Annotated in this window: 101 protein-coding genes and 4 pseudogenes (1 of these 105 running past the window's edge); 33 read left to right on the top strand and 72 right to left on the bottom strand. The window is 70.9% G+C overall.

The genetic code is table 11. The features are described from left to right. Positions 1-792, top strand: the end of a protein-coding gene (locus AC5P1B_RS26975) for a protein kinase domain-containing protein (RefSeq protein ID WP_493890345.1). Its footprint begins 1905 nt before the window's first position; 792 of the gene's 2697 nt are visible here — the last part of the coding sequence; its start codon lies beyond the left edge, outside the window; it ends in the stop codon at positions 790-792. Between the two features lie 108 nt (positions 793-900). Here the strand turns inward: AC5P1B_RS26975 and AC5P1B_RS26970 are convergent, their stop codons facing one another. The 5 genes from AC5P1B_RS26970 to AC5P1B_RS26950 form a co-directional block, all read right to left on the bottom strand. Next, a complete protein-coding gene (locus tag AC5P1B_RS26970) occupies positions 901-1314 on the bottom strand; it encodes a hypothetical protein (RefSeq protein ID WP_493890344.1) in 414 nt (137 codons plus the stop codon). A 54-nt stretch (positions 1315-1368) separates the two neighbouring features. After that, on the bottom strand, positions 1369-3219 hold the full coding sequence (ilvD, locus tag AC5P1B_RS26965; protein WP_493890342.1) for a dihydroxy-acid dehydratase: 1851 nt from the start codon (positions 3217-3219) through the stop codon (positions 1369-1371). A gap of 332 nt (positions 3220-3551) precedes the next feature. Next, a complete protein-coding gene (locus AC5P1B_RS26960) occupies positions 3552-4196 on the bottom strand; it encodes a TetR/AcrR family transcriptional regulator (protein ID WP_493890341.1) in 645 nt (214 codons plus the stop codon). Next, positions 4193-5017, bottom strand: coding sequence for a sugar phosphate isomerase/epimerase family protein (locus AC5P1B_RS26955; protein WP_493890340.1), 825 nt, complete (start codon positions 5015-5017; stop codon positions 4193-4195). Before AC5P1B_RS26955 ends, AC5P1B_RS26960 begins: the two co-directional genes overlap by 4 nt. Before the next feature lie 320 nt (positions 5018-5337). Beyond that, the gene (locus tag AC5P1B_RS26950) at positions 5338-6297 is read right to left on the bottom strand and encodes a Ppx/GppA family phosphatase (RefSeq protein ID WP_493890339.1); all 960 of its coding nucleotides are present in this window, start codon (positions 6295-6297) and stop codon (positions 5338-5340) included. Between the two features lie 299 nt (positions 6298-6596). On the opposite strand from AC5P1B_RS26950, the gene AC5P1B_RS26945 reads away from it, so the two are divergent. Next, positions 6597-7478 carry a DUF3109 family protein gene (locus AC5P1B_RS26945; protein WP_493890338.1) on the top strand — a complete coding sequence of 294 codons (882 nt, stop codon included), beginning with the start codon at positions 6597-6599 and terminating at the stop codon, positions 7476-7478. Between the two features lie 249 nt (positions 7479-7727). On the opposite strand, the gene AC5P1B_RS26940 is transcribed toward AC5P1B_RS26945, so the two are convergent. Then, positions 7728-9761, bottom strand: coding sequence for a BACON domain-containing protein (locus AC5P1B_RS26940; protein WP_493890372.1), 2034 nt, complete (start codon positions 9759-9761; stop codon positions 7728-7730). A 300-nt stretch (positions 9762-10061) separates the two neighbouring features. On the opposite strand from AC5P1B_RS26940, the gene radA reads away from it, so the two are divergent. Together radA and disA are read left to right on the top strand one after the other, a co-directional pair. Beyond that, positions 10062-11489, top strand: coding sequence for a DNA repair protein RadA (gene radA, locus AC5P1B_RS26935; protein ID WP_493890337.1), 1428 nt, complete (start codon positions 10062-10064; stop codon positions 11487-11489). A 102-nt stretch (positions 11490-11591) separates the two neighbouring features. Next, entirely contained in the window at positions 11592-12716 is a 1125-nt protein-coding gene (gene disA / locus AC5P1B_RS26930) for a DNA integrity scanning diadenylate cyclase DisA (protein ID WP_493890336.1), read from the top strand. Positions 12717-12862: 146 nt separating this feature from the next. On the opposite strand, the gene AC5P1B_RS26925 is transcribed toward disA, so the two are convergent. From AC5P1B_RS26925 to AC5P1B_RS26900, 6 genes are all read right to left on the bottom strand, one after another. After that, on the bottom strand, positions 12863-13909 hold the full coding sequence (locus tag AC5P1B_RS26925) for a hydroxyacid dehydrogenase (RefSeq protein ID WP_493890335.1): 1047 nt from the start codon (positions 13907-13909) through the stop codon (positions 12863-12865). Positions 13910-14003: 94 nt separating this feature from the next. Next, complete coding sequence (locus tag AC5P1B_RS26920) at positions 14004-14948, bottom strand: carbohydrate ABC transporter permease (protein ID WP_493890334.1); 945 nt, start codon at positions 14946-14948, stop codon at positions 14004-14006. Next, complete coding sequence (locus tag AC5P1B_RS26915) at positions 14945-16027, bottom strand: carbohydrate ABC transporter permease (protein ID WP_493890332.1); 1083 nt, start codon at positions 16025-16027, stop codon at positions 14945-14947. The genes AC5P1B_RS26920 and AC5P1B_RS26915 overlap by 4 nt, the downstream gene beginning before the upstream one ends. A gap of 402 nt (positions 16028-16429) precedes the next feature. Next, positions 16430-17782, bottom strand: a complete 1353-nt coding sequence (locus tag AC5P1B_RS26910) for an ABC transporter substrate-binding protein (protein WP_493890331.1) — start codon at positions 17780-17782, stop codon at positions 16430-16432. Between the two features lie 185 nt (positions 17783-17967). Next, positions 17968-19140, bottom strand: coding sequence for a substrate-binding domain-containing protein (locus AC5P1B_RS26905; protein ID WP_493890370.1), 1173 nt, complete (start codon positions 19138-19140; stop codon positions 17968-17970). A gap of 180 nt (positions 19141-19320) precedes the next feature. Beyond that, positions 19321-20184 carry a hypothetical protein gene (locus AC5P1B_RS26900; RefSeq protein ID WP_493890329.1) on the bottom strand — a complete coding sequence of 288 codons (864 nt, stop codon included), beginning with the start codon at positions 20182-20184 and terminating at the stop codon, positions 19321-19323. Positions 20185-20747: 563 nt separating this feature from the next. On the opposite strand from AC5P1B_RS26900, the gene AC5P1B_RS26895 reads away from it, so the two are divergent. The 5 genes and pseudogenes from AC5P1B_RS26895 (at position 20748) to cseC (ending at position 25656) form a co-directional block, all read left to right on the top strand. After that, a complete protein-coding gene (locus AC5P1B_RS26895; RefSeq protein ID WP_493890369.1) occupies positions 20748-21611 on the top strand; it encodes an HhH-GPD family protein in 864 nt (287 codons plus the stop codon). A gap of 470 nt (positions 21612-22081) precedes the next feature. Continuing rightward, a pseudogene (locus AC5P1B_RS26890) lies at positions 22082-22615 on the top strand (SigE family RNA polymerase sigma factor); the annotation flags it as partial. A 311-nt stretch (positions 22616-22926) separates the two neighbouring features. Next, positions 22927-23595: a hypothetical protein gene (locus AC5P1B_RS26885; protein WP_493890327.1), complete on the top strand. Its 669-nt coding sequence runs from the start codon at positions 22927-22929 to the stop codon at positions 23593-23595. An 8-nt stretch (positions 23596-23603) separates the two neighbouring features. Then, positions 23604-24320: a two-component system response regulator CseB gene (gene cseB, locus AC5P1B_RS26880; RefSeq protein WP_493890325.1), complete on the top strand. Its 717-nt coding sequence runs from the start codon at positions 23604-23606 to the stop codon at positions 24318-24320. A gap of 37 nt (positions 24321-24357) precedes the next feature. Further along, a complete protein-coding gene (gene cseC / locus AC5P1B_RS26875; protein ID WP_493890324.1) occupies positions 24358-25656 on the top strand; it encodes a two-component system sensor histidine kinase CseC in 1299 nt (432 codons plus the stop codon). 157 nt (positions 25657-25813) lie between these two features. Here cseC and AC5P1B_RS26870 read toward each other — a convergent pair. Further along, positions 25814-26273 (bottom strand): annotated as a pseudogene (locus AC5P1B_RS26870) (VOC family protein). A 151-nt stretch (positions 26274-26424) separates the two neighbouring features. Beyond that, positions 26425-26919 carry a helix-turn-helix transcriptional regulator gene (locus tag AC5P1B_RS26865; RefSeq protein ID WP_493890323.1) on the bottom strand — a complete coding sequence of 165 codons (495 nt, stop codon included), beginning with the start codon at positions 26917-26919 and terminating at the stop codon, positions 26425-26427. A 368-nt stretch (positions 26920-27287) separates the two neighbouring features. Between AC5P1B_RS26865 and AC5P1B_RS26860 the strand changes: the two genes are divergently transcribed. The 4 genes from AC5P1B_RS26860 (at position 27288) to AC5P1B_RS26845 (ending at position 32209) form a co-directional block, all read left to right on the top strand. Next, entirely contained in the window at positions 27288-28835 is a 1548-nt protein-coding gene (locus AC5P1B_RS26860; RefSeq protein ID WP_493890322.1) for an ATP-binding SpoIIE family protein phosphatase, read from the top strand. Positions 28836-29192: 357 nt separating this feature from the next. Beyond that, positions 29193-30065: an SDR family oxidoreductase gene (locus AC5P1B_RS26855; RefSeq protein ID WP_493890320.1), complete on the top strand. Its 873-nt coding sequence runs from the start codon at positions 29193-29195 to the stop codon at positions 30063-30065. A 385-nt stretch (positions 30066-30450) separates the two neighbouring features. Next, positions 30451-31659, top strand: coding sequence for a hypothetical protein (locus AC5P1B_RS26850; protein WP_493890319.1), 1209 nt, complete (start codon positions 30451-30453; stop codon positions 31657-31659). Positions 31660-31744: 85 nt separating this feature from the next. Continuing rightward, positions 31745-32209 (top strand): hypothetical protein, encoded by a 465-nt coding sequence (locus AC5P1B_RS26845; protein WP_493890318.1) that lies wholly within the window; start codon positions 31745-31747, stop codon positions 32207-32209. A gap of 154 nt (positions 32210-32363) precedes the next feature. Here AC5P1B_RS26845 and AC5P1B_RS26840 read toward each other — a convergent pair whose 3' ends face one another. Then, on the bottom strand, positions 32364-33116 hold the full coding sequence (locus AC5P1B_RS26840) for a M23 family metallopeptidase (protein WP_493890316.1): 753 nt from the start codon (positions 33114-33116) through the stop codon (positions 32364-32366). 677 nt (positions 33117-33793) lie between these two features. Between AC5P1B_RS26840 and AC5P1B_RS26835 the strand changes: the two genes are divergently transcribed. Both AC5P1B_RS26835 and AC5P1B_RS26830 read left to right on the top strand, forming a co-directional pair. Next, the gene (locus AC5P1B_RS26835; protein ID WP_493890314.1) at positions 33794-37129 is read left to right on the top strand and encodes an NACHT domain-containing protein; all 3336 of its coding nucleotides are present in this window, start codon (positions 33794-33796) and stop codon (positions 37127-37129) included. 74 nt (positions 37130-37203) lie between these two features. After that, positions 37204-37896, top strand: coding sequence for a hypothetical protein (locus tag AC5P1B_RS26830; protein ID WP_493890313.1), 693 nt, complete (start codon positions 37204-37206; stop codon positions 37894-37896). Between the two features lie 49 nt (positions 37897-37945). Here AC5P1B_RS26830 and AC5P1B_RS26825 read toward each other — a convergent pair whose 3' ends face one another. After that, entirely contained in the window at positions 37946-38239 is a 294-nt protein-coding gene (locus AC5P1B_RS26825; RefSeq protein WP_493890311.1) for a hypothetical protein, read from the bottom strand. Then, positions 38236-38739 carry an ATP-binding protein gene (locus AC5P1B_RS26820; protein ID WP_493890309.1) on the bottom strand — a complete coding sequence of 168 codons (504 nt, stop codon included), beginning with the start codon at positions 38737-38739 and terminating at the stop codon, positions 38236-38238. Before AC5P1B_RS26820 ends, AC5P1B_RS26825 begins: the two co-directional genes overlap by 4 nt. 278 nt (positions 38740-39017) lie before the next feature. On the opposite strand from AC5P1B_RS26820, the gene AC5P1B_RS26815 reads away from it, so the two are divergent. Both AC5P1B_RS26815 and AC5P1B_RS26810 read left to right on the top strand, forming a co-directional pair. Next, positions 39018-39908 carry a helix-turn-helix domain-containing protein gene (locus tag AC5P1B_RS26815; RefSeq protein ID WP_493890307.1) on the top strand — a complete coding sequence of 297 codons (891 nt, stop codon included), beginning with the start codon at positions 39018-39020 and terminating at the stop codon, positions 39906-39908. A gap of 11 nt (positions 39909-39919) precedes the next feature. Further along, positions 39920-40189, top strand: a complete 270-nt coding sequence (locus AC5P1B_RS26810) for a DUF397 domain-containing protein (RefSeq protein ID WP_493890306.1) — start codon at positions 39920-39922, stop codon at positions 40187-40189. Here the strand turns inward: AC5P1B_RS26810 and AC5P1B_RS26805 are convergent. The 4 genes from AC5P1B_RS26805 to AC5P1B_RS26790 all read right to left on the bottom strand — a co-directional run bounded on the left by AC5P1B_RS26805 (position 40186) and on the right by AC5P1B_RS26790 (position 42074). Next, the gene (locus tag AC5P1B_RS26805; protein ID WP_493890305.1) at positions 40186-40548 is read right to left on the bottom strand and encodes an ArsR/SmtB family transcription factor; all 363 of its coding nucleotides are present in this window, start codon (positions 40546-40548) and stop codon (positions 40186-40188) included. The genes AC5P1B_RS26810 and AC5P1B_RS26805 overlap by 4 nt on opposite strands. After that, the gene (locus tag AC5P1B_RS26800; protein ID WP_493890303.1) at positions 40545-40991 is read right to left on the bottom strand and encodes an SRPBCC domain-containing protein; all 447 of its coding nucleotides are present in this window, start codon (positions 40989-40991) and stop codon (positions 40545-40547) included. Before AC5P1B_RS26800 ends, AC5P1B_RS26805 begins: the two co-directional genes overlap by 4 nt. 100 nt (positions 40992-41091) lie before the next feature. After that, the gene (locus AC5P1B_RS26795) at positions 41092-41265 is read right to left on the bottom strand and encodes a hypothetical protein (protein WP_493890302.1); all 174 of its coding nucleotides are present in this window, start codon (positions 41263-41265) and stop codon (positions 41092-41094) included. Positions 41266-41273: 8 nt separating this feature from the next. Beyond that, positions 41274-42074 (bottom strand): hypothetical protein, encoded by an 801-nt coding sequence (locus AC5P1B_RS26790; protein ID WP_493890301.1) that lies wholly within the window; start codon positions 42072-42074, stop codon positions 41274-41276. A gap of 360 nt (positions 42075-42434) precedes the next feature. Here AC5P1B_RS26790 and AC5P1B_RS26785 point away from each other — a divergent pair, with 360 nt between their 5' ends. Beyond that, on the top strand, positions 42435-45056 hold the full coding sequence (locus AC5P1B_RS26785; protein WP_493890300.1) for an NACHT domain-containing protein: 2622 nt from the start codon (positions 42435-42437) through the stop codon (positions 45054-45056). Positions 45057-45230: 174 nt separating this feature from the next. Here the strand turns inward: AC5P1B_RS26785 and AC5P1B_RS26780 are convergent, their stop codons facing one another. Continuing rightward, the gene (locus AC5P1B_RS26780) at positions 45231-47756 is read right to left on the bottom strand and encodes an ATP-dependent Clp protease ATP-binding subunit (RefSeq protein WP_493890298.1); all 2526 of its coding nucleotides are present in this window, start codon (positions 47754-47756) and stop codon (positions 45231-45233) included. A gap of 599 nt (positions 47757-48355) precedes the next feature. Between AC5P1B_RS26780 and AC5P1B_RS26775 the strand changes: the two genes are divergently transcribed. Continuing rightward, entirely contained in the window at positions 48356-49147 is a 792-nt protein-coding gene (locus AC5P1B_RS26775; protein WP_493890297.1) for an SCO3374 family protein, read from the top strand. Here AC5P1B_RS26775 and AC5P1B_RS26770 read toward each other — a convergent pair. The 11 genes from AC5P1B_RS26770 to AC5P1B_RS26720 all read right to left on the bottom strand — a co-directional run bounded on the left by AC5P1B_RS26770 (position 49078) and on the right by AC5P1B_RS26720 (position 58762). Then, positions 49078-49413, bottom strand: coding sequence for a histone-like nucleoid-structuring protein Lsr2 (locus tag AC5P1B_RS26770; RefSeq protein WP_176162477.1), 336 nt, complete (start codon positions 49411-49413; stop codon positions 49078-49080). The two genes, AC5P1B_RS26775 and AC5P1B_RS26770, sit on opposite strands and share 70 nt — an antisense overlap. Before the next feature lie 159 nt (positions 49414-49572). Further along, on the bottom strand, positions 49573-50091 hold the full coding sequence (locus AC5P1B_RS26765; RefSeq protein ID WP_493890296.1) for an amino-acid N-acetyltransferase: 519 nt from the start codon (positions 50089-50091) through the stop codon (positions 49573-49575). A 9-nt stretch (positions 50092-50100) separates the two neighbouring features. Beyond that, positions 50101-50496 (bottom strand): BlaI/MecI/CopY family transcriptional regulator, encoded by a 396-nt coding sequence (locus AC5P1B_RS26760; RefSeq protein WP_493890367.1) that lies wholly within the window; start codon positions 50494-50496, stop codon positions 50101-50103. A 120-nt stretch (positions 50497-50616) separates the two neighbouring features. Continuing rightward, entirely contained in the window at positions 50617-50802 is a 186-nt protein-coding gene (locus AC5P1B_RS26755; RefSeq protein ID WP_493890294.1) for a hypothetical protein, read from the bottom strand. Positions 50803-51043: 241 nt separating this feature from the next. Then, the gene (locus AC5P1B_RS26750; protein ID WP_493890293.1) at positions 51044-51898 is read right to left on the bottom strand and encodes a hypothetical protein; all 855 of its coding nucleotides are present in this window, start codon (positions 51896-51898) and stop codon (positions 51044-51046) included. Positions 51899-52239: 341 nt separating this feature from the next. Then, complete coding sequence (locus tag AC5P1B_RS26745) at positions 52240-53037, bottom strand: type III pantothenate kinase (RefSeq protein WP_493890291.1); 798 nt, start codon at positions 53035-53037, stop codon at positions 52240-52242. After that, positions 53037-54089, bottom strand: coding sequence for a carboxylating nicotinate-nucleotide diphosphorylase (gene nadC, locus AC5P1B_RS26740; protein WP_493890289.1), 1053 nt, complete (start codon positions 54087-54089; stop codon positions 53037-53039). Before nadC ends, AC5P1B_RS26745 begins: the two co-directional genes overlap by 1 nt. A 2-nt stretch (positions 54090-54091) precedes the next feature. Further along, the gene (locus tag AC5P1B_RS26735; RefSeq protein ID WP_493890287.1) at positions 54092-56077 is read right to left on the bottom strand and encodes an L-aspartate oxidase; all 1986 of its coding nucleotides are present in this window, start codon (positions 56075-56077) and stop codon (positions 54092-54094) included. Further along, positions 56074-57048 (bottom strand): pantoate--beta-alanine ligase, encoded by a 975-nt coding sequence (panC, locus tag AC5P1B_RS26730; protein WP_493890286.1) that lies wholly within the window; start codon positions 57046-57048, stop codon positions 56074-56076. The genes AC5P1B_RS26735 and panC overlap by 4 nt, the downstream gene beginning before the upstream one ends. Then, complete coding sequence (locus AC5P1B_RS26725) at positions 57045-58013, bottom strand: Rossmann-like and DUF2520 domain-containing protein (protein WP_493890285.1); 969 nt, start codon at positions 58011-58013, stop codon at positions 57045-57047. The genes panC and AC5P1B_RS26725 overlap by 4 nt, the downstream gene beginning before the upstream one ends. A gap of 275 nt (positions 58014-58288) precedes the next feature. Continuing rightward, positions 58289-58762: a hypothetical protein gene (locus AC5P1B_RS26720; protein ID WP_493890284.1), complete on the bottom strand. Its 474-nt coding sequence runs from the start codon at positions 58760-58762 to the stop codon at positions 58289-58291. 99 nt (positions 58763-58861) lie between these two features. On the opposite strand from AC5P1B_RS26720, the gene AC5P1B_RS26715 reads away from it, so the two are divergent. Then, entirely contained in the window at positions 58862-59956 is a 1095-nt protein-coding gene (locus tag AC5P1B_RS26715) for a DUF5937 family protein (protein WP_493890283.1), read from the top strand. Between the two features lie 67 nt (positions 59957-60023). On the opposite strand, the gene AC5P1B_RS26710 is transcribed toward AC5P1B_RS26715, so the two are convergent. The 3 genes from AC5P1B_RS26710 to AC5P1B_RS26700 form a co-directional block, all read right to left on the bottom strand. After that, entirely contained in the window at positions 60024-60608 is a 585-nt protein-coding gene (locus tag AC5P1B_RS26710; RefSeq protein ID WP_493890282.1) for a TIGR03086 family metal-binding protein, read from the bottom strand. A 160-nt stretch (positions 60609-60768) separates the two neighbouring features. Further along, positions 60769-61446: a response regulator gene (locus tag AC5P1B_RS26705; protein WP_493890281.1), complete on the bottom strand. Its 678-nt coding sequence runs from the start codon at positions 61444-61446 to the stop codon at positions 60769-60771. A 160-nt stretch (positions 61447-61606) separates the two neighbouring features. Further along, on the bottom strand, positions 61607-62809 hold the full coding sequence (locus AC5P1B_RS26700; RefSeq protein ID WP_493890280.1) for a sensor histidine kinase: 1203 nt from the start codon (positions 62807-62809) through the stop codon (positions 61607-61609). Between the two features lie 705 nt (positions 62810-63514). Here AC5P1B_RS26700 and AC5P1B_RS26695 point away from each other — a divergent pair. Together AC5P1B_RS26695 and AC5P1B_RS26690 are read left to right on the top strand one after the other, a co-directional pair. After that, complete coding sequence (locus AC5P1B_RS26695; RefSeq protein WP_493890365.1) at positions 63515-64849, top strand: SAM-dependent methyltransferase; 1335 nt, start codon at positions 63515-63517, stop codon at positions 64847-64849. Between the two features lie 57 nt (positions 64850-64906). Beyond that, positions 64907-66049 carry an NADH-quinone oxidoreductase subunit D gene (locus tag AC5P1B_RS26690; protein WP_493890279.1) on the top strand — a complete coding sequence of 381 codons (1143 nt, stop codon included), beginning with the start codon at positions 64907-64909 and terminating at the stop codon, positions 66047-66049. A 209-nt stretch (positions 66050-66258) separates the two neighbouring features. Here the strand turns inward: AC5P1B_RS26690 and AC5P1B_RS26685 are convergent, their stop codons facing one another. From AC5P1B_RS26685 to AC5P1B_RS26670, 4 genes and pseudogenes are all read right to left on the bottom strand, one after another. After that, entirely contained in the window at positions 66259-68169 is a 1911-nt protein-coding gene (locus tag AC5P1B_RS26685) for a hypothetical protein (protein ID WP_493890278.1), read from the bottom strand. A gap of 63 nt (positions 68170-68232) precedes the next feature. Then, on the bottom strand, positions 68233-69201 hold the full coding sequence (locus AC5P1B_RS26680) for an ABC transporter substrate-binding protein (protein ID WP_493890364.1): 969 nt from the start codon (positions 69199-69201) through the stop codon (positions 68233-68235). A 150-nt stretch (positions 69202-69351) separates the two neighbouring features. After that, positions 69352-69825, bottom strand: a pseudogene (locus tag AC5P1B_RS26675) (ABC transporter permease); the annotation flags it as partial. 96 nt (positions 69826-69921) lie between these two features. Beyond that, positions 69922-70653, bottom strand: coding sequence for an ABC transporter permease (locus AC5P1B_RS26670; protein ID WP_493890277.1), 732 nt, complete (start codon positions 70651-70653; stop codon positions 69922-69924). A 127-nt stretch (positions 70654-70780) separates the two neighbouring features. Here AC5P1B_RS26670 and AC5P1B_RS26665 point away from each other — a divergent pair, with 127 nt between their 5' ends. Next, on the top strand, positions 70781-71950 hold the full coding sequence (locus AC5P1B_RS26665) for an ABC transporter ATP-binding protein (protein ID WP_493890276.1): 1170 nt from the start codon (positions 70781-70783) through the stop codon (positions 71948-71950). Positions 71951-72104: 154 nt separating this feature from the next. Here the strand turns inward: AC5P1B_RS26665 and AC5P1B_RS26660 are convergent, their stop codons facing one another. The 6 genes from AC5P1B_RS26660 to AC5P1B_RS26635 all read right to left on the bottom strand — a co-directional run bounded on the left by AC5P1B_RS26660 (position 72105) and on the right by AC5P1B_RS26635 (position 77820). Beyond that, complete coding sequence (locus AC5P1B_RS26660) at positions 72105-72593, bottom strand: DUF3180 domain-containing protein (RefSeq protein WP_493890362.1); 489 nt, start codon at positions 72591-72593, stop codon at positions 72105-72107. A 291-nt stretch (positions 72594-72884) separates the two neighbouring features. Further along, positions 72885-73478 carry a 2-amino-4-hydroxy-6-hydroxymethyldihydropteridine diphosphokinase gene (folK, locus tag AC5P1B_RS26655; RefSeq protein ID WP_493890275.1) on the bottom strand — a complete coding sequence of 198 codons (594 nt, stop codon included), beginning with the start codon at positions 73476-73478 and terminating at the stop codon, positions 72885-72887. After that, positions 73475-73834, bottom strand: coding sequence for a dihydroneopterin aldolase (folB, locus tag AC5P1B_RS26650; RefSeq protein ID WP_493890274.1), 360 nt, complete (start codon positions 73832-73834; stop codon positions 73475-73477). The genes folK and folB overlap by 4 nt, the downstream gene beginning before the upstream one ends. A 339-nt stretch (positions 73835-74173) precedes the next feature. Next, entirely contained in the window at positions 74174-74671 is a 498-nt protein-coding gene (locus AC5P1B_RS26645) for a nuclear transport factor 2 family protein (protein ID WP_493890273.1), read from the bottom strand. Continuing rightward, the gene (gene folP / locus AC5P1B_RS26640) at positions 74668-75663 is read right to left on the bottom strand and encodes a dihydropteroate synthase (RefSeq protein WP_493890272.1); all 996 of its coding nucleotides are present in this window, start codon (positions 75661-75663) and stop codon (positions 74668-74670) included. The genes AC5P1B_RS26645 and folP overlap by 4 nt, the downstream gene beginning before the upstream one ends. Before the next feature lie 120 nt (positions 75664-75783). Next, positions 75784-77820: a phosphatidylglycerol lysyltransferase domain-containing protein gene (locus AC5P1B_RS26635; protein ID WP_493890271.1), complete on the bottom strand. Its 2037-nt coding sequence runs from the start codon at positions 77818-77820 to the stop codon at positions 75784-75786. Positions 77821-77965: 145 nt separating this feature from the next. Here AC5P1B_RS26635 and AC5P1B_RS26630 point away from each other — a divergent pair, with 145 nt between their 5' ends. Beyond that, positions 77966-79099 carry an alpha/beta hydrolase gene (locus tag AC5P1B_RS26630; protein WP_493890269.1) on the top strand — a complete coding sequence of 378 codons (1134 nt, stop codon included), beginning with the start codon at positions 77966-77968 and terminating at the stop codon, positions 79097-79099. Positions 79100-79299: 200 nt separating this feature from the next. Here the strand turns inward: AC5P1B_RS26630 and folE are convergent, their stop codons facing one another. The 6 genes from folE to dacB all read right to left on the bottom strand — a co-directional run bounded on the left by folE (position 79300) and on the right by dacB (position 87549). Beyond that, on the bottom strand, positions 79300-79905 hold the full coding sequence (gene folE, locus AC5P1B_RS26625) for a GTP cyclohydrolase I FolE (RefSeq protein ID WP_493890267.1): 606 nt from the start codon (positions 79903-79905) through the stop codon (positions 79300-79302). A 248-nt stretch (positions 79906-80153) separates the two neighbouring features. Then, on the bottom strand, positions 80154-82208 hold the full coding sequence (gene ftsH / locus AC5P1B_RS26620; RefSeq protein WP_493890265.1) for an ATP-dependent zinc metalloprotease FtsH: 2055 nt from the start codon (positions 82206-82208) through the stop codon (positions 80154-80156). 235 nt (positions 82209-82443) lie between these two features. Beyond that, a complete protein-coding gene (gene hpt / locus AC5P1B_RS26615; protein WP_493890361.1) occupies positions 82444-82983 on the bottom strand; it encodes a hypoxanthine phosphoribosyltransferase in 540 nt (179 codons plus the stop codon). Between the two features lie 59 nt (positions 82984-83042). After that, positions 83043-84497 (bottom strand): tRNA lysidine(34) synthetase TilS, encoded by a 1455-nt coding sequence (gene tilS, locus AC5P1B_RS26610; protein WP_493890263.1) that lies wholly within the window; start codon positions 84495-84497, stop codon positions 83043-83045. Between the two features lie 180 nt (positions 84498-84677). After that, positions 84678-85817, bottom strand: a complete 1140-nt coding sequence (locus AC5P1B_RS26605) for a zinc-dependent metalloprotease (protein WP_493890262.1) — start codon at positions 85815-85817, stop codon at positions 84678-84680. 124 nt (positions 85818-85941) lie between these two features. Then, the gene (gene dacB / locus AC5P1B_RS26600; protein ID WP_493890261.1) at positions 85942-87549 is read right to left on the bottom strand and encodes a D-alanyl-D-alanine carboxypeptidase/D-alanyl-D-alanine endopeptidase; all 1608 of its coding nucleotides are present in this window, start codon (positions 87547-87549) and stop codon (positions 85942-85944) included. A gap of 86 nt (positions 87550-87635) precedes the next feature. Here dacB and AC5P1B_RS26595 point away from each other — a divergent pair, with 86 nt between their 5' ends. Then, positions 87636-88133, top strand: a complete 498-nt coding sequence (locus AC5P1B_RS26595; RefSeq protein ID WP_493890359.1) for an inorganic diphosphatase — start codon at positions 87636-87638, stop codon at positions 88131-88133. A 351-nt stretch (positions 88134-88484) separates the two neighbouring features. On the opposite strand, the gene AC5P1B_RS26590 is transcribed toward AC5P1B_RS26595, so the two are convergent. From AC5P1B_RS26590 to AC5P1B_RS26580, 3 genes are all read right to left on the bottom strand, one after another. Continuing rightward, a complete protein-coding gene (locus tag AC5P1B_RS26590; RefSeq protein ID WP_493890259.1) occupies positions 88485-90248 on the bottom strand; it encodes a threonine/serine exporter family protein in 1764 nt (587 codons plus the stop codon). 348 nt (positions 90249-90596) lie between these two features. Then, positions 90597-92342: a DedA family protein gene (locus tag AC5P1B_RS26585; RefSeq protein WP_493890258.1), complete on the bottom strand. Its 1746-nt coding sequence runs from the start codon at positions 92340-92342 to the stop codon at positions 90597-90599. Between the two features lie 276 nt (positions 92343-92618). Beyond that, on the bottom strand, positions 92619-93380 hold the full coding sequence (locus AC5P1B_RS26580; protein WP_493890256.1) for a MerR family transcriptional regulator: 762 nt from the start codon (positions 93378-93380) through the stop codon (positions 92619-92621). Positions 93381-93505: 125 nt separating this feature from the next. Between AC5P1B_RS26580 and leuE the strand changes: the two genes are divergently transcribed. After that, complete coding sequence (gene leuE, locus AC5P1B_RS26575) at positions 93506-94213, top strand: leucine efflux protein LeuE (protein WP_493890255.1); 708 nt, start codon at positions 93506-93508, stop codon at positions 94211-94213. A gap of 155 nt (positions 94214-94368) precedes the next feature. Here the strand turns inward: leuE and AC5P1B_RS26570 are convergent, their stop codons facing one another. From AC5P1B_RS26570 to AC5P1B_RS26550, 5 genes and pseudogenes are all read right to left on the bottom strand, one after another. Next, complete coding sequence (locus tag AC5P1B_RS26570) at positions 94369-95418, bottom strand: methyltransferase (RefSeq protein WP_493890254.1); 1050 nt, start codon at positions 95416-95418, stop codon at positions 94369-94371. A 280-nt stretch (positions 95419-95698) separates the two neighbouring features. Further along, on the bottom strand, positions 95699-96634 hold the full coding sequence (gene hemC, locus AC5P1B_RS26565) for a hydroxymethylbilane synthase (RefSeq protein WP_493890252.1): 936 nt from the start codon (positions 96632-96634) through the stop codon (positions 95699-95701). A 427-nt stretch (positions 96635-97061) separates the two neighbouring features. Further along, the gene (locus tag AC5P1B_RS26560; RefSeq protein WP_493890251.1) at positions 97062-97901 is read right to left on the bottom strand and encodes an ABC transporter permease; all 840 of its coding nucleotides are present in this window, start codon (positions 97899-97901) and stop codon (positions 97062-97064) included. Continuing rightward, on the bottom strand, positions 97898-98965 hold the full coding sequence (locus AC5P1B_RS26555) for an ATP-binding cassette domain-containing protein (protein WP_493890250.1): 1068 nt from the start codon (positions 98963-98965) through the stop codon (positions 97898-97900). Before AC5P1B_RS26555 ends, AC5P1B_RS26560 begins: the two co-directional genes overlap by 4 nt. 231 nt (positions 98966-99196) lie before the next feature. Continuing rightward, a pseudogene (locus AC5P1B_RS26550) lies at positions 99197-99826 on the bottom strand (PadR family transcriptional regulator); the annotation flags it as partial. Between the two features lie 107 nt (positions 99827-99933). Here AC5P1B_RS26550 and AC5P1B_RS26545 point away from each other — a divergent pair. Then, positions 99934-100767 carry a bleomycin resistance protein gene (locus tag AC5P1B_RS26545; protein WP_493890248.1) on the top strand — a complete coding sequence of 278 codons (834 nt, stop codon included), beginning with the start codon at positions 99934-99936 and terminating at the stop codon, positions 100765-100767. A gap of 83 nt (positions 100768-100850) precedes the next feature. Here AC5P1B_RS26545 and AC5P1B_RS26540 read toward each other — a convergent pair whose 3' ends face one another. The 3 genes from AC5P1B_RS26540 to AC5P1B_RS26530 form a co-directional block, all read right to left on the bottom strand. Continuing rightward, positions 100851-101402 (bottom strand): DinB family protein, encoded by a 552-nt coding sequence (locus AC5P1B_RS26540; RefSeq protein ID WP_493890247.1) that lies wholly within the window; start codon positions 101400-101402, stop codon positions 100851-100853. A 214-nt stretch (positions 101403-101616) separates the two neighbouring features. Beyond that, a complete protein-coding gene (locus AC5P1B_RS26535) occupies positions 101617-103074 on the bottom strand; it encodes an aldehyde dehydrogenase family protein (RefSeq protein ID WP_493890245.1) in 1458 nt (485 codons plus the stop codon). A gap of 86 nt (positions 103075-103160) precedes the next feature. Continuing rightward, entirely contained in the window at positions 103161-104024 is an 864-nt protein-coding gene (locus AC5P1B_RS26530) for a Sco1979 family transcriptional regulator (protein WP_493890244.1), read from the bottom strand. A gap of 305 nt (positions 104025-104329) precedes the next feature. Between AC5P1B_RS26530 and AC5P1B_RS26525 the strand changes: the two genes are divergently transcribed. Next, positions 104330-104851, top strand: coding sequence for an ATP-binding protein (locus AC5P1B_RS26525; protein WP_493890243.1), 522 nt, complete (start codon positions 104330-104332; stop codon positions 104849-104851). Between the two features lie 573 nt (positions 104852-105424). Here the strand turns inward: AC5P1B_RS26525 and AC5P1B_RS26520 are convergent. The 5 genes from AC5P1B_RS26520 to rpmG all read right to left on the bottom strand — a co-directional run bounded on the left by AC5P1B_RS26520 (position 105425) and on the right by rpmG (position 108039). Beyond that, positions 105425-105664 carry a DUF397 domain-containing protein gene (locus AC5P1B_RS26520; protein ID WP_493890357.1) on the bottom strand — a complete coding sequence of 80 codons (240 nt, stop codon included), beginning with the start codon at positions 105662-105664 and terminating at the stop codon, positions 105425-105427. 103 nt (positions 105665-105767) lie between these two features. After that, positions 105768-106004: a 30S ribosomal protein S18 gene (gene rpsR, locus AC5P1B_RS26515; protein ID WP_493890242.1), complete on the bottom strand. Its 237-nt coding sequence runs from the start codon at positions 106002-106004 to the stop codon at positions 105768-105770. A 300-nt stretch (positions 106005-106304) separates the two neighbouring features. Further along, positions 106305-107510: a CobW family GTP-binding protein gene (locus AC5P1B_RS26510; protein WP_493890241.1), complete on the bottom strand. Its 1206-nt coding sequence runs from the start codon at positions 107508-107510 to the stop codon at positions 106305-106307. After that, positions 107510-107764 (bottom strand): type B 50S ribosomal protein L31, encoded by a 255-nt coding sequence (locus tag AC5P1B_RS26505; RefSeq protein ID WP_493890240.1) that lies wholly within the window; start codon positions 107762-107764, stop codon positions 107510-107512. Before AC5P1B_RS26505 ends, AC5P1B_RS26510 begins: the two co-directional genes overlap by 1 nt. A 110-nt stretch (positions 107765-107874) precedes the next feature. Beyond that, the gene (rpmG, locus tag AC5P1B_RS26500; RefSeq protein ID WP_493890238.1) at positions 107875-108039 is read right to left on the bottom strand and encodes a 50S ribosomal protein L33; all 165 of its coding nucleotides are present in this window, start codon (positions 108037-108039) and stop codon (positions 107875-107877) included. Between the two features lie 76 nt (positions 108040-108115). On the opposite strand from rpmG, the gene rpmB reads away from it, so the two are divergent. Both rpmB and rpsN read left to right on the top strand, forming a co-directional pair. Continuing rightward, the gene (gene rpmB, locus AC5P1B_RS26495) at positions 108116-108352 is read left to right on the top strand and encodes a 50S ribosomal protein L28 (RefSeq protein ID WP_493890237.1); all 237 of its coding nucleotides are present in this window, start codon (positions 108116-108118) and stop codon (positions 108350-108352) included. Beyond that, positions 108352-108657 (top strand): 30S ribosomal protein S14, encoded by a 306-nt coding sequence (gene rpsN / locus AC5P1B_RS26490; RefSeq protein ID WP_493890236.1) that lies wholly within the window; start codon positions 108352-108354, stop codon positions 108655-108657. Before rpmB ends, rpsN begins: the two co-directional genes overlap by 1 nt. A 137-nt stretch (positions 108658-108794) precedes the next feature. On the opposite strand, the gene AC5P1B_RS26485 is transcribed toward rpsN, so the two are convergent. Continuing rightward, positions 108795-110204, bottom strand: a complete 1410-nt coding sequence (locus tag AC5P1B_RS26485) for a GTP-binding protein (RefSeq protein WP_493890234.1) — start codon at positions 110202-110204, stop codon at positions 108795-108797. Positions 110205-110210: 6 nt separating this feature from the next. Further along, the gene (rpmF, locus tag AC5P1B_RS26480) at positions 110211-110381 is read right to left on the bottom strand and encodes a 50S ribosomal protein L32 (protein WP_493890232.1); all 171 of its coding nucleotides are present in this window, start codon (positions 110379-110381) and stop codon (positions 110211-110213) included. 114 nt (positions 110382-110495) lie between these two features. Between rpmF and AC5P1B_RS26475 the strand changes: the two genes are divergently transcribed. The 3 genes from AC5P1B_RS26475 to AC5P1B_RS26465 all read left to right on the top strand — a co-directional run bounded on the left by AC5P1B_RS26475 (position 110496) and on the right by AC5P1B_RS26465 (position 114186). Then, positions 110496-112172, top strand: a complete 1677-nt coding sequence (locus AC5P1B_RS26475) for a bifunctional 3'-5' exonuclease/DNA polymerase (protein WP_493890230.1) — start codon at positions 110496-110498, stop codon at positions 112170-112172. Between the two features lie 358 nt (positions 112173-112530). Further along, entirely contained in the window at positions 112531-113538 is a 1008-nt protein-coding gene (locus tag AC5P1B_RS26470) for a rod shape-determining protein (RefSeq protein WP_493890228.1), read from the top strand. A gap of 192 nt (positions 113539-113730) precedes the next feature. Beyond that, positions 113731-114186 carry a tellurite resistance TerB family protein gene (locus AC5P1B_RS26465; RefSeq protein ID WP_493890226.1) on the top strand — a complete coding sequence of 152 codons (456 nt, stop codon included), beginning with the start codon at positions 113731-113733 and terminating at the stop codon, positions 114184-114186. Between the two features lie 166 nt (positions 114187-114352). Here the strand turns inward: AC5P1B_RS26465 and AC5P1B_RS26460 are convergent, their stop codons facing one another. Further along, a complete protein-coding gene (locus AC5P1B_RS26460) occupies positions 114353-114856 on the bottom strand; it encodes a DUF2867 domain-containing protein (protein WP_493890225.1) in 504 nt (167 codons plus the stop codon). A gap of 23 nt (positions 114857-114879) precedes the next feature. Continuing rightward, positions 114880-115343, bottom strand: a 464-nt coding sequence (locus AC5P1B_RS26455) for an acyl-CoA carboxylase biotin carboxyl carrier protein subunit (RefSeq protein WP_493890224.1), incomplete at its 5' end; no start/stop codon positions are given.

The following is a 115343-nucleotide window of genomic DNA, read 5'->3' as shown; positions in this document are numbered from 1 at the left end:
AACACGTCGCGTTGGCGGCACCGTCTCGACGGGCACGCTACGCCGCAGTTCTTCTCGTACGGGAACGGGCGCACCGCCTACGCGGTCAGCACGGCGGCGGACGGCTCGCGCACGCTGGTCACCGCGATCGACCCGGTGAGCGGCGCCACCCAGTGGACGAGTCGGCTGGGTGGGCAGCTCACTCCGACAGGGACCAGTCGCGGGGGCGTGCTGCAACTCATCGACAGCGACACCGAGTCCCGGGCCGTCGCCGTCGTCCGCTACCACCCGGCGAAGCGCCAGGAGCGGCGTGTTCCGCTGACGGCGCCGCTGCACACGGCGAGCACCGCGGTCAGCGGGGACATCGTGTACCTGCTGGGCTACGACGGCGGCCTGGTCGCCATCGACAGTCGGCACGACGGCGCGAAGGGCGCCAGCTCGGAGGGCGGCAGCTCAGAGGGCGGCAATTCCGCGGACGGCGATTCGGCGGACAGCAGTTCGGCGGGCGGCGGAGCGAAGGACGGCGGAGCGAAAGGGGCCCAGTTGTGGCGGCTGGAGACCTCGGTCGGCAACGCCTCACCCCTCGTCGCCTCCGATGACCGGCTCTACTTCTCGTCGGCCGACGGCCGGTTGCTGGCGGTCGACGCGGTCGGCGGGGAGCTGATCGGGCAGACCCCGCCGTCCCCTGGTACGGCGCGGAACGGCTATCTGGACCGGCTGCCCGCCCCGGTGCCCGCGGACGGGAAGGTGTTCGCCTCCGCCCCCGACGGGACGGTCTTCGCGGTGGACGACCGTACTCCGTCGCGCTGGTAGCGCTCCGCGCGCCACGGGCGGGAACCGCCGTACGCCCCGGGCCCCCGCTCCCCCACCGGCAAGCCGCCGCCCCGCCCCCGGCCGGGCGGCCGGGACCGGGCGCCTGGCTCAGTCGGACCGGACCGTCGGCTCCGCCTCGTCCCGCTTCGGCCGCTTCGGCTCCGACCGGCCTTCCAGGTACTCCATCGTCTGCCGGTGGCCGCTCACGCGGAGGCTGAGCGATCCGGTGACGTACAGCCCCGTGCCCGCCGCGGCCAGTGGGAGCGAGGCGCCCAGCAGGCCCAGGAACGTGGGGATGTCGCGGGCCTCCTCGCAGGAGTCCGGCGGGGGCTCCGGGTCGCCGAAGAGGACGGATTCGCAGGAGACCGAGCTGTACTGGCCCTGTCCCACCTCGTACGGGAACGTCAGCAGGTACGCGAACCAGATCCACAGCACGACGGCGCCGGCGAGCAGCACGAAGCCCGCCGCCTTCATCCGCTGCGACTGGTCCCGGAACCCCTGCTCGTAGAGCTTGCTGTCCAACTCAGCCTCCCTCCCTCGTCATGTACCTGCCGAGGGAGGGACCCTATCCGAGAGCTATCCGAGCTTGCTGACGTCCCTGACCGCGCCCTTGTCCGCACTGGTGGCCATGGCCGCGTACGCGCGCAGCGCCTGCGAGACCTTGCGCTCGCGGGCGACCGGGCGGTACGAGCCGAGCCGGTCCAGCAGCGCGGTGCGGCGGGCGGCCAGCTCGTCCTCGGACACCTGGAGCTCGATGGACCGGCCCGGGATGTCGATGCTGATGAGGTCGCCGTCCTCGACGAGCGCGATGACGCCGCCGGAGGCCGCCTCCGGTGAGGCGTGGCCGATGGACAGGCCCGAGGTGCCGCCGGAGAACCGGCCGTCGGTGATCAGCGCGCACTTGGCGCCGAGCCCGCGCCCCTTGAGGAACGACGTCGGGTACAGCATCTCCTGCATGCCCGGTCCGCCCTTGGGGCCCTCGTAGCGGACGACGACCACGTCGCCCTCCTTGACGCGCTTGGTGAGGATCGCGTCGACGGCCTCCTCCTGGGACTCCACGACGACCGCGGGGCCCTGGAAGGTCCAGATCGACTCGTCGACCCCGGCGGTCTTCACGACGCAGCCGTCCTGGGCGAGGTTGCCGTACAGGACGGCCAGGCCGCCGTCGGCGGAGTAGGCGTGGGCGATGTCGCGGACGCAGCCGCCCGCCGCGTCCAGGTCCAGCGTCTCCCACCGCTCGGACTGCGAGAACGCGGTCGCCGACCGCACGCAGCCCGGCGCGGCGTGGAACATCTCGACGGCTTCCACCGAGGGCGAGCCGCCGCGCACGTCCCACTGCTTGAGCCAGTCGGCGAGCGAGGGGGCGTGCACGCTGTGGACGTCCTCGTGGAGGTGCCCGCCGCGCTGGAGTTCACCGAGGATGGCGGGGATGCCGCCCGCCCGGTGCACGTCCTCCATGTGGTACGAGCCGTTGGGCGCGACCTTGCACAGGCACGGGACGCGGCGCGACACGCGGTCGATGTCCGCCATCTCGAAGTCGAGCCCGGCCTCCTGGGCGGCGGCCAGCAGGTGCAGCACGGTGTTGGTGGAGCCGCCCATGGCGACGTCGAGCGCCATCGCGTTCTCGAAGGCGGCGCGCGAGGCGACGTTGCGGGGCAGGACCGTCTCGTCGTCGTGGTCGTAGTACCGCTTGGTGATGTCCACGATGGCGTGGCCGGCGGCCTCGTACAGCGCCTTGCGGGCGGTGTGCGTGGCGAGCACGGAACCGTTGCCCGGCAGGCCCAGGCCCAGCACCTCGACCAGGCAGTTCATCGAGTTGGCGGTGAACATGCCGGAACAGGAGCCGCAGGTCGGGCAGGCCGCTTCCTCGATCCGGGCCAGGTCCTCGTCGGAGACGGTGTCGGACGCGGCGTCGGACATGGCGCTGATCAGGTCGAGGTTGGACCGGACGGCGCCGTTGACCAGCGTCGTCTTGCCCGCTTCCATCGGTCCGCCGGAGACGAAGACAACCGGGATGTTCAGCCGCAGGGCGGCGTTCAGCATGCCGGGCGTGATCTTGTCGCAGTTGGAGATACAGATCATCGCGTCCGCGCAGTGCGCCTCGGTCATGTACTCGACCGAGTCGGCGATCAGGTCGCGGGAGGGCAGCGAGTACAGCATGCCGCCGTGGCCCATGGCGATGCCGTCGTCCACGGCGATGGTGTTGAACTCGCGCGGGATGCCACCCGCCTGCTTGATCGCCTCGGAGACGATCCGGCCGACCGGCTGGAGGTGGGTGTGCCCGGGCACGAACTCGGTGAAGCTGTTCGCCACCGCGATGATCGGCTTGCCGAAGTCCTCACGCTCTACGCCGGCCGCGCGAAGCAGCGCGCGGGCTCCGGCCATGTTGCGGCCGTGGGTGACGGTGCGGGACCTCAGCTCGGGCACGATGCTCACTCCCTGGAGATGCGTACGTTCTCCGCATGGCACGTGTGTGCTGTGCGGCGTTTCGGCTGTGCTGGTTCGGACGGGCTGCTTCGGCTGTGCTTGCTGTGCTGCGGTCCGTCCGTTCTTTGCGCAACACGGCACACACGGTGGCACGCGCGCGTCCTCCGCGTACCCACGGTGCCTTACGAGCCTACGCGCCGACTCCAAGATCCGGACAGATCCTCCGCCATGTGAGACGAGCGTCCGCAGTTCGGGCGCCCGTTCCACAGATCCGCGCCCCGGGCCGGGGCGGCTGTCGGGGGCGGCTGTCGGGGGCGGCTGTCCGGGCTCGCTCAGCCGCCCGGCAGGGCCGTGTCCGTATCGCCGATGAGCAGCCGCTGGACGCCCGGCGCGACCATCTTGATGACGTGCTCCGGGTCGGCCGAAGCCAGCGGCTCCATCTTGATCACGTAGCGCAGCAGCGAGATCCCCACCAGCTGCGCGGCGGCGAGCTCCGACCGCAGCTGCGGATTCGGGCCGTCCAGCGCGGCGGCCACCCTGCTCATCAGCCTGCTGGAGATCAGGTCGCGGAAGACGGCGGCGGCCCGTTCGTTGCCGACGGCCGAGCGGACGATGGCCAGCAGCGGCTCGCGCTGCACCGGGTTCTCCCAGATGCCGAAGAAGAAGCGGACCAGCCGCTCCCCGATCTCGTCGTCGCTGCCCGCGAACAGCACGTCCGGCACGTGCAGCGCGGGCTCGAAGGACAGCTCGATGGCGGCGGCGAAGACCTGTTCCTTCGTACCGAAGTAGTGGTGCACCAGCGCGGGGTCCACCCCGGCGCTCTTGGCGATGCCCCGGATGGACGCCTTGTCGAAGCCGCGCTCGGCGAACTCGGTGCGCGCCGCCGTGAGGATGCGCTCCCGCGCGGCCGGTTCGCCGCCCGCCGCCGACCTGGTCGGGCGGCCGCGCCTGCGGGGGGTCGCGACGCCGTCGCTCATGTGCCGCTCACCTGTGTCGCCGAGGCCAGGTGGAGCCGGGTGAAGGCGAGCGCCTCGGCGAGGTCGGCCTCGCGTTCGGCGGCGGACATCGCGCGCCGCGTGTTGACCTCGACGACCACATGCCCGTCGAAGCCGCTCGCGGCCAGCCGCTCAAGCAGCGCCGCGCACGGCTGGGTGCCCCGGCCCGGCACCAGGTGCTCGTCCTTGTTGGAGCCCGCGCCGTCGGCGAGGTGGAGGTGCGCCAGCCGGTCGCCCATCCGGTCCACCATGTCCAGCGCGTCCGTGCGGGCGGTGGCGGTGTGCGACAGGTCGACCGTGAAGTGCCGGTAGTCGTCCTTCGTCACGTCCCAGTCCGGTGCGTAGGCGAGCAGCTCGCGGTCGCGGTAGCGCCAGGGGTACATGTTCTCGACGGCGAACCGCACGTCCGTCTCGTCCGCCATCCGCCAGACGCCGCTGACGAAGTCACGTGCGTACGAGCGCTGCCAGCGAAAGGGCGGGTGGACCACGACGGTCGAAGCGCCGAGCCGCTCGGCCGCCGCCCGCGCGCGTTGCAGTTTCACCCACGGGTCGGTGGACCACACCCGCTGCGTGATCAAGAGGCAGGGCGCGTGGACGGCCAGGATCGGGACCGCGTGGTAGTCGGACAGTCTGCGCAGCGCCTCGATGTCCTGGCTGACGGGGTCCGTCCACACCATGACCTCGACACCGTCGTATCCCAGGCGCGCCGCGATCTCGAAGGCCGTCGCCGTTGACTCTGGATACACGGAGGCCGTGGACAGGGCGACCTTCGCATCCGGGATGCGCACCACTGGCTCTGTCACGAAGGACAGGGTACGGCGTGTCGCGGGAATGGCAGTAAGGCCGTCTGCGGCGGTGTCCGGCGGGCCGGGCCCCCGCCGGGGCCCGCACCGGCCGGTGGGCGGGCCGTCCCGGCACGCCGGCGGAAACCGCCGGGGACACGCCCAGCGCGGTGACGGAAGCAGGTCCCGATCCGGTACCCGGGCCGTCGGCGGACGCGCCGCGCCCGGGTCCGCTTCGGCGGGCCGGATGAGCCGGGTGAGCCGCGCGCCGGCCCTTCCGAGGAGCCGTCACGCCGTCGTCGCCCGCCAGTGCCCGTTGCCCGCCGGCTGCCGTCGCCCGGTCACGCCGACGGCAGCTGCGCCGCCATCGCCTCCTCCGGCAGGTGGTCCAGGCGGCGCAGGATGACACCTTCGCGCAGCGCCCAGGGGCAGATCTCCACGTCCTCCACCTCGAACAGCTCCATCGCGGCCTCCGCCACCAGCGCCCCGGCGAGCAGCTGGCCCGCGCGGCCCGTGGAGACCCCCGGCAGACCGGCGCGCTCCTCCGCCGTCATTCCGGCGAGCTTCGGCACCCACTCCTGAAGCGTTTTGCTGCTCAGCCCGCGCTGGACGTACAGCCCCTCGGCGGAGCGCGCGGCACCCGCGAGGCGGGCCAGCTGCTTGAACGTCTTCGACGTGGCCACCACGTGATCCGGCGCGCCCAGGCGGCTGAAGTCACCGACGACGCGCGCGATCTCGGTCCGCACATGCCGCCGCAGCGCCCGGACGTCAGCCGGGTCGGGCGGGTCGCCGGGCAGCCAGGCGCCGGTCAGCCTGCCCGCGCCGAGCGGGAGCGAGACCGCCGCGTCCGGCTCCTCGTCCAGCCCGTACGCGATCTCCAGCGACCCGCCGCCGATGTCGAGCACCAGCAGGCGCCCGGCCGACCAGCCGAACCAGCGGCGCGCGGCGAGGAACGTCAGCCGGGCCTCCTCGTCGCCGGTGAGGACCGCCAGCCGTACGCCGGTCTCCGCGGCGACCCGCGACAGCACCTCTTCGGCGTTGGCCGCCTCGCGGACGGCGGAGGTGGCGAACGACAGCACGTCTTCGCAGCCCTTGTCCTCGGCCGCTTCCAGCGCTTGCTTGATCACCCGGGTCAGCCGGTCTATGCCCTCGGAGCCGATCGCGCCGTTGTCTTCGAGGAGTTCCGCGAGCCGCAGCTCTGCCTTGTGGGAATGGGCGGGCAGCGGGCGCGCGCCGGGGTGGGCGTCCACCACCAGCAGATGCACCGTGTTCGAACCCACATCGAGGACACCGAGTCTCATGACATGAACGCTACTGCGCGTGCCCGTCGAGCCGGTGGGCGGCTGGGAGCCGGGGGCGGTGAAAGAGCGGGCAGAAGGGCTGGACGGCGACCACAGAGGGGCTACGCAGGGGCTGCGGAGGGGCAGGAGAGGGACGGGCGGGGGGCGGAACGGACGGTGACCGGACCGGCCCCGCGGCGTCGTGGCCGAGCCATCCGGCGCACTCTGGCTACCGGTCTGGACCCCGGCCGGACCGGCAGCCAGCAACTTCGCCCGGCCAAGCGGTCAGGTGACGACGTCGCGGCGCATACGCTGGAGGCGTGGCAAAGACGAACAAGTCGAAGCAGGACAAAGCGTCGAAGAAGGCGTCGAAGAAAGCGGCCAAGCAGCAAGCCATGGCCGGGGCGGTCGCCGAGCTTGAGCGGCCGTCGGACGAGGTGGGCCTGGACTTCGCACGCGCCTGGGTCGACTTCCCCGACCCCGCCGACGACGAACAGGTCTTCCGCTGCGACCTGACGTGGCTGACGTCCCGCTGGTCGTGCGTCTTCGGCCAGGGCTGCCAGGGCATCCAGGCCGGACGGGCCGACGACGGCTGCTGCACACTCGGCGCGCACTTCTCCGACGAGGACGACGAGAAGCGGGTCGCCGAGCACGCCGCCCGGCTCACCCCGGATGTCTGGCAGTTCCACGACGTGGGCACGCGCTCGGGCTGGGTGCAGACCGACGACGACGGCGAACGCCAGACCCGCCGCTACGAAGGCTCCTGCATCTTCCAGAACCGCCCCGGCTTCGCGGGCGGCGCGGGCTGCTCGCTGCACATCCTGGCGCTGCGGGAGGGCCGCGAGCCGCTGGAGACCAAGCCGGACGTGTGCTGGCAGCTCCCGGTCCGCCGCACCTACGACTGGGTTGACCGGCCCGACGACACGCGCGTGCTCGTCGTCTCGATCGGCGAGTACGACCGGCGCGGCTGGGGCCCGGGCGGCCACGATCTGCACTGGTGGTGCACGTCGGCGACGTCCGCCCACGGTGCGGGGGACCCGGTGTACGTCTCGTACCGGCCGGAGCTGACCGAGATGATGGGTGAGGCGGCGTACGCGCGCCTCGCTGAGCTGTGCGAGGAGCGCCTGGCCGCCCTCCTGCCGATGGCCCCGCACCCCGCTGACCCCGGCCAGTCGGCGAAGGCACCGGCCCCGAAGGACTAGGCCGGGCCGCGTCCGGCGGATGGTGCCGGGGAGGCTGGGGAGGCGGAGCCACTGTCCGCGCGTCGCGGACAGCGGGTGTGTCGTGGCTGGTCGCGCGGTTTCCCGGTGCCCTTGACGTGGCACACCCCTGCGCTGTGCCAAGACTGCTTCCCCCGGGACCTGGCGGCCTGAACAGGCCCCTGCGCAGCCCGGTGCCAGGCACACATGATCCACCGGGCATCCCCTTGGCCGGCGGCCGGTGGAGCCCGCTCACGACGGGCTCGCGCTGCCTGACGGGTCCGGTGCGGGGTCGGTCGGGGTGGGTGTGGGGGTCGGGGAAGGATCGGTGGGCGTGGGGGAAGGGCCCGTGCTCTGGCCCTCGCCTTCGATGGTGACCACCGCCCCCGCCGGCGCCACCGAGACGCGCGCGCTCCACGGGCCCACGGGCTCCAGGTCGTGATCGACGGTCACCGTGATCGTCGTCGACTGACCGGGCCGCAGCACCCCTGCCCGCTGGCTGATCCGCAGCCACGGCGCCTGTGTGGAGGCCGACCAGCGCAACGGGACACCGCCGGAAGCGGTCAGCGTGATCACGGTCGCGTCGCCGCTCGACCGGGCGTCCACCACCAGCCGTCCCAGGCCCGGCCCCGGCCGCCCCGTACCGTCCCCCGGCCTGCCCGCGCCCGTCGCACCCGGCTCGGAGCCCGACAGCGACGCCGATCCCCGCTTACCGCCGCGGCCACCTTTCTCGCCACCGCCGTCGCCATCGGCCTTGCGCCGCGCGTCGGACCGGCGCTTGTCCCCCCGGTCGGACTCGTCCTGCGCGCTCCCGGCCTCCTCGTATCCGCTTTCGCTGAGCCCGTCCCGCTCCGTCGCCGACACGCTCGTGCCGCCGTCGCTCTCGCCCGTCTGCGGCGCGCCACGGTAGGCGGCCCACAGGGCGAGCACCGGGGCGGCCACCACGGTCGCGACCACCGTCGTCGTCACCGCGCGGCTGCGCAGCCGACTGCGCCGTGCCGCACGGTCCTTGGGCTCGATCGGGAAGCCGCGCCGGTCGAAGCGGGGGCCGGACGCGCTGTGCCGCGCCGGGCGCGCGCGCAGGGCGTGCTGCATCGCCACGAGCGCCGCCGGGCGCGGTGCCTCCAGGATGGGCAGCGCGGCGGGCGCGGCCGCGGTGCCGGGCCACGGTCCGCCCGCTGTGGCCCGCTCGGCCGTCTGACGGCACTGGTCACAGTCATCGACGTGGCGTACGAGCTCACGCCGGAGCGCGGCTGACAGCAGCACCTGATGGTCATCGGCGAGCCGGGCGACGACGGGGCAGTGCCCCAGCTCGACGACGGCGAGGGCGGCGCGGGTGCGCTCCACCTCGCACGCCGCACTGGCCAGCAGCGCGCGTGCCTCGTCCGGGTCGAGGCCGACGACGTCAGCGACCTCCCGGGGGCTCAGCTGGTGGCGGACCGCGAGTTCCAGGGCCTCGCGCTGCTCGGAGCTGGTGCCCGCGGCCTCCGGCCAGGCGAGCGCGGCGAGGTCCCGACGGCGCTGTTCGGGAGCGGCCTGGGACAGCGCCTCCGCACGTGGCTCTTCCGGTGTCCCGGCGCCCCCGCGCGCGCTCCCCCGCGCCCCATCCTTCGTGCGGTCTGTCGTGCGGTCCGTCGTGCGGTCCTCCGCCCGGGGCGCGCGCTCGCCCTGGGCCGAGTCCGGGAACGGGGAGGCGGGCGAGGGCTGCGGCTCCGGCTCCGGCCGCTGCGTCTTCGCCGCTTTGCGGGTCTTCCGCCCCGGCTTCGAAGCCGTACGCGGCGACGCGGGCTGCGGCACGCGCGCCGCGTCCGGGCCACCAGCCGGGCCGCGCGCGGTGCCGCTCGCCGCGCCCGCCCCTGGCTGCGCCCCAGCCCTCGTCCCGCCCGTCCCGGCCTTCGTCTCAGTCCTGGTCCCCCCGGCCACCCCCGCGCCGTCCGCCCCCGGCTCCGCGAGCTTGCGCAGACAGGCCCAGCGAGCGAGCGCGTACAACCAGGGGCGGCACAGCTCGGCGTCGCTGTCCGGGGAGCCGTCCTTCTCCGTGGCCCCCGACCCGCGCCCGCGCCCGCGTCGCCGCCGCCGCTCCGCGACGGCGAGCACCTCGCCGAGGGCAGCGGTCGCCGCGTCGTGGTCGCAGAGCACGGACAGGCAGTACGTGAACAGGCCGTCCAGGTAAGGCTCGTAACACGCGGGAGGGTGCTCGGCGGTGGTACGGGGAGCGCGCGGGCCGCGTCGTTGTGCGCGGTGGGCGCCGGTGACATGCGTGGGGTGCTCGGGCCGGCTGGTCATCACCTGGCGACGGTAGGGGGATCACACCGGGCCCATCGCGCAGCACGGACAGCTTTAACCCTTACGGGTGAGCATCTCCCTCGAAAGGGGACAGTTTTCTCACTTTATGTGCCTGCCGTGGCCTGACCTCGGCCTTGGCCGCAGGCATCTGCCACGGTCATCCAGCCACCCATCCAGTCATCTTTCCGTACCCCTCCCCTGCCCCTGCTCCCCCCTTCCCGTATTCCCGTACCCCTGCACCGGCGTTCGGGACGGGCCACCGGCGGGGCCGTTGTCAGACCTCACCACTACGGTGAGCGCATGGCTCCCCGTACGTCTCGATCATCCGCCAAGGACCGCCCCTCCTACCGCTGTAGCGAGTGCGGCTGGACCACGGTCAAGTGGCTCGGCCGCTGCCCCGAGTGCCAGACGTGGGGGACGGTCGCGGAGTTCGGCGGCGCGCCCGCCGTGCGCACGACCGCGCCAGGCCGGGTCACCTCGGCGGCGCTGCCCATCGGCGAGGTCGACAGCCGCCAGGCGACCGCCCGGCCGACCGGGGTGGACGAGCTGGACCGGGTGCTCGGCGGCGGCCTGGTGCCCGGCGCCGTCGTGCTGCTCGCGGGGGAGCCCGGCGTCGGCAAGTCCACGCTGCTGCTCGACGTCGCGGCGAACGCGGCGTCCGAAGCCCACCGCACGCTCTACATCACGGGCGAGGAGTCCGCGAGCCAGGTCAGGATGCGGGCCGACCGCATCGGAGCCCTCTCCGACCACCTGTATCTGGCCGCCGAGACCGACCTGTCCGCGGTGCTCGGCCATCTGGACACGGTCAAGCCGTCGCTGCTGGTGATGGACTCCGTCCAGACGGTGGCCTCATCCGAGATCGACGGCGCGCCCGGCGGCATGGCCCAGGTCCGCGAGGTCGCGGGCGCGCTGATCCGCGCGTCCAAGGAGCGGGGCATGGCCACGGTCCTCGTCGGTCACGTGACGAAGGACGGCGGCATCGCGGGACCGCGGCTGCTGGAGCACCTGGTGGACGTGGTGCTGAGCTTCGAGGGCGACCGGCACGCGCGGCTGCGCCTCGTACGGGGCATCAAGAACCGGTACGGCGCGACCGACGAGGTCGGCTGCTTCGAGCTGCACGACGAGGGCATCACCGGGCTGACCGACCCCTCGGGCCTGTTCCTCACCCGCCGCGCCGAGCCCGTGCCCGGGACCTGTCTGACCGTCACGCTGGAGGGCCGCCGCCCGCTGGTGGCCGAGGTGCAGGCGCTCACCGTGGACACCCAGATCCCCTCCCCGCGCCGCACGACCTCCGGCCTGGAGACGTCCCGCGTCTCGATGATGCTGGCCGTGCTGGAGCAGCGCGGCCGGATCAGCGCCCTCGGCAAGCGCGATATCTACACGGCGACCGTGGGCGGGGTGAAGCTGTCCGAGCCCGCAGCCGACTTGGCGATCGCCCTCGCGCTGGCCAGCGCCGCGAGCGACACCCCCCTGCCGATGAACCTGGTCGCGATCGGCGAGGTCGGCCTCGCGGGCGAGGTCAGACGGGTGACAGGCGTCCAGCGGCGGCTGTCGGAGGCGGCCAGGCTCGGCTTCACACACGCCCTCGTGCCCAGCGATCCGGGGAAGATTCCGCCCGGCATGCGCGTGCTTGAGGTAGCCGATATAGGCGAAGCGTTGCGCGCTCTGCCCAAGCGCTCACGGCGAGAGGCGGTACAGGCCCCACGGGAGGAGGCCGACCGCCGGTAGACTTTGCCCTGGTCTCGCCCGCACGCCCGTACGTACGCAAGCTACGTGCACCCGGCAGGGCGGCCTGCGGCAACGACCAGATCGTGGCGACGGAGGAGTGCAGTGGCAGCCAATGACCGGGCGACAGCTCCCGGCAAGGCCGGGGGAAGCTCCGGTACCGAGCGTCTGATGCGCGCCTCCCTGAGCGCCGTCGCGCCTGGTACGGCGCTCCGTGACGGCCTTGAGCGCATCCTCCGCGGCAACACCGGCGGACTCCTCGTGCTGGGCATGGACAAGACCGTCGAATCCATGTGCACCGGCGGTTTCATCCTCGATGTCGAGTTCTCGGCGACCCGGCTGCGTGAGCTGTGCAAGCTCGACGGCGCGCTGATCCTCGACAAGGACATCACCAAGATCGTGCGAGCGGGGGTGCAGTTGCTGCCCGACGCCTCGATCCCCACCGAGGAGACCGGCACCCGGCACCGCACCGCGCAGCGCGTCTCCATCCAGGCCGGTTTCCCGGTCGTCTCCGTCAGCCAGTCGATGCGGCTGATCGCCCTGTACGTGGGCGGCCAGCGCCGGGTGCTTGAGGACTCGGCGGCGATCCTTTCCCGCGCCAACCAGGCCCTCGCCACACTGGAGCGCTACAAGCTCAGACTCGACGAGGTCGCCGGCACGCTCTCCGCACTGGAGATCGAGGACCTGGTGACGGTCCGGGATGTCACGGCGGTCGCGCAGCGTCTGGAGATGGTGCGCCGCATCGCCACCGAGATCGCCGAGTACGTGGTGGAGCTCGGCACCGACGGCCGGTTGCTCTCGCTCCAGCTGGACGAGCTGATCGCGGGCGTCGAACCCGAGCGCGAACTGGTCGTCCGGGACTACGTGCCCGAGCCGACCGCGAAGCGGACCCGCACCGTTCCCGAGGCCCTCGCCGAGCTGGACGCGCTGACCCACCCGGAGCTGCTCGAACTTCCCATCGTGGCGCGCGCCCTGGGGTACAGCGGCTCCCCTGAGACCCTTGACTCCGCGGTCTCGCCGCGCGGTTACCGCCTGCTGGCGAAGGTCCCGCGGCTGCCCGGTGCGATCATCGAGCGGCTGGTCGAGCACTTCGGCGGGCTGCAGAAGCTGCTGGCCGCCAGCGTCGACGACCTCCAGATGGTCGACGGGGTCGGCGAGGCCCGCGCGCGCTCGGTGCGCGAGGGGCTGTCGCGGCTGGCGGAGTCGTCCATTCTTGAGCGGTACGTGTAGCTGTCACGCGCGTCTTGAGCGGTACGTCGAGCTGTAGCGCGTCGTGAGCGGTGCGTGGAGCGCGCCGCAGGGCTGCTGTGGGCCGTTGGGCGCGCTGCTTCTCGGGGCAACGCCAGTCGCGGCGCTGCTCACGCGCCGCCGCGCGCTTACGCCAGCAAGTCCGCTCGCTCGCGCTCGATGGCGTGGGTGAAGGGCTCGCCCGCCGCCCAGCGCCTGACCTCGTGGACGGCCAGGTCGGCCAGGCGCCGCAGTTCGCTGCCCTGTGAACCGGCGATGTGCGGGGTGATGAGGGCGTTCTCGCACGTCCACAGCGGGTGGCCGCTCGGCAGTACCTCGGGTTCTGTGACGTCGAGGACGGCCCTGATCCGGCGTGCGAGCACGGCTTCCGTGAGCGCTTCCTGATCGACGATGGCGCCCCGTGCCGTGTTGATGAGGGTGGCGTCCTGCCGCAGCAGCCCGAGCAGGTCCCGGCTCACCAGCCCGCGGGTGGCGGGCAGCAGCGGCGCGTGGACGCTCACCACGTCGCTGGCGGCGAAGAGTTCGGGCAGCCCGGCCGACCGTGCCCCCAGTCCGGCCGCCTCCTCGGCGCCGACGTACGGGTCGTACAGCAGCACACGCAGATCGTGCGGGCGCAGCAGTTCGATCACGCGGCGGCCGATGAGCGAGGCGCTGACGATGCCCACGGTGCGCCGGTAGTTGCCCATGGCCGGGTCGGTGTGGAGCCAGCCGTCGCGCTCGCGCGCGGACCGGTAGTCCCGGGCGGTCTCCAGCACCCGCTTGTTGGCGAGCAGGATCATCGCCAGGGTGTACTCGGCCACCGGCAGCGCGTTGGCCGCGGCCGCCGAGGACACCGCGATGCCGCGCTCCCAGCAGGCGTCGCTGACGTGCCCCCGTACGGAACCCGCCGTGTGGACGATCGCGCGCAGCCGGGGCGCCGCGGCGAGCACCCGCTCGTCGATGGGCGGACAGCCCCAGCCGGTGATCAGGAGTTCGGTCTCGGCGAGTACGCGCCTGGCGTGGTCGGTGCGGAAGTCGTCGAGTGCGGGGGGCGCGGCGAGTTCGACGCACTCGGCGAGGGCGGCCATGGCCCCGGCGTCGAGCACCGCGTCCGCCGCCTGAGGCCCCATGGCGAGGACGGCGCGGCGTCGGGGCCCGGCCTGGTGGGCGGTCGGCAGGTCGTCGGCGGTCGGCATGTCTCTCCTGGCGGTCGTGCTTGGGGGTTGTTCCTGGGGGTGGTTCCTGGCGGTCGTGCTTGGCAGACGTGCTTGGGGGTGGTCGGCGTCGGTGTCACTTGACGCTGCCCGCGGTGAGACCGGAGCGCCAGTAGCGCTGGAGGAGTACGAAGGCGGCGATGAGCGGGACGATGGCGAGCAACGATCCGGTGACCACCATCGGGTAGTACTCGGGCGAGACGGTAGCCGCGCTGTTCCAGGTGTACAGGCCGAGGCTGACGGGATAGAGCTCCTGGTCGGAGAGCATCACCATGGGCAGGAAGAAGTTGTTCCAGATGGCGGTGAGCTGGAACAGGAAGACCGTGACGAAGCCGGGTCCGAGCATCCGCAGCGAGACCCGCAGATACGTCTGGAGCTCGCCTGCCCCGTCTATCCGGGACGCCTCGATCACCTCGTTGGGAACGTAGCCCTGGCTGAAGACCCGGCCGAGATACACGCCGAAGGGGTTGAAGAGGACGGGAACGAAGACCGACCAGAAGGTGTTGACCACCCCGGCCTCGGAGGCCATGAGGTAGAGCGGCAGCGCGAGCACCGCCGGTGGCACCATGACGCCCGCGAGGACCAGCCCGAACAGCTTCTCCTTGTGCCGGAAGTCGTACTTGTCGAAGGCGTAGCCGCAGGCGACGCTGATCAACGAGCCGATCAGCGCGCCGAGTACGGCGTACAGCAGGCTGTTGGTGTACCAGCGCTGATAGATGCCGTCTTCCATGGCGAAGAGGTCGGAGAGGTTCTGGCCGAACGAGAAGCCGCTGGTCGAGATCAGGTCGCTGCTGAACAGGGCGTCCGTGTTCTTGGCGGCGGCGAGCAGCAGCCACACCACGGGAAGCACGGTGTACAGGACGAACAGCCCCACCAGGGCGTTGGCCGCGCCCCGGCCGAGCAGCCTCGGCCGCGGGGCGGCGGGGGGAGCGGGAGCGGCGGGCGCTGTGGAGGCTGTGCGGCTTGTGGAGACTGTGCGGGCTGTGGGGGCTGCTGGTTCGGTGCGGCCGCCGGGTCTCATCGGGTCCTACCTTCTTGCTCGGGCTGGGGCCGCGCCTGCGTCTGCCGCTGGGGCGAGCGGCGGGAGGGCCTCCGGCCGGGTCGCTCAGCCGGGCCGGGGCGGTTCGCCCATCGCGACACGCCGTAGGAGAGTGCGATGATCACGGCGAGCAGGACGACGGAGGCAGCAGCGGCCAGGCTGTAGTTGTTGCGGGTGAAGGCCGCGTCGTAGATGTACATGTTGGGGGTGAAGCGGCTGCCCACCATGGGGGTGGCCTGGCTCATCAGCATGGGCTCGGTGAACAGCTGGAGCGCGCCGATCAGGGTGAACATCACGACCATCACGACCGAGGCCCGGATCAGCGGCACCTTCACCTGGAAGGCGGTACGCAGCGGCCCCGCGCCGTCGACGACCGCGGCTTCGATGACCTCGCGGGGCACGGCCTGCAAGGCGGCGTAGAAGATCACCATGTTGTACCCGAGGTGGCTCCACACCGCGATGTTGACGATCGACGGCAGCACGGTGTGCACGCCGAGGAAGTCCACGGTGATGTCCGCCTTCCCCAACAGGTCGATCACCGGGCTCAGACCAGGTGTGTAGAGGTAGAGCCAGATGATCGCGGCGATGATGCCGGGCACGGCGTGCGGCAGGAACAGCGCCAACTGGGCGGTGCGCCGCAGCCGTACGAGCCCGGAGTCGAGCAGCAGCGCGAGCGCGAGGGCCGCGACGACCAGCAGCGGAACGTACAGCGCGCAGTAGAGGGCGGTGACGCCGAGCCCGGACATGAAGGTGGGATCGGACAGCACGGCCGCGTAACTGCGCAGCCCGGTGAACACCGTGCGCTCCGGACCGAACCCCAGGCCGGGCTGGTCGTCGCTGAAGAGGCTGAGCCAGACGGCACAGCCGATGGGGACGAGGAAGACCGTCACCAGAAGGAGGAAGAACGGCGCCATCAGGACGGCGCTCGCGCCGAGTTCACGTCGGCGCACGGTCACCCGAGCCCGCCCCCGGCGGCCTGCCGCGCCGGGAACGCCGGGGGCGGGCTCGGCCCGGGGACCGCTCGCGGCGCCGTCGGCCGAGGCGGATGTGGCCGTACTCATGGCGTACGCCGCGGGTGGTGGATGGGGCGGGTGGGGTAGGTGTGCTGGGCGCGGTGAGTTCGGGGGTCGCGGTGAGTTCGGGGGGCGCGGTGAGTTCGGGGGTCGCGGTGAGTTCGGGGGTCGCGGTGAGTGCGGGGGTCGCGGTGAGTGCGGGGGTCGCGGTGAGTGCGGCGGGTGCCTCGCGTGGGCAGGTGCTCGCGCCTCGGTGGCGTGCGGCCGCCGCCTTGCGGGTCCGGTTCAGTGCGCATGGCCGCTGCCTTTCATCACGTCGTCGTCAGGTGTGTGATCACGTCGTCGTCAGGGGGTGTGCTCGCGTCGTCGCGTCGTCATGCCGTTTGCCGTGGTGCGGGGGCGTGGTGCGGTGGGTGGGTGAGCACCTGAACCGTCGTGGCCGGGTGGGGTTCAGTCGCTGCGTTCCGTGGCACTGAGGCCGAGCGCCTTGAGGTCGGGCATCGTGGCGCGCTGCCCGTCGCGTACGGCGCCTATCAGCGTGCCGCTGTCGCCACCGGCCCGGGCGAAGCCGTCCTGGATGGTCTTGAGCGTTGCCGTCATGCGAGGGCCCCACACCCAGCCATCGGCGATCCGCTCGGCCTCCCGGCGAAACAAGGCGTAGAGGTCCTGGCCTCCGTAGAAGCTGGTGTCCATGGCCTTGCGGGCGACCGGTACGAGGTCGGGCACGGCGGGGTACTGCGAGCTGGTGCCGGTGGAGAGGCGGGCCCGCAGCGCGTCGGGGCTGGAGACCTGCCACTCGATGAACTTCATGGCGGCCTCGGGCTGGTCGCTGTCCTTCGTGACCGCGAAGGTGGACCCGCCCAAGGTGCCGACCCGCGGTGTGCCCGTGTTCCACTGCGGCAGCGGGGCGACGGCCCATTCCCCCTTCTGTTCCGGATACGAGGACATCGTGGCCCCCGCGTCCCACGCCGCGGTGATCTTCGCGAGCACCTTGCCGTCACCGATCTGCGCCCGGCCCTGCTGGCTTTCGCTGGGGTTGACGGTGACCAGGTCCTCGTCGACGAGGCGCTGCCAGTACGTCGCGACCTTCCGGGTGGGGGCGTCGGTGAGAGACACGTTCCAGCTTCCGCCGCTGGTGTCGAACCACGTCGCACCCGCCTGCCAGGAAAGCCCGGCGAAGGTCGCGCCGCCGTCGGTCGGGAAGTTGGCGATGCGGGAGTCGGGGCGGGCCCGCTTGACCGCGCGGGCGGCGGCCTCGAACTCAGCCCAGGTGCGGGGCACTTCGATGCCGTACCGCTCGAAGGCGGACTTCCGGAACAGCAGGACCATCGGCTCGACGTCGAGCGGGACCGTGTAGGTGCGTCCTTCGAACGTCGTCTGGGACAGTGCCTGCGGAAGCAGCCGATCGCGCAGCCGCTCGCTCAGCAGCGGGGTGAGGTCGCGGGCCACGCCGTCGATGGCGAAGCCGGGGACCTGGGCGTACTCGATGGTCGCCACGTCGGGGGCGTTGCCCGCCCGGGCCGCGTTGCTCAGCTTCGCGTAGCCGCCCTGCGGGCCGTTCGGCACCTGCTGGTAGTCGACCTCGACCTCGGACTGGCTCTTGTTGAAGGCGTCCACGACCGCCTGGCTGCCGCGCAGCGCCGACCAGAAGGTGATGTGAACAGGGCCCTTGCCGTCCCTGCCGCCGTTGGCCGCCGCGCCGCCGTCGGCGGTGCAGGCGGTCAGGCCCGCGCACGCGGCGAGCAGGGTCAGCGACAGCGCGGCGACTGCGGCCAGCGGCGAACGACTGCGGCGAACACGCACGGTGCCTCCCGTGGTCCGAGGGGGATGACGGGAATCCTGATCGCTTCACGGGAAAGCGTCAACGGTTCGATCAGAAGAAAGTGAAGCGGTCAAACGCACATTCGTATCGACGAGAAGGCCGGGTGCAGGCCCAGGGAGCACGCCCCCAGGCCAGTGACTCGTTCGTCAGGTGCTCGGGATGTCCGTCAGGTGCCCGGGGTGAGGGCGGCGGTCGACCCGCGCACCTTCAGCTCGGGCAGCAACTGCACCCGCCGTACCGCCTCCGGACGCACCTCCCGTGGCCGCTCAAGCCGTCGCAACAACAGCTCTGCGGCAGCTCGGCCGATCTCCTCCTTGGGCGGCGACACGGCGGTGAGCGGCGTACCGCCCAGTGCCGCCACCACATCGTCGTACGCGACCACCGAGCAGTCCTCCGGCACCCGGACACCCGCGTCCTGCAGCCGCTGCACCAGCAGCAACGCGTCCACGTCACCGTGCATCACGGCCGCCGTGGCCCCGTACTCGCGCAGCACGGCCACGATGTCCACAGGGCCAGAGGGGCTGGATGGACGAGAGGGGTCGGTGAGACCGGTGAGACCGGCGGGGCCACCGGCCGGGCCAGAGCCCGACTCAGGCCCCCGGCCAGGGCCCGGGGTCGGCGCGCTGTGGACGACGCCCCAGCGGTCGATCTCCGGCCGCTCCGCCGCGATCCGCGCGAACGCGGCCCGCAGGGTTCGTGCCGTCGGGCTGTCGTCGCGCGCGGCCAGCACGATCCTGCGGTGGCCGAGGGAGACCAGGTGATCCACGGCGAGGTGGGTGCCGTACCAGTGGTCGGAGCAGACGGAGTCCATCGCGTGCAGCGCGCTGCCCGCCGCCGGGCGCCGCTCGACGAGCACGGCAGGGACGTTCAGCTCCGCCAGCCAGCCGTAGTCCCGCACCTCGGCGGCGGCGGTGCACCAGCGCGGGGCGATCAGCAGCCCGCGCGCACCGTTCTCCAGTGCGCGCAGCGCCATCGCCCGTTCGGAGTCCTCGTCATGCGGGGCGATGTGCAGCGCCATCCGGAACCCGGCGGCCTCCAGCACGGCCCGCGCCCCGTGAACGGCTTCGAAGAGGTACGTGTGGTGCTCGGGCACCACCAGCGCGACGGCGTCACCGGTGGCGGGCGACCCGCTCGGGGCCGCGTCCCCCGCCGGGTCCACCGACCTGGCCACTCCGTGCCCGCGTCGCAGCTGCCCGGCGCGGGCCAGCTCCTCGATATCCCGCCGCACCGTGACGACGGAGACCTCCAGCTCCGTTGCCAGATCCGTCACCCGCGCCCGTCCCCGTGCCCGCACCGTGTCGAGAATCCGCTGCCGCCTGTGCTCCACGGGCTCCCGCACCCACCCCACGCCCTTTCCTCATGTTCGTTTGAACGTTACGGCGCAGCATAACGATCGATTCGACAGCGGGAGCAGCGGGGAAGCGAGGAGCGAGGACAACGGACCCAAGGGAAAGGGCCCAAGGGAAAGCCCAGGGGAAAGAGGGTGCGGGGAGAGAGGAAGGAAGAGAAGGAAGAGGAGTCAGTCCTGCGCCAGCACGAACGACACCCGTGCCGTCCCCAGCCCGTCGATCTTGGCTTCCACCAGGTACGTCCCCGACTCCGCCGACTTGCTGCCCGACGGCGACACGCAGTTCTCCAGGCTCACCATGCGGTCCCAGGTCACGGTGCGCTCGATCTCGCCGTCACCCGCCAGCCGCACCATCGAGATGGCGCTGCCCCGCGGGCAGTCATCCGACGCCCAGACGTGGTCGTCCTCGGCGTCCGTGATGCTGATCGTCGCCGACGCGCGGCCGAGGTCCACCTTGCAGTCGCTGTTTCCCGCGTTCTTGGCGACGATCTCGAACTTCGGCTTCTCGCCGGGCTTGTAGGAGTTCTTGATGCTACGGAGCGTCAGTTCGACCTTCCCGGGCTCGCAGTCGGGCAGGGCCGAGTCGGCGGGCTCCAGCTTGCCGCTTCCGACGCCGAGGCCACCGGACGCGCCCGTGACGCCGTCACCGTTCTTGTCACCGACCGCGCTGCCGGGGCCCTTGTTCCCGCCGCCGGAGCCGCCGCCATCACCGCCGGACCCGGAGCCTGACCCGCCATCAGAACCATCGCCGCCCCCGGAGCCGCCGCCGTCGGAGGCGTCATCCGACTCGTCGCGCCCGCCCGGCCGTTGGCTGTCGACGGGGGTGGAGGAGGACGGCCCGGGCGTGATGGTGCTGGCGGCGCTCGTGCCGCCGTTGCCCTTGGCGTCGTCCTTGTCGCCACCGCCGGAGCCACCCAGGCTGAGGGCCCAGATGATCAGCAAGATGACCAGCGCGACCAGGGACAGCGCAACTGCCCTCCGCCGCCAGTAGATGGAGGAAGGGAGTGGCCCGATCGGATTGCGCAGAGATCCCACGCGGAAACTCTACGAGAGATCCGATAGGAGACCGGCCAGTACCCGCCGCATATCGCACCAACTTTTCTCATCATCTGCCCGGAGGCGGCGTTCCGGGCATATTTTTTGCCCACTCAGGCGCTTCCACGCCCTGGAACCCCCGATTCCGGGCCTCACGACCCCTCGCCCGCCCCACGCGCCTCAACCATCTCGGAGTCCTGCCCCTCGGCGCGGGCCGTTTCATCGAGGGCGGGCGTCATGTCAGGATCGTATGTGCCATGACTGCTACGCCCGCACCCTCGGTCGACGCCTCGGAATCCGCCGAGCACGTCCCGCACGCCTCACCCGCCGAGCCCAGCTCGCCCGCCGGCACTGACCGGCTCGCCGTGCCCGCCGACCTCGACGGCCACATCCCCGACCCCACCGTTTCCCCCTCCGTCACCTCCACCGTCACGCTCCCCGAACGCTCCCCCGGCGCGGCCGGACTCACCGCTGAGGTCACCGCCGAGGTCACCGCCGGGGTCACCACGGCCGTTACGGCCACCGGGGCCACCGCCGATCCGCACAGCTCCCCGCACTCCGCCCTGCACTCCGCCGTCAACGCCTGGTTCGAGACGCACGCCCGCGACCTCCCGTGGCGTCGGCCCGAGGCGGGCCCGTGGGGTGTGATGGTCAGCGAGTTCATGCTTCAGCAGACCCCGGTCAACCGGGTGCTGCCGGTGTACGAGCAGTGGCTGGACCGCTGGCCGCGCCCCGCCGACCTGGCCGCCGAGCCCGCCGGAGAAGCGGTCCGTGCCTGGGGCCGGCTCGGCTATCCCCGGCGGGCGCTGCGCCTGCACGCCGCCGCTTCGGCGATAAGGGAGCGGCACAACGGTGATGTGCCGCGCGAGCACTCCCAGCTGCTCGCCCTGCCCGGAGTCGGTGAGTACACGGCCGCCGCCGTCGCCTCCTTCGCGTACGGACAGCGCCATCCCGTGCTCGACACGAACGTCCGCCGTGTCTTCACCCGGGCCGTTGGCGGCAAGCAGTACCCGCCGAACGCGACGACCGCGGCGGAGCGCAAGCTCGCCCGTGCGCTGCTGCCCACCGACGAGGCGACCGCCGCCCGCTGGGCCGCGGCGACGATGGAGCTCGGCGCGCTGGTCTGCACGGCCCGCACGCCCGACTGCGGGCGCTGCCCCATCGCCGCGCGCTGCGCCTGGAAGCTGGCGGGGTCACCCGCGTACGAGGGGCCGCCGCGCCGGGGTCAGACGTACGCGGGTACGGACCGGCAGGTGCGCGGCAAGCTGCTCGCCGTACTGAGGGAGGCCATCGCGCCGGTGCCGCAGTCCGTGCTGGACCGGGTGTGGCAAGAGCCGGTGCAGCGGGCCCGCGCGCTGGACGGGCTGGTCGCCGACGGACTGGTCGAGCCGCTGGCAGGTGGCGTCTACCGGCTGCCGCAGACCTGACCACCGCACGCCCACCGCACGCCCACGGCACGCCGACCGCGGCCACGCCCCCGCAGCCGCCCACGGGCCTACGGGCCTAAGGGCACACATCCACTTCCCCATCCACGTCGACGTTTCCCGGCGGCCGCTCAGCCGTGCCCAGGGGCAGGCCCCCGCCGCGCCCGGGGGCGATGGGCGCGTCCTGACGGCAATGCTGTCCGCGCGCTGACGGCGACGTTGTCCGCACGCTGACGACGGGCCCGCCCTCTCACTGCCGGTAGGGGGCCACGTACCGGCGGTAAGGGCTCCCGCGCCGCCCGCATCACCGGCACCGAAAACCCCACCTGCACTGTTACAGAACCTATGGCCAGCTGTGCACGTGCGGCAGTGCTGTCGTACGTGATGCCGCAACAGCACCTCCGTAACTTCCTCTGTACGCCCGCTTGACCGGCGGTGCGACGTGGGGAACACAGTGGAATGGAGGCTGCGCGATGACCACCAGCAGCGGCAAGGTTCTGGACTTCGAAGAGTACGTACGGAATCGGCAGGATGCGTTGCTGCGCAGCGCACGCCGCCTGGTTCCCGACCCCATCGAGGCGCAGGACCTGCTCCAGACCGCGCTGGTGCGCACATATGGCCGGTGGGACGGCATAGCTGACAAGTCGCTCGCCGACGCCTATCTTCGCCGTGTCATGATCAACACTCGTACGGAGTGGTGGCGCGCCCGCAAGCTGGACGAGGTGCCCACCGAGCAGCTGCCGGACGCGCGTATCGAGGACGGCACGGAGCAGCACGCGGACCGTGCGCTGCTGATGGATGTCCTCAGTTGCCTGGCTCCCAAGCAGCGCAGTGTCGTCGTGCTGCGACACTGGGAGCAGATGAGCACCGAGGAAACCGCGGAGGCGCTCGGGATGTCGACCGGCACTGTCAAGAGCACGCTGCACCGTGCCCTGGCGAGGCTGCGCCAGGAGCTGGAAAGCCGCGATGTTCAGGCGCATGCCCTGGAGCGCGCGGACCAGGCCAGGGCCACGGAGCGGCACAAGGCCGAGAGCCGGGACCGGGACGCCGTCAGGAACGGTGGCGCGGGAAGGGTCACACGCACCGGCAGCGCCGTGCGCCCCACGACCACCGCCACCAGCACCGCCACCGCCACCGCCACCGCCACCGCCACCAGCGTCGCCACCAGCACCGGCGCCCCCAGCATGGAGCGGGTCAGGACCGGCCGGGTCGAGCGGCCCGCGAACATGGACCCGCAGGGCCGCATCGGCCGCCAGCAGCGCCGCGGGGGCCAGGAGCCGGAAAGCCGTCGCGAACGCCACGATCGGGGGCAGGACAGGTGCGCGGCCTGATCCAGGCAGCTCAAAGCAAGACCGTCCTGATCACCGGGGGCGCGGTCGCGGGGATCGCCGCGGCCACGGGCCTCGTGCTCGCCGGCTGCAACTCCGCCAGTGACGGCGTACGCAAAGAGGGACAGGCACAGAACGAGCCGGTATCGCGGGACGGCTCCACCAAGCTCGACGAAGGCACTCCCTCGGGGGAACCACCCCTACAGAAAGTGGATGGCGTAGAGCTCGTCAGGTCGGACCCGAAGGTCGACCCGGACCTGAAGAAGAATCTCGAACCGTGTGCCAAGGACGAGTACCCGGTCGACGTCAGCTACGGAAAGCTGACTGGTTCTTCCTCGTCCGACGTCGTCGTCAACGTGATGACCTGCGCGGATGGCTTCGGCATCGGCTCGTACGTCTACCGCAAGGTAGGCAAGGAGTACAAGAACGTCTTCCTGTCGGAGGAGGCTCCCGTCTACACCGACATCGACAAGGACGAGCTGCGGGTCACCAAGGAGGTCTACGACGCCGGGGACCCCGTGTGCTGCCCTTCGGGCGAGGATGTGATCACCTATCGGTGGTCGGACAAACGGTTCGTCGTGACTGGTCGCACCCACACCGACTTCAGCAAGACCGTGGACGGCGAAGACCTGCCCACTGAAGAAGGAACGGAAGGCTGACGACGACAGTGGCCGAAACCCATGTGCTGTTCGTCGAGGACGACGATGTGATCCGCGAGGCCACGCAGCTCGCTCTGGAGCGCGACGGTTTCGTGGTGACGGCCGCGCCGGACGGGCTCACCGGCCTGGAGCAGTTCCGTGCCAACCAGCCGGACATAGCGCTGCTCGACGTCATGGTGCCGGGCCTGGACGGGGTCAGCCTGTGTCGCCGTATCCGCGACGAGTCGACCGTTCCCGTGATCATGCTGTCGGCGCGTGCCGACTCCATCGACGTAGTGCTCGGCCTCGAAGCGGGCGCCGACGACTACGTCACCAAGCCTTTCGACGGCGCGGTGCTCGTCGCCCGCATCCGGGCCGTGCTGCGCCGCTTCGGGCACGCGAGCGGTCCTGGCGGCACGGTCGGGGCCCAGCCGAACGGATCGGCGGACTCGGGCCACGACGGCCCGCTGCGCTTCGGCGACCTTGAGGTCGACCCGGAGGGCATGGAGGTCCGCAAGGACGGCAGTCCGGTGGCGCTGACGCCCACCGAGATGCGGCTGCTGCTGGAATTCTCGGCGGCTCCCGGCACGGTACTCTCCCGCGACCGGCTGCTTGAGCGCGTCTGGGATTACGGCTGGGGCGGTGACACCCGCGTCGTCGACGTCCATGTGCAGCGGCTGCGCACCAAGATCGGCACGGACCGGATCGAGACGGTCCGCGGCTTCGGCTACAAGCTCAAGGGCTGACCGTCATGCGGACGGCGCGGGACACGAGGTGGCGCCCATGGTGAAGCTCGCGTTCCGCACGGGGCTGCGCTGGAAGGTCAGCCTCGCCATCGCCTGCGTGGGCGCCCTCATCGCCGGCTCGCTGAGCCTGGTCGTGCACAACGCCGCCCGCGTCTCCATGCTCGACAACAGCCGCGACGTGATGGACGAGCGGGTCCAGGTCGCGCAGCGCTGGTACGAGACCACGCACCGGGTGCTCTTCCAGGCCAAAATCGACGACCCGGAACTCCCCCAGCAGCTCAAGGACGAGGCCGCGCGCGGGCTGCGCGCCACCTACCTCCAGGACAAGGGCTCCGGCGCCCCCGAGATCTGGGCTTCGGTCCCGCTCAGCAACGGCAGGGTGCTGTCGCTGCACAGCCAGTTCCAGGACCGGTTCGCCGTCCTGGACGACCTCGACCGGGTGCTCATCATCGGCTCACTCGCCGTCGTACTCGGCGGCATCGCCCTAGGCGTGCTCATCGGCGACCAGCTGTCCCGGCGATTGCGCAAGGCGGCCGCCGCCGCCCGCAAGGTCGCCGACGGCGACACCGGCGTACGTGTCCGGGAAGCCATCGGCGGCCGCGTACGCGACGAGACCGACGAGCTCGCCCGCGCCATCGACGGCATGGCCGACGCCCTTCAGCAGCGGCTTGAGGCCGAGCGCCGCGTGACCGCCGATATCGCGCACGAGCTGCGCACCCCCGTCACCGGGCTGCTCACCGCTGCCGAACTGCTGCCCCCGGGGCGGCCGACCGAGCTCGTACGGGACAGGGCGCAGGCGATGCGCACCCTCGTCGAGGACGTGCTTGAGGTCGCCCGGCTCGACGGCTTCGCCGAGCGCGCCGAGCTGGAGGACATCGAGCTGGGCGAGTTCGTCAGGCGCCGGGTGCGCATGGTGGCCCCCGAGGCGCGGATCAATGTGGTCCGCAGCGCATACGTCACCACGGACCCGCGCCGTCTGGAACGCATCCTGGGCAACCTCCTCGCCAACGCCGCCAAGCACGGCAAGCCGCCCTTCGATGTCACCGTCGAAGGCCGGATGCTCCGCGTCCGCGACCACGGGCCCGGCTTCCCGGAGGAGCTGCTGAAGGAGGGCCCCAGCCGGTTCCGCACGGGCGCCAGCGACCGGTCGGGCAAGGGCCACGGCCTGGGTCTGACGATCGCCGTCGGCCAGGCCCGCGTCCTGGGCGCCCGTCTCACCTTCCGCAACGCCGAGCCCACGGCCGAAGGAGAAGAAGGCGCCGTCGCGGTGCTGTGGCTGCCTGAGTTCGCCCCCACGAACACGGGCAGCTACCCGGTGATCCACGTCCCTGACTAGGGCCCTGACGAGAGACCCGTCCCTGACTAGGGACCCTCACCAGGGACGAAGCCACGACCGCTGCGTCAGGCGCCCCGCCCGGCACCTGGGCCCCCTCGCCGACTGCCTACCACTTCCTCACCAGCGCCCCACCAGCTTCTGGCCGACTCCTCGCCCACTACTTCGGCGGCTCCTGGCGGCCCCATCCCTTGTCGAAGTCCAGCGTCTCGCTTGCCTGCGTCAGGGAGAAACCAGTTGCCGGAGTCGTCCCGGAAGATGGCCTCCACCCCGTACGGCCGCTCCTGCGGCTCCTGCAGGAACTCCACGCCCCTCGACTTCAGCGTGGTGTAGTCCGCGCGAACGTCATCGGTGCGCAGCACACCCGCGCCGAGCACTCCCTTGCTCACGAGCTTGCGCATCGCCTCGGCCGACTCCGGGTCCAGTCCGGGGGCTCCCGGCACCATCAGCGCCAGCTCGACGTCGGGCTGGGCCTTGGACCCGACGGTGAGCCAGCGCATGCCGTCGTCGCCCATGGTCATGTCCGTACGCACCTCCAAGCCCAGCTTCTCGGTGTAGAACTCCTTGGCACGGTCCTGGTCGAGAACCCAGACCGTCGCGATACCGATGCCCTTGATCATGTGGCGCCTCCTGTGGTGTCAGCCGCTCGTCATGTCACGTCGATTGGCGTGTCCCGTCGATCGACGGGACACGCCAATCGGCGGGTCAACCGCTCAGACTCCCTGAGACCGTGTCCCGCGACCCTCCCCCTCACCGTAGGCACGGCGGGCGCTACCCGGCTTCTCCAGAATTGCGGTCTCCATCGCCCGGCCCCTCGCCTGGCCCGTCGGCCGTCTTCGCCGGGAATCCGCCGCTCCAGAGCAGCGCGTAGCACCCGGGGATGAGCGCGGCGCCGCGCCCGACATGCCGGGTCCGGTACTCGCTCGGCGTCAGCCCGGTCTGCTTCTTGAAACTGGCCGAGAAGGTGCCGAGGCTGCTGAAGCCGACGAGCGAGCAGATCTCCGTGACCGACAGGTCCGCCGTGCGCAGCAGTTCCTCGGCGCGCTCTATTCGGCGACGGCTCAGATACTGGCCGGGCGTCCGCCCGTACACCGTTTTGAAGGCACGGACGAAGTGATACCGCGAATACCCGGCGTGCCCCGCCACAGCGTCCAGGTCGAGCGGCTCGGCCCAGTCGCGGTCCATGGCGTCCTTGGCGAGCCGCAGCTGACGCAGATGCGCCAGCCGGGCCCCCTCGGGCGTGGTCCCCTCGCGCGTGATCCCCATGCCTTCGATGGTGGCACCCACCTCTGACACCGGCCGCCCCGCGCGGCGCGAGCCGCCTGAGCATGGGCCCGGTGAGCGGGGCCCGGTCAGCGTGAGCGCGGGCCGCTGCCACCGCCGCCCATGACCGCGTGAACGTTTCAGCGCGACAACGACGCTCATTGTTGCCTGCCCTTTCGGTATTCAGCGAAAAAAGGATGTCAGTTGCGCTAACAGTGTTGAAAAGCCAACAAACCCGGTGAGGCAAGGTCACGGGGTGCTGCAATGTCCGCACCTCGCAGGCGCATGGGCGGCGAGGGCGCTTCGGGCCGACTGCGGCTGTCGCAGTCTTTTTCGCCCGGGCACGGACACGTCACGTGAGTGAGGCGCCGATGTCGTCAGTGGGAACCCTGCGGGACGCCGCAGACGGGCAGGAACTGTTCCGGGGCTTGGTGGAGTGTTCGCAGGACGCGATCCTCATCAAGACCCTTGCCGGGGAGATCACCTTCTGGAACACCGCCGCGCACCGGCTGTACGGCTACAGCGCCTCGGAGGCCATCGGCCGGCACATCGGTCTGCTGATCCCACCCCACCTCCAAGACGAGGAAGCCGGTGTGCTGGCGCGGATCGGCCGCGGTGAGCGGGTCGAGCACTACGAGACCTGGCGGGTCACCAACGACGGCCGGCTGCTGGACATCGACCTGTCCTTGTGGCCGATCCGCGCCCTGGACGGCCGCATCGTCGCCGTCTGCTCCACCATGCGGGACATCACCGAGCGAAAACGTGCCGAGCAGAAACTCACCGAGCTGTACGCGCAGCAGCGGCACATCTCGCTGGCCCTGCGTCTGATGGGCGCCTCCGAGCAGATTCCGTGGGCCCAGGCGGCCACCCGCTATCTGCCGTCGACCCAGGGCGAGGGAGTGGGCGGGGACTGGCTCGACCTGATCGACCTGGGCGCCGGACGGATCGGGGTGATCATCGGGGACGTGATGGGGCGCGGCCTGGACGCCGCCGTGGTCATGGGCCAGCTGCGCTCGGCGGCCCGCGCCCTGGCCCTGGCAGGGATGTCGCCATGCGAGTTGATGCAGACGCTGGACACGTTCACCCGCGGGCTGCCCGAGCAGTTCGTCACCTGCGCCTACCTGGAAGCCGACCCCGCGCAGGGCGAGGTGACGGCCTGCTCCGCCGGTCATCTGCCGATCCTGCTCGTCGCGCCGGACGCGACGGTCGACGTACTGCCCGTGCCGATCGGCATCCCCCTGGGTGTGGGCGGGGTACCGCACCAGCAGGTCCGCGTCCCCCTGCCTGCCGGAACGACCCTGGCTCTGTACACCGACGGGCTGGTGGAAACACCCCGCACCGACATCTACACCCAGCTCAAGCTGCTGGCCACCGCCCTGGAGGACGTCTTCCCCACCGCCACCGACCTTGAGGACGCCGCCGACCGCGTCCTGCACGCCATGCTGCCGGACACCACGGCCTACTCCGACGACGTGACCCTGCTGCTGGTCAGCCTCCCCACGGCCCCGCTGGACACGATCGACATCACGCTGCCCAGCGAGCCGGTATCCGTCCCGGCCGGACGGCGGTTCCTCGCCGAGACCCTCCACACATGGGGCATGGCCGCCCTGACGGACACCGCGCTGTTGCTGGTCTCGGAGCTCCTGACCAACGCGGTCTCCCACGCGGCGGGGCCGCTCGGACTGCGGGCCTGGCACAGCAGCCGGGAACTGGGCGTCGAGATCACCGACCGGAGCGCGCCCCGGCCCTGGGCCCGGGTCGTCGACAGCGACGAGGAGCACGGCCGCGGCTTGTTGCTCGTCGAAGCCCTCGCCGACGCCTGGGGCTCCCGCCCCTGCGCCATCGGCAAAACCGTCTGGTTCACCCTGCTGCTCACCCCGGAATCCACGTACGCGGCACCGCACGGCCCATATACGTAGCCGAACGCCGGTACGCGACCGAACGCCGGTACGCGCAGGCGGGCGATACAGGCGTGGTAAAGGCGCGCACATCCGTACGCGCGGCCGCGCGCCGACACGCGAAGCCACACGGCAACGCTCCCCCTCTGCCCCACGCCGTCCCCGCTCTCCCCGTTATCCCTGCCGTCCCCGTTATCCCTGCCGTCCCCGGCGCCTGAGCGGCCCGGCCCCCCGGAATCCCGCGACTTCGGCGCCTCGGCGGCAACAATGACCAGGGAGTTCACACCCGCGCACGAGAACCCGACGCGTACCCAGAACTCGCACGGGAACCCGGCGCGTACCCAGAACTGACGCGTACCCAGAGCTAAGGAACGCCCCATGCCTCCAGTCATCGCCATCACCGGAGCGAGCGGCCGCGTCGGCGGTCGCCTCGCGCGGCGGCTCGCTGTCTCGGACATCACGCAGCGCCTGCTGGGCCGCGATCCGTCCCGCCTGCCCGACCTGCCGGGGGCGGTCGCCGCGCCGCCCGCCGCCTACGGCGACGGCGAGGCCATGCGACGCGCCGTCGACGGAGCGGACACCCTGTTCCTCGTCTCCGCGCACGAGAGCCCGGACCGGGTGCGCGAGCACACCACCGCCGTGGACGCCGCGATCGCCGCGGGCGTCGAGCGGATCGTGTACGTGTCGTTCCTCGGCGCGGCACCGGGCGCGACGTTCACCTTCGCCCGCGACCACTGGTACACGGAGGAGCACATCCGCTCCACGGGCGTACGGTTCGCGTTCCTGCGCGACAGCCTGTATCTGGCCGGGCTCCCGGCGATGGCGGGCGCCGACGGGACGATCCGGGGCCCGGCGGGCGAGGGGGTGGTCGCCGCCGTGGCACACGAGGACATCGCCGAAGTGGCGGCTTCCGTCCTGCTCGGCGAGGGACATGAAGGCGCCGTCTACGACGTCACCGGCCCCGTGGCACTGTCGCTCGCCGAGGTGGCGGAGGAGCTGAGCAGGTTCAGCGGACGCACCGTCAGCTACGTTCCCGAGACGCGTGAGGAGGCGTTCGCCTCACGGGCCTCGTTCGGCGCGGAAGACTGGGAGGTGGCAGGCTGGGTGTCCTCGTACGAGGCCATCGCGACCGGCGAGATGAGCACCGTCTCCGACGTCGTCCCACGGCTGACCGGTCACCCCTCGCAGTCGCTCGCCGAGTACCTGACGGAACACCCGGACAGCTACCGGCATCTCCTCCCCGGCCACTGACGGCCGCCCCCGCCCCACGCACGCGCCACCGGCGTACGCACTCGCCACCGACGCGTTCACCTGCCTCCGGCGAACTCATCCGCCGCCAGTGCGCGCACAGCCGCCAGCGCACGCGCGAGAGAGACATAGGCAAAGAGGGACATAGGGACCGCATGCGGGTCACACGAGAGCCGTATCGGGGCACACGAGGGTCGTACGCACGCCCGCGTTCCGTCATTTCCCCGTCGGGCGGGGAGGGCTTCGCCCCGTTCGCCGGGTTTAGAGTGACGTCTGACGTGGGCTTTCAGCCCGACATGACCGATACCGCGGTGGCCGCGTCCGACCGTCCGCCGTGGTACCAGGGGGACATACACATATGCGCGCTCTACCCAGGACTCTGGCGACGGTGGCTCTGCCCCTCGCTCTCGTGACAGGCGGCACCACCGGCGCGGTGGCGGGCCCGGCGAGTCAGGACGCTCCGGCGGCAGCGGGACAGCCCGCCGCCCAGAGCGCCGACTACCGGTTCAACGCCGCACAGGACCGGTTCGTCACCAGCTCGGGCCAGGCCCCGAAGGCGCTGCGGCACATCGAGGGCGCCGCCGCCGACTTCACCGTGCTCAAGGGCACGGGGGCCGACGGCCCGACGCTGGCCGGGACGACCCTGGCCGGCACGTCCAACAAGGCGGCACGTGCGGCGTGGGCCGCCAACCCGAAGTTCGTCGACCTCTCCTGGCCGCAGGTGAACTCCGGTACGGAGTACCGCGTGTTCCGGGACGGGAAGCTGATCGGCACGACCCGCGGCACCAGCCTGCGTGACACCGACGTGCGCCCCGGCGCCGCGAGCGAGTACAGCATCTCCGGTACGGCCAAGGCTCCCAGGAGCGAGTGGACGGACACCGAGCGGGCCACGTTCGCGAAGACCGGTGAGACGCCGCTGAACGGCCACACCTGGAACCTGAACGTGCAGGTGCCGAAGTCCTCCGGCGCCGCCGCGCTGGAGAAGGCGGCGCGCGCGGTGGACGCGAAGGCGAGGAGCTACCACTCCACGACCATCAAGTACCGCACGTTCATCCGCAGCAAGTGGGTCTCCGCGCCGGTCGGCTGCAAGTACACCAAGGGCTACAAGTACGCGGGTGACAACCGCGGTTTCAGCAAGGCCGACAGCGCGAGCCACCGGACCGACCTGACGGGAACGGTCTATTGGGCCCAGGGTGGTTCCCAGTGGGGTTCGCACATCGGCACCACGCACGTCTACAAGACGAACGGGAAGTTCGTCGCCAAGAAGACGGCGAGCGGAAAGAAGATGTCGTTCCGGGTGATGTCCCAGAACTCGAAGACGGCTCAGGTCCGTGGCATCACCGAGGCCGGTAACCCGTATTGCGGCCTGGGCAGCATTTCCGGTTACTACAACGCACGGATCGCGCGCAATGGCGACTTCTACATTTCGGGCCGGCACAAGCAGATGCCCGATCACGAGATCATCATCAGCGGATTCACCCGGTCCCCGATGAAGACGTACACGAGGTACATCCACACCAGCAAGCAGGCCAGCCCGGCATGCCTGTTCAAGCCCGCGTGCCCCGCGGCTACCATCGGCAATAACGGCGGGTACTAAGAACTGACCAGTCCCGCTGGAAGTCCGGCGCTCCGTCGGCGGCTTCCAGCGGGCCCGCCCGTCCCCCTCACGATTGGCATGGCTGATGAGCGCACCCATCCCCAAGGCGGTCACGTTCGCCGCAGCCGCGTCGTTCGTTCCCTGGACGGTGGGTGCGGTCCTGTCGTACGTCGTGATCTACGCGGGCGACGACGACTGGGAGAACTTCTCCGGCGACTGGCTGACCGGTGCGGCGCTGGTGTTCCCGCTGGCAGCCGCCCTGGTCATGCTGGTCCTCGTCTACGTGCGGCCGGCCCGGGACTGGTGGATGGTCGCGACGCGGAACACCGTCGCCTACGCGGTGCTGCTGCTGGCCGTCAGCATCGTCCGGTTCTCCGCCGAGGACTCCCCGGAGCCCGTGGACGACGCCTTCGTGATGCTCATCATCGCCCTGTTCAGCTTGCAGATCCCGCTGTGCTTCGCACTCTCGGCCGCACTGGCCAAGCCCCTCGCGATCACAGGACCGCTCGCGGGCGCGCAGCAGGACGCGAGCGACCACGAGCGCGTCTGACGGCGGCCCGGCCGCCTGCCGACGGGCCTCCCGCCCAGCGCGGGCGCTGACCCCGGACACACGTAAGCGGCGGCTGGTCACCAGACCAGCCGCCGCTTCACGTCACCAGACGCTCAGACCCGCAAGCTCTCAGCTCTCAGCTCTCAAGCCTTGATCAGAGGCCGACGCCGTGGTGGCGAAGGAAGCCGAGGGGCTCGATGCCGGAGCCGTAGTTCGGGCCCGTACGGATCTCGAAGTGCAGGTGCGGGCCGGAGGAGTTTCCGGTGTTGCCGGAGACGCCGATCCGCTCGCCCGCCTTCACGTGCTCGCCGATGTGCACCTTGATCTTCGACAGGTGCGCGTACTGCGAGTACGTGTTGGGGCCGTGCTTGATCACGATGGCGTTGCCGTATGCCGGGCCGTCGCCGCCGCCGTTGCCGCCCGCCTTCACCACGACGCCGCGGTGAGCGGCCTTCACGGAGGTGCCGACGTTCACGGCGAAGTCCTGGCCGGAGTGGCCGTGGGCCCAGCGGTCACCACCGGCCGCGAACGGCGCGCTCAGCGGAGCCTTGCCGACCGGAGCGGTCCAGGAGGCGCGGTTCAGCGGGGTGCGCTTCGAACGGTCCGCACGCTTGGCGTGTGCCGCCTTCTTCGCCTTGGCCTTCTTCGCCTTGGTCCGCTTCTCGGCCTTCTTGGCGTCGGCCTTCTTCGCCGCGTCGGCCGCCTTCTGCTGGGCGGCCGCCTGAGCCGCTACCGACTTCTCCAGCGCGCTCGCCGAGGCCGCGGTGGACACACTGGCCTGCGGCTCTGCCGCCAGCGCCACCCCGGTCCCCAGGGCGAGCGAGGCTCCCATGCCCACGGCCAGCACGGTGGCGCGGTTGCGCAGGACCTGCTTGCTCGTCTGGTGGGCCTTGGTGTGCTGCGTCATACGGAATTACCTCCGGGGAAATCAAGGAAATTGAAAAGTCCCGGTTGTGAATCCATCGCGGTGAACCGGGAGCGCCATACCTTGGTAACCCGGCATCGCCCTCCTGCCAAGAAGTGCCTCTGCCGCGCTCCTACTACCGGATCTCGTAGCGAGTACGCGGGAAATAAGACTCTTCACAGCGGCCGATGATCACCGGGCAAGCCCATTCCGCAGCGCCCGAAAGAACAGGAAAGGGCCCCCATGCCCTTATGGGACGGGCCCACGCCGCACATTCCGGAAGGTCCCGGTGGCACCCCGGGGAAAGGCCCCGCACCCCCGGGCCAAAGGTCCCGGCGGGCTCTCGCTCCTGCCCGCTATCGCGCGTAGTAGACGTCGAAACCCCTGTGCCCCATGTCACCGGGCGGTCGGCCCGCCCTTATCCCGGCCGGGCCGTACGACTGTCCGTTTCGGGACCTTCGGCCCCCGCGCGCAGTAGCCTGTCCACCGGCCGCGACACGACGAGGGCCACGGCAACCCGCACGGCGACGCACACGCACACGTACAGGCGCAGGCACAGGCACAGGCGCAGACACAGGCGCAGACAACAGGCACACGGCAGCAGACACGGCGGCCGACGCGGCACCGGATACGGCACCGGCGCCGGCGCCGGCACACGGCGAAACAGCAGGGGGAGCGAGTTGGAGCCCGCAGTCATCGGTACGCGGCTGGCGTCGAGTGCGGTCGCACCGCTCATCAAGAAGCTGTTCGTGACGGAGGGGCCGGGCGCCGGGCTGGTCGACAAGCCCGTACGGATATCGGGCTTCGTCTCCTTCACCGGCGAGAAACGCACCCTCACCGACCGTGATCTCCACAAGCTCGCCGCCGAGCTGGTACGCCGCGTCGTCCGGGCCGCGGGGCCGCATGAGCGCCCCGTACCGGCCACGGAGGAGACCGCCGTCACCGACGCCGTCGCCCGCACTCTGCACTGCCTGGGCGACCTCACCATCGACGACCTCTACGCCGTCCGCATCGGCCCGCGCAACCTCGCCGGCAGGCTCACCCAGAGCGCCCGCGACCAGGGGTACGCGTTCCACCTCGGCGCCGACGCCACCGCGCTGTACGAGGGCGTGCTGGAGACCGCCTGCCTGCACATCCTGCACTTCTTCACGCAGCGGTCCACCTTTGTCTCCCGCACCCTCGTGGAGCAGAGCGGCCAGTTGTCGGAGCTGGTCGCGAAGGTGGACGCGCTCATCGAACGCAACCCGTCACACGCCGTCCCCGACGTCCGCTTCGAGGAGCGCTACGCCCGCTACCTCACGCAGAAGCACGGCAGCCTCACGATCTACGGGATCGACCTGACGGACTCCCCGGACCGGTGGCCGCTCGACGCGACGTATCTCAGCCTCCAGGCGACCCGCTCGGTGCCGACGGCCCGCGAGCAGGCCCGTGCCGCCCTCCTCGGCGCCCTCGGACACACCACGGAGGACGAGGAGGACCCACCGCAGGACCAGGCCCTTCCGCTCCCCGCCGACCAGGCGCTCGCCGACCGCGACCGGGTCCTCGTACGCGGCGTCGCGGGTTCCGGCAAGACCACCCTGGTCCAGTGGCTCGCCGTGGTCGCCGCCCGCAGGACGTACGACGACCGCCTGGTCCACCTCTACGGCCGCATCCCCTTCGTCCTCCCGCTACGCACCCTCACCCGGGGCGGCGCCCAGCTCCCCACGCCCGACCAGTTCCTCGCCACCGTCGGCTGCCCGTTCGCCGGGTCCCAGCCGGGCGGCTGGGCCGACCGCGTGCTCAGTGCCGGGCGCGGCCTGCTCCTCATCGACGGCATCGACGAGATCCCCGAACGCGAACGCGAACAGACCCGCCGCTGGCTGCGCGACCTCCTCGACGCCTACCCGGACAACCTCTGGCTCGTCACCTCCCGCCCCTCCGCCGTCCGCGAGGACTGGCTGGCCGACGAGGGCTTCGACGAGCTGACGCTGTCCCCCATGAGCCGCGACGACGTGGCCGCGTTCATCAGCCGCTGGCACGCGGCCGCCCGGACCGGCCCCGGCGGCCGCGACGGCGACCACCAGAGCGGCGCGGGCGGCGCGGGCGGCGCGGGCGGCGCGGGCGGCGCCCAGAGCGACGAACGCGGCGACGCGCGCCTGGACGCGTACGAGCAGTCACTGCTGGCGGCCGTCCGCGCCAAGCAGGACCTCGGCCGTCTCGCCACGAACCCGTTGATGTGCGGCCTGATCTGCGCCCTCCACCGCGACCGGCGCGGCTACCTGCCGCACGGCCGCAAGGAGCTGTACGACGCCGCCCTGTCGATGCTGCTGTCCCGCCGCGACCGGGAGCGCGACATGGACGGCCCGTACGGCGTCACCCTGCACGAGGAACCGCAGATCCAACTCCTCCAGCGGCTCGCCTACTGGCTCATCCGCAACGGCCGCACCGAACTCGACCGCGACCACGCCGAACGGATCATCACCGACGCCCTGCCGTCCGTCCCCGCGGCGGCCGCCCAGGGCGACGCCCCGGCCGTCTTCCGCCACCTCCTGCACCGCAGCGGCCTGCTCCGCGAGCCCGGTCCCGGCGCGGTCGACTTCGTCCACCGCACGTTCCAGGACTACCTGGGCGCGAAGCGCGCGGTGGAGGAGTGGGACATCGGGCTGCTCATCGACCACGCGGCGGACGACCAGTGGGAGGACGTCATCCGCCTGGCGGTGGCCCACGCGCGCCCGCGCGAGCGTGCGGAGATCCTGGGCCAGCTGGTCAAGCGCGGCGACCAGGCCGTGGACGACCGCACCCGGATGCGGGTCCACCTCCTCGCGATGGCCTGCCTGGAACACGCGACGGAGGTGGACCCGGCGGTCCGCGCCCAGGTGGAGGAGCGCACGGCGCGCCTGATCCCGCCCCGTACGAACGACGCGGCGCGCGAGCTGGCGAGCGTGGGCCCCCTGGTCCTGGAACTCCTCCCCGGCCCGGACGGCCTCCTCGACCGTGACGCCACCCGCGTCACCGTCACCGCCTCCCACATCGACACCGACGCCGCCCTCCCCGTCCTCGCCCGCTTCCGCGACCACCCCTCGGTCTCCGTACGGTCGCAACTCGTCTGGGCCTGGTCCCGCTTCGACACCGAGCGCTACGCGGAGGAGGTCATCGCCCACCTCAGGCCGGACGGCCTGTACTTCGTGGCGACATCAACCGCCCAGCTGTCGGCGTTGGGCGCGCTGGGCGGACGGCCGATGGTGGAGACGCGGGGGAACATCGACGCGGACGACATCGCCCGCTACCTCAGCGACCACCCGGCCACGCGCCTGCGCGTGCAAGGCAACCACCGGCTACGGGACCTCACGTTCCTGGCCGGGCAACCCCACCTGTCCGACGTACGACTGCTGGACTGCCGCGAGATCCCCGACCTGAGCCCACTCGCCACGCTCCCCCTGACGTGCCTCACACTCGCGCAGCTGGACATGACCGACACGCCGCTCCACCCCCTGAGCACCCTGACCATCCTCCGGTCCCTGTACCTGGACTGGCTTGAGGGCGCGCGCTGGTCCCTGACCGACCTGCCGCTGGACGCCCCGCTGAACGACCTCCAGATCAACGGCACGCAGCGCGCGATGGGCGGCGTCCGTGGCATCAGCCGCTGGCCCCTCCTGCACCACCTGGACCTGGCCCCGGCCAACAGTCCGGTCAGTGAGAACGAGTGGGAAGAGATCGGCACGCTCCAGCAACTGGAATACCTCCGTATCGGAGGCGTCTCGCTCGCCCACGCGCCCCACGGCACATCACTCGGCAGGCTCACCCGCCTCGTCCTGGACTTCGGCGAGCACACCCGACCCGACCTCACCGCGGTCCCCAGGCTCTTCCCCGGCCTGCGCTGGCTCCAGGTGTTCAGCGTCGGCTCCGTCCCAGAGCTGGACGTCACCCCCCTGGCCGACCTCCACACCCTGACGACCCTGCACCTCCCCGAGGACGCCCACCTCACCGGCGCGGAGAGGCTGCGGCCTGAGCTGCTGCCGCCGACGCCTGGGTCGTAGGCGGCGCGGCATCGCTGTTAAGTCGTACGCGTTGCCGAGTCGGCGTGACGGAGCGCCCACTTAGCATGTGCCGCATGGCGACGAAGCGAATGAAGAGACGAGCACAAGAGCTGATAGGCACCGAAGCCAAAACAGCGAACTGGTGCGCATTGGTGGCGCCGGTCCCCTCCCCGCCGAAGGAGATCCACCAGGCGGCAGGAAAGGGCCGACTGCGGCACCGCTACCGGCCGATGCCGTACGTCATCGCCTCCCTCGGTTTCGTCATCAGCTCGCCGGTCCTCCTCGTCGCCGTCCTCGAAGGGCTGGAGGGCCCGACGATCAGCCCGAAGAAGCGCCGGGCGAAAAAGGCCGCCAAGGAAGCGAAGCGCGCCCGCAAGGCGCAGATACCGCACCTCGGCTTTGACCGCGTGTTCGACGGCAACTGGAACACCACCGCCGGTCAGCTCCTGCTCGCCTGGTACGGGCAGGCCCCGGACCGCGAACGCCTCATCGTGCTGACCGCCGAGAAGGTCTCGCTGCTCGCCGCACCCTCCTGGCTCTGGTTCAAGGGCCGGACGACGAAGCTGCGGGTCGTCGCGGAGTTCCCGTACGGCGCGGTGCGGTGCGACGCCCCCGCCGTCGCCGATACGGACAACCCCTACTTCCGCCTCCGCTTCCCGGACGGCTCCTGGCTCGGCCTGCGGGGCGACGACGGGAACGGCGCGGTCAGGGATTTCCTCCGGACATGCCGGACGCTGTCCTCACCTGCCGGCGAACCGGTGGCCTGACCACCACACACCGCGCCGCCCCCGGCGGCCGGACTCGAACGCGCCTACCTCACCACACGTCCCACGGTCTCTGCCGCCCTCGCGCACCCCGCTCCCGGTCGCGCCGCTCCCGCTCCAGCCGGTCCCGTTCCGCCTTGAGCAGCCGCTGGTAGTCGCTGAGTACGCGCAGCAGGGCGAAGCCCGTGCCGAGCGGGACCGGGCCTACGACCAGCAACGGCACCGCGCCGCCGCGTAACTCAGCCCGCAGCCCGAGTAACCGCACCCCGTGCGTGGCCAGTTCGTCCCGCAGCACCTCGGCCACTCTTTCCGCTGTATGCGGATCTGCGGCCATGTCGCCGGTCATGCCGTGTTCCGTGACGGCACGTTGAGCTGGAACCACACGGTCTTGCCATCGACGTCCGGCGGCTCGCCGATCGTCATCCCGCAGAGGTCGGAAACAGCCGATACGAGGAACAGCCCGCGCCCACGCGTGTCGGCGCTCCGCGCCCTGCGTGGGGACGGCAGCTCGGACTCCGCGTCGTGCACGGCGACCCGCACATGTGTGGTCTCGACGGTCACGGTCAGATGGACCCCGCACCTGGCGTGCTGATGCACATTGGTGACCAGTTCCGAGGTGCACAGCGTGGCCGCGTCGATGAGATCGACCAGGCCGGAGACCACGAGCACACCGCGTACGAAGTCACGGCAGACCTTGGGCGCGGCGGCGATTCCGGGGACGAACAGGGCGTAGTCCTGCGGAAGTTCGAGTTCTGTTTCGGATTCGGGCTCCGGGCACGATGGCGCTCCGGCTTCCCGCAGGGACAGGTGGGAGGCTCGCGCTCCCGCTTTCGTACGTACTCCCATGACACGCCTCCATGGCGTTCGCAGGTGAGAGGGGGGAGCCCATGCCGGTGGCCTGCCGCCCCCGCGGCAAAGAATCGGGCGGTGCGCTTCCGGCATGCGGCTGTTGAGGGCGCGTGGAACGGCGATGCCGCCGACATCCCTATGTGATCGGTGCCACACCTAAGGTAGGGGTCCGCTCAGCTATTTAGCAACCAGCTAGCGGCTTTCAGTGGACCCGGGCCACTTACACAGGGCACACTGCGGCAAACTGTGGGCAACATTTTGCGGGAGGATCGCCTGTGGCACTGCGAACTGTCATCACCGAGCGACAACGCCGACTCGGCACCGAGCTCAAGAAGTTGCGTCGCAGCAGGGGGTTGTCCATCGCCGAGGGCGGCAAGCTGATCGCCATGGCCACGCCGCACCTCAGCCACATCGAGGCCGGACGAACTGCCATTCCTACGGAGCGGCTACGCAAGCTTGTTCACGCTTACGGGTGCAACAATGAGGCGTACCTTGACGGACTTGTCAGCATGTCGGAGAGCACCGGCAAGGGGTGGTGGTCTGGGTATCGCAAGGCGTTTCCTCAGGCCAGCCTCGACCTCGCCGAGCTGGAGTCCCGCTCAACAACGCTGCGGAGTTACGAGACGCTGCTGGTCCCCGGGCTACTGCAGACCGAGTCGTATATGCGCGCTCTCTTCCGTAACGCTCGTCCTGATGAAAGCCCGGACAAAGTTGAGGATCGGGTCCGCTTCCGTCTCGCCCGCCAGGAGATCCTGCGCGACGCTCCCTCCGTCTCCTTCCACGCCGTCATCCACGAGGCGGCACTGTGGATGGAAGTGGGCGGTTCACACGTCATGCGAGGGCAACTCACCCACCTCATTCGGGCATCCAAGCTTCCAGGCGTGACTATTCAAGTCCTGCCCTTCACCATGGGCGTCCGAGCGCCGTGGTTCAGCACACCGTTCATGCTCTTGGGGGCTGAGGTTCCAGAGCTGGAAACCGTCTCAGCAGAACACCCCTCCGGTAGCCTCTGGCTTGGAGATGCTGCCTCCATCGCCCAGTACGGGGCCAGCTTCACGGGTTTGAGCAAGAGCGCGCTTCCGGCCGTGTTGGCGGACGAGTCTCCGGAGCTGCACGAGGAGCGCGACTCGTGGGGGCTCATCCAGCACATCCTCTATACACACTGAGGGAAGACAGCATGCGTGAACTCAACTGGCGAAAGTCCTCCTACAGCGAGGGCCAAGGCGCCAACTGCGTAGAACTAGCCACCACCAACGCAGCCATCCACCTCCGCGAAAGCGACGACCCGGCCACGGTCATCACGACCACACGCCACAACCTCGGGTCCCTCATCCACAGCATCAAGCGAGGCGCGTTCGACCGCCTCGCGCCCCGTCACGCCCGCGCGAGCGAAGAGGCGCCCGAAGCCACCCCCTCTGGCTTCGGGCGCCCCCGCGTAACCGCTTAACGCGCCGAAGGCGCGTCCCGCTCCGCTGCCTCGGCGACGCGCTTGATGTTCGCCAAGCGTCGGTCCCAGTCAGCCGCGAGCCCGGACATCCACCGCGCCGTCGTGTCCAGCGCCGTAGGCCGCACCGCGTACCGCACCTCGCGGCCTACGCGGCTGCTGGAGACCAGCCCGGCGGCGTCCAGGACGGCGAGGTGCTTGACGACCGCCTGCCGCGAAATGGGCAGTGGTTCGGCGAGCGTCGTCGCGGTGGCCTCGCCCTGGGCGGCCAGCAGGTCGAGCAGTTGGCGTCGGGTCGGGTCGGCCAGCGCGGCGAGGACGCTGTCGACCGTGTCGTCGGCGCCGGGGTGTTCGTCCGTCACGCGGATGGCTGTTCGGCGCGCGACTTGAGCGCGTCGAGCTCCTGGGGCCAGCCGCCGGTGTTGTCCTTGACCGCCTGGCCGCGCAGCTCCTCGGACCCGGCCAGCGCCGCGAACCCGCTCTCGACGACGCGGAGCCGCGTCTTGTCGCCTTCCGTGGTCAGCGTGAACTCCACCAGGGTGCTGTTGTCCTCGCGCAGCTCTTCTCCGGGGAACGCGCTGGCCCAGCGGTAGGCCAGGTAGGTCGGCGGCTCGACCTTCTCCACGCGTACCGGGAAGTCGCCGTGCTCAGGGTTCTTCGCCACCATCGACTCGCCTTCTTTGGCCACGGTGCCGGGCAGGCTGGCCTTGTCGGCGACCCAGAACCCGGGTTCGGCCACCAGCGACCAGACCCGGTCCAGGGGTGCCGCGATCAGGGTTTCGCGTTCGATCCGGTCCTCGCTCATGAGGGGACTCCTTCGCTGCGACGTTGGGTGCAACCCTAGAGTTGCACATCGACCCCCCACGCGCAACCCACCGGTTGCACCCGGTCGGGCGACGCCGTTGTCACCGGTCCAGGCCCCATACGCGCAGATGCGCGTCCCGGCTCGCGGTGAGGGCGACCGGGTGGCCGTCCAGTTCCGTCACGCGGACGGTGAAGACCTCCCCGCGATGATCGGTGAGCGGTTCGCCGATCAGGCGTCGGCCCTCCAGATCCCACGCGCACACAGTGCCGTCCATCGCGCCGGTCACCGCGACCGGGCGGCCGGCCACCGTGCCGACATCCACGCACGTGAGGTCGCCCGCCGGGCCGGTGAGCGGCTTGTCCCATTCGCCGGTGTCAGGGTCGCCGAGGAACAGCGCCCCTTCCCCGACCGCCACCACACGGGCCGGCCGCCCACGGTCGTCAGGCCGACGCCCAGAACCGGCACGGCGAGCCCGGTGAACTCGGTGAGGGGAGTTCTGTCACCGATGTCCCAGACGGCCACCCTGCCGTCCCAGCTCCCGGACATCACGACCGGCTGGTTCCACAGCGTCCCCGACGCGAGGCCGCCGATGCCGTCGGAATGCCCTCCCAGAAGCTCGGCCGGATCGGCTTCGGGGTGAGGGTCGGGCTTCGTCGCGTCCCAGAGGCGTACGCACGGGCCGGTGCCGCCGCTGAGGAACAGCGGCCTGCCATCGATCTCCGCCGTAGCGGTCGTGGCCACTCCGGCGTGATAGACGCGAGCGGAGGTGCGTACCGCGCCGCTCTCCAAGTCCCACTGGGCGAACGGCTGGTGGCTGCTGCCTCCGCCGATCACGACGCGTCCCTCCAGGACCAGGGCGCCCATCGTGGTGATCTCCATGAACTCGTACGCGTTCTCGCGCGTCCACGGCATGTCGAGCCGGTACGGGGTCCAGTGGTCCCGCGACGGGTCCCACGTGAAGACGCCGCTGCTGAAGTCGGTGCACACAACGACCGGGCGGCCGTGAACGGTGACGAGGTCGAAGTCCAGGATCGGGGCACCGGAGGGGATCTCGCTGGACCGTAAGGCAGTGGGTGTGGACATGGCGAGATCCTAGAGGTGCCGTCGGGACGGTTGGTCTTGAGGCAGAACCGTTCCCGTGGCCGCGGCGTCCTCCACCACGACGACACGACGACACGACGCCTCATGGTCCCCCGCCACCCTGCTCGCGGCGTCGCCAAGTCGGGTGTGCTGTGGGGAAATTGCCCACTGCGGACGTACGAGCGCCCTAGCCTGTGCGGCAACTACCGCGCATCCGGCTCGCTTCATCCCGCCGCATCTCGCCGCATCTCGCTTCATCGCAGATCCCACCCATCCGCGAACCGCCATTCCTGCCATCTCACCGAGCAGCGTGGGCAGGAGAGCACACGAGAACAGGACAGACTGCCGCCGCCGGGGGACCTCATGGAACCAGCTGCCATCGCCATCCGACTCGCCTCGACCGCCGTCGTACCGCTCATCAGGAAGCTGTTCGTCCAGGAGGGGCCCGGCGCCGGGGTCGTGGACCGGCCGGTGCGGATCTCCTCGCTGGTCTCGTTCCACGGGGAGCACCGCACGCTGCGGGAGCAGGACCTCACCGGACTCGCGGGCAAGCTCGTGGACCGTGCGCTGAGTTCGGCCGCGCCGGGGGAGCGGCCCATCGCCGACGACGAGCAGCGAGCCGTGACCGACGCGCTCGCGGGCACCCTGCACGCCCTGGGCTCGATCGACCTCGACGACGTACAAGCCGTACGGCTCGGACACAAGGAGCTGGCCGAACGGTTACGGACGGCCGCACCCGACGCGGACCGTGAGCTGTCCGCCGACGCCGCGCACTTCCACGCAGCCCTGCTGGAGACGGCCTGCCTGCACATACTGCACTTCTTCACCCAGCGGTCCACCTTCATCGCCGCGACGCTCGTCGCCCAGACCAGGGAGCTGGCCGAGATCCGCGCCCAGGTGGACGCGCTGGTCCGCAGGGTGCCGGGGCAGTCGGCCGAGGACGCCGCGTTCGAGGCTCAGTACGCGCGGGACATCGTCACCAGCCACAACCACCTCACCATCTACGGCATCGACCTGGCGCACTCCCCCGACAGCTGGTCGCTGGACGCCGCGTACCTCAGTCTGGAGGCCGAGGTCGGGCAGGGCGGCGGGCCCGCGTCCGGTGAGCCGCACGGCGGTACGGGGCCGCAGCCCGTCGTGCTCCCCGCTGAGCAGGCACTCTCCGGGCGGGACCGGGTGCTGCTGCGAGGTGTCGCCGGATCGGGCAAGACCACGCTCGTGCAGTGGCTCGCGGTCGCCGTCGCGCGCGGGGATCTGCCGAAGCCGCTGGACGGGCTGTACGGGCGGGTCCCGTTCGTGCTGCCCGTACGGCGGTTCAGCCGGGGCCACGGCAGCAGGGACGGTTTTCCCGTACCGGACGAGTTCCTGTCGGCCGTGCGCTATCCGCGCAGCGGCTCGCAGCCGTCGGGCTGGGCGGAGCGGGTGATGGCCGAGGGGCGGGCGCTGCTGCTCGTGGACGGGATCGACGAGGCGCCCGAGGACGACCGCGAGCGGTTACGGCACGAGCTGAGCGGTCTGCTCGCGCACTACCCGGGCAACGTGTGGCTGGTGACGTCCCGGCCATCGGCCGTCCGGGAGAACTGGCTGACCTCGGAGGGGTTCACCGAGCTGAAGCTGGCCCCGCTCAGCCGCGACGGGGTGGCCGCCTTCGTCCAGCGCTGGCACGCGGCGGCCCGCGAGGACGCCACCGACCTGGACCGGATCGACCACTACGAACAGACGCTGCTCGGCGCGCTGCGGATCACCCGCGATCTGGGCCGACTCGCCACCAACCCGCTGATGTGCGGTCTGATCTGCGCCCTGCACCGGGACCGGCGGGGGTATCTGCCGCGCGGCCGCAAGGCGCTCTACGACGCCGCGCTGTCCATGCTCCTCGAACGCCGCGACCGCGAACGCGACATGCACACCACCGACGGCATCGACCTCACCCAGGAACCGAAGGTCCAGCTCTTACAGAAGCTCGCCCACTGGATGCTGGTCAACGGGCGCTCCGAAATGGACCGTACGGTCGCGATCGACACCCTCGCGCAGCACCTCCCCTCGATCCCGCACGCCGCCGAGCAAGGCGGGCCCGAGGCCATCTACCGGCATCTGCTCAACCGCACAGGACTGCTGCGGGAACCGACACCCAGCTCGGTGGACTTCGTGCACCGCACCTTCCAGGACTATCTGAGCGCGCGGGCCGCCGTCGAACGGCATGACTTCGACTTTCTCATCAACAACGCCCACCAGGACGACTGGGAGGAGGTCATCCGGATGTCGGTGGCGCTGGCCCGGCCCGACGAGTGCGCGTATCTGCTGGACGGGATGCTCGCACCCCGCAAGGGCGCCCGGCCGGTGGAGGCACGGCACCGGAAGCTGCTGGCGGCCGCCTGCCTGGAACACGCCACCGAGCTCGACCCGGGCGTGCGGGGGCGCGTCCAGCGCTACACCCGTGACCTGGTCAGGCCGACCACGGTGGAAGGCGCACGGGCGCTCGGCTGGATCGGGGCGATCGTGCTGGAGATGCTGCCGGACCCGGCGACCGTCACGGACGACGAGGCGTACCGGCTGGCGGTCACGGCGACCTCGATAGCCGACGACCGGGCGATCGACTTCCTCACGCGGCTGCGGGAACGCTCGTCGTGGCCGATCCGCGCCCAGCTGGCCGGTGCCTGGCGGCGGTACGACACCGACCGCTACGCGGACGAGATCATCGACCACCTCGACCCGGCCGATCTGGAGTTCCCCGTGTCCAGCCCGGAGGAGCTGCGGGCGCTGCGGCGCCTCGGCGGGCGGCCGTGTGTGCAGGTCACGGGGATGTTCACGGCAACCCAGCTGGTGGAGGGGCTCGCTGCGGAGCCTCTGACGTATCTGTGGCTCATGCACGACGTCGGCGAGCACATGGAATGGCTGAGCGCCTTTCCGAACCTCGCGACGCTTCAGGTGCCCAGCGGTCAGCGGGTGACCGGGGTGCCGGAGGGGGTCCACGTCATCTACGGGTGACGGTGGCGGGGTCAGTGGAAGGCTCGGCGGCCGGAGCGAGCGACAAAGAGCTGTCCCCGGCACCGTCCTGATGGACGGTCCCGGGGACAGCTCCTCGTTCCGCGTACTACTAGGTACCGCTGGTTCAGCGCTCAGCCCTGGCTGCTGTCGCGGCCCAGGCCACGCGCCAAGCGGTCACGCCTCCTTGGAGAGGTTCGGACCGCCGCCCGCCGCCGACTCGATCGGCGGGGTGTCCGGCAGAGCCGCCTTCTCTTCGCCGCGGAAGGTGAACTTCTTTTCCTCACCCTCGCCCTCGACGCCGACGACCACGATGTGACCGGGGCGCAGCTCGCCGAAGAGGATCTTCTCCGACAGCAGGTCCTCGATCTCGCGCTGGATCGTCCGGCGCAGCGGCCGGGCGCCCAGGACCGGGTCGTAACCCTTCTTGGCGAGCAGCGCCTTGGCTTCCGAGCTCAGCTCCAGGCCCATGTCCCGGTCCTTGAGCCGCTCGTCCACCTTGGCGGCCATGAGGTCGACGATCTGCATGATGTCTTCCTCGGTCAGCTGGTGGAAGACGACGGTGTCATCGACACGGTTGAGGAACTCCGGCCGGAAGTGCTGCTTGAGCTCTTCGTTGACCTTGTTCTTCATCCGCTCGTAACCGGTCTTCACATCGCCGGTGGCCGCGAAGCCAAGATTGAAGCCCTTGGAGATGTCCCGCGTGCCGAGGTTGGTCGTCATGATGATGACCGTGTTCTTGAAGTCCACGACCCGGCCCTGGGAGTCGGTCAGGCGACCGTCTTCCAGGATCTGCAGCAGCGAGTTGAAGATATCCGGGTGGGCCTTCTCGACCTCGTCGAAGAGGACGACGGAGAACGGCTTGCGGCGCACCTTCTCGGTGAGCTGCCCGCCCTCCTCGTAACCCACGTATCCGGGCGGCGAGCCGAAGAGCCGCGAGACGGTGTGCTTCTCGCTGAACTCCGACATGTCGAGCGAGATGAGCGCGTCCTCGTCACCGAACAGGAACTCGGCGAGGGTCTTGCTCAGCTCGGTCTTACCGACACCGGACGGGCCCGCGAAGATGAACGAGCCGCCGGGACGCTTCGGGTCCTTAAGGCCCGCCCGCGTACGCCGGATGGCCTGGGAGAGCGCCTTGATGGCGTCCTTCTGGCCAATAACGCGCTTGTGGAGCTCGTCTTCCATGCGCAGCAGCCGGGAGGACTCCTCCTCGGTGAGCTTGAAGACCGGAATGCCGGTGGCCGTCGCCAGAACCTCGGCGATCAGCTCGCCGTCGACCTCGGCGACGACATCCATGTCGCCGGCCTTCCATTCCTTCTCGCGCTTCGCCTTCGCGGCCAGGAGCTGCTTCTCCTTGTCGCGCAGACCCGCGGCCATCTCGAAGTCCTGCGAATCAATCGCGGACTCCTTCTCCCGGCGCACATCGGCGATCTTCTCGTCGAATTCGCGGAGGTCCGGCGGCGCGGTCATCCGGCGAATGCGCATCCGGGAACCGGCCTCGTCGATCAGGTCGATCGCCTTGTCCGGCAGGAAGCGGTCCGAGATGTAACGGTCGGCGAGCTGCGCCGCCTGCACCAGGGCCTCATCGGTAATGGAAACGCGGTGATGCGCCTCGTACCGGTCGCGCAGGCCCTTCAGGATCTCAATGGTGTGCGGCAGCGACGGCTCCGCGACCTGGATGGGCTGGAAACGGCGCTCAAGAGCCGCGTCCTTCTCCAGGTGCTTGCGGTACTCGTCGAGCGTGGTCGCGCCAATGGTCTGGAGCTCACCACGGGCCAGCATCGGCTTGAGAATGCTGGCGGCGTCAATCGCGCCCTCGGCGGCACCCGCACCCACCAGGGTGTGCAGCTCGTCGATGAAGAGAATGATGTCGCCGCGCGTGCGGATCTCCTTGAGCACCTTCTTCAGGCGCTCCTCGAAGTCACCGCGGTAGCGGGAACCGGCGACCAGCGCGCCCAGGTCGAGGGTGTAGAGGTGCTTGTCCTTCAGCGTTTCGGGCACCTCGCCCTTGACGATGGCCTGCGCCAGGCCCTCGACGACCGCCGTCTTTCCGACGCCGGGCTCGCCGATGAGGACCGGGTTGTTCTTGGTACGGCGCGACAGCACCTGCATGACCCGCTCGATCTCCTTCTCGCGCCCGATGACCGGGTCGAGCTTGGATTCGCGGGCGGCCTGCGTCAGGTTGCGGCCGAACTGGTCCAGGACAAGGGACGTCGAGGGCGTGCCCTCGGCGGGGCCACCGGCTGTGGCGGCCTCCTTGCCTCCGGAGTAGCCGGACAGCAGCTGGATGACCTGCTGCCTGACCCGGTTCAGGTCGGCGCCCAGCTTCACCAGGACCTGGGCTGCGACGCCCTCGCCCTCGCGAATCAGGCCGAGCAGGATGTGCTCCGTACCGATGTAGTTGTGGCCGAGCTGAAGGGCCTCGCGGAGCGACAGCTCCAGCACCTTCTTGGCACGGGGGGTGAAGGGGATGTGCCCGGACGGGGCCTGCTGGCCCTGACCGATGATCTCCTCCACCTGCTGCCGGACCGCCTCGAGCGAAATCCCGAGGCTCTCCAGGGCCTTAGCGGCGACACCCTCACCCTCGTGGATCAGGCCCAGGAGGATGTGCTCGGTGCCGATGTAGTTGTGGTTGAGCATCCGGGCTTCTTCCTGAGCCAGGACGACAACCCGCCGCGCGCGGTCGGTGAACCTCTCGAACATCGTTAATCGCTCCTCAGAGCGGTCAGAAAGATCGGGGACGATCCCCTCCCTGTCCTTCCGCAGCTTAGTCCCGCAAGCAGGGACCGCTCATTCCAACTGCCGACACCCGGGATCGCCCCCACAGCGGTGGGGAGGGATTCCTGCCCCGAACAGCCGACACCTGCTCCAACCCGATGGTGCGAGACGATGTTCCCCCAGGCCAAGCATCTACGCACACCACCACTACGCCGATGGCGAACGCTGCCCTGCCTGACACGCCATTTCGCCTCCCGTCACCACCCTGACGGAAACGCTCCGTGCCTGTTCTTTCTGCCTCTCCCTACTACGGGTGTCTTACCCTCACGCACTGACACTCCATGCCGCACGGGTCGGTTCCATCCGCTACGGGCGAACAACCTCGGGCTCCCGCACCACCTCGGAACTCTCACGCACGCCCCCAGGTCAACCACAGGGAGCCATCGCGCGTCAACCGAACGTAACTCCCCACTCGTTCGGAAGTTGCTCCGGGCATGGCACCTCACCCGCGCCCCGCCGTCCCGGCCCCTGGACCGCGCTCGGCATCCCCGCCACACCAGTCGCGAGCCCCACACCGGCCACCCGTGTCCCGGGCCTCTCACGGGCCGCTGAGCGGCCCAGCCGCCCCGGACGCACCAGCCGCCGGGTGGCATGCCGTACGCGCGTGGTACGAACATCAGCTCGACTGGCCCACCGCCACTCCTCAGCGCCCAGCGGGCCCCGCTGATCCAGCAGATCCGGCGGGCCCAGCAGACCCGGCGGGCCCAGCCGTTCCGGGCTCCGCGTGCGAAGGCCCGGTCGAATTGCTGACCGGGCGGAAATTCGACGCGCTGGAGCTTCCGGCCGACGCGGGGTTCGCCGTGCTGCGCCGACTGCCGCCTACCGGCCCGGTCGCGGTCCACAGGCACCGCATGCTGGTGCTCGTGGCCGTGGGCAGCGCGGACGAGCTGCCCGGGCTGCTCGACTGGCTGGACTGGGGCGGTGTGCCCCTGGATCTGACGGCGCTGGGCGACGGCGGCCGCATGGCCGCACCCGCCCCCGTGGCCCTCGGGGGACGCGGCTCGGGGGAGGCCGCCTACTGGTTGCGGCCTCCCAGGCCGGGGTGCGAGCTAGAACCGGCGCTGCCCGCCCTCGGCCTCCGGCACGGGATGGGAGTCCGAGGGTTCCACGGCTTTCGGGGCTGTGAGGAAATTAAGGGCTTTCAGCGCAGAGCCGACGCCCCCGATCTGGTGCGACTGGTCAGCGCGGCGGCAACGGAATGCCACCGGACCCGGCTGCTCCGCGTTCAGCACGATGCCGACAGCGTTCAGCCGTTGGCCTTTTCGTACGCCTCACGCACGGTGGCCGGAACGCGACCGCGGTCGTTGACCTCGTAACCGTTCTCCTTCGCCCAGGCACGGATCTTCGCCGTGTCCTGGCTGCTGCTCGCACCGGCGCGGACCCGGCCGCGGCCACCTGCGGCACGGCCACCAGTACGGCGACCGCTCTTGGTGTAGGGCTCCAGAGCCGAACGGAGCTTGTCCGCGTTGGCCGTGGTGAGGTCGATCTCGTACGTCTTGCCATCCAGCGCGAACGTCACGGTCTCGTCGGCCTCGCCACCGTCGAGGTCATCGACAAGAAGGACCTGAACCTTCTGTGCCATTGGGGATTCCTTTCATGGATAAGGGATTACGGGGCATTAGCAAACCGCTTTTCCCGGGAAAACACAAACCCCCTGCGAAGGTTCAGCTGCGCATCCGCGTGGGAACACTCTGTTGCGGAGCTATGTGATAGGTGAGCGTTTCGGACATAGGGCCCGCGATCACAGTTGCAGAAGCATCCGGCTGTTGCCAAGGGTGTTCGGCTTCACCCGTTCGAGGCCAAGGAACTCAGCGACGCCCTCATCATAGGAACGCAGCAGCTCGCTGTAGACATCGCCGTCCACCGGCGTCTCCCCGATCTCTACGAACCCGTGCTTGGTGAAGAACTCGACTTCGAAGGTCAGGCAGAAAATTCGCCGAACGCCGAGCCATCGCGCTGTCTGCAACAGCTTGTCCAGTACTTGGTGCCCGATGCCGGTGCCGGTCACCGTCGGATGCACGGCGAGAGTGCGAACCTCGGCGAGGTCCTCCCACATGACATGGAGGGCACCGCAGCCAATGACCTCCGCGTCCTCGTCCCGTTCCGCGACCCAGAACTCCTGGATGTCCTCGTAAAGCGTCACCATCGCTTTGTCGAGCAGGATGCGCTCACCCACGTAGGCGTCGATGAGACGGCGCACGGCGGGAACATCGGCGGTGCGGGCTCGGCGGACGGTGACGACTTTTGATAGTGCGGACATGTCCGGACGCTATCGCCCCTCTTCGGCAGAGGCGTCGCCGGGCTCGTCGAGTTGTACGACACGCATGGCATCGCGCAGTGCTTCCCGCTGCTGATCGGACATCATCCCGAAGAACGCCACGAGCGCGGCTGCGGGGTTGTCGCTAGCGGACCACGCTTCGTGCATGAGTGCGGCAGCGTAGGCGGCGCGGGTGGAGACGGCCTCATATCGATAGGCACGGCCTTCTGCTTCTCGGCGCACCCAGCCCTTCTGGTGAAGGTTGTCCATTACCGTCATGACGGTGGTGTAGGCGATCGAGCGTTCCTGCTGAAGGTCTTCCAGCACTTCCCGAACGGTGACCGGGCGGTTCCACTTCCACACCCGCGTCATGACGGCGTCTTCCAGCTCTCCCATTGGTCGAGGCACATGGGGAATAATAGTGGCAGATGTCACGAATGCCCGTTTATTCGGGACGGAAAAAGGGCGCACGTTCCATGCCGGGTGAGCACGGCCCGTACGCCCTCGGGAGCACGCCAGGTCGCGGACTCAGACCTGCTGGCCCTTCGGCGCCGCGCCTTGGCGCGTCGCCTCCGCGTTCGCGAGCGCGGCGTCCACGGCGGCGTCCTCCTTGGCCTTGTTGGCGCCGCCCTGGCTCTTCACGATCGTCCTGATCAGCGCGATAAAGGCCACGGCCATCACTACGGACGGGACCAGCGCGGAGACATAATCCATGACTGTCGGCCTCCCTCTGCTAGAGGGCTACCAGATTACGGGGTGCGCACCGCCGCCCTTCGCCAGGGGCCCGCGAACCGGCCGGCGACCGATCAAAGGGTGGACGAACGGGCGAACGCGGTGGCCGTGTGCGTGCGCGCGTTCGGAGGCGGGCGTGAGCGCGTACGAGGTACGCGGGCGTGTTTCTGGGCGCGGGCGTGGGCTTGGGCTTGGGCTTGGGCGCGAGTCCGGCCCGGACGGTTCAGGCGGAGCTGAAGGCCAGGAGCGCGGGATGCTCGTCCTCTGCCGGGGGCGCCGGGCGGCGCTTCGGCGGGAAAGCCTCCGCGGGGGTCGGCACGGGGCGGCTGGGCTTCTCACCAGGAGCATCGGGAGACTTCCCGGGGGCGGGAGCCGGGGCAGGAGCGGCAGGAGGCTTGACAGGGGCCGGCTGGCGGGGCGGCTCCGGAGCCGCCGACCGCCGCTGCGTGGCGGACCTGCCGCCGGGCAGGGCGACGAGCCGCGCCCGCACCTCCAGCTCGGCGAGCCGCTCGCAGCGGTGCAGCAGCGTGCGGCGGCGGTCGGCCTCCTGGCCGCCCATCGCGCTCGCGCAGAGCGTGCGGAGCGCGGCGAGGTCTTCGGCGCCGGGCACATATCCAGCCGCCAGGGCGCTCCGCAGCTGCTCCAGATAGCTCGTGGCGGTGCCGGGCAGAGCGGCCCGGTAGCGGGCCAGCTCGTCCAGCAGGAAGGCCCTGAGCCGCCCGCCTTCGCGGGCCGCCTCGTCCACGGCCTCCGCCAAGCGCAGGATGTCCCGCGCCTCCTCGGCCCGGCCGGAGCCGGGGGTGGCCGGCCGCCGGTGTCCCGCCGCGGCGGGGATCAGTACGTCCGGCAGCGACGGAGGGCGGGCGGCGGAGGTGGTGAGGGTGTCGGAGACGGTGGCGGCGGGGATGGCGGAGGCGGCGGAGGCGTTGGTGCGAACGGCAGGAGGAGTGTGGACGGTGGCCGTTGTGCGGCTGACGGCGGACGTCGGTTCGAGGACGAGCGCGAGGGCACGTCGGAGCACGCGCAGTTCGTCTGCGCTGAACGCCATTCCGCCTCGCGAACCATAGGGCGTGGGCATGAAGCGACTTTAAGTGCTAAGCGGACAAATTTCGCTTAGCGCGCCACGTTGGGCGTGCCTTTGGTGTGCGTCCGCGAACGCACGGGTGCTTGGGTGCATGGTGCATGTGTGCGTGATGCATGGGTGCACGGCTGGGCAGGCGCCCGTGCACGGCTGGGGGCAGGCGCTCGTGCGCGCCCGCGCGTACGCCCGGTGCATGCGTGCACGGATACGCGGCCGGGCGGGCCGGCCGGATACGCGCGCCGGGCAGGTCGGCAGCGCCGTCGGGCCGTCTCTTACGGGGACTCCGCCTCGGCCCCCGCTCGGGGCTCCGGCGGGGCCCGCTGGGGGCGACGGCGTCGCTACATCCGCGTGACGTTCCGCTCGTACACCAGGCGCAGGCCGATCAGCGTCAGCCACGGCTCGTGCTCGTCGATGACCGACGCCTCGCCGAGGACCATCGGGGCGAGTCCGCCGGTCGCGATGACCGTGACGTCTTCCGGGTTGTCGGCCAGTTCCCTCGCCATGCGGGCGACGACGCCGTCCACCTGGCCCGCGAAGCCGTAGAGGATGCCGGACTGCATGGCCTCGACGGTGTTCTTCCCGATGACGCTGCGCGGGCGGGCCAGCTCGATCTTGCGCAGCTGGGCGCCCTTGACGCCCAGTGCCTCCACGGAGATCTCGATGCCGGGGGCGATGACCCCGCCGACGTACTCGCCGCGCGCGCTGACCGCGTCGAACGTCGTCGCCGTGCCGAAGTCGACGACGACGCAAGGGCCTTCGTACAGCTCGACCGCCGCCAGCGCGTTGATGATGCGGTCGGCGCCGACCTCCTTGGGGTGGTCCATCAGGATCGGCACGCCCGTCTTGATGCCGGGCTCGACCAGCACGGCGGGGACGTCCCCGTAGTAGCGGCGGGTGACCTCGCGCAGCTCGTGGAGGACGGAGGGGACCGTGGAGCAGATGGCGATGCCGTCGATGCCGTCACCGAGTTCGTCACCGAGCAGCGGGTGCATGCCCATCAGGCCCTGGAGCAGCACCGCCAGTTCGTCGGCGGTGCGGCGGGCGTCGGTCGAGATGCGCCAGTGCTCGACGATGTCCTCGCCGTCGAAGAGGCCGAGGACGGTGTGGGTGTTGCCTACGTCGATGGTGAGCAGCATCAGCCTTCGTCCTCCCGGAGGTCCAGGCCGATGTCGAGGATGGGCGAGGAGTGGGTGAGCGCGCCGACCGCCAGGTAGTCCACGCCGGTCGCGGCGTACTCGCGGGCGTTGGCCAGCGTGAGGCGGCCGGAGGATTCGAGCAGCGCCCGGCCTGCGACCAGCGCGACGGCCTCCCGCGTCTGCTCCGGCGTGAAGTTGTCGAGCAGGAGCAGGTCGGCGCCCTCAGCGAGGACGGCTTCGATCTGGTCGATACGGTCGACCTCGACCTCGATCGGCAGGTCGGGGAAGGCGCGGCGGACAGCGGTGAACGCCGCGGCCACGCCACCCGCGGCGACCACGTGGTTGTCCTTGATCAGCGCCGCGTCCGCCAGCGACATGCGGTGGTTGACCCCGCCGCCGCAGCGCACCGCGTACTTCTCCAGGGCCCGCAGCCCCGGCGTCGTCTTGCGGGTGTCCCGGACGGCGGCCTTGGTGCCTTCGAGGGCGTCGGCCCAGGCGCGGGTCGCCGTCGCGATGCCGGAGAGGCGGCACATCAGGTTGAGCGCGCTGCGCTCGCCGGTCAGCAGGTCGCGGGTGCGGGTGCGGACGGTGAGCAGCTTGTCCCCGGGGGCGACCCGGTCGCCGTCCTCGGCGTGCCGCTCGACCTCGAACGCGTCCGTACAGACGACGGACAGGATGGCCTCGGCGATGCGCAGCCCGGCGACGGTCCCCGCCTCGCGGGCCGTGAAGTCGCCCGTGGCGACCGCGTCCGCGGGAATGGTCGCCACGGTCGTCACGTCCACGCCCCCGTCGAGATCCTCGTCGATCGCCATGTGGGCGATGTCCTCGACCTGGACGGGGTCGAGCCCGGCGCCGAGCAGAAGGGCGGCGAGGTCGGGGTCGAGCCCGCATTCCATGGGATCGAGTTCGTACGGCTCGCCGTCAGGACCGGCGCCGCAGCCACAGGCGTCACCGCAGCCGCCCCCGGCTGGCTCCGCTCCCCCGGCGGCCGGGCCACCGATCTGTAGCAGCGAGGGGTCCACTGGCGTCGGGCTGTCGTCGGCGGTGCTCACGGTCACGGCTCCAGAGGGGGATCGGCGGGGCGGTCGGGCGTCACAGCGGTGTGGGAGGTGCCGCGTGGGGTGGCCGGGGCGGCATGGGGACCGGCGGCGGCCGCCGGGGTGTGCGCCGCGCCGGGGCCATATCGTACGGGCGGGAAGGCCGGGCTTTGTGTGGTGCTGACGGCCAGCGACCGGTCCGGCCGCAGGGTCACCAGGAGATGGCGGCGCCATACGTCGTCGTCCCGCTCGGGGTGGTCCTCCCGCCAGTGGCAGCCGCGCGTCTCCTCCCGGCGCAGTGCGGCGGCGACCAGGACCCGGGCGACGAGGAGAAGGTTGGTCGCCTCCCAGGTGTCGACTCCGGGCTCGGCCGTCTTCCCGTCGGCTTCGAGCGCTTCGGCCGCGTCCTGGTGGATGGCGGCCAGCCGCTCGGCTGCCCGGCCCAGGCTCTCCGCCGAGCGCAGGACCCCGGCACCGGCGGTCATGATGCGCTGGACGGCGAACCGGGCCTCGGGCGCGAGCAGCGGGGCCGGCGGAGCGGGTTCCGCAGACAGCCGCGAGTCCGGCCGTGAGTCCGGCTGTGAGTCCGGCTGCGGGCCGGTCGCGCCGATGGGGGCGGGGGTGCGTGCCGGAGCATCCGCTTCCGGTTCCGTTTCCGCTGCTGTCGGCACGATGTCGGCCGCGATGCGCTCGGCGAAGACCAGACCCTCAAGCAGGGAGTTGGACGCGAGCCGGTTCGCGCCGTGCACTCCCGTACAGGCGACCTCGCCGCACGCGTACAGGCCGGGCACCGTCGTACGGCCGCGCAGGTCGGTCCGTACACCGCCACTGGCGTAGTGGGCGGCGGGCGAGACCGGGATCGGCTCGGTCACCGGGTCGATGCCGTGCGCGCGGCAGGCGGCGAGGATCGTCGGGAAGCGGTGCTCCCACATGGGCGCGCCGAAGTGCCGGGCGTCGAGGAACATGTGCTCCGCGCCCTGCTCGCGCATCCGGCGCATGATGCCCTTGGCGACGATGTCGCGCGGGGCCAGCTCCGCCAGCTCGTGCTGGCCGACCATGAAGCGTGTGCCGCCGGCGTCCACGAGATACGCGCCCTCGCCGCGGACCGCCTCCGAGACGAGGGGCTGCTGCCCCTCGGCGTCCGGGCCGAGCCACAGCACCGTCGGGTGGAACTGCACGAATTCGAGGTCGGAGACCTCGGCACCGGCGCGCAGGGCCAGGGCGACGCCGTCGCCGGTCGAGACGGCGGGGTTGGTCGTCGCGGAGAAGACCTGCCCCATGCCACCGGTGGCCAGCACGACGGACGGCGCGCGGACGGCGCCGACACCGTCCCGCTGCCCCTCCCCCATGACGTGCAGGGTGACGCCCGCCGCATGGCCCCGGTCGTCCTTGAGCAGGTCGAGAACGAGCGCGTTCTCGACGGTCTCGATGCTGCCGTGGCCCGGCCGCCCGGCCCGGCCCGGCCGCTGCCCCTGGTCGGAGTGCCCGTCGGCTGGGGGCGCGCCCGCCGCGCGAACCGCTTCGACCAGCGCTCGGGAGATCTCCGCCCCGGTCGCGTCGCCGCCCGCGTGCGCGATACGGCGCCGGTGGTGGCCGCCTTCACGGGTCAGCAGGATCTCGCCGGTCCCGCTGTCGCTGTCGAACCGCGCCCCGGTCTCGATCAGCCGGTGGACGGCTCCTGGACCCTCGGTGACCAGGGCGCGCACGGCGTCCTCGGCGCAGAGCCCGGCACCGGCGACGAGGGTGTCCTCCTGGTGCTGCTCAGGGGTGTCGCCGTCGCCGAGAGCCGCGGCGATGCCGCCCTGTGCCCAGCGGGTGGAGCCGTCGTCGAGCCTGGCCTTGGTCACGACGATGACGGAGGCTCCGGCGGCGGCGCAACGCAGCGCGACCGTCAGTCCGGCGACGCCCGAGCCGACGACCACGACGTCGGCTTCGATGGCCCAGCCGGGGGCGGGTGCGTGCAGGCGTATGCCACTGCCCGCACCGCCACGGGTGCTCGTCATGAGGTGACTCCGAACTCCGCGAACTCCAGGCGGACGTTGTCGATGAGGCGTGTGCTGCCGACCTTGGCGGCGACCGCGAGTACGGCCTCCCCCTGGAAGTCGTCGGCGGCCTCGGTGAAATGGGCGGGATCGACCAGCGCGACGTAATCGAGCGCGAGCGGCGGGTCCAGCGCGGCGGCCTCGTCCAGGACGACCCGCGCGGCGTCCCGTACGAGAGCGGGTCGGGCGACATCCCGCGCGAGCTCGGGAACGGTGGCGGCCGCTGTGCCCACCGAGGCCAGCGCGTCCCGCCCCGCGAAGAGGGCCCGGGACAGGGCGAGGGCCGTCGTCCGTTCCTCGGCGGAGAGGAAGCGGTTGCGGCTGGAGAGGGCGAGGCCGTCGGCCTCGCGGACGGTCGGGGCGCCGACGATCTCGACGGGGAAGTTCAGGTCGGCGGCCATCCGGCGGATCAGCGCGAGCTGCTGCGCGTCCTTCTCGCCGAAGAAGGCGATGTCGGGGCGGGTGAGGTGGAGCAGCTTGGCGACGACGGTGAGCATCCCGTCGAAGTGCCCGGGGCGCGAGGCTCCCTCGTACCGCTCGCCCATGGGACCGGCCGTGATCCTGACCTCGGGCTCGCCGCCGGGATACACCTCGTGCACGGGCGGCGCGAGGACCGCGTTCGCCCCGGCCTCGGCAGCGACCCGCAGGTCGGCGTCGAGCGTGCGCGGATAGCGGTCGAGGTCCTCCCCGGGACCGAACTGCAGCGGATTCACAAAGACGGTGACCGTCACGAGGCCCTTGGCGCCGACCCTCTCGCGGGCGGCGCGGATGAGGGAGGCGTGGCCCTCGTGCAAGGCGCCCATCGTCATGACGACGGCGGCGCGCCCTGGGATGGCGAACTGGGCGAGGGCGTCATGGAAGTCGCTGACGTTGTCGAACAGCTCGACGTCAGGCTCTCCGGGTTGGGCCTTGCCCCACAGCCGAGGGCTCATCGGCCGCCTCCACTGGTTCCGTTGGTGCTGTCCGTGCCGCTGGGGCCGTTGGGCCCGTCGTCGCCCTGGTTCGCCAGCACCCCGAGCAGGTCCTCGGCGAACTCGGGCTTGAGCAGGCCATGCGCGAGCGCCCGGTCCGCCGTCGTACGTGCCATCGCCAGATAACCGGCGACGGCCTGCGGCGCGTGCTTACGCAGCTCCGCCACATGCGCCGCCACCGTGCCCGCGTCGCCGCGCGCGACCGGCCCGGTCAGCGCGGCGTCACCACTGCGCAGCGCGTTGTCCAGGGCCGCGCCGAGCAGCGGGCCCAGCATCCGCCCCGGCGCGGAGACGCCCGCTTCGCGCAGCAGCTCCATCGACTGGGCGACCAGCGTGACCAGGTGGTTCGCACCGATGGCGAGGGCCGCGTGATACAGCGGACGGGCGTCTTCCGCGATCCACTCGGGCTCGCCGCCCATCTCGATGACCAGCGCCTCGGCCGCGAGCCGCAGCTCCTGCGGCGCGGTCACGCCGAACGAACACCCCGCGAGCCGGTCCACGTCCACGGCCGTCCCCGTGAACGTCATGGCGGGATGCAGGGCGAGCGGCAGCGCTCCCGCCCGCAGCGCCGGGTCGAGGACGGCGGTCCCATACCGCCCCGAGGTGTGCACGAGCAGCTGTCCCGGCCGCACGGCGCCGGTCTCCACCAGGCCCTCGACCAGGCCGGGGAGGGCGTCGTCGGGCACGGTGAGCAGGACGAGCTCGGCGCGGGCCAGCACCTCGGCGGGCGTGACCAGCGGCACGTCGGGCAACAGGGCCGCCGCCCGGCGGACCGAGGCGTCGGAGACGCCCGAGGCGGCGACGGGACGATGCCCCGCAAGGCGCAGCGCGGCGACCAGCGCGGGGCCGACGCGACCGGCACCGACGACTCCGACGGTGAGCCGCGCGGGCCGGTCTTGCGGGTCAGAGAGCTGCTGTGCGTTCACTGGGAGACGGCCTTCCGTTCCAGTCCGCAGGGGGTACCGGACGATTCAGCGCCATGCTACGCGAGTGCTCCCGACCATCCCCAGGACCGTCCCTTGCCTGTGGATAACCTCCGGACGCCCGCCGACTCCGGCAGGGAAAAGCCGAAGGCGGAGGCCCGAGCCGTGCTCGTCACCCCCGCCCCGGGTCCTCCCCGAACCGCCCGTCCGGCGGCTCCCTTACTCCCCGGTTACTCCTCGGTCACTCCGCCGGTCGCTCCCGAGCGGCTGCCCCGCTACTACGTCCCGGCGCCGCGTCCTGCCGTCGCCCCCATACGCACACGGGCCCCTGCGAGCCCGTGCGCCCCCGTACGCACACCAGTGCCCGCAGACCCACGCGGGACCCTCGTCGCGGTGGCCGTCAGCGGGTCTGCCAGCGGGTCTGCCAGCGCGTCCGTCCGTAGATCCGACCGTGAAGCCGTCCGTAGATCCGTCCGTGGGTCCGTCCATGGGTCCGCGCTCCCCGGCAGGGCGTCCGCGCTGCCCCGGGTCAGCGGCCGCAGCCACTTCGTCAGGGCGCCGCGCAGGGCGCGGAGCAACCGCAGGCCGCGGCCCTGGTCGAGGGTGCGTTCCGCGACCACCGTCTGGAACTTCCGGTACTCCCTGAACTCTGCCATGACCCGCCAGTCGTGGCGTCCCGGCGCGGGCGGGGCCTGCTCGTTGTGCTGTGCGGCGCGGTACAGGTCCAGTGCGTATTGCTGTGTGAGGCTCATGTCCCACACCCTGCGGCGGCTCACCGACGACGTGCGCGTCGATTGACGAACGCCGTCAAGTGTCGCCGGTCCCCGTCGGACGCGGTGCACAGTAGTGCTGTGAGTGTGACGATCGACATCGCTGGACTGCCCCCGGAGCGCATCACGTTCGCTCCGTCCCCGCTGGCCGAGCTGGGTGCGGCGCTGCATGCCCTCGCCGAACCCGCGCACCATCCTGGGCTGCACAGCTGGGCGACAACCACCGCCTGTTCGCTCAAGCCCGACCTCGCCGACCGGCTCCAGGAAGCGGATTTCCTGTGGCGCTCGGCACGGTCCGACATCCTGCTGCCGCCCGCTCCCGGCGCCACCCTCGCCGAGGATCTGGACGAGCTCGACCGTATGCCCGACGAGACGTTCGTGACCGCCGCGCTGGAGATCTCCTGCAGGGCCGGATACGGGGGGCTGGCGCCGGGGCCGCTCACGGACCCGCGAGAACGGGAGCGGGCGCGCGAGCGAGCGGCAGCCCGGGGTCCGGCCCAGGCGGCGTTCGTCGACCGGCTACTGGCCGACCCACCCGCCGTACGAACGTGGTTGCGGCGCCTCCTGGAGGACTGCGACCAGGCGTTCTTCAACGACACGTGGCAGCGTGTGCGGTTCCAGCTGGCCGCCGACGCCCGCCACAAGGGTGAGCTGCTGCGTCACAAGGGACTGTCGGACGCGCTGACCGACGTCTCCGCCGCTCTCACCCTGGACACGGACAACCAGCGCATCGTCGTCGACAAGCTCCAGCAAGGGCAGACGACGGCACGGCTGCCCGGCGAGCGGAGCGGCATCACCTTCCTGCCCACCGCCTTCGGCTGGCCCCATGTGATCGTGCTGTACACCGCGGGCTGGCGGCCCGTCATCCAGTACCCGGTGGCCTCCCCCGAACTGCCCCGCCCGCAGGCGCTTGAGGTGGTCCAGCGGCGGATGGAAGCGGTCGCCCACCCGGTACGGATGCAGCTGTGCCGGACCCTGGCGCGGGGACCGCACACCACAGGCGAACTGGCAGCGGCACACGGCCTCACCCCGCCCGAGGTGTCACGGCACATCGCGCTGCTGAAGAAGGCCGGGCTGCTGACGACGCGGCGACGCGGCCGGTACGTACTGCACCAGCTCGACGTGACGCTGGTGGCCCGGCTGGGAAGCGACTTCCTGGAGGGCGTGCTGCGCTGAGCTGCGCGGGCCCGCGAAAGGGGGCGGGGCGCTTCAGCTCACGGGGGCTCCCAGCTCGCGGAGGCTTTCAGGTTGCCGGGGCGCTCCAGGCCGGGTCGCGGCCGACGAGGGCGAGGAACCGGTCGAGCTCGGACGCCTCGGCGGCGGCCGGGATCACCGGCGCGAAGGACGCGCCCGGTCCGCGCTGGTCCAGGGACGCGGGTATCCGCTCGGCGAACCGCAGCGCCGCCGCCACCGCCTCGGCGTCCGGCTCATACGCGACGCCGAGCGCCTTGGCGAAGTCCCAGCCGTGGGCGACGGAATCCACGAGGTGCAGGGTGAGGGCGACCTTGCCCGGGAACGCGCCGAACTCGCGCACGGTCATCTGCCGCTCCAGCACGCCCGGCCCGTCGAAGGCGGCCAAGGCGGCCCGTACCGATTCCGCGTAGGCGGCGTACGGATCGTCGCCGAGCGCGCCACTGTCCCAGTCTTCGGCCTGGCCCTCGCGGGCGGCTGTGGCGAAGGCGGTGTTCTCGCTGATCTGGTGGCGCAGCAGATCAGCGAGGTCCCAGGCCGCGCAGGGGGTGGGGCGGGTGAGGTCGGCGGTGGTCAGACCGCCCAGGATCTTGTCAATGGTGGCCAGAGCACGGCGATCAAGCTCACGAACGTCCATGGCGCGCACGGTAGCCGGGCGCGTCCCTCGCCTGCCTGCCATTTCCCGACGTCTTTCGCGGGTAGCCGCGGAGCCGCGTACCGGTACGCCCGCGTACCCGCGCGTGCTCCGCGTCTCCACGGCCACCCGCCCCCCGACTACCGCGGGAACTACTGCGGGACTACTGCGGCAGGCCGCCCGCCCGCACCACACCCGTCTCGTACGCGAGCACGACGACCTGCACCCGGTCGCGCAGGCCCAGCTTGGTGAGTATCCGGCCGACGTGCGTCTTCACCGTGGCCTCGGACAACACGAGCCGAGCCGCTATCTCGCCGTTCGACAGGCCCTGCGCCACGAGCATCATGACCTCGCGCTCCCGCTCGGTCAGCTTGCTGAGTTCGGCGCGACCCGGTTCGTTCCCGCCGCTGCTCGGCAGCATCGGCGTGAACCGGTCCAGCAGCCGACGCGTCGTGCTCGGCGCGACGACCGCGTCACCGCTGTGCACGGCGCGGATGGCGGTGAGGAGTTCCGCCGGAGGCACGTCCTTGAGCATGAAGCCCCCGGCGCCTGCCTTGAGCGCCGAGAACGCGTACTCGTCGAGGTCGAACGTGGTGAGGATGAGCACCCTGGGCGCGCCCTCGGCCTTGCAGATCCGACGCGTCGCCTCCACACCGTCCAGCCTCGGCATCCGGACGTCCATCAGGACGACGTCCACCGCCGTGGACCGCAGCACCTCCAGCGCCTCCAGGCCGTCTCCGGCCTCGGCGACGACCTCCATGTCGGGCTGGGCTGCGAGCACCATCCGGAAGCCAGTACGTAGAAGTACCTGGTCATCGACGAGCATTACGCGGATCGGCATCTGGTTCGGTCCTTCTCTCGTGGCGGAGCGGCGAGCTGGGGCGCGGGGTGCGGACTGGCGGGGACTGGCGTGGGGGGCAAGGTGCAGGGGGCAGGGGCTGAGGGCCGACGTCGGAGCGGCGGAGCGGCGGAGGAAGCCAGTCGTGGGGACCCGCATCACCTCATCGAGCGGGTTTGAGCGGCAGCACCGCACTGACCCGGAAGCCTCCGCCCTTGCGCGGTCCCGCGTCCAGACTGCCCCCGACCATCCCGACCCGCTCGCGCATCCCGATCAGCCCGTGTCCGAGGCCGTCCTCGCCGCCAGCCTCGTACAGCTCGCGCTGCGCGCCCCGGCCATCGTCCTCTATGAGGAGATCGAGTTCGGTGTCGGCGTAGGTCAGGCGGACCATGGCGCCCGCGTGCCGCCCACCGTGCTTGCGTGTGTTGGTCAGCGCCTCCTGCACGATGCGGTACGTGGTCAGCTCGACGCCGCTGTCCAGCGGGCGCGGGTTCCCCTCCACCTTGAAGTCGACGGGGAGGCCCGCGCCGCGCACCTGGTCGATCAGCTCGGTGAGCTGCTCGACGCCGGGCTGCGGCACGTACTCACCGCCCTCCGCATGCTCACCCGTGCGCAGCACGCCCAGCAGTCGCCGCATTTCGGCGAGCGCCTGCCGACCGGTGCCTGAGATCGTTTCCAGGGCTTGCTTGGCCTGGTCAGGGGCGGCGTCGAGGACGTAGGCGGCGCCGTCTGCCTGCACCACCATCACCGAGACGTTGTGCGCGACGACATCGTGCAGCTCGCGCGCGATGCGGGCGCGCTCACCGGCGACCGCGACCTTCGCCTGCGCCTCACGTTCCCGTTCCAGGCGCGCGGCCCGCTCCTCCAGCTGGGCGTAGTACGCACGGCGGGTGCGGATCGAGTCGCCGAGCACCCAGGCGAGGACGAACGGGATGGTGGTGAAGACCGTGGAGACGAGGGCCTGCCAATGGCTGGCGTTGCCTTCTTGCCCTGGCCACCTGATGGTGGCGATGGTCGGCGCGAGCAACCCGCCGACGAGCCCCAGCCGGGAAGCCCAGAGCGCCCCGTCAGCGGCGCACGTGTAGATGATCACCAGCATGGCGAAGTCGGCGGGGTTGATGTCGACATTCGCCACGAGCTGGGCGACACCACAGGTCGCCACCAGGAGCATCATCTTCTCGGGGGCCCGTCGGCGAAGCGCGACGACCAGGCACAGAGCGAGTGTGATGGGCACAGCCATGAGGCGCGGCTCACGGCCCATCTCCGCCTCGACAAGCCACACGCAAGCGAGACCGAACAGCATCACAGCCCAGAAGCTGTCGACACCTGTCGGATGCCTGCGGAGAAAATCGTAGAGGCGCTGCACGTAACCCAGCGTAGGCAGATGAAGTACGTGCAGGGGTCAACCGGACGGTCGATCCGGAAGCGGTGCGTGTACTCCGCAAGGTGGAGACCGACCGCTCGGTATCCTCCTGGGAGCCCCCACGTCAGCCCTCCCTGACCGGGCTTTCCGGAGCCTGGGCGACCGGGGGAAGGGGCTGGACGCGCGCCCGGCACGGGGCGAAGCGGAAGCCGCCGGCGAGGGCGGGCGAAAGCCGCGCGACACTGGATCGAGCGGGTGCCCGGGCAGCAGCCGAATTGACGACACGGACACCTGGATGGACGGTCACCAGGACACTGACCGGTGGACGGACGCTCACCAGGACACTGACCGGCTGACCGCCCAGAGGCTGACTGGCCGGGTGCACGGGCGGATGCGCGGATGGGCGGGCGGATGGAAGGCAGGCGGCAGCGGGTGGCTTCGGCAGAGGCGGCGGACGACCGGACCGGCGAGACCAGTGAGAACGGCGAGAACGGCGAGACCGGCGAGGTGGACGGAATCGGCGAGATCGCTGAGATCGCCGAGATCGGCAGTACCGACCTCACCGGCGAGGCTGGCGCGGCTGGGGAAACTGATGAGGTCCGTGGGGCCACACGCCCCGATGGCGGGGCCGAGGACGGCGACGGGGACGGGGATGTAGACGGGGACGGGGACGGGTGGGTCGGCTGGCGCGTAGCGGCCGAGGCGGCGCTGTACGGGCCAGCGGGCTTCTACCGCCGCCCCGAAGGCCCCACTGGCCACTTCCGCACCTCCGTACACGCCTCCCCGCTGTACGCGCGCGCGGTCGCGGAGCTGCTGACCCGGGTCGACGAGCAGCTGGGCCACCCTGCCGAACTGGCGCTCGTGGACGTCGGCGCCGGGCGCGGCGAACTGTTGTCAGGCGTGCTCACGGTGCTGGACCGTTCGGGTCGGGCTGTCGGCAGTCCGGTCGGCGGCCAGGCCGCCGCCGAGCCCTCTCCCCCGTCGGCTCCCACCGCCCAGCGGCACGGCTCCGACGCCGGTCCTGGGGGTCTGCCGTCGCCCGCGCCCGCGCCCTCGGCTCTCGGCGCCCGGCTGCGTCTGTACGCCGTGGAACGCGCGGCCCGGCCGGATGGGATCGATCCCCGGATCACCTGGCTCGACGCGCTCCCCTCGCCTGGTTCGCTGACCGGACTGCTGCTCGCCAACGAGTGGCTGGACAACGTGCCGGTCGATGTCGTCGAGGTCGGCGCCGACGGCATCCCGCGCCGCGTGCTCGTGGCTCCCGGCGGGGAGGAACGCCTCGGGGCTCCGGTCACGGGCACCGACGCCGCGTGGCTGAGCCGCTGGTGGCCGCTCGGCCCGGAGCCAGGGCTGCGCGCCGAGCCGGGAACGCCCCGCGACATCGCCTGGGCCGGTGCCGTACGGGCCCTGCGGTCCGGCCTCGCCATCGCGGTCGACTACGCGCACGAACGCCCGGCCCGGCCGCCCTTCGGCACCCTGACCGGCTTCCGCGACGGCCGCGAGGTGCGGCCCGTGCCGGACGGCACATGCGACCTGACCGCGCACGTCGCCCTGGACGCCTGCGCGGCGGCGGGCGCAGCGGCGGTGATGACGGGCGCGGAGGGCGACCCGTCCGGCGCGGACACCGGCACCGGTACCGGCACTGGCACAGGCACGACCACCGACGCGGGCACTGGCGCCGGCACCGGCTCGGGCGTGGGCGCACACGCGGCCACCGGCGCGGGCGCGTCCGCCGGTGTGCCCGTCCTGCTGTCCCAGCGGGACGCGCTGCGCGCGCTCGGCGTCGAGGGGCGGCGCCCGCCCCTGACGCTCGCCAGCACCGACCCCACCGGGTACGTACGGGCTCTGAGTGCGGTGGGCGAAGCAGCGGAATTGACCGACCCGGCCGGGTTGGGCGGCTTCAGCTGGCTGTGTCAACCAGTGGGCCCCTGCGATCTCGGCACCGTACTCCCAGTGCGGCCCACACCCGCCGTACGGACCGTTTCCCCGCGCCCTGGCTCCCCGCAGCCAGGACCGCTCAGCGCCCCGGACTCCTCGCCGTGAGCATCCCGTCCTGGGACGGCCACCAGTCTCGCGGGAGGAGCTGACAAACTAGTGCCCATGACGGAGACGACGGTCGGCATCGGTGGTGGGGCGGAGAGCACTGACATGGTGCTCAACATCGGCCCCCAGCACCCGTCCACGCACGGCGTGCTGCGGCTGCGGCTCGTGCTCGACGGCGAGCGCATCCAGCAGGTGGAGCCGGTGGTCGGCTATATGCACCGGGGCGCGGAGAAGTTGTTCGAGGCGCGCGACTACCGCCAGATCATCGTGCTCGCCAACCGGCACGACTGGCTCTCCGCCTTCTCCAACGAGCTGGGCGTCGTTCTCGCTGTCGAGCGCATGCTCGGCATGGAGGTCCCCGAGCGCGCCGTGTGGACGCGGACCCTGCTCGCTGAGCTGAACCGCGTGCTCAACCACCTGATGTTCCTGGGGTCGTACCCCCTCGAACTGGGTGGAATCACTCCGGTCTTCCACGCCTTCCACGAACGTGAGGAACTGCAAGCGGTCATGGAGGAGGTGTCCGGCGGCCGGATGCACTTCATGTTCAACCGGGTCGGCGGCCTCAAGGAAGACCTCCCGGCGGGTTGGCTCGGACGCGCACGGCACGCGGTGGCACAGGCGCAGGCGCGGATGGACGTGTACGACGGGCTGGTGCTCGGCAACGAGATCTTCCGGGGGCGGACGCGCGACGTGGGCGTGCTCTCGCCGGAGGCGGTGCACGCGTACGGGGTCAGCGGGCCCATCGCCCGCGCCTCCGGCGTCGACTTCGACCTCCGCCGGGACGAGCCGTATCTGGCGTACGGCGAACTGGCCGACACCCTGCGAGTCGTCACCCGCCACGAGGGGGACTGCCTGGCCCGCTTCGAATGTCTGCTGGACCAGACGCACAACTCACTCGACCTCGCGAACGCCTGCCTGGACCGGATCGCCGAACTGCCTCCCGGCCCCATCAACCAGCGGCTGCCCAAGGTGCTCAAGGCCCCGGAGGGGCACACCTACGCGTGGACGGAGAATCCTCTCGGCCTGAACGGCTACTACCTCGTCTCCAAGGGCGAGAAGACTCCGTACCGGCTCAAGCTGCGCTCCGCCTCGTACAACAACATCCAGGCACTGACGGAGCTGCTGCCCGGCACGCTCGTCGCCGACATGGTCGCGATCCTCGGTTCGCTGTTCTTCGTCGTCGGCGACATCGACAAGTAACGGCAAGCAACAACACCTGACACGGCGCCGCGCAGCCAAGGCGACCGAGGGCGGCCCCCGGGGGAACTTCCACCACCCGTCGAGGCATCGGCTCGAATCGCCGACTCGGCGCTCCGGCGCGCACCAGCTCGGATGCCGGCGCGCCCCCCGCCCAGCAGAAGCCACGCGCGCAAGCCAGTCCAGTCCTGCCTGCCTGCCTGCCTGCCTGCCTACGAGACGGCCCCGCGCAGCTCCGCCACGTCAATCACTTCGGTCTCGTCGTGCGCCGTGAGGTCGATGACCTCGTCGGAATCAGCCGGGGCCTTCGCGTGGGCGCCGTCCGTGCCCGCGCTCACCGCCGCGCGGTCCGCCCCGACTGCCTCTGCGCCTACGCCGTCAGTACGGACACCGTCCCCGACATCGCCTCCAGCGCCGATACGGTCGTCGGCGCCGGTCCGGCCATCGGTCTCGATACGGGCATCGGTGACGGTTCCCGTACGGGCGCCGGCGGCAGCGTCGGAGTCGGCCAAATCGATCGCCAGGCCGGTCCCCTGCGCCGCGCGACGGGCCGCGTGATCGGCGAGGGCCTCCGCGCCCACGACGTCAGCGAGGTCTTCCTCCAGCGCCGGGCTGGGCTCCTGAGCGGTGGCGGAACCCTGCGCGGCGGGTGTGCCTTGCTGGGTACCGAAGAAGTCGAAACCACCAGCGGCCCGGGAGGCGGACCTCCGCTGAAGCCCGGCGTACGGGCCGCCCTCCGGCGACTGCGGCATGATCGCGGCGGCGGCCGGCACCTTGCCGCCCTGCCCCAGCGCCGTAGGCGTGCCCACGGGCTTCATTCCGGCGTCCGCGCCAACTGCCTCGACCGACCCAGCCTTCACGCCCGAACCAGCAACGCCATCCGAGCCGGCAGCACCCTCCAAGTCGGTGGAGCCGTCCGCGACGACAGGCCCATCCAAAGCGACCGCGACAGCCGAAGCAGCGGTAGCAGCCGAAGCGACCGCAACAGCCGACTCCGCCGCAGCGGCCGAATCCGCTGAGCCATCGGCTCGTGTGTGTTCCCGGTCGCCGTCGGTGTAGACGCCACCGCCCGTACCCGGACGACCTGCCGCCGATCCCGCCCTCAACGCTGGCAACAGCTCGGGCCCCGGCTCCTCGTCCGCCTCCGGACCCGACTCCGGCGTCGGCTCTGCGGACGCGTGGTCCACGGACTCGCGGTCTGCCGACGTACGGTCCGCCGACGCGCGGTCCGCCGACCTACGGCCTGCGGGCATGCGGTCTGCCGACATGCGGTCTGCGGGCACGCGGTCCGGAGCGGGACGGCCTGCGGCCCCCGGCCCCTCAGTCGCCCTTCCCGCCTCGGACTCAGCGCCGGCCACCTGCCATTGCTGCTTCTGCTTCTGCTTTCCCTGCTGCTCCTGCTCCTGCTGCTGCCGCTGCTGGGCGGCGTTGCGCGACAGATCGCGCAACGCGACGGCCGCTCGGCGGTACGCGATCGGTCCCACAGCCACCGCGTCCGCCGCAGCCGACACACCGGGAACGACATCCGGGCCCGCGCCCGTCGCCGGTCCACGCGGCGCGTCCGACGAAGGCGCGGTGCCCGCGGCGCCAGTCGCCGTACGGGCCGCCGGGATCGACGCCGACGCGGTGTCCCGCGTGGTGGGCTCGGCGCCACGACCGCGTGCGGGGGCGGCCTCCAGCGCGAGGCGGCGGCGGAGTTCCAGCGCCTTGGCGCGCTCCGTCTCGGCGGTCGCGTAGCGGCGGAGCAGCGCGGCGTGCTCGTTGCGCAGCCGGGCCAACTCGGTGCGCTTCGCCCGCAGCTTGGCTTCGAGTTTGGCGCGGACCGCGCGGGATTCGTCGGCCGTCGCTTCCAGTTCGGCGACGCGTTCCTCGGTCCGCCACTCTTCGCGCAGTTGCGCGCTGTTCAGGTCCGCGACACGTTTGCCCGCCGCGTTGTCCCAGTGGCGCAGTAGCACCGCGCCGACGATCGCGGCGACCGCGGCGGCCGTGGCCAGCGAGCGGATGATGACGGGCTCGCCGACCAGCCAGGCAGCGACCGCGCAGGCAGTGGAGACGCCTGCGACGGACAGCGGTGGGAGCAGCCGGTGCAGAGGTGGGGAATGGCGGTGGCGTCCACGTGGCATGGCCTAAAACTTACCGTGCGCACGGCGTTCTTCGCTGCCCGCCCGGCAATCTTTCCCAGCCGATTACTTCTTGAGCAATCCCTTCTTCTTCAGATAGTCCTTGGCGACATCTGCGGGCTTCTGCCGCTCCGCGTCCACCTTCCGGTTCATCTCGGCCAAGTCCTCCGTCGTCAGTACCCGCGTGAGCTTGTCGAGAGCCACCTCGATCTTGCGGTGACCGGCGTCCTTCTTGTTCACCACGGGGAGCACGTTGTCGGCATTCTGCAGGCCCTTGTCGTCTGCCAACAGGACGAGTCCGAAGTCCTCAAGGGTGGCGTCGGTGGTCGTGGTCAGCAGCATGTCGTCGGAGCCGTCCTTGACGGCCTGCTTGGACTGGACGGTCCCGACGCCCTTCGGATCGACCCCGGTGACGTCGATGCCGTACGTCTTCTTCAGTCCCGGTTCGCAGAACGGGCGCTGGACGCACTCGTCACCCGCCGCCAATTTGATCTTCAGGTTTGCCTTGCCGACATCCGAAAGCGTCTTGAGGTTGTTCTTCTCGGCGAACTCCTTCGTCACCGCGAAGGCGTTCTGGTCGACCGCGTCGCCCGCGGAAAGGACCTTGAGACCGCGTGGTTCGGCGAGCTTCTTCAGGGCTTCCACAGTCTTGTCGGCGTCATCCGAGGCGACTGGATTCTTCTCGGGCGCCTGGGAGCCGTTCTGCTTGGCGTTGAGAAATTCGGCAAGCGTAGCCGCGTATTCCGGTACGACGTCGATCTGCCCCTTCTCCAGGGCCGGTTCGTACAGTTCGCGCGCCTTGAGCGGCTGGATCGACACCTTGTAACCGGCGTCGCCGAGCATCCGCGCGTACAGCTCGGCCATGATCTTGAACTCGGTGAAGCCCGCGGCTCCGACGACGACCGAGCCCTTGCCGCCCTTGGCCGTGTTGGAGTCCTCCAGGCTCTTGCCGCCGTAGCCGACGACCACGCCCGCGAGCGCCACGACGGCGGCCGCGCCGCCCGCGGCGAACTTGACCGCGGTCGCCGGGGCCATCCGCTCCTCCGCGCGGTGCGCGCGCTCCGCGCGGCGGCGCGCCACGAGGACCGACCTCGGTACCGGGGTCAGCAGCCGCTCGGCCACCACCAGCACGCCTTCCACCAGCAGCGCGAGCCCGGCGACGAGCACGGCACCCGCGACGACCTGCGCCGAGTTGTAGGTGTTGAAGCCCGCGGTGATGATCCGGCCAAGCCCGCCGCCGCCGGGCAGCGCGGCGAGCGTCGTCGTCGCGACGACCTGCACGGCGGCCGACCGTACGCCCGTCATGATCAACGGGAAGGCGAGCGGGATCTCCACCCGGCCGAGCAACTGCCAGCCCGACATGCCCATGCCCCGCGCGGCCTCGATCACATCGCGGTCGGCCTCGCGCATGCCGACGTACGCGTTGGTCAGCAGCGGTGGCACCGCGAAGAGCACCAGCGCGATGATCGTCGGCAGGTCGCCGTGCTTGCCGAGCGGTGTGAGCATCAGCACCACGAGCACGGCGAACGTCGGGACGGCACGCCCCGCGTTGGAGATGTTGACGGCGAGCGCGCCGCCCTTGCCGATGTGGCCCAGATAGAGAGCCAGGGGCAGGGCGATGGCACAGGAGATGGCAAGGCACACCACGGTGAGGTACATGTGCTCGCCGAGTCGGTGCCATACGCCGTTGGTGCCCGCCCAGTTGGCGCTCGCTGTCAGCCAGTCCCAGGCTCCGGTGATGTCGTCCATGCCCCCTCAGCCCGCCTTCGCCACGCGCGCCACGCGCCGGGTCTTCGCCCGCGCCTGGCCGTCACCGCCGGACCGGCCCCTGGTCCACGGCGTCAGCAGCCACTGCACGCCGAGCAGCAGCACGTCAGCGACCACGGCGAGGACGACGCAGATGGCCGAGGCCGTCAGCACCTGCGCCTTGAAGAAGCTGTCCATGCCGTCGTAGATGAGGTTGCCAAGGCCGCCGAAGCCGACGATCGCGCCGACCGTGGTGAGCGACACGGTGGACACCGTGGCGATGCGCACACCGGCCATGAGAGCGGGCAGCGCGAGCGGCAGCTCCACGCCGAACAGCAGCCGCGCCGGGCCATATCCCATGCCCCGCGCGGCTTCCCGCGCCTCGGCCGGGACCGACTCAAGGCCCGCCAGGATGTTGCGCACGAGCACGGTCAGGGAATAGAGCACCAGGCCCGTCACCACCACCGAGGCCGACACCCCGAAGACCGGCATGAGCAGGGCGAACATGGCCAGCGACGGCACCGTGTACAACACAGTCGTCAGGCCGAGCACCGGGCCCGCCGCCGCCCGCCACCGGCGGGCGAGCAAGGCCAGCGGGAAGGCCACCAGCAACCCGATCGCCACCGACACGAGTGTGATCCAGACATGCTGGACAGTCGCGTCCGTCAACTCCTGACTGCGCGTGCGGACATACTCGCCGCAGATCCAGTCGTTCGCCGCCAGACAGCCTTTCGCACTCACGTCCGCCCACCTCCCCCGCCCGTGTCGTTCAATGCCTGGCGACCCTATCTCTGAGCACTGACAATCGAGCCCGGCCGCCACGAGACGGCAACATGTTCTTCAAGGAGTCCGGCCACAATGGGGAGCCATGATCCGTTTCGAGCACGTCACCAAGCGCTACGCCGATGGCACGACCGCGGTGGACGACCTGTCTTTCGAGGTCGCTGAGGGCGAGCTGGTCACGCTCGTCGGACCGTCCGGCTGCGGCAAGACCACGACCATGAAGATGGTCAACCGGCTCATCGAGCCGACCAGCGGCCAGATCCTTCTGGACGGGGAGGACATCGCGGGCATCGACCCGGTGCGGCTGCGGCGGCGCATCGGGTACGTGATCCAGCAGGTCGGCCTCTTCCCGCACAAGAGCGTGCTGGAGAACACCGCCACGGTGCCGCATCTGCTGGGCTGGCAGCGCGGCAAGGCGCGCGAACGCGCCGCCGAACTCCTCGACCTTGTCGGACTCGACCCCTCCGTATACGGCGACCGCTACCCCGACCAGCTCTCCGGCGGCCAGCGGCAGCGCGTCGGGGTGGCCCGCGCGCTCGCCGCCGACCCGCCCGTGCTGCTGATGGACGAGCCGTTCGGCGCGGTGGACCCCGTCGTACGCGAACATCTCCAGAACGAGTTCCTGCGGCTCCAGTCGCAGGTCCGCAAGACCGTTCTCTTCGTCACGCACGACATCGAGGAGGCGGTCCGGCTCGGCGACCGGATCGCGGTGTACGGGGAAGGGAAGATCGAGCAGTTCGACGCTCCGGCAGCGGTCCTCGGCGCCCCCGCCACGCCGTACGTGGCCGACTTCGTCGGCGCCGACCGTGGCCTGAAGCGGCTGTCCGTCACGCCGATCGAGCCGGGCGACCTCGAACAGCCCCCGGTCGTGCACCTCGACGACCCGCTGCGGGAGGCCGCCGCCCGGCTGACGGCGGAGGGCGCCCGCTGGGCGGTCGTCCTGGACACCGACGACAACCTGCACGGCTGGATCGTCGCCGACGCCACCACACCCGGGGACGGCGGCCTGACGGGCACGGTCAAACAGCACGCCCGCCGCATGGAGGCATGGCTTCCGGTCGGCTCGTCCCTCAAGCAGGCGTTCAGCACCATGCTGCAGAACGACGCCGGCTGGATCGCGGTCCTCGACGGCGACCGCTTCCTCGGCGTCCTGACCCCGGCCCGGCTGCACGAGGCCCTGCGCCGCTCGATCGACGCCGACGCGAACGCCATTCCTCGCGAGGCGGTGGAACTTCAGACGATCGCCGACGTCTAGTGAGGCCGTGTCCGGCGGTCGCGCTGGGGGAGCCCCCGTCCGTGCGTCGCGAACTGCGGGGTACGTCGTGGCTGGTCGCGCAGTTCTCCGCGCCCCTGACGGGGCACGCCGCCGGGCCCCGCGCGGCGCAGTGGGGGACCGGCCGCCCGGAGGGTTACGCGCGGGCCGCGCCCGGCTCGTCGTCGTCCTCGTCGTCCGGGAGCTTCAGGACGCGCTCCAGGAAGAAGGCGACGGCCACGACCGCCGCACCGGCGAGCACGGACGCACCGGCGTAGACCGCCTGGTCCTGGCGCGCGGGCACATCGAGCTCTTCGAGGAGGAGGAAAAGGCCCACGCCGCCGTACATGCCCGACACCAGCGCCGCCACCAGGGCGCTCGCCTGCCCGAAGACCACCGCTCTGGCCGCCACGAGCGGGTCCACGCCCTTCGCGCCCGGGCGGCGTTCGCGCTGCGCGGTCAGCCTTGAGCGCAGCGACAGTGCCGTCGCCCCCAGCACCACGGCGATCAGCGCCAGCACGATGGGGGCGGCGACCGGCACGCTCGGCAGCGTGCCGACCGTGTTCCACAGCCGGGCACCCGCCCACGACAGAATCCCGGCCACAGCGAACAGCCCGACCAGAACCCCGATCCGAAGTTGCTTCACCGAGTGGTCGCCCCTCATCGTCATACGTCTCACATGGCTCAGCGAGCGCGTCCGGCCCACCAGCATCAACCAAAAGCCCGAGTCCGGCCCCAAGCCGTTCCCGGGTCGCTCACAAGCCGCCCCGGCCCAGCTCCCGGAGCCGGTCGGCGGGTCCGGGAGTGCCAGAGCACCCTCAAGTTACCGCCGCCGCGCCCGCCGCCCCGCCACGGCTGCCGCCGCGGTGGCACCGGCCACGGCCCCCGAGGTCGCCACACCGTGGCCACCACCACGGTCGCGGCACCACCTCAACGTCTACTCCGGCAGCCGAAGTTCCAGGTCGACGCGCGGCACCACGCCGTCGCTGCCGACCTCGGCAAGCAGCTCAACGACCGGGCCCCGGCCCGGAACAACTGCCTCCGGGTCGACGTCACGCCACGGCACCAGCACGAAACCACGCTCGTGCGCGCGCGGGTGCGGCAAGGTCAGCTCAGGGTCGTCCGAGACGACGTCCTGGTACGCGAGGATGTCCACGTCGATGGTGCGCGGCCCCCAGCGCTCGTCCCGTACCCGCTCAAACGCCTCTTCGATGGCCTGACCACGGTCAAGCAGCGACGACGGCGGCAGCGTCGTCTTCACCAGCACCACGGCGTTGAAGTACGTGGGCTGCGAGCCCGCCTCCACGCCCCACGGCTCCGTCTCGTACACCGGCGACACGGCCTTGACCCGCAGTCCGGGGGTGTCCTCAAGCGCGTCGATCGCGCCTTGCAGAGTGTCCAGGCGATTGCCCAGATTGCTGCCGAGCGAGATCACCGCCCGTTTGGGGTTGCTGAGGGTCACGTCCGCGGCATCCACCTGTTCCACCACGGAGGCGGGAACGGGCTGCACGGTCGGGTCGCTGCTGCTCATACTCGGCTCCGCGTGATGGTAATGGTCACGTCGTCAAAGGGAACGGTGATCGGGGCGTCCGGTTTGTGCACAACGACCTCCACCTCACGCACCGCCTCGTGCTTCAGGCACTGCTCCGCGATGCGCTCGGCGAGCGTCTCGATCAGGTCGACCGGCTCGCCCCGCACCACGGCCACGACCTCTTCCGCCACCACCCCGTAGTGCACGGTCTTCGCGAGATCGTCGTCGGCGGCGGCAGGCCGGGTGTCCAGGCTCAGCTCCAGGTCCACGACGAAGGTCTGACCCTCCTCGCGCTCCTTCGGGAACACGCCGTGGTGCCCACGGGCCCTCAGGCCGCGCAGCGCGACACGATCCACACGAATCACTCCAGCTGGTCGTCGGTGTACGAGCAAGCACCGGCTCCCACCGACGCGTCGCCCTCCCCTGCCTCTCAGCAGAGGTTCCCCTTATCGAATCTACCTGCGAGCACCGACGGCACCCGCCCGCGGGGGCTATGGACAGCATTGCGTCCGGCTGCTAAATGGTTACCGCCACGCTTCACCCAAGGCCCCGCGACCCACTGCTTACCCTCCTGCCGGACAGCTCGAACGAGTGATCAGTCACGCTCGCCGCTGACGCCCCTTTCGGTCAACGCGCTACCGCCACCCACCAAGAGCCCCAAGCCGGGCCGGTCGGTCCGCAGGCGGCCGCCCGGCTCACTGCCCGTCGCCGCCCAGCCCGCCCGGAGACCCGCCGATCCCGTCGTCAACGCCGTCCCCGATGCCGTCCTCGTCGTCGCGCTCGGCGAGCACCGGCGACCCGTGGTGCGACCACACCTTCCAGCCGTCCGGGCCGCGCCGGAACACGTTCGTCGCCACGACGAGCTGGCCCACCAGCGGGCCCAGCGCGCCCTCCTCCTCGGCCGGTCCGCCGCTGAGGATGTTCTCCGTGCAGGTCACCAGCGCGGTATCGCCCAGGACGGACACCTCGACGTCGGTGAGGAAGAACTGGATGTACTCGGTGTTGGCCATGATCAACGCGTACGAGCGCAGCACCTCGCTACGCCCGCGCAGCACCGGCCACCCGGGATGCACGCAGCTGACATCGCCGTCCAACCACAGTGCGCCGAGTGCCGCCGGGTCGCCGCGCTCCATCGCCTCGTAGAGGGCGGTGTTCGCCAGTTCCACCAGCTCACTGTCCGTACGGGAAGTCACGCCACTCCCTCTGCGTTGGCCACGCCTGCCCCACCTGCCACGTCCGCCTTGCACGTCTGGTCCGCCCCGCCTGACTCGTCCGTCACGCTCGCCCCAGCCACCGCCTCCGCGGCCTCGGCCGCACCCTCAATCGCCCGTGCGACCCGTACCGCGTCGGCACTAGCCCGTACCTCATGTACCCGTACCGCCCACGCGCCCTCCCGGGCCGCCAGCGCCGAGACCGCCGCCGTCGCCGCGTCCCGCTCCCGCGCGGGCGGTGGGCTGCCCTCGCCTCCCGCCAGTACCCGGCCAAGGAACCGCTTACGGGACGCCGCCACCAGCAGTGGCCGCCCCAGCTCCCCCAGCCTGCCCAGATTCGCGATCAGCGCGAGGTCATGGTCCGCGTTCTTCGCGAAGCCCAGCCCCGGGTCGATGACGATCCGGTCCGGCTCGATGCCCCCGGCGACCGCGCGCTCCAGGCTGCTCCGGAGCTCAGCGACGACCTCGCCGACCACGTCCCCGTAAACGGCCCGGTTATTCATGTCGATGGACTGCCCGCGCCAGTGCATCACCACGAACGGCACCCCGGCGGTGGCCACCACCGGCACCATCGCGGGGTCGGCGCCACCACCGCTGACGTCGTTGACCAGCACCGCTCCGGCCTCGACCGCCCGCTCCGCGACCGAGGCGCGCATGGTGTCCACGCTGACGACGACCCCGGCACCGGCCAGCTCCCTGACGACGGGCACGACCCGCCGCAGTTCCTCTGCCTCATCGACGCGCGCGGCGCCCGGCCGGGTCGACTCGCCGCCCACGTCCACCAGGTCCGCACCGGCGGCCACGAGGTCGAGGCCGTGCTTGACGGCCAGCTCGGTGTCGAACCACTGGCCGCCGTCGGAGAAGGAGTCGGGCGTGACGTTCACCACACCCATCACCGCGCACCGGTCCCACACCGGAAGACCGGTGGGACCGCCGATGCCGGCTCGTCCACCGCGATCACGCAACGTACTCATGCCTCCAGCCTAGGCCGACCGTCCTCGCGCACGGCTCACCCAGTCGGCCGGCCGCGACCGTACGACCGGCGGCGACACGCCTCCGGCGACGGCCGGACGGCCCGTGACGCCTGCCGTTCCCTACCGGGCCGAGCCACCGGGGACACCGGCGGCCACGGGGACACCGGCCTCGTCCGAGGTGCCGAGCGCTCCCCGCGCGCCCGGGACCGCGACGTTCCGGGCCCGCCCGGCCGCACCGGCCCCGGCAGCGCCACCGGCCCCGGCAGCGCCGTCCGCCGCACGCGACGTGCCGGCTCCCGCGGTCTCACGGGACGCGTCGGGCCGCTGTGGCCCCGGCTGTCCCTCCGTGGCGCCCTCCCAGCCCGGGGCCGCCGACCGGCGGCGCCACGGCAGCCGGGGCAGGGCCAGCGAGACGAAACCTTCCGCCTGCATCGCCGCGATGCCGATACGCGGCAGGTCGCGGTTGTTGCGGAACACCACGAAGCGCGGCTCCCAGCGCGGCCGGAACTTCGCGTTGAACTTGTAGAGCGACTCGATCTGGAACCAGCGGGACAGGAAGATCAGCAGCCCGCACCAGCCGCGCAGCACCGGCCCCGCACCCAGCCGCTCACCACGCGCGAGAGCGGAGCGGAACATGGCGAAGTTCAGCGACACGCGCTTCACACCCAGCTCCGGGGCGGCCTGCAGCGAGGCGACGATCAGCAGCTCGTTCATCCCCGGGTCGGCGGCCCGGTCGCGGCGCATCAGTTCCAGCGACATGCCGTCGGCACCCCACGGCACGAAGTGGAGTACAGCCTTCAGGTCGCCGTACGGGCTGGGCGCCCCGCCCTCGGCATCCGCGTCGTCCGCCCGGTGCGCGGTCGCGATCACCGCGTCCCCGTCCGCCGGGTCGCCGATCCGGCCGAGCGCCATGGAGAACCCGCGCTCGGTGTCGGTGCCGCGCCAGTCGGCGGCGGCCCGCTGGATCTGCTCCAGCTCGGTGGCGTCCAGCTCCGACGCCCGGCGCACCCGGGTCTCGTAGCCGTTCCGCTCGATGCGCTTGACCATCTGCCGCACGTTGCGCATGGCCCGCCCGGTCAGCGTGAAGTCCTCGACGTCCACGATCGCCTCGTCGCCCAGCTCCAGCGCGTCCAGACCGGTCTCGCGGGTCCATACCTCGCCGCCGGTCTCGCTGCACCCCATCACCGCCGGGGTCCACGAGTGCGCCTTGGCCTCGGCCATGAAGCACTCGATGGCGCCCGGCCACGCCTCCACATCGCCGACCGGGTCACCGCTGGCGAGCATGACGCCCGAGATCACCCGGTAACAGACCGCTGACTTGCCGCTCGGCGAGAAGATCACCGCTTTGTCGCGCCGCAGCGCGAAGTGACCGAGCGAGTCGCGGCCGCCGTGCACAGCCAGCAGCGCCCGCAACCGCTCCTCGTCGTCGGCGGTCAGCCGGGCGGCCGGCTGCTCGGGGCGGAAGGCCAGGTACGCGGTGGTGACGGCGGTCAGCAGGCCGAGCGCGCCCAGTGAGTAGCCGACGGTGTAGTCCACGCCGTTCGTGTAGTCCACCGGGCCCTCGAAGCCGAACAGCCCCCACAGCACATGCTCGAACCGCTCCCTGACCGAGGGGTCGCCGACGACCTTCCCCGGGTGCGAGCCGACGATGACCAGCCCGAGGCCGAAACTCGCGCCGCCCAGCAGGACGAAGTTCGCGAGCGCCTTCCAGCGGGTACGGGGGTCGGGCAGCGCCGCGAACTCACCCCTGTAGCGCACCAGCAGCGCCAGCAGTACGAGCGAGAGGATCGCGCCGCCGAGGGAGTGCCGGTAGATCAGCTGGGCGGCGGCACCGACCGGCAGCAGCGCGACCGCGGCGAGCCAGACGCGCCGTTTGCGCCGCTTCAGGCCGTGGGCGAGCATGAGGAGCAGCACGCCGACCACGATGGAGGCGGCCGCGGCCAGGGAGTTCACGGCACCGGGCAGGATCTCGGCCAGGGAGTGCACCCAGCTGTGGCGAAAGCGCGGGAACACGCCCGCGGCGATGTCCAGAAGGCCGATCAGCGCGCAGGCCGTGCCAATCACGGAGGGAATGGTCTCAGGTCGGGGGCCGCGCGCCACACGTCGCAGCCTCGTGGCAACCACTTCGGACTTCTCACCGTCTTGCCTTGCAGACATGTACTTTCCCGCCGCCCCTGTCAAGAGGATCTGCTGCCCGCTGGTCACAGCTTTCGGTCAAATTCGCGCCCTCTAGGACGGTGATTGGGCGTGCGGGGTTCCCGATCGCGGCACGGGTGACCGGTCGCTCGTCAGAAAGTTCTCCATGGGTCTCACCAGCAACAAGGTCGTGACGCTCGCCGTGATCGCGGCCGTGCTGTTCTTCGCCGCGACCGTTTGGCTGTGGCCGCGGCTGTCGAAGCGCAGCTGGCCCGCCGTACTCGGCCGGGTCGGAGTACTGCTGGCGACGCAGGTTTCGGTGTTCATGGCCATCGCCCTCTTCTCCAACCAGACGTTCGGTTTCTACGGGTCCTGGGCGGACCTGTTCGGCACGGAGTCGACGCCCGGCGTGGTCGTGGACCACGACACGCCCGCGCACAAGCGCGTGAAGGTCATCGGCAGCCGTAAGGTCCACGTCCCCGGCGGAGACAAGCCGAGCGTCGGGGGGCGCATCGACAAGGTGAACATCCAGGGCCCGACGTCCCGGATCGCGAGCCCCGCCTACGTCTATTTGCCACCGGAGTACTTCCAGGCCAAGTACGCCAAGCGGAAGTTCCCCGCGGTCGTCGTGCTGACCGGCTATCCCGGGACCGCCGAGGCCCTGATCAACGGGCTGAAGTACCCGCAGACCGCGCACAAGCTGGTCAAAGAAGACAAGATGCAGCCGATGATCCTGGTGATGCTGCGCCCCACGGTCGCCCCGCCGCGCGACACGGAGTGCGTGGACGTCCCGCGCGGCCCGCAGACCGAGACGTTCTTCACCAAGGACCTGCCGCGCTCGGTCTCCGCGCACTACCGGGTCGGCCGTGGAGCCAAGCACTGGGGCGTCGTCGGCAACTCGACCGGCGGTTACTGCGCCCTGAAGATGGCCATGCGGCACCCCGAGGCGTTCTCGGCCGCGGCCGGGCTCTCCCCCTCGTACAAGGCTCCGATCGACCGGACCACGGGTGATCTGTTCGGCGGCAGCAAGCAGCTTGAGCGTGAGAACAACCTGCTGTGGCGACTGGACCACAAGCCCGCCCCGCCGGTGTCGCTGCTGGTCACCAGCAGCAAGGAGGGCGAGCACAACTACAAGGACACCATGAAGTTCATCAACAAGGTGAAGCTGCTGAACCAGGCGGGCGAGCCGACCCGTATCTCGTCCATGCTGCTGGAAAGCGGCGGCCACAACTTCAACACGTGGCGCCGTGAGGTCTCGGGAACGCTGGAATGGCTCGGCGAGCGGGTGACCACTCCGTAACCGGGCCGCGGAACGGCTGCGCCTCCAGGCCCCTGTGCGGCAGGGGCCTGTGCGGCAGGTCCCCGGGCGCCGGGCGGGCGTGCTGATCGGCCCGCCCTGCGTCCGGGGACGAAGGCTTACGGAGCGGCGCCCCGGTACAGCCGGGCCTACCGGGCCTACCGGGCCTACCGGGCCTACCGGGCCTACCGGGCCTACCGGGCCTACCGGGCGATGATCAGGCTCATCGCCTCGGAGCGGGTGGCCGGGTCGCGGAGCTGGCCGCGCACCGCGGAGGTGATGGTCTTCGCGCCGGGCTTGCGGATACCGCGCATGGACATGCACATGTGCTCGCACTCGATGACGACGATCACACCGCGCGGCTCAAGTATCTTCATCAGCGAGTCGGCGACCTGCGTCGTCAGCCGCTCCTGCACCTGCGGGCGGCGGGCGAAGACGTCCACGAGGCGCGCGAGCTTCGACAGGCCGGTGATCTTCCCGTCGCATGACGGGATGTACCCGACATGCGCCACGCCGCGGAACGGCACCAGGTGGTGCTCGCAGGTGCTGAACACCTCGATATCCTTCACCAGCACCATTTCGTCGTGCCCGAGGTCGAACGTCGTGGTCAGGACGTCCTCAGGCTCCTGCCACAGCCCGGCGAATATCTCCCGGTACGCCCGCGCCACCCGGCCGGGCGTCGCGCGCAGCCCCTCCCGGTCCGGGTCCTCACCGACAGCGATGAGCAGCTCGCGCACCGCGTTCTCGGCGCGCTTCTCGTCGAACTCTCCGATGGAGCTCTCGCCGTCCAGAGTGACCGGGTCGGTCATGGGGGTTGCCTCGTTCCTCGTACGTGCTGGCCGTGCGGGTCCTGCTGAGTACGGACCGTACGGACCGTACGGTTTACGGATCGTACGGATAGGGACCGGCCACGCGAATGCCGGAATGCCGCGTCCCCCAGGCTAAAACCTGGGGGACGCGGCATTCATTCCGGGGCCGGTGAGCGCCCCCGGTGCGGGACGGAGGGCGGGCGACGGGGCTGACCAGCGGCGGGCGCCGTGGTCAGCCGTCCGTCACGTCAGCCTTCGGCCGGGCTTGCCCCGGCAGGAGGGGTCTGCGGGGGCTCGGGGAGCTCCACGCCGTCCTCGGGGGTGCCCGCCTTCGCGAGGGCGGACGCCGACGCCGCACCGTTGGCCGGGGCCAGCTCCCGCGGGGAGAGCACCGGCGGCCTGGTCGACGGCGTACGGCGCGAGGAACCGGTCCACGCCGGACGCAGCGGACGTTTCACGAGGGTGGAGAAGATCTCCGCGAGCTCCTCCTTGTTGAGGGTCTCCTTCTCCAGCAGCGCGAGCACGAGGTTGTCGAGCACATCCCGGTTCTCGACCAGGATCTCCCAGGCCTCGTTGTGCGCCGTCTCGATCAGCTTCTTGACTTCCTCGTCGACCAGCGCGGCGACCTCTTCCGAGTAGTCACGCTGATGCGACATGTCGCGGCCGAGGAAGGGCTCGGAGTTCTCCGAGCCGAACTTGATCGCGCCGAGCCGCTCGGTCATGCCGTACTGCGTGACCATCGCGCGGGCCGTGCGGGTCGCCTTCTCGATGTCGTCCGACGCGCCGGTCGTCGGGTCGTGGAAGACCAGCTCCTCCGCCGCGCGCCCGCCCATCATGTAGGCGAGCTGGTCGAGCATCTCGTTGCGCGAGGTGGAGTACTTGTCGTCCTCCGGCAGCACCATCGTGTATCCGAGCGCACGGCCACGGGACAGGATGGTCACCTTGTGCACCGGGTCGCTGTTCGGAGACGCCGCCGCGACCAGGGCGTGTCCGCCCTCGTGGTACGCGGTGGTCTTCTTCTCCTTCTCGCTCATGATCCGGGTCCGCTTCTGCGGGCCGGCCACGACGCGGTCGATGGCCTCGTCCAGTGCGTGGTTGTCGAGGACCTTCTTGTCGCTACGGGCGGTGAGCAGCGCCGCCTCGTTGAGCACGTTCGACAGGTCGGCACCGGTGAAGCCGGGGGTGCGGCGGGCGACGGCCCGGAGGTCGACGTCCGGAGCGACCGGCTTGCCCTTCTGGTGGACCTTGAGGATCTCCAGGCGGCCCTGCATGTCGGGCCGGTCCACGGCGATCTGCCGGTCGAAGCGACCGGGACGCAGCAGAGCGGGGTCGAGGATGTCGGGACGGTTGGTCGCGGCGATCAGGATGACGCCGCCCTTGACGTCGAAGCCGTCCATCTCGACCAGCAGCTGGTTGAGTGTCTGCTCGCGCTCGTCGTGACCGCCGCCCATGCCGGCACCACGGTGCCGGCCGACCGCGTCGATCTCGTCGACGAAGACGATCGCCGGAGCGTTCGCCTTGGCCTGCTCGAACAGGTCACGCACCCGGGAGGCACCGACACCGACGAACATCTCGACGAAGTCGGAACCGGAGATCGAGTAGAACGGCACACCGGCCTCACCGGCGACGGCGCGCGCCAGCAGGGTCTTACCGGTGCCGGGCGGGCCGTAGAGCAGCACACCCTTGGGAATCTTGGCGCCGACAGCCTGGAACTTGGCGGGCTCCTGGAGGAACTCCTTGATCTCGTGGAGCTCCTCGACCGCCTCGTCCGACCCCGCCACGTCCGAGAACGTCGTCTTCGGGGTGTCCTTGGTGATCAGCTTGGCCTTGGACTTCCCGAAGTTCATGACCCGGGAGCCGCCGCCCTGCATCTGGTTCATCAGGAACAGGAAGACGACCACGATGAGTACGAAGGGCAGCAGCGAGAGCAGAATGCCGACGAACGGATTCTGCTTCGACTGGGAGACGGTGTACCCGTCAGGGATGCCGCCTTCCTTCTCGGCGTTGGCCTGCAGGATCTTGGCCACATCGACGCCCTGGTCACCGATGTAGTTGGCCTGGAGCTTCCTGCTGCCCGAGACCTTGTCGACGTCGTCCTTCAGCTGGACCTTGATCTTGTGATCATCACCGGTCGTCAGCTCTGCGGATTTGACCTGGTTCTTGTCGATCGCATTGACGACCTCGCTGGTGTCCACCGACTTGTAGCCACCGGACGAACCGACGACCTGCATCAACACGACCACGGCGAGGACGGCCAGCACGATCCACATGACCGGCCCACGGAAGTAGCGCTTCACGTCCATCCATACGGGGCGGAAACGCCCCGTCCCTCCTGCCACAGTGAGGCACGGCAACCTCTCACGAGAGCTGCTTGTGCGTACGGTGTTTTACTCGGCCTAAAAAGACTGACCTTCGGACGGTACCCCAGCATTGTCACCCAACGCCGCCACGGGCAGTTAACAAAATGGCCTTCCCCTGCTTCAACGGCAGGAAACGGCAACCGGTTCCCGCTGGGGTCCCCGTCCGTCGCCCGGCCCGTCAACCGCCGTAGACGTGCGGTGCGAGCGTGCCCACAAAAGGCAGGTTCCGGTACTTCTCCGCGTAGTCGAGGCCGTAGCCCACGACGAACTCGTTGGGGATGTCGAAGCCGATCCACTTCACATCGATATCGACCTTGGCCGCCTCCGGCTTGCGGAGCAGCGTGACGACGTTCAGCGAGGCCGGCCCGCGCGAACCGAGGTTCGACAGCAGCCAGGACAGCGTCAGCCCCGAGTCGATGATGTCCTCGACGATCAGCACGTCACGGCCCGCGATGTCGGTGTCGAGGTCCTTGAGGATGCGGACCACGCCGGAGGACTGCGTGCCGGCGCCGTACGAGGACACCGCCATCCAGTCCATCGTGACGGGGGTGGACAGGGCCCGCGCCAGGTCGGCCATGACCATCACGGCGCCCTTGAGGACGCCGACGACGAGCAGATCCCTGCCCTGGTACTCCGCGTCGATCTTCGCGGCCAGCTCGGCCAGCTTCGCGTCGATCTCTTCTTTGGTGATGAGCACCGACTGGAGGTCGGTGCCCATGTCCTTGTCGTCCACCCGTGCCACTCTCGTTTGTTTCAGGCTCGCCAGGCGCGGGCGAATCAGCCCTGCCGAATCACCAGTCTGCCACCCTGCCGCTGGACCTCGATGCGGCCGGGCAGGTTGATCGCCCGTTGTCCATGCCAGCCGGTGATCAGCCGGTCCACCTCTTCGATGTGCCGGGCGAAGAGCGAACCGGCGGGGGAACCCGCGGCGATGGCCACCCGGCGGAGCACCCGGCGGCGGACGGCCGGCGGCAGCTGGCGCAGTACGGCGGTGTCGAGGGAGTCGATGGCGTCGGGAAAGTCGGCGGCTCCGGCGGAACCGCCCGTACCGCCTGAAATGCCTGGATCAGCGGAACCCGAGGGCTCGGCGACGGCGAGGGAGTCAGCGAAACCGGGAGGGGAGGTGAGGGGGGAACCAAGAGGGGAGGCGCCGGAAGGAGCGGCAGCGGGGGAAGGAGCGGCGGCGGGGGAAGGAGCGGCGGCGGGGGTGGGGGTGGTCACAGGGGCGGCAGCCGGGGCGCCGAGCGGGGCGCCGCCCGGCCTGATGCCCGCGACGGACCGGGCCGGCGGGCCCGTGCGGACGCGGCGCGCGGCCACCTCGGCCTCGGCCGCCCACGCGTCCAGCGCGTCGGCATCGTCGCGGGAGAGCTGCGCCGTACGGGCGAGGGCCTCGACGACGCCCTTGCCGAGAGCTTTCTCCAGCACGGGCAGCGCCTCGTGCCGCACCCGGGAGCGGGTGTACGCCGGGTCGACATTGTGCGGGTCGTCCCAGACCGGTAGCGCCTGCGCCAGGCATGCCTTGCGCGCGGTCTGCCGGTCGAGCTGGAGGAACGGGCGGCGGTAGCGGCCATCGGCGCCGGAGACCTTCGCCATGCCGGACAGCGAGCGGGTCCCCGAGCCCCTGGCGAGGCCGAGCAGAACCGTCTCGGCTTGGTCGTCGCGAGTGTGGCCGAGGAGGATCGCCGTAGCGCCATGCCGCTCGGCGAGGTGGTCGAGAGCCGCGTACCTGGCGTCGCGGGCGGCGGCCTCGGGGCCGCCCGCACGGCCTACGGCCACGGTGAGGGAGTCGACGGGGTCGAGCCGGAGCGCGCGGAGCCGGTCCACGACCTCAGCCGCACGCAGGTCAGAGCCTGGCTGCAGGCCGTGGTCGATGGTGACACCGCCGGCACGCACGCCAAGCTTGGGGGCCTCGAAGGCAAGGGCGGAGGCGAGCGCCATGGAGTCGGCGCCGCCGGAGCACGCGACGAGCACCAGCGGCCTGGGGTCGGGCCGCTCGGCGGTTCGCGTACCGGCGGACGCGGCGGGGCGGGCGCCTGACCGGTCGGGGGAACGGTCGGCGAGGGGATCGTGGCAGCGGCCGTCGATGCCCGTGGTGCGGCGGGCACGGGACTCGACGGCGGATACGCGGCCGTACGCGCGGGGGGTGGGGGGAGTGTCGATGTCGGCGATGACGTCCTGGAGTACGCGGCGAACCGCCAGGCGTATCGCGGCGACCGCTGGATGGGGACCCATGTCCGTTTCCCATCTTTCAATCGGGGGGTGCCTCGGGAGCCATGCAAGCCCCAGTCACGCTGTGTACGTAGATGGTGACAGAGCCGAGCTGTTACCCGAGCATCGCACGCCTACCCGTGACTCAGGGTCCCTCAGACGAGTGATTACGAGGGCGTTCACCCGGCTCCCGGCGTGCGTCGTTCACGACTCTGCCTTACGGTGCACCCTCGCGACCCAGTCCGCCGGTTTGTGGATCTCCGCCTTGGTCGGCAGCGTGTTCGGCGACGTCCACACCCGGTTGAAACCGTCCATGCCGACCTCGTTCACCACGGCCCGCACGAAGCGCTCACCGTCGCGGTACTGCCGCAGCTTGGCGTCGAGGCCGAGCAGCTTGCGCAGCGCCTGGTCGAGCCGTCCCGCGCCACTGGCCCGGCGCTTTTGGAACTTCTCCCTGATCTCGGCGACCGAGGGCACCACATCTGGGCCTACCCCGTCCATCACGTAGTCGGCGTGCCCCTCAAGCAGCGACATCACGGCGGTGAGACGGCCCAGGATCTCGCGCTGTGCGGGCGTCTGCACCAGCTCGACGATGCTGCGCCCGCCGCGCTCGACCGGGCCGCCGTCGGGGTGCTCCGGCCGGTTGCCGGTCAGCGACTGGGCGGCCTCGCGCAGCCGCTCCAGCAGCGTCGCCGGGTCCACCTCGGTCTCACCGAGGAACGCCTGGATCTCCGCCTCAAGGTGGTCACGCAGCCATGGCACCGCCGTGAACTGGGTCCGGTGCGTCTCCTCGTGCAGGCACACCCAGAGCCGGAAGTCGTGCGGCGCCACATCGAGCTCCCGCTCGACATGCACGATGTTCGGCGCGACCAGCAGCAGCCGGCCGCCCGCGCTGCCCGCCGGAAGGTCACGGCTGGCCGGGGCGAACGTCTCGTACTGGCCGAGGACGCGCGAGGCGAGGAACGAGAGCAGCATGCCCAGCTCCACGCCGGTCACCTTGCCGCCCACCGCGCCGAGCATCGCGCCGCCCGGCCCTGACGACCGGCGGTCCTGCATCTTGTCCAGCAGGGGCTTGAGTACCTGGCGGAACCCGGCGACGTTCGCCTGGACCCAGCCGGCCCGGTCCACGACAAGGACCGGGGTGTCCGCGTACTCCCCACCGGCGGGCATCATGCGGGTGAACGCCCGCACATGCTCCTCCGACGACTTCGCATGCCGCCGCAGCTCCCGCACGACCGCCCGCGCCTCGTCCTGGCTCACCTCGGGACCCGGCCGCACCAGCCGGGTCGCGGTCGCTACCGCGAGATTCCAGTCGACCATCTCGACACCACCGATGCTCGTCATGGCTTCACGGTACGTGGGCCACTCCGGCAATGGGGCGGCGAACCTTGATTCAGTTCGGCTGGTGGTCCGCGGCGGCCGAGCGCCCGGCCCGCCCGCCGGGAGCCCGCCGCCCTGGCGGCCGCTCTCAGCGGCAGCCGCAGTTGGCCACCGCTGAGGCCAGCTGGTCCAGAGCGCGCTGCGCGCCGGACGCGTCGGTGGTGCCGTTCGTGACGAAAGCGAAGGCCAGCAGCCTGCCGTCCGCGTCCACGACCGTGCCCGCGAGGGTGTTCACACCGCCGAGGGTGCCGGTCTTGGCCCGTACGACGCCACGGCCCACCGCGTCCTGCGCGTACCGGTCGCGCAGGGTCCCGGTGAACCCGGCCACCGGGAGGCCGGTGAGCACCGGGCGCAGCGCGGGCTGGCCAGGATCGGAGGCCCGTACGAGAACCTGCGCGAGCAGCGAGGCCGACACCTTGTCCGCCCGGTCGAGACCACTGCCGTCGGCGAAGGCCGCCCCTGAGACCGGCAGGCCGAGCTTCTTCAGCCGGGCGGTCACGGCCTTGGACGCGCCGTCGAAGCTGGCGGGCTCGCCGGTGGCGACGGCGGTCTGCCGGGCGAGGGCCTCGGCGATGTCGTTGTCGCTGTTGGTGAGCATCCGCTCGACGAGCGCGGAAAGCGGCTGGGAGCGGACGGAAGCGAGCGCCTTCGCACCCTTACCGTCCCCCTTGCCGTCCCCCTTGTCCCCCTTGTCTCCCTTGCCGTCGCTGCCCTTCCCGTCTTTGCTGTCCTCGCTGTCCTTCCTGCTCTTCCCTGTGACGTCGCGCGGGCCACCGTCCACCTCGACGCCCCGGTCGCGGAGCAGGTCAGCGAAGATCCTCGCGGCGTCGGCGGCGGGATCGGCGGAGCGGTCGGCGGGGCCGCGCTCGCTCTTGTCGAGGCGGCCCTCGTCGGCCATGAGGGCGCTGACCGGGGAGATGTTCTCGTTGGGACCGATCGGATGGGTGGCGGGTCCGGAGTAGAGCGAGGCGTCGTAGTCGAGCTTGACCTTGCGCACGTCACGGGCGGCCAGCGCACGGGCGGTACGGGCGGCCAGTTTCCGCAGGCTGGCGGGCTGCTCGCCATCCGCACCGCGCGCGGCGCGGGCGGTCAGCGTCGGGTCGCCGCCGCCGACCAGCACGATCCGGCCGTCGTCACCAGGGGCGGCGGTGACCTTCGTGGTGATGCGGTGGCCGGGCCCCAGGGCGGACAGCGCGGCGACCCCTGTGGCGAGCTTGATGGTGGAGGCGGGCACGGCCCCGGTGTCGGCCTGCTCTCCGTACAGCTGCTTTCCGGTGGCGGCGTCGACGACGGAACCGGCCCGCAGCGGCCCCAGGGCCGGGTCCTTCAGCAGCGGGGCGAGCGCGTCGGCGAGCCCTGGCCCGGTGGGCAGCGGAACGGAGGCTTCCCCGGTGTCCGGGGTGGGCGACTGGGTGGGGGCGCCGAGCGGAGCGAGTACGGGGGCGGCGCTCGGCGCGGGACCTGGCTCAGGACCGTGATGCTCGCCACCTGTGTCCGCTCCGGCGGCTGCCCGCTGCCGCTCCGCCGTACGCTGACCCGAGTCCCATGGCCCGGCAGCCACCACAGAGCCGGCCGCGACTGCGAGGCCCACCACGGCGGAACCCGCCGCGAGCTGCCACGTCTGGCGTTGCGCTCGCGTGGCGCGGCGCCACCTGTCGAGCCACCAGCTGAACTGCCATCTGGCCTCGTCAGGCATCTCAGACCAGCCCCTTTCGCAACCACACACCTGCGTGGGGGACACTTAATCACCCGAAGTATGTGCTGATCATGGAGGAGCCACCCGTGGAGTTCGACGTCACCATCGAGATCCCGAAGGGTTCGCGGAACAAGTACGAGGTGGACCACGAGACCGGTCGCATCCGCCTCGACCGTCGACTCTTCACTTCGACCAGCTACCCGGCCGATTACGGCTTCGTGGAGAACACCCTCGGCGAGGATGGTGACCCGCTGGACGCGCTCGTCATTCTCGACGAGCCGACCTTCCCCGGCTGCCTGATCAAGTGCCGGGCGATTGGCATGTTCCGCATGACGGACGAGGCGGGCGGCGACGACAAGCTGCTGTGCGTCCCCGCGTCCGACCCGCGCGTGGAGCACCTGCGGGACATTCACCACGTGTCCGAGTTCGACCGCCTGGAGATCCAGCACTTCTTCGAGGTGTACAAGGACCTGGAGCCCGGCAAGTCCGTCGAGGGCGCCAACTGGGTGGGCCGCACCGAGGCCGAGGCCGAGGTCGAGGCGTCCGTCAAGCGCCTGGAGGCGGCGGGCGGCTCCCACCACTGAGACAACGACGCCACCCACGTGGTGGGCAGCCGTCCGAGCAGGAACCTCAGCACGCTGAGCACGCCTGAGCGTGACTCCGCGTACGGCTCAGCGCACGGCTGATCAACGCCAGAGCTGAGGAATGGGCGGGGCGCTCCCGGAGAGCGCCCCGCCCATCGGCATGCGTGCGCACGTCCGGCGTGCGAGCGGCGTGCGGGCGTACGGACGAGGGCCCGGGCGTCCCGGCGTACGCGCGAGGGTCGCTGCTTTCGCGTACGCGGCGCCTGGCGGCAGGCCGTGCGGGCCGTGCGGGCCGTGCGGGCCGTGCGGGCCGTGCGGGCCGTGCGGGCCGTGCGGGCCGCCGACCATCGGCTAGAAGCCTCGGGTCCGCTTCGCCGCACGGCGCAGCGGTCCCGCAGCCGAGCCCGCTTCCGCGGCGCCGGCCGGCGCCCTGAGGAACAGCCGGGCGATCTCGTTTCCGAGGTTCACGCCGATCGCGATGGCGAGGGCCAGCGAGGCCGCCCTGGTCAGGGAGGCGATCCCGGCGTCCAGGTTCTTCTGGGCGAGCGAGAGCAGACCGAAGTACGTGGCGCTACCTGGCAGCAGCGGGCCGATCGCCGCGGTGACGTACGGCAGCGCCGACGCGTAGCGGTAACGGGAGAGCAGCTGCCCGAAGAGGCCGACGAGGCCCGCCGCCGCGGTGGTGGAGGCGACCGCTGGGATGCCCGCGACGTCGTGCATGGAGCCGTAGACCAGCCAGGCGACGCCGCCGTTGAGGGTGGCGAACAGCACAGTGGAACGTTCCTGCTGGAGCAGCACACAGAAGGCGAGCGCCAGCAGCATCGCGGCGAACAGCTGCACGACCGGCCGTTCGTCCGCCCGCAGCGCGGCCTCTGGGTTGAAGTCCGCGCCGAGGCGCAGTCCCACGTACAGCACGGTCAGTACGCCGATGACGATGCCGACAATGAGGTACATGACCTCAAGGAGCCGGGCCGCCGCGGTGATGTAGTAACCGGTCAGCCCGTCCTGGACGCCCGCGACCAGCGCCCGCCCCGGGATCAGCGCGAACAGCCCACCGGTGATCACCGCGGACCCCTGCACGTTGGCGTGCGCGAGGCTGAGGGCCACGCCCATCGCGGCAGGCGGCATCGCGGCGGCCACGAACTGGTAGAACTCCGGCAGCCCGCGCCCGGATGCCAGCCACGCCAGCCGGTCGCCGAGCATCGCGCCCACGGCGGCCGTCACGAACACCAGCCAGCCGCCGCCGACCAGGAGGCTCGCCGCGCCCGCGAGCGCGCCGGAGGCGACGGTCAGCGCCCAGCCGGGGTACGGGTGCCGGTTACGGCGGATCTCGGCGAGCCGCCGGTACGCCTCCTCCAGCGTGAAGTCGTCCTGCGAGGTGATGTCGTCGACCAGCCGGAAGACCGCGGAGAGGCGGGTGTAGTCCACAGCACGGCGCCGCACGGTACGGCTGGCCGTCACGGGGTCGTCGACGAGCGAGGGCTGATACGAGATCGACAGCAGGGTGAAGGTGACGGTCGGCTCGCAGCGCTCAAGCCCGTAGGCGTGCGCGACACCGAACATCGCCGCCTCGACATCCTCAGCGCCCTCACCGCCCGCGAGCAGGATCTCGCCGATACGCAAGGTGATGTCGAGGACGCGCGGGACCGCCGGCCCCGTCTCGTCCTGCTTGCCCGCGCGCTCGGGCGCCGGGCGTTCACCGACCGGCATGCGCAGCATCGTGCGCATACGGTCCTGCCAGGGCGTTTCCTTCGTGAGCCGGATGACGGGTATTCCGTGCGGCGGCGTGAACGCCGGGGCGCGCATGCCCAGTCCGCTGACCGTGCTCCCGATGGGGCCGCTGGGACCGCTGGAACTAGAGCCTCCCGTCGTGGTGGTCGAGCCGGGCGTGACGAACGCGGAGCCCTCCACCTCCGTCGGCGCGTCCCCGGCCTCGGGCGGCAGCCCTTCCGGTATCGCGAACTCCGACGTCGGGTGCTCTTCCTCGGCCGTGGACGACAGCGGTACGCCCAGAGGCGGGGTGAAGGCACTGTGTGCCTCGTCCGACTGCGGCTTACGGTCGTCCGCCTCCGCGTCGGCCGTCGTGCCGTGCCTGCCCTGCGCGTGTGCCGCCACGTGCCTTCTCTCCTCGCCCGACCTCCATGTACCTCCCCAGCCACGATGCCTGATCGCTGGCTGTACCGCCCAGTCTGCACCGCCAGCCACATCCCTCGCAGAGGGCGTGGCGTGCGGGAGCGAAGCGACGGGTGGTAACGGAGTGGCTTATACCCAGATCCGCAGCAGCGATGGGCTGCTCCGGATCAAGATCCTGAGGGTGTCGACAAGCGGCGGTGACACGAAACCGGCGACGGGAACGGGAGCGGGAAGGGGAAGGGGGAAGAGGGACGTGGATGGGGACGGCACCCGACTGCGGCACAGCCGGTAGCCGCTACAGCGACGGCACCGGCGGCACGCCGTACCGGATCAGCGCCTGGCGTGGCGCCCGCGCGGACCAGGAGGCTGCGGCGGCTCATGCCCCGGGGAACCGTCGCCCGCCTGCGGCGTCTGGGTCACTGCGGGATCGTGCGGCGCGTCAGCGTCATAGGGCGCCGGCGAGCCGTCGCCCGGCTGGCCCCCGGGCGCCGCCTGGGCGCCGTAACCCGGACCGGGCTCGTACGGGGACCGGCCGCCGGGCCCGTACGGCGACTGGGACTGCTGGGGCTGGTGGGGCTGGGGCGCCGCATGAGGCTGGGGCGCCCTGTGGGGCGCTTGAGTGGGCTGCGATCCCTGGAACGGCTGCTGCTGCGGCTGTGGCTGTGGCTGTGGCTGTGGCTGCTGCCGAGTGGATCGCATCGGCTGCGTCTGCTGCATGTGCGGCAGCTGCTGCATCGGCTGCGTCTCTTGGGGCTGCTGGTCCTGGTGCGGCCTCTGGGGCTGCTGACCCTGCTGGGGCTGCTGACCCTGCTGGGCACCGTACGGCGACGGGTGCCCCGGCTGCCCCTGGTGACCTTGCTGAGGCCGCTGGGGCTGGGGGGGCTGCTGGTCCTGGGGCTGGTTCGTCTGCCCCGGCTGACTGGGGTAACCGGGGTGACCGTGCTGACCAGGATGCTGCTGTTGGGGGCGCTGCGACTGGGGGTGCTGCTGTCCCGAGAAGCCCTGCTGAGGCTGCTGCCGCCGCTGGCCCTGCTGAGGCTGCTGACCCTGCTGCGGCCGCTGGGGCTGCTGACCCTGCTGGGGCTGGTAGCCGTGCTGCGTCTGCGAGTCGGCGCCGTAGGGGGCACCCGAACCGCCGTACGGACCCTGCTGGCCCTGCTGACCGCCGGGTTGCTGGCCGCCGTAGGGCGGTCGCTGGCCGGCGTACGGAGCCTCCGGGCCACGCGGTCGCTGCGAGCCGTCACCGTACGGACCAGCCGCACCACCCGCACCATCCGCGCCGCCGAAAAGCCCACCCTGGCCACCGCCGTACGCGTTGCCGCCGTATCCGTTGCCGCCGCCGTGCGCGTCGCCGTCGCCGCTGTCCGCGTCGTCACCGTCGTACGCGCCGCCCTGTCCGGCCCCCGCCGGAAGCGCCGACAGCGCGGTGGCACCGCCAGTCGCGACGGCCGCCTTCTTGGACTTGTTCCGCGCGCGCAGGAACTCAATGACGATCGGAAGCACCGAGAGCAGCACGATGCCGATGAGCATCGCCTCGATGTTCTTGTGGACGAAGTCGACATTGCCGAGCGACGCGCCGAGCACGGTCACACCCGCGCCCCACAGGACGCCGCCGATGATGTTGAAGGTGATGAACGACCGGTAGTTCATCCGGCTCACGCCCGCGATGATCGGCGTGAACGTCCGCACGACGGGCACGAAGCGCGCCAGCACCAGCGACTTCGGCCCGTACTTCTCGAAGAACTCGTGCGCCTTTTCGACGTTCTCCTGTTTGAAGAGTCTGGAGTCGGGCCGTCGGAAGAGGGCTGGTCCGACCTTGCGGCCGAAGAGGTATCCGACCTGGTCACCGGCGATAGCCGCGAACACGGTCAGGGCGCACACCAGCCACAGGGGCTGATCGATCTTGTCCGTCGTGACCAGGAGACCCGTGGTGAACAGCAGCGAGTCACCCGGCAGGAAGAATCCGATGAGCAGGCCGGATTCGGCGAAGACGATGGCGATGACGCCATAGATGCCGAACTGGTCGATCAAATAGTCCGGGTCCAGCCATGTGGGGCCGAGCGCGAGGTTGGTCACGGGTGACAGGGCTCCTGGATCAGGGGGTGCAGGCTCGTGCGAGGCCCGGCCGCGGCGAGGGGCGGACTGGGTGCGTGTGCGGCCCCCAAACTATCAACGCCGAATGCGTGCACCCGGTTCCAGTCTGCCCCACCGCCGCAGCCCGCCGTGCGTCCTCGCGCACACTGGGTCGTCCCGGGAAAGCCCCTACGTGGCGAAGGGGCTCATCCGGAGTGCTCCCAGCCCGGCACCCGGCTCACGTCACACGGCCGGTGTCACACCGGGCGGCGTCCCGCCCTACGCCTGGCGTAGGGCGTTGGCGAGGATCGCCTCCCGCAGATACGCGGCGAGACCCGGCCTGACCGCCTCGTACGTGGCGGTGAACCGCTGATCCGTGACGTACATCTCGGCGAGACCGGTGTGGATCTCGTATGTGCAGTCGTAGGAGAAGCGGCAGATCTGCTGCCGGTGCTCCTCGGCGAGGTCCATCGCCGCCTCCTCCTGCGGGGCGGCACCGGTCTCCATCAGGGCGGCGAAGCGGGCGTTGAGCTCGTCGGCCTCCGCCTTGATCCGCAGCCAGTCCTCCTTCGTGCAGGTGGCGGTCCTGCGCTGCGACTCCCGGAACGCGTCCGTCCCGCCCCAGCGCCGCTCCGCCTCCTCCGTGTGATCATCCGGGTCGAAATCGCCCCCGAAGACCTCGAACTTCTCTTCCGGCGTGAGATTGACACCCAACTTCTTCGCCTCCATGGCGTGTTCGACGGCGGCGGCCATCTCCTGGAGCTTGACGATCCGGTCGCTCAGCAACGCGTGCTGCCGACGGAGGTGCTCCGCCGGGTCCGCGTCCGGGTCGTCCAGCAGGGCCGCCACCTCGTCGAGCGGAAAGCCGAGCTCTCGGTAGAACAGGATCTGCTGGAGCCGGTCGAGGTCGGCGTCGTCGTACCGCCGGTGCCCCGCGTGGCTGCGCGCGCCCGGCGCGAGCAGTCCGATCTCGTCGTAGTGATGCAACGTACGCACCGTGACCCCGGCGAACCCGGCGACCTGTCCCACGGAATAGCCCATCGCGCTGCCCGCTCTCCTTGCTTCTCGATACGCCTTTCACGGTGGGTCCTCACGCCACGTGAGGTGCAAGTCCATATGGCGAAAAGGCTTGGGTGCGGCCCCGGGCGGATGACATCCTGCGGATCATGCTGGGGATAACGGACCTTTCGACGTACCTTGCGGGCCTCGCACTGATCATCCTGCTGCCGGGCCCGAACTCGCTGTACGTCGTGTCGGTCGCCGCGCGGCGCGGCCCGCGCGTCGCGTACCGGGCGGCCGGTGGGGTGTTGTGCGGGGACGCGGCGCTCATGGTGTTGTCGGCGGGCGGGGTGGCCTCGCTGCTGCAGGCGAGCCCGGTGGCGTTCTCCGTCGTGAAGTTCGCGGGCGCCGGCTATCTGACCTGGCTGGCGATCGGGATGCTGCGCGGGGCGTGGGCGCTGTGGCAGCGGCGCGCCACGACGGCGGCGGCCACGACGGCCGAACCGCAGGCGGGAGCCGACGCTCCGGCGGGCGCGGACGCTCCGGTGGGCGCCGCGGCGAAGCAGCCGGAGGAGCGGCCGTTCCGGCGGGCCCTCGTGGTGAGCCTGCTCAACCCGAAGGCGATCCTCTTCTTCATCTCCTTCTTCGTGCAGTTCGTCGATCCCGCCTACCCGCACCCCGCCCTGTCGTTCTTCGCGCTCGGCCTGTGGGCCCAGCTGTTCAGCATCACGTACCTGTCGGTCCTCATCTTCAGCGGCACGTTCCTCGCCGCGACCTTCCGCCGCCGCAAGCGGCTGACGGCGGGGCTGTCGGCGGGTGCGGGCGCGGCCTTCCTGGGCTTCGCCGCGAAGCTGTCGCTGGCGAGCGCGGGCTAGCTGTTCTGTCCATTGAGGTTGGTGACAGTGATCACGAGCGCCGGCGGCGCACGACCGCCCGCCGGCACCGGCTGGTCCGGTAGCGGCGGGCGGCCACACAGGCAAGTGATCACACAGGCACGTGATCATGCGGGGCGATCACACAGGACAAACGGTCACACGGGAATGGCCTCGATGAGGCAGTAGGCGTTCGACTGCGACATCACCGTCGGCGTGACCGAGGTGACCGAGAAGCCCGCTGTGGCGCACAGCGCCTCGTAGTCCTGCCTCGTCCTCTCCTTGCCACCGAGGTTGACCAGCATCTGGATGTCGGTGAAGTAGGTAAGGGCCGCGGTCCCGGGGACCACGACGGGGGGCACCACCGGTTCGATGATCAGCAGTCGGCCGTCCGCGGGGACGACCCGCCGGATGTTGCCCAGAATGGTCGCCGCCCGTTCATCGTCCCAGTCGTGGAGCACGTTCTTGATCAGGTAGGCGTCGCCACCGGCCGGGACGGCGGCGAAGAAGTCGCCGGCCTCCAGCGCGCAGCGGTCGCTCAGCCCCGCTTCGGCCAGCAGGTCGGGTGCCTCGGCGAGGCCCTCGGCGGTGTCGAAGATGACGCCGCGCGTCTCCGGGCACGCGCGCAGCACGCCGGCGAGAAGGGTGCCGTTGCCCCCGCCCACATCGACGATGGTGCCGTAACGGCTGAAGTCGTAGCTGGCGGGCAGGGTCTCCGCGACGGTGCGCGTGGTCTGGCTCATCGCCGCGTTGAACCCGGCGGACAGCTCAGGCTGCTCCTTCAGATACGTGAAGAAGTCCTTTCCGTGGATCTTGTCGAAGGCGGTCTCGCCGGTCCGTACGCTCTCGTCGAGGTTTTCCCAGGCGCGCATCATCACCGGGTCGGTGAACATCCGGACCGAGGCGTACATCCCCATCGGCAGGTCGGAGCGCAGGAGCGCGCCCGCCTCGGTGTTCGCGAAGCTGCCCGCCTTGGTCTCGGCGACGAGCCCGATGCTGGCGAGCGCGCGGAGAAGTCTGAGTGTGGGCTCCGGCTGTGTCCCGCAAGCGCCGGCCACCTCGTCCGCAGTTCGCTCGCCGTCGCCTATGTGGTCGAAGATGGTCAGCCGGACGCCGGCGACCAGCATTTGGGTGGCCATCTGTCCGGCGGCCAACTGGGTCACGAGCCCCAGGGCCTCGGCGCTGGGCTGCTGCTCGTTCGTTGTCATGGTGAGCCTCTCGTCAAAGCGCTGTCTATCGCCTGTCCTGTGCGCGCGGCAAGGGATAGCCGACGGCCCCCGTATGCGCCACGGCTCAAAGTTCAAGGCAGCCTAGGCTTCTCCCGTTACTCTGGTAACGGCGGTATCCAGCCAAAGAGTTGAACCATTTACGTACGCGTGCAGCCCGACCTGCACAGGGGCAGCCCCGGCCCTGCGTACGGAATGCAGGGCTCCGGTCGGCGGAGCTTGGGGCCGCTGCCGTGGAGGCTGGCCGACCCCCTGCCGTGACTCAGTGCGGGATCGTGTCGATCAGTTCCCTGGCGCCCTGCCGCAGGAGGGCGACGGCCACGGAAGTGCCAAGCGTCGCGGGGTCGAGCGGTCCCGCCCACTCATGCGCGTCGAGGACCGTCTTGCCGTCCGGGGTGAAGACCCGGGCGCGCAGCGACAGACGCCCGTCGCGCTCGGCCTTCGCGTACCCCGCGATCGGTGAGTTGCAGTGGCCTTGAAGGACATGCAGGAGCATCCGCTCGGCGGTGGTTTCGCGCCACGCGTCGGCATCCCCCAGCCCGGCGACCGCCTCTATCGTCGTGTGGTCGTCCTCCCGGCACTGGAGGCCGAGCACTCCAGCGCCGATCGGCGGGCACATCGTCTCGACCGGGAGGATTTCCGCGATCCGCTCCGGGAGACCGATCCGCTCCAGACCGGACACCGCGAGCAGCAGCGCGTCGGCGTCTCCTGCGGCCATCTTCTCCAGTCTGCGGTTGGCGTTGCCGCGGATCGGCACGCAGGTCAGCTGCGGGTGGGAGATGGCGAGCTGGGCGACGCGGCGCACGGAGGAGGTACCGATCCTCGTCCCGGCCGGCAACTCGTCGAGGGTGAGGCCGCCGGGGTGCACCAGCGCGTCCCTGATGTCATCCCGCTTGAGGAAGGCGGCGAAGACCGTGCCGGCGGGCAGCGGCCGGTCGGCGGGGACATCCTTGATGCAGTGCACCGCCAGGTCGGCCTCACCCGCCAGCAGCGCGGCGTCGACCTCCTTGGTGAACGCGCCCTTGCCGCCCAGCTTGGACAGATCGCCCATCCACCGGTCACCGGACGTCGTGACCGGCACGACCTCGGTACGGGTACCGGGGCGCAGCGCACTGAGCTCGGAGCGCACCCGCTCCACTTGGGCCAGGGCCATCGGCGAGGACCGGGACACGATACGGATCAGCTCAGCGGATGCCATGGACAAACGATAGGGCGTCAGCCGGGCACGGAGGGACGGGGGTTGGCCGACGGAGTGTCCTGCGGCCCACGGGAGACGGGGCCGCGTGCCACCACGCCCCGGTCCGCCCCGGCCCGGCCCGTCGAGCGCGGCTCCCCTCCCCTATCTGCCCCTCTCCGCATCCGGTGCGGACATTGACGTACTCCTTTCGCGACCGGGGCCCCTGCCGTGGCCCCCTTGCCGTGACCAGGTCTCTCCCCGTGGTCAGGTCCCCTGCCGTGATCCCCCTTGCCGTGACCGGGGCCCCCGGCCGTGATGAGGGCTCCCGCCTCTTCCGGCCCCCGCCGCCTTGGTCAAGTCCCCCCGCCGCGGTCAGGCCGCACACCAGGGACAGGTCGCGCACCAGGGAGGTCGTTCGTCAGGGAGAGGCCGCGCCCGGGGACGGCTCTCAGCGGCTGAGTCGCTGGTAGCGGGCGACCGCCAGCGGGAAGAAGATTGCCAGCAGCACCAACGGCCAGGCCACCGCGAGAATTTCCGCGTGTCGCGCCGCCCAGGAGTCGCCACCCCAGCCGGGATTGTCGAACAGCTCGCGGATGGCGGACGCCGTGGCGGACATCGGGTTCCACTCGGCGATGACACCAAGCCAGTCCGGCATGGACTCGGCCGACGCGAAGGCGTTGGACAGAAAGCCGATCGGCCAGATCAGGATCTGCACCGCTTGCACCAACTCTGGCTTGCCCGCGGCCATGCCCAGGTAGATGCCTATCCACAGCATCGCGAAGCGCAGCAGGAGCAGCAGCCCGACCGCCACCAAGGCCGCCCCGAAGCCGCCGTGCCAGCGCCAGCCCAGCAGCAGGCCGGCGCCTATCATCACCAGCAGACCGACCAGCGACTGGATCATGTCGGCGATGCTGCGGCCGACGAGCACGGCGGACCGGCTCATCGGCATCGCGCGGAACCGGTCGACGACGCCCTTGTTCAGGTCGCCGGCGATGGCGACCATCGTCGCCTCCAGGCCGAACGCCATGGTGAGGGCGAGCATGCCCGGCACCAGGAACTCCTTGTAGTCGCCCCCGCCCGCGACATGCATGCTGCCGCCGATGAAGTAGGCGAACACCACGAGGAGCATCACCGGGAAGACGAGCCCCACGATGACCTGCACTGGCTGCCGTGCCCAGTGGGCCAGTTCGCGACGGGTCATGGTCCAGGAGTCGGCCAGAGCCCAGCGCAGCCGGGCGCCGGGGGTGGTGGGCCGCCCCGCCGAAGGAAAGTGCACCGCAGTCGTCATACCGTCGCCTCCTTGCCGGTCAGCTCCGCGCCGCTCGCAGGCCCGCCGCCGGTCCCCGTTCGGCTTGCCGCGCCGCCGCCGTCCGCCATGCGTCCTTCGGACTCCTCCCCCGCACGTCCGCCCGTGAGGTGCAGGAACACCTCATCCAGCGTGGGTCGGCGCAGCACTATGTCCTCCGCCTCGATCCCGGCGGCCGACAGTGCCCGGACGGTCTCGGTGAGCGCTCCTACGCGGTCCACGACGGGCGCGCTGACCCGACGGTTGTCCGCGTCCGTCTCCACGTCGTCCGCCCGGACCGCCATGCCGACCACCGAGGCGGCGGCGGGCAGTTCGTCAGCGCGGTGCACCACGACGTCGATACGGTCGCCGCCGATGGCCGACTTCAGCTCGTCCGCCGTTCCCTCGGCGATGGCGCGGCCGGTCTCGATGACCGTGATCCGGTCGGCGAGTTGGTCGGCCTCCTCCAGATACTGGGTGGTGAGGAGCACCGTCGTGCCATCGCCGACCAACGACCGCACCGCGCTCCACACCTGGTTGCGGCCGCGCGGGTCCAGTCCGGTCGTCGGCTCATCGAGGAACAGGATCTGCGGCCGCATGATGAGCCCCGCCGCCAGGTCGAGCCTGCGCCGCATGCCGCCGCTGTACTGCTTGATCGCCTTCCGCCCGGCCTCAGCCAGTCCGAACTCCTCCAGCAGTTCGTCCGCGCGCTGTCCGGCGCGGCGCGCGCCCAGATGGTAGAGCCTGCCGAACATCTCCAGGTTCTGCCGCCCGCTCAGGTCCTCGTCCACGGCCGCGTGCTGGCCGAGCAGACCAATCCGGTAGCGCACCTGGTCGGCGTGGCGCACCACGTCGAGCCCGGCGACCTCCGCCCGCCCGCCGTCCTGCCGCAGCAGCGTGGCGAGGATGCGGACGCACGTGGTCTTGCCCGATCCGTTCGGCCCGAGCACGCCGTGCACACTGCCGGTCCGGACAAGCAGGTCGAGCCCGCTGAGGGCTTGATGGTCCCCGTAGTTCTTCCTCAGTCCTTCGACGACGATCGCGTGATCGCGGTCAGCCAATGCCATCTCCTCCAGCTCCAGCCCAAGCCCTGCGGCGCGCGATAGTCAAATTTGACTACCGCGCTCCAAAAAAGTACTCCCCCTCCTCTCGTTAGTCAAACTTGATTAGCCGCTCTTCGCTTCCGCGTCCGCGTCCAGGGCCTCCATGTCCGGCCCGCCGCCCGCGCCGCTCCGCGCCTCATCGACGCCGTGCGCACCCGCCGCACCATGCGCCTTCGGCTCATAGCCCGCCGCGATGTCTCCTGGATGCGGCGCCCCGGCGTACGGGTTCTCGGCACCCTCCGGCAGCACAGCCTTGAACGGCTCGCCCTCGCCCGCCATGACGTAGGCACCGCCCTCAAGCCGTTCGATCAGGGCCCGAGTCCACGCCACGCCGCTGTCGGAGGTGGTCACCCACAGCTCCATGATTTCGCCGATATGGCCCAGCGACTCGGGTCCGTCGGCCGGGGTGTAGTACTCGGTGACCGACGCACGCCACTGCTCCAGCGCCTCGACCCGCTGCTTCAGCAAGGAGATCGCCTCGTCACGTGGCAGGTCCACGAGGAAGCCGACCCCGGCGCTGAGCAGGTCGAGCTTGCCGTTCCAGGCGGTCAGCGACTCGCGCAGAAGCGCGAAGAACGTCTCCTCGCCCTTGTCCGTCAGCTCGTACTCCGTGCGCGGCGGCCCGCCCACCGTGCTCGGAGCGACGTCGTGGGCGAGCAGCAGACCTTGCTTCGCCATCTGCTTGAGCGCGTGATAGATCGACCCGGGCTTGGCGTTGGACCACTCGTGCGCACCCCAGTACTCCAGGTCGTTGCGCACCATGTAGCCATGCGCGCGCCCATGCTGGCGCACCGCTCCCAAGACCAGCAGCCGGGTCGCTGACATCAGCCTGTCACTCCGTCTCACTCGCACGTCACATCAAGGCCAGGTTAACCGGCCCCACCCACTACTCAACTTTGACTAGCGGCGCCGGAGCGCCTAACCTCGGTCTCATGACCGAGACGACGACACCCCTGCTGCCCTGTCCGTCGATCGACGAGAACCTGGACTTCTACCGCGCCCTCGGTTTCAAGGTGACGTATCTGCAGAAGAGCCCGAACCCGTATGCGGTCGTCCAGCGTGGGGGTATCCAGCTGCACTTCTTCGGTATGCGGCGTTACGACCCGGCCGCGTCGTACAGCTCGTGTCTGATCTCGACCCCCGATGTGGACACGCTGTACGAGGCGTTCCGCAGCGGCCTCAAAGAGACGTACGGCAGGGTGCCGACGCGCGGGATACCGCGCGTCGGGCCGCTGAAGGACACCTCGCACGGGGTGCGGCAGTTCCTGCTGACCGACCCGGGCGGCAACTGCCTGCGGATCGGCCAGCCCATCGCCGGCAGCTTCGAGCACAGCCCAGCGCCCACGGAGCCCTTCGCCCGCGCCCTGCACCTGGCGGCTCTGCTCGGCGACTCCAAGGGCGACCACGCGCACGCCGCGAAGATCCTCGACCGCGCCCTGGCGTCCGTGGCCACAGCTCCGGTGGGAGCGGACGCGGGGGCCGGGGAGCACGCTGCGGCCCCAGCACCGGAAACCGGGACCACGCCCGCGACGGCCACCGCCACGTCGGGCACTACGCCGTCCGCGCCGGACCTGCTGCGGGCGCTGGTGCTGCGCGCCGACATGGCCCTACGCCTGGACGACTCCGACCTGGCCGGGGCGCTGCTCACGCGGGTCGCCGGCATGGGACTCAGCGCGTCCGAGCGGGAGTCGGTGGCCGATGAGCTGCGCCGCGCCAGCGAATTGCGGGACGGGATACGGGAGGAGGCTCACGCGGAAACGCGGTAGTGGTAGCCGTAGGGCTCAAGGGTTTCGGGCCGTTCCCGGCGACGGGGAGAATGACGGCTTCCCGCCGCGGGGCGGCGGGCGGCTCACACCGCGCCCGCGCCCGCCTCATCCACCAGCTCGAACGCGGTCTTCCCGTCCAGCGTCTCGCGGATGACATCGGCGTGCCCCGCGTGCCGCGCCACCTCCTGGATCATGCTCAGCAGAATCCAGCGCGCGGAACGGTCCCTGTCCTGCGGGTACCAGGGAGCCTCCGGGAGCGTCACGACGACATCCAGGTCAGGGAGGGAGTTGATGTACTCCTCGGTCTGGCGCGCGACCTTGTCGTAGTACGCCAGCAGGCTGGTGATGTTCTCATCGCCCACGGGCTGGAACGACTCGTGCCAGTTCTCCATGTCGCGCTTCACGCATTCCTCAGGCCGCCCGGCGAGAGTGCCCATGATCCAGCCCTGCTCCACCTCGGCGACGTGCTTGAGCAGACCGATCAAGGAGAGCTCACTGGCCGCCGGAGACTCGGCCGCCTGCTCGTCCGTGAGGCCGAGCAGCGACCGGCGGATGCCGCCGCGCTGCGCCTCCAGGTAGTTCAGCAGCGCAGCCCGCTCGTCGCCACGGGGCTCAGCGTTCACAAAAGTGGGCATGGAATCCGCCTTCCTTCGGGAGCCGGTGGGTCCCGGCCTCGATGAAGACAACGCTATAAAGCCTTGAGGACAACTTCTGTCCTCATCCCATCCTCAATCTCTGTCCTGGTCCCCTGATTCTGAGAAGTTCCGAGTGCGGCGCTGGCTCCCGGGCTGCCGGGCCGCACTTCTGAGCCGCGCGTGGCTGCTCCGCACCGGGCCGGGTGCGGTGGGGTCAGAACGGGAACTGGCTGCGGCCGTACTGGATGGAGATCCACTTCGTCGTGGTGAAGCAGTCCAGCATCGCCTCACCGTTGAGCCGCCCCACCCCGGAGTGCTTCTCGCCGCCGAACGGGACGATGGGCTCGTCATGCACGGTGGAGTCGTTGACGTGGATCATTCCGGTGCGTACGCGCTTGGCGAGGCGCACTCCGCGCTCGATGTCACCGGTGTGCACGGCGCCGCTCAGCCCGTACTCGGTGTCGTTGGCGATGCGCACGGCCTCCTCCTCGCCATCGAACGGGATGAGGATCGCCACCGGGCCGAAGAGTTCCTGCCCGTAGATCGAGGAATCGGGGGTGACGCCCGTGAGGACGGTCGGGCTGACCAGAGCGCCGTTGACGGTGCCCCGGACGAGGGCGGTGGCGCCCTCGGAGAGACCCTGCTCGACCATGTTGGCGATGGTCTCGGCCTGACCCTCGTTGATCAGCGGGCCGATGTGGGTGGCGGGGTCGCGGGGGTCGCCGACCTTGAGGGTCTTCACCTTCGCGACGAACTTCTCCGTGAACTCGCGCTCCACGCTGCGGTCGACCAGCACCCGGTTGGCGGCCATGCACACCTGGCCCTGGTGGATGAAGCGGCTGAAGACCGCGGCGTCCACGGCGTAGTCGATGTCGGCGTCGTCGAGGACGATCAGCGCGCTGTTGCCGCCGAGTTCCAGGATGCAGCGCTTGAATCCGGCGGCGGCGACGGTGGCGACATGCCTGCCGACCCGGTCGGACCCGGTGAAGGAGATCATTTTCGGCACGGGGTGCTCGATGAGCGCGTCGCCGATCTCGGCGATGTCGGTGACGACCACGTTCAGCACACCGGCGGGCAGCCCGGCCTCTTCGAAGACCTTGGCGACGAGGCCGCCACCGCAGACGGGGGTGTTCTGGTGCGGCTTGAGCACCACCGCGTTCCCGAGCGCGATGGCCGCGGCGACCGACTTGACAGACAGTACGAACGGGAAGTTGAACGGGCTGATGACGCCGACGACACCGACCGGCACCCGGTAGACACGGTTCTCCTTGCCGTCGATGGGCGACGGCAGAATGCGGCCCTCCGGGCGCAGCGCCAGCTGCATGGCCTCGCGGAGGAAGTCCTTGACGATCCGCAGCTCGAAGGCCGCCTTGACGCGGGTGCCGCCGACCTCCGCCGTGATCGCGTCGGCCAGCTCCTCCTCGCGGTCGTCGATGATGCGCAGGGCCCGCTCGAAGACAAGCCGCCGGGTGTAGGGGTTGGTTTCCTCCCAGCCTCGCTGGGCCCGCTCGGCAGCGCGGTATGCCTGGTCGATCTCCTCAACGGTGGCCACCGTTATGGAAGCCAGCTTCTCCCCGTTGTACGGATTGAAGTCGACGATGTCCCACGAGCCGCTGCCGACCCGCCACTCGCCATCGATGTACTGATAGGCCAACTCGGAGAAGTAGGACATGCCATCCCTTATCTGGAGGCCGGGAGGCCGGTGGCCCCTCGGGGGTTGAGGCGGGACTCCTGATGGCATGTCATCGTAGTGTTGGCTCAGACCAGTTGGAGACGCCCTCTGAGCAAATCCCTTGATTTGGCCGGAGAAAGGCTGTCGGCGCGCAGGCGTTCCATCGCCCGCTCGTATTGAGCGACCTCCTCGCGCTTGTCGAGATAGAGCGCGCTGGTGAGCTGTTCCAGATACACGACATCCGGCAGATCGGACTCGGGAAAGCTCAGCATGGTGAACGCGCCGCTCTCACCCGAGTGCCCGCCGAAGTGGAAGGGCATGACCTGGAGCGTCACATTCGGCTGTTGCGACACCTCGATGAGGTGCCGCAGTTGCGCCCGCATCACCTGCGCGTCGCCGTAGGGGCGGTGCAGCGCGGCCTCGTCGAGTACGGCGTGAAAGACCGGAGCCCGCTCGGAGGCCAGCAGTTTCTGCCGTTCCAGACGCAGTGCCACACGCCGGTCCACCTCAGCGGAGCAGGCGTCGCGCTGGCCGCGGGTGACGACGGCGTGCGCGTACCCCTCGGTCTGCAGCAGGCCGTGGATGAACTGCACCTCGTAGACGCCGATATGCGAAGCGGCGCCCTCAAGACCGACGTACGTCTGGAACCAGCCCGGCAGGACATCGCCGTAACTGTGCCACCACCCCGCCACATTCGCCTCCCGGGCCAGCCCGAGCAGCGCGCCGCGCTCCCCCTCGTCGATGACTCCGTAGAGCGTGAGGAGGTCTTCGACGTCACGCGCCTTGAAGCTCACCCTGCCCAACTCCATGCGGCTGATCTTTGACTCGGAAGCACGGATCGAATAACCAGCCGCTTCACGCGTGATGCCGCGCGACTCGCGCAGCCGCCGGAGCTGAGAGCCCAGGAGGATACGGCGTACGACCGATCCGCTCGACTCGCTTGTGGCCATTTCCGTGACCCTCCCTGTACGTTCCGTACCCTGCCGGGTACGTCCCCCACGGACCCCCGGGCGCGAAGTCTGCCACTTCTACGCTCCGTTGAGTGCACATCTCATTACCCAGATGTGAGATGGACTCAAGCGCCCTCCGGAAGAATTCAGTTCGAAGGGGTCAGTCTGTCGCAAACCGGCCACGTGCACGTGCATCTGCCCTTGCATCTGCGCCGAGCATTGGGAATGCTGGAGCTCGCGCACGTGCACGCTGTTATGGGACTCAGCCAGGGTCGTCACGGCCACGAATGCCAGGAGTGCCTCGCATGGGGACCAAAGGATCGACCATGGTCGAGCCGTTATGGCAGGGCCTCACTCCCATCGACCCCTCGGCTCTCTCGAACTCCGCTTCCTGCGCGCTCCCGGCACGCTTCGAAGCGGTCAAGGGTGCCCGCGAGTTCACCCGCGCCACGCTGCACGGGTGGGAACTCTCCGGGCTCTTCGACGATGTGGCCCTGGTCGTCTCCGAACTGGTGACCAACGCGCTACGGCACGCCGTGCCCGGTGGCGAACGCGAGGCCGCCGGCCATCGCACTGCCCCCGAGCCCCCGGTGCGCCTGCATCTGATGCGCTGGACCTCGCGCCTGGTGTGCGCCGTACGCGACCCCAGCGAGGAGAGCCCGATCACCGGTGACACGGCACTGGTCCCCGAGCTGAACAGCGCGGCCGAATCCGGCCGCGGGCTCTACCTCGTGGAGTCCTTCAGCGACAGCTGGGGCTGGCACCCGCTGGCGGGGACGCTGCGCGGCAAGGTCGTCTGGGCCCTGTTCATCCTGCCCCGGGACTGACAGCCCGCGACTGACAGCCGGGATTGGCACGCGCCGACGAACACCACCGCACACCACGCGCCGCACGCCACCCGCCTCGCCCGGCCGCGCCGGCCACCCGGACAGCCACCCCGCGCGCCGCCGCCGCGCCTCGCGCGGGCATGCGCCGACAGCCGGGGCGGGCAGGCGCGTAAGGGGGCTCGTACGGGACTCGTACGGGACTCGTACGGGACTCGTACGGGACTCGTACGGGACTCGTACGGGACCCGTGCGGACTCGTACAGGACCGACCCCGTACGGGAGTCGTACGGGACGGCGCTGAGGCGCCTCTGCGGGGCGCAGCCGGAGCGGCGCCCACGCGGGTACGCCTCCAGCGCCCCGGCCGGCGCCCGGCCACCGCGTCGGCACGGAGCCCCGAAGACGCCCGCAGAGGCCCCTTACGGCGCCGCCTCGCGAGGCGGCCGACGACTGTTTCTCGCCAAAGACGCCCGCGTGCGGTGAAGCCGCCTCCGGGCGGCTCATGCCGAAATGGCGTACGGGCAGCACACCGCGCCCGACGCCCCACGCCCCCTCAGAAGCGCGTGTCACGCCCGGTCAATCGCCCACCAGGTGGTCGAATTCACCGTCCTTGACGCCGAGCAGCATCGCCTGGATCTCGGCGGGGGTGTAGATGAGCGCCGGACCCTCGGGATGGCGTGAATTACGGACGGCTACGTTTCCGCCGGGCAGCTTCGCGAATTCCACACATGAACCCTGTGAATTGCTGTGCCTGCTCTTCTGCCAGGCGACCCCTTGGAGGTCCGTCGCCGCCATGCCGTTATACGCCTGGTGCACAGAACTCTCCGTGGTGGTTACAGCTGTCAACTACCCCGGATCATAGTCCCGTTCATGTGCGTTCGCATGAGCGGATGCACGTGCACGCGCCGTACTCGAATGATCACCGCGAGGCGTAAGGCAACAACGCCATCTCCCGGGCGTTCTTGATCGCCCGAGCCAACTGCCGCTGTTGCTGCGCTGAGACGCGTGTCACTCGCCGACTGCGGATCTTGCCACGATCGGAAATGAACTTACGGAGCAGGTCGGTGTTCTTGTAGTCGATATAAGTGACGTCAGCAGCGTCCAACGGGTTGGGCTTGGGCTTCAAGTTTTTGCGCGGGTGCGGGGAGCGGGCCATGGAACAACGGTCCTTTCGGGACGGGACGGGCAGGGAACAGGAGAGGTCAGCGGGGTTTGCCGAACGGCGGCAGACGGCGTGGCGGGGGCGGCCGACTGCGGCGAACACCGACGCCGGATGTTTTTCGGGAGCGCCGACGCGGGTCTCCAACAGACCGGAATCGGCAAGTCCCTCACGGGCGGCACGGGAGCGGACACGGGCGGTGAGTCCCGATTCCGTGGTGTAGTCGCGTGATTCGTGAGGGAGATGAGGCGTCAATCACCGGCGGAATGCCCCTGAATCGGGGCGTGGCACGTGAATTCAGGAAACCGGGTCGAGGAGTTCATCGAAGGCCGCCGACAGGGAGCGCCAGGCCGCCGGGCCCGCCGCGTATTCGCTGTCGGTCAGGAGGCAGGACTCAAGCAGCGCTACGAGACCCTCCCGGTCGAGGCCGGGGGAGGTGAAGGTCAGATGCTGGGCCCGGTCACCGTGTTCGGGATGCCAGTCCAGCGCGGCGGCCACCCGGCGCATCGGCGGCACCAGTTCCCAGGCGGCGTCCGGCAGCCCGGCCAGCCACGGCCCGGCGTTCTCCACACACAGCGCGCCGCCCGCCGCTTCCCACGACAGCAGCGTGTCCGGCCGGTCGGCGAGCCAGAACCGGCCCCGGCTGCGGGCGGCCGCGCAGGTCAGGTCCTCCAGCGCGGCGAAGAGCCGGCCGGGGTGGAAGGGCCGTACCCGGTGCCAGACCAGCGTGGTGACGCCGTCCGCGTCCGCCTCCTGCGGGAGCAGGGCGCACGCCGGGTGCTGGCGCGCCGCCGCGGCCTCCACGTCGAACCCGGCCAGAGCGGCGGACACGAGCTCGTCCGAGTCGATGGCCACGAGCTGGGCGGTGGGGTGCAGTTGCCCGATGAGCGCGAGGTCGGCCGGGTCGTAGCCCTCTCCCCCGGTCTCCCTGCCGTCGTCGCCGTCCGTGCCGCCCGTGCTGTCCTCGGGGCTTGTGAGAGCCAGCACCGGCGCGTACTCCAGCTGCCGCGCCCAGGTGTCCCCGACCGTGCGCTGGTCGGCGGGCGCGGCAGCCAGGCCGGTCTCGGCGAGGTCGTCGCCGCAGCTGAGGTACGGCAGCACCAGCGCCGGGTCCACGGCCGTGATCACACCGCTCAGCCGCAGGCCGGAACCACCGTGCGCGGCCACCACTTCGGCCATCGCCTTCGGCTCGACGGAGTCCCACAGCTCGACGATGGCGAGGCGGCACATGCCGCCGTCGGCCAGCCGCTCAAGCTCGGGCACCAGGTCCTCACGCAACGCGCAGCACGCGCAGTCGTTGACCAGCGGCGCCTCGCCCTGATCGAGGATTTCCAGCCCGTCGCGCACGGTCCGGCGCACGGTGCCGTCGGCGGCCGTCGCCAGGTCGTGGTGGAGGGCGACGCTGCCGGGGACGGTCCGCAGCAGCCGTTCGACGGCCGCCTGGCGGGCGTCCGAGTGCAGCCCGCCGACCAGCACCACGGGCAACGGCGCGGGCGCACTCATCAGCGGGCCTCCCGCTTGCCGTAGCGGCGCTCGAAGCGCTCGACGCGGCCGGCGGTGTCCATCACGCGCGCGGTGCCCGTGTAGAAGGGGTGGCTCGCCGAGGAGATCTCCACGTCGATGACCGGGTAGGTGTTGCCGTCCTCCCACTCGACCGTCTTGTCGCTGGTGGCGGTGGACCGGGTGAGGAAGGCGAAGTCAGCGGCGCGGTCGCGGAAGACGACCGGGTGGTACGGCGGGTGGATGCCGGGCTTCATGGCAGGTGCTCCTTGGAGTGGTCAGGGATGAGGGGGATCGGGAGGGGCGGGTGGGACCGGCACCCTCCCCGGATCGGCGGAACCGGAGTCTCCGGCGCATACCAGCGGCCTCAGCGCTCTTCCCTGAAGGCGACGTGGCGGCCGACGACCGGGTCGTACTTGCGCAGCTCAAGGCGGTCCGGGTTGTTCCGGCGGTTCTTGCGCGTGACGTACGTGTAGCCGGTCCCAGCGGTGGAGCGGAGTTTGATCACGGGGCGTAGCTCGTTGCGGGCCATAGGAGCTACTATACAGAAATGGTTTCCATTTTCATTAGGGCCGTCCGGCGGCTCGTTCGCCCAGGGAGGCGCTGACATGTCCGCCCACTGCCAACTCACCGGCCGGAAGCCGGGCTTCGGCAACTCCATCTCCCACTCGCACCGGCGCACCTCCCGCCGCTTCGACCCCAACATCCAGCGCAAGCGCTACTGGCTGCCGAGCGAGAACCGCTTCGTACGGCTCACCCTCAGCGCCAAGGGCATCAAGACCGTGGACACGCTCGGCATCGAGGCCGCCGTGGCCCGCATCCGCGCCCGGGGAGGAAAGGTCTGATGGCGAAGAAGAGCAAGATCGCCAAGAACGAGCAGCGCCGGGTGGTCGTCGCCCGCTACGCCGCCCGCCGCGCCCTCCTCAAGGCGCTCATCAGCAACCCGGCCACGCCCGAGGAGGAGCGCTACGCCGCACGGCGCGAGCTGAACCGCCAGCCGCGCGACGCGAGCGCCACGCGCGTGCGCAACCGCGACAGCGGCGACGGCCGTCCGCGCGGCTACTTCAGCACCTTCGGCCTGTCCCGGGTCAGTCTGCGCGAGCAGGCGCACGCCGGATATCTGCCGGGCGTGCGCAAGTCGAGCTGGTAGCGCGCCGGCCACAAGCGTGCGGCGGGCCCGGACCGTTCCCCACGGTCCGGGCCCGCCGCGCGAGGCTGCTCAGCTCCGGCGCCAGAGCCGCCTCGCCCGCGACGCCCCGCGAAGGGGCGCCACGGAGACATGGCACCTCAGGCGAGCGCCGCCCGCGTGCCGCGACCGACCCACGAGGGCTCGTGCGCGGGCTCGTGCTCGGTGAGCGCGTACGCGGCGGCCTCGGGCTCGCGCTCCGGCGCCTGCTCGCCTTCGTGTTCGTGTTCGCAGGCGTCGTCGATGCCGTACGTGGCCCAGTCGGGGAACGGGTCGGCCAGCGCCGTCCATTGCCGCGGGCCGAGCGCGTACTCCGCGTCGGTGAGCAGGCAGCGGGCGAGCGCGGCGCGCAGCCCGTCGGCGTCCAGGCCCGTGCCGATGAAGACCAGTTCCTGCCCGCCGCCGACGACGTGGTCCGCCTCCGGCTGTCCGCCTTCGCGCGGGGGTGCCGCGGCTCCGGGCCCGGCGGGCGCCGCGGTGACGCCGGACGGTTCGAACCTGGCGACCGCGCCCGCCTGCGACCACAGACCGGTCACCCGGGGCCGTGAGGCGAGCGAGAAGAAGCCCTTGGAGCGGAGCACGGTGCCGTGGCCGCCGTCGAGTCCGGTGGTGACGAACTCCCACAGCCGCTCCGGGTGGAAGGGCCGGTCCGCGCGGAAGACGGTCGAGGAGATTCCGTACTCCTCGGTCTCCGGCACGTGGTCGCCGTTGAGTTCCCTGACCCAGCCGGGCGCCTGCTGGGCGCGTTCGAGGTCGAAGAGGCCGGTGCCGAGCAGGAGCGCGGGGGCGACGCGGCCGAACCGGGCGGGGACGACGCGCGCGGCCGGGTTGAGCCGGGTCAGCGTCGCGGTCAGCCGCGCGGCCCGCTCCTCGTCCACGAGGTCCAGCTTGTTCAGGACGATGACGTCGGCGAACTCCACCTGGTCCATGAGCAGATCGCTGACGGTCCGCTCGTCGTCCTCGTACTGGTCGAGGCCGCGCTCGGTGAGTTCGTCGCCTCCGGCCAGCTCGGCGAGGAAACCGGCCGCGTCCACGACGGTCACCGTGGTGTCGAGGCGCGCCACCTCGCCCAGCGTGGCGCCGTCGTCGCGCGGGAAGGCGAATGTCGCGGCGACCGGCATCGGCTCCGAGATCCCGCTGGACTCGATGAGGAGGTAGTCGAAGCGGCCCTCCCTGGCCAGCCGGTCGACCTCCTCCAGCAGGTCGTCGCGGAGGGTGCAGCAGATGCACCCGTTCGTCATCTCCACGAGCCGCTCCTCGGTACGGGAGAGCGCGGCGTCGCCGTCGCGGACGAGCGCGGCGTCGATGTTGATCTCGCTCATGTCGTTGACGATGACCGCCACGCGCAGCCCCTCGCGGTTGTTCAGGAGGTGGTTGAGCAGCGTGGTCTTGCCGGAGCCGAGGAATCCGGAGAGGACGGTCACGGGCAGCGCCGCGGCCTCCGCCGTGCCCGCTCCCGGCGCGGGCGCGGGCGGCCGGGCGGCCTGGTCAGTCGTGGGCCGGTCGGTCATGGTCCGTCAGTCCTCGGGCTGGATGAGCCCGCGCTGGTAGGCCCGTACGAGCCGGAGCGGCACCTTGATCTCGCGGCCCTCGACCGTGATCGGCACCAGCTGGGGGGCGTTGGCCTTCCACTGCGAGCGGCGGTGCCGGGTGTTGCTGCGGGACATCTTGCGCTTGGGGACGGCCATCGCTGGTCTCCAGGGGTGTCGGTGAGGGTACGGAGCCACGCTATATGAAAATGGGTCCCATTTCTAATGACGGTCCCACCGTGATTGTCAGACCCCCCTGCAAGACTTCTGTCCATGAGATGGGCGGTGGCGGAGACGGACGACGGGGGTGTTCGTCTCTGCCCCGTCGATGACGCGGGCCGGCCCCAGGGGCCGGTCCGCGTCGAGCCCAGCCTCATCGCGGCCGTCCGTGCCCGGCCCGAGGTGACGCGCTGGGTCTGGCGGTCGACCGCCGAGCTGTACGGGCGGCTGCTCGACGCGGGCGTGCGCGTCCAGCGGTGCTACGACGCGGAGGTCGCCGAGACGCTCCTCCTCGGGTACGAGGGGCAGTGGGGGCGGCAGCCGCGGTCGCTCGCGGCGGCGTGGGCGCGCCTGCATGGCCTGCCCGTGCCTGAGGACCCGCCCCTGCGCGGCGCCGACACCCAGCCGTCCCTGTTCGATGCCGGGCCGCCGCCGCTCCCGCCCGGCACCGACCCGCTGCGAGCCCTGCTTGAGGTCTACGCCGACCAGCTGACCCGCGCTCAGGCCACCGCGCACCCGGCGCGGATGGGCCTGCTCATCACCGCCGAGTCGGCGGGCAAACTCGTCGCCGCCGAGATGCGCCGCGCCGGGGTGCCCTGGCGGGCCGACGTACACCGGGCGCTGCTGGACGAGCTGCTGGGCGAGCGCTATCCGGGCGGGCTTGAGCCCCGGCGGCTCGTCGATCTCGCCGACGAGGTCTCCCAGGCCTTCGGCACCCGCGTGCGGCCGGACCTGCCCGCCGACATCGTCAAGGCGTTCGCCCGCGCCGGGGTGCCCGTCAGCTCCACCCGCGCCTGGGAGCTGCAAGCCGTCGACCACCCCGCCGTGGAGCCGCTGCTGCGGTACAAGAAGCTCTACCGCCTGCATACCGCGCATGGCTGGGCCTGGCTCCAGTCGTGGGTGCGTGACGGCCGCTTCCGCCCCGAGTACCTGCCCGGGGGCACGGTCTCCGGCCGCTGGACCACCCATGGCGGCGGCGCGCTGCAGATCCCGAAGGTGGTGCGGCGCGCGGTCGTCGCCGACCCCGGCTGGCGGCTGGTCGTCGCCGACGCCGAGCAGATGGAGCCGCGCGTGCTCGCCGCCGTCTCCCGCGACCCCGGCCTGATGGCGGCCGCCGGCAGCACCCGCGACCTGTACGCGGCGCTGTCCGACCGCGCCTTCTCCGGCGACCGCGCGCAGGCCAAGCTCGCGCTCCTCGGCGCCATCTACGGGCAGACCTCGGGCGACGCCCTGAAACACCTCGCGGATCTGCGCCGCCGCTTCCCCGCCGCCGTCGCCTACGTGGACGACGCGGCGCGCGCCGGAGAGGAAGGACGGCTCGTACGGACCTGGCTCGGCCGCACCTGCCCGCCGGTGTCGGCCACGCCCGACACCGAGGAGGCCGGACTCCCCCAGGAGGACGCTCCCGCCTCCGCCGCGTACGGAAGCAGCGCGAGCGCGCGGGCCCGTGGCCGGTTCACGCGGAACTTCGTCGTACAGGGCAGCGCGGCGGACTGGGCCCTGCTGATGCTCGCCGCGCTACGGCAGTCCCTCGCCCCGCTGACTGCCGAGCTGGTCTTCTTCCAGCACGACGAGGTGATCGTGCACTGCCCGCAGGAGGAGGCCGCCCAGGTGACCGAGGCCGTCCAGGCGGCGGGCGACCTCGCGGGCCGTATCGCCTTCGGGGACACTCCCGTCCGCTTTCCCCTCACTCCGGCGGTGGTCGAGTGCTACGCCGACGCGAAGGGGTGAGCCTGGGGCCGGGCGGTGGGCCCGTCCTGCCCGGGCCTCCCTGAGCCTCGCCGGGCTTCCCCGCCCAGGGCGGCGCGGAAGGGGCTGAGCCTGCGCCGCGACCGCCGATCCGCCGCGCGGGCGGGTCTTCGCCCGCCGGGGAGGGCGGCTGGTGTGCGGGCTTCCCGGCGGGCGCGACGCGCGGGGTGAGCGGCGGTCAGCTGGCGTGCCGTCATGCCGCTGAGGCGGTCACCGGACCGGCGGAGCCGCTCGCCCGCCTGGCCCAGTCCCGCATGCGGCGGCGCCGGGGGGCGCGCACGATGGCCGAGGGGACCGCCGGGCGGGCGGTCCCGCACCGCCCACCAGAGGAGAGTCCTTCGTGAGTCTCAGTCTTGAGCGGCTACGCCGTTGTTCCGTCGCGGTAGACCTCGGTGCTGCCCGGACACGGGTCTATCTCAAGGAGACGGGCCTCATCGTCGACGAACCGACCGTAGCCGCCATCAACACCCACACCGGTTCGCTGATCGCCGTCGGCGACCTGGCCGAGCGGATGACCGGCCGCACGCCGGGGCACATCCGCGTCGTCCGCCCGGTCAGCGGCGGCACCGTCGTGGACATCGACATCGCCCAGCGCATGCTGCGGTTCTTCATCGGCGACAAGATCCGCCGCGTCTGGCGCCGCAAGCCGATGCTGCGCGCCGCCATCTGTGTCTCCCATGAGGCCGACCCGCTCGCGCAGCGCGCCGCCGTCGAGACGCTGTGCGGTCTCGGCGCCCGCCGGGTCGAGCTGGTCGACACCCTCATCGCCGCCGCCGTGGGCTGCGGTCTGCCCGTCGAGCAGCCGGAAGCCACGATGATCGTGGTGTGCGGGGCGACCTCCACGCAGGTGGCGGTGCTGTCGCTCGGGGCGATCGTGGCCGCCGAGAAGGTGCCGGTCGGCGGCGACATGATCGACCAGGCGGTCAGGGAGCATCTGCGTACGGAACATGAGCTGCTGCTGCCCAGCCAGTCGGCGGGCCCGCTGCATGCCGTGCTCAGGGGCGCCGAGGTGCACGGCAGGGACGTGGCCACGGGACAGGCGAGGTCCGTGCGGGTGGAGCTGGCGGACGTCCGGGAGACCATGCGCGCCCCGCTGACGGGGGTGCTCGACGCGATCCGTACCGTCCTCCGCCGCTGCCCGCCCGACCTGGTCGCCGATCTCGCCGAGCGGGGCATCATGCTCGCCGGCGGCAGTGCGCTGCTGGCCGGGCTCGACGACATGCTGTCCCAGGGCACGGGCGTGGCCACGCGCATCGCCGAGCACCCCGACACCTGCGCCGTGGAGGGCCTGGGCGCGATGCTGGAGGGCAAAATCACACCGCTGCACCTCGACCCGCTGGCCAGCTGAGTACGGCGGCTCGGCCCCGGTGACCAGGGCCCGCGGCGCCTCGGGCGGGGGCGGAACGGGCAGGAAGCCGGGGCGGCGGACGAGACGGTTCAGCCATTCGGCAGCTGTTGGGGAACTTCTCTACCCGGTTCAGCAGTTTGTTCTGAGGATCATCTCTACCCCCGACCCGCGTAACGCGCGAGGAGACAGCTCATGGCCCTGTGGGACCGGTTGAAGGATTCCGCCCAGACGATGCAGACCCAGCTGCAGTCGAAGAAGAACGACCTCAAGAGCGGAGCGTTCCGGGACGCCAGCATGGCGATGTGCGCACTGGTCGCGGCGGCCGACGGCTCCGTGGACCCGGCCGAGCGGCAGCGTGTCGCTTCCCTGATCGCCTCCAACGACGTGCTGCGGAACTTCCCCGCCGACGATCTGCAGCGGCGCTTCAACGACTACGTGAACCAGCTGACCCAGGACTTCGCCATGGGCAAGGTCGGCGTGCTGCAGACGATCGGCAAGGTGCAGAAGAAGCCCACCGAGGCGCGTGCCGTGATCCAGATCGGCATCGTCATCGGCGGCGCCGATGGCGACTTCGACAAGTCGGAGCAGGGTGTCGTCCGCGAGGCGTGCTTCGCGGTCGGTATCGAGCCCACGGAGTTCGACCTCTGATTCGACCTCCAGGACACACGCGTCTGTCGTCAGAGCCGGGCCAGGCTCCCGCTTTCCGAGCGGGGGCCTGGCCCGAGTGCGTCGTACGCCTGCGCGGGCGAGGCAGTGTGGGTGCCCGCGTAGGCGTGGCACCGCCGCGTGCCCGCGCGGGGGGGCGTGGCTTGTGTCAGACGGCAGCCGTGGCGCCGCGCCGCGCCATGCTCGTCAGGATGAGGTGGTGGAAGGGCTCGATGGTGCGGAAGTACATCCGCCCGGCCTTCCGGTGGTAGCGGACCACGGTGGTGCACACCCCCTCGGTGCCGTGCGCGCCTTCCCGTACGACGAAGACACAGCGGTAGCTGAGGTGCTTGTCGTCCTTGCCGCCCATCACCTCATCGGCGGAGACGGTGAGCACCCGCATCGGGCCGAGCCGCTCGCCGGGGGCGATTCCGGTGGGCGCCGCCGTGTCGCCGACCTTCAGGCCGAACGGCGCGACGATCTTGTCCCGCACCTGCAGCAGGCGCACCACCCAGCCGGGCGGTGAGCTCATCATGGCCTGGGTGAAGTCGCTGGTGCTCGTCCCCGGGGGCACCCGCACCGCCACCGTGGAGACGTGGTCGTGCCCGCCCAGACTCCGCACCGCTTGCTCGGTCACCGGCTCGGCATCCCTGCGGACCACAGGTCTGACCACGGGTTCACACTCCTTCTGGGTCGCTATTCACCCGTGATCTGGCAGATCACGGCACCCGAAGCGACGGAAGCGCCGACCTCGGCTGTCAGTCCCATGATGACGCCGGAGCGGTGGGCGTTGAGCGGCTGCTCCATCTTCATGGCCTCCAGGACGACGACCAGCTCGCCCTCCGCCACCCGCTGCCCCTCCTCGACCGCCGTCTTGACGATGGTGCCCTGCATCGGCGAAGCGAGGGTTTCCCCCGTAGCGGCGGACCCGGCGCTGGTCGGGCGCTTACGCGGGGTCTTCTTGCCTCCGCCGTTGGGTGTGGCGGTGGCGAATCCGAGGGAGGCGGGGAGGGAGACTTCCAGGCGTTTGCCGCCGACCTCGACGATGACGGTTTCGCGGCTGGGGGTTTCGGTGTCGTCGTCGGTGGGGGTGTAGGGGGTGATGGTGTTGGTGAACTCGGTTTCGATCCATCGGGTGTGGATGGTGAAGGGGCCGGGGT

The sequence above is a fragment of the Streptomyces sp. A01 genome (assembly GCF_059026195.1).
Note: the sequence above shows the minus strand (reverse complement) of the source record. Positions and strands in the feature narration are given on the sequence as shown.

Coding starts and splice junctions, on each gene's coding strand:
- AC5P1B_RS26960 (WP_493890341.1), bottom strand. CDS start 4,196: ATGAGCGACGGCGTCGCGACCCCCCGCAGGCGCGGCCGCCCGACCAGG.
- AC5P1B_RS26950 (WP_493890339.1), bottom strand. CDS start 6,297: ATGAGACTCGGTGTCCTCGATGTGGGTTCGAACACGGTGCATCTGCTG.
- AC5P1B_RS26940 (WP_493890372.1), bottom strand. CDS start 9,761: ATGACCAGCCGGCCCGAGCACCCCACGCATGTCACCGGCGCCCACCGC.
- radA (WP_493890337.1), top strand. CDS start 10,062: ATGGCTCCCCGTACGTCTCGATCATCCGCCAAGGACCGCCCCTCCTAC.
- AC5P1B_RS26925 (WP_493890335.1), bottom strand. CDS start 13,909: ATGCCGACCGCCGACGACCTGCCGACCGCCCACCAGGCCGGGCCCCGA.
- AC5P1B_RS26920 (WP_493890334.1), bottom strand. CDS start 14,948: ATGAGACCCGGCGGCCGCACCGAACCAGCAGCCCCCACAGCCCGCACA.
- AC5P1B_RS26915 (WP_493890332.1), bottom strand. CDS start 16,027: ATGAGTACGGCCACATCCGCCTCGGCCGACGGCGCCGCGAGCGGTCCC.
- cseC (WP_493890324.1), top strand. CDS start 24,358: ATGGTGAAGCTCGCGTTCCGCACGGGGCTGCGCTGGAAGGTCAGCCTC.
- AC5P1B_RS26865 (WP_493890323.1), bottom strand. CDS start 26,919: ATGGGGATCACGCGCGAGGGGACCACGCCCGAGGGGGCCCGGCTGGCG.
- AC5P1B_RS26860 (WP_493890322.1), top strand. CDS start 27,288: ATGTCGTCAGTGGGAACCCTGCGGGACGCCGCAGACGGGCAGGAACTG.
- AC5P1B_RS26855 (WP_493890320.1), top strand. CDS start 29,193: ATGCCTCCAGTCATCGCCATCACCGGAGCGAGCGGCCGCGTCGGCGGT.
- AC5P1B_RS26845 (WP_493890318.1), top strand. CDS start 31,745: ATGAGCGCACCCATCCCCAAGGCGGTCACGTTCGCCGCAGCCGCGTCG.
- AC5P1B_RS26840 (WP_493890316.1), bottom strand. CDS start 33,116: ATGACGCAGCACACCAAGGCCCACCAGACGAGCAAGCAGGTCCTGCGC.
- AC5P1B_RS26830 (WP_493890313.1), top strand. CDS start 37,204: ATGGCGACGAAGCGAATGAAGAGACGAGCACAAGAGCTGATAGGCACC.
- AC5P1B_RS26825 (WP_493890311.1), bottom strand. CDS start 38,239: ATGACCGGCGACATGGCCGCAGATCCGCATACAGCGGAAAGAGTGGCC.
- AC5P1B_RS26820 (WP_493890309.1), bottom strand. CDS start 38,739: ATGGGAGTACGTACGAAAGCGGGAGCGCGAGCCTCCCACCTGTCCCTG.
- AC5P1B_RS26810 (WP_493890306.1), top strand. CDS start 39,920: ATGCGTGAACTCAACTGGCGAAAGTCCTCCTACAGCGAGGGCCAAGGC.
- AC5P1B_RS26800 (WP_493890303.1), bottom strand. CDS start 40,991: ATGAGCGAGGACCGGATCGAACGCGAAACCCTGATCGCGGCACCCCTG.
- AC5P1B_RS26795 (WP_493890302.1), bottom strand. CDS start 41,265: ATGGACGGCACTGTGTGCGCGTGGGATCTGGAGGGCCGACGCCTGATC.
- AC5P1B_RS26790 (WP_493890301.1), bottom strand. CDS start 42,074: ATGTCCACACCCACTGCCTTACGGTCCAGCGAGATCCCCTCCGGTGCC.
- AC5P1B_RS26785 (WP_493890300.1), top strand. CDS start 42,435: ATGGAACCAGCTGCCATCGCCATCCGACTCGCCTCGACCGCCGTCGTA.
- AC5P1B_RS26780 (WP_493890298.1), bottom strand. CDS start 47,756: ATGTTCGAGAGGTTCACCGACCGCGCGCGGCGGGTTGTCGTCCTGGCT.
- AC5P1B_RS26770 (WP_176162477.1), bottom strand. CDS start 49,413: ATGGCACAGAAGGTTCAGGTCCTTCTTGTCGATGACCTCGACGGTGGC.
- AC5P1B_RS26765 (WP_493890296.1), bottom strand. CDS start 50,091: ATGTCCGCACTATCAAAAGTCGTCACCGTCCGCCGAGCCCGCACCGCC.
- AC5P1B_RS26755 (WP_493890294.1), bottom strand. CDS start 50,802: ATGGATTATGTCTCCGCGCTGGTCCCGTCCGTAGTGATGGCCGTGGCC.
- AC5P1B_RS26750 (WP_493890293.1), bottom strand. CDS start 51,898: ATGCCCACGCCCTATGGTTCGCGAGGCGGAATGGCGTTCAGCGCAGAC.
- AC5P1B_RS26745 (WP_493890291.1), bottom strand. CDS start 53,037: ATGCTGCTCACCATCGACGTAGGCAACACCCACACCGTCCTCGGCCTC.
- AC5P1B_RS26735 (WP_493890287.1), bottom strand. CDS start 56,077: ATGACGAGCACCCGTGGCGGTGCGGGCAGTGGCATACGCCTGCACGCA.
- panC (WP_493890286.1), bottom strand. CDS start 57,048: ATGAGCCCTCGGCTGTGGGGCAAGGCCCAACCCGGAGAGCCTGACGTC.
- AC5P1B_RS26720 (WP_493890284.1), bottom strand. CDS start 58,762: ATGAGCCTCACACAGCAATACGCACTGGACCTGTACCGCGCCGCACAG.
- AC5P1B_RS26710 (WP_493890282.1), bottom strand. CDS start 60,608: ATGGACGTTCGTGAGCTTGATCGCCGTGCTCTGGCCACCATTGACAAG.
- AC5P1B_RS26705 (WP_493890281.1), bottom strand. CDS start 61,446: ATGCCGATCCGCGTAATGCTCGTCGATGACCAGGTACTTCTACGTACT.
- AC5P1B_RS26690 (WP_493890279.1), top strand. CDS start 64,907: ATGACGGAGACGACGGTCGGCATCGGTGGTGGGGCGGAGAGCACTGAC.
- AC5P1B_RS26685 (WP_493890278.1), bottom strand. CDS start 68,169: ATGCCACGTGGACGCCACCGCCATTCCCCACCTCTGCACCGGCTGCTC.
- AC5P1B_RS26680 (WP_493890364.1), bottom strand. CDS start 69,201: ATGGCCCCGGCGACCGCGGTCAAGTTCGCCGCGGGCGGCGCGGCCGCC.
- AC5P1B_RS26665 (WP_493890276.1), top strand. CDS start 70,781: ATGATCCGTTTCGAGCACGTCACCAAGCGCTACGCCGATGGCACGACC.
- folK (WP_493890275.1), bottom strand. CDS start 73,478: ATGAGCAGCAGCGACCCGACCGTGCAGCCCGTTCCCGCCTCCGTGGTG.
- folP (WP_493890272.1), bottom strand. CDS start 75,663: ATGAGTACGTTGCGTGATCGCGGTGGACGAGCCGGCATCGGCGGTCCC.
- AC5P1B_RS26635 (WP_493890271.1), bottom strand. CDS start 77,820: ATGTCTGCAAGGCAAGACGGTGAGAAGTCCGAAGTGGTTGCCACGAGG.
- AC5P1B_RS26630 (WP_493890269.1), top strand. CDS start 77,966: ATGGGTCTCACCAGCAACAAGGTCGTGACGCTCGCCGTGATCGCGGCC.
- folE (WP_493890267.1), bottom strand. CDS start 79,905: ATGACCGACCCGGTCACTCTGGACGGCGAGAGCTCCATCGGAGAGTTC.
- ftsH (WP_493890265.1), bottom strand. CDS start 82,208: ATGGACGTGAAGCGCTACTTCCGTGGGCCGGTCATGTGGATCGTGCTG.
- hpt (WP_493890361.1), bottom strand. CDS start 82,983: ATGGGCACCGACCTCCAGTCGGTGCTCATCACCAAAGAAGAGATCGAC.
- tilS (WP_493890263.1), bottom strand. CDS start 84,497: ATGGGTCCCCATCCAGCGGTCGCCGCGATACGCCTGGCGGTTCGCCGC.
- AC5P1B_RS26605 (WP_493890262.1), bottom strand. CDS start 85,817: ATGACGAGCATCGGTGGTGTCGAGATGGTCGACTGGAATCTCGCGGTA.
- dacB (WP_493890261.1), bottom strand. CDS start 87,549: ATGCCTGACGAGGCCAGATGGCAGTTCAGCTGGTGGCTCGACAGGTGG.
- AC5P1B_RS26580 (WP_493890256.1), bottom strand. CDS start 93,380: ATGGGCTATTCCGTGGGACAGGTCGCCGGGTTCGCCGGGGTCACGGTG.
- leuE (WP_493890255.1), top strand. CDS start 93,506: ATGCTGGGGATAACGGACCTTTCGACGTACCTTGCGGGCCTCGCACTG.
- AC5P1B_RS26570 (WP_493890254.1), bottom strand. CDS start 95,418: ATGACAACGAACGAGCAGCAGCCCAGCGCCGAGGCCCTGGGGCTCGTG.
- hemC (WP_493890252.1), bottom strand. CDS start 96,634: ATGGCATCCGCTGAGCTGATCCGTATCGTGTCCCGGTCCTCGCCGATG.
- AC5P1B_RS26560 (WP_493890251.1), bottom strand. CDS start 97,901: ATGACGACTGCGGTGCACTTTCCTTCGGCGGGGCGGCCCACCACCCCC.
- AC5P1B_RS26555 (WP_493890250.1), bottom strand. CDS start 98,965: ATGGCATTGGCTGACCGCGATCACGCGATCGTCGTCGAAGGACTGAGG.
- AC5P1B_RS26545 (WP_493890248.1), top strand. CDS start 99,934: ATGACCGAGACGACGACACCCCTGCTGCCCTGTCCGTCGATCGACGAG.
- AC5P1B_RS26540 (WP_493890247.1), bottom strand. CDS start 101,402: ATGCCCACTTTTGTGAACGCTGAGCCCCGTGGCGACGAGCGGGCTGCG.
- AC5P1B_RS26535 (WP_493890245.1), bottom strand. CDS start 103,074: ATGTCCTACTTCTCCGAGTTGGCCTATCAGTACATCGATGGCGAGTGG.
- AC5P1B_RS26530 (WP_493890244.1), bottom strand. CDS start 104,024: ATGGCCACAAGCGAGTCGAGCGGATCGGTCGTACGCCGTATCCTCCTG.
- AC5P1B_RS26525 (WP_493890243.1), top strand. CDS start 104,330: ATGGGGACCAAAGGATCGACCATGGTCGAGCCGTTATGGCAGGGCCTC.
- rpsR (WP_493890242.1), bottom strand. CDS start 106,004: ATGGCCCGCTCCCCGCACCCGCGCAAAAACTTGAAGCCCAAGCCCAAC.
- AC5P1B_RS26510 (WP_493890241.1), bottom strand. CDS start 107,510: ATGAGTGCGCCCGCGCCGTTGCCCGTGGTGCTGGTCGGCGGGCTGCAC.
- AC5P1B_RS26505 (WP_493890240.1), bottom strand. CDS start 107,764: ATGAAGCCCGGCATCCACCCGCCGTACCACCCGGTCGTCTTCCGCGAC.
- rpmG (WP_493890238.1), bottom strand. CDS start 108,039: ATGGCCCGCAACGAGCTACGCCCCGTGATCAAACTCCGCTCCACCGCT.
- rpmB (WP_493890237.1), top strand. CDS start 108,116: ATGTCCGCCCACTGCCAACTCACCGGCCGGAAGCCGGGCTTCGGCAAC.
- rpsN (WP_493890236.1), top strand. CDS start 108,352: ATGGCGAAGAAGAGCAAGATCGCCAAGAACGAGCAGCGCCGGGTGGTC.
- AC5P1B_RS26485 (WP_493890234.1), bottom strand. CDS start 110,204: ATGACCGACCGGCCCACGACTGACCAGGCCGCCCGGCCGCCCGCGCCC.
- rpmF (WP_493890232.1), bottom strand. CDS start 110,381: ATGGCCGTCCCCAAGCGCAAGATGTCCCGCAGCAACACCCGGCACCGC.
- AC5P1B_RS26475 (WP_493890230.1), top strand. CDS start 110,496: ATGAGATGGGCGGTGGCGGAGACGGACGACGGGGGTGTTCGTCTCTGC.
- AC5P1B_RS26465 (WP_493890226.1), top strand. CDS start 113,731: ATGGCCCTGTGGGACCGGTTGAAGGATTCCGCCCAGACGATGCAGACC.